Below are 110,482 nucleotides of genomic sequence, written 5' to 3' on the forward strand. Positions count from 1 at the left end.
AGCGCCTGCAGCCGCGGCAGCGGGGTGGCGACCGCACCCGGATCCTGGGCGGGGTCACTGGCCAGCATGGCGTCGACGTAGCCGGGCCAGTCCCGGCCGAGTGCCGCGTCGACCTCGGGTCCGGTCACCCCGAACCCGGCTCGTCGCAGCACGCGAGCCACCGTCATCCACTGCGCGGGCTGGCCCATGCTTTCGAGTGTGCACATGGAGCTATGAATCAGCTGTGTCCTGACGGTTTTGAGTGCGCGCCTAGGGCGGGAATTTCGCCGATTCTGCGCCCAGGACGCACACTCGACGACCCTGTGCATGAGCGAAATCGGGCGTGCCGCGGGCGTGGGAGTGTTCGCACCATGTGGGATGCGAGTCAACCGTTCCTCGGCAGCGAGGCGCTGGCGTGCGGTGCACTGAACCGTCACCAGCTGCGCTCGCATTACCGTGCGGTCTTTCCTAACGTCTACCTGGCGAACGACGTCGAGGCATCGCTGCGGCGGCGCATCGTCGCGGCGTGGCTTTGGTCTCGCCGCCGGGGCATCATCGCGGGAGCGGCCGCCGCGGCGGTGCACGGTGCCCAGTGGATTCCCGACAGTGTCCCGGTCGAACTGATCCATGCCAACAGCCGTGTTCCTGATGGCGTGCTGGCGCGGCGCGACGGGCTGGTCGACGGCGAGACGCAGATCATCGACGGCCGTGCGATCACCACGCCAGAGCGCACCGCGTTCGACATCGGCCGCCGCGGGGCGATCCATTCCGCGGTGGCCCGCCTCGATACCCTGGCGCGCGCAACAGGTTTCAAGGTCGATGACGTACTGCGCGTCGCGCAGTGCCATCCGCGCACGCCCGGGCTGCGGCGACTCGAGGCCGCGCTGAAACTGGTCGACGCGGGCGCGCAGTCGCCGCGGGAGAGCTACCTGCGGCTGCTGCTGATCGATGCCGGCCTGCCGCGGGCGCAGACCCAGATACCGGTGCTTGGACGGGACGGGATTCCGGTCGCGTACCTCGACCTGGGTTGGGAGGACTGCATGGTCGCGGTCGAGTACGACGGCGACCAACATCGGACCGATCGACGGCAATACGTCAAAGACATCCGGCGGCTGGAGATGCTCTCGGAGATGGGCTGGATCGTTGTCCGGGTCGTGGCAGAAGACAGCCCCGCCGCCGTACTACGCCGCGTCCGCGCCGCGAGGCGTCGAGTGTGCGCTGACGGTTTCGAGTGTGCGTCCTGGGCGGAAAATCCGGCGAAATCCCGCCTTGGAGGCACACTCGGCGGCGGAGGCACACTCGGCGAAAGAGGCACACTCGGCGGCAGTGGCACACTCGGCGGGGAGCGACCCGCCGCTGGCTAGAAGGTGCTGGTGGGGCGCACGCGGTTGGCCATGTCGACAAGCGTGTAGCGATGCCGCTGGGTGGGCGCTACCCGGGCCAGGCTGCGCAGCGACGCCTCGACGCCCAGGCGCAGCCCGTGCTGGGTGAACGGGAAGCCGAGGATGTGGTTGGTGCTGGCCTGGTTGTCTTCGAGCCAATCCATCGCACCGCCGAGCACCAGCGCCCGGATCTGCAGCACCCGTGGTTCGGTCGGCGGCAGCGCCTCGACCCGTCGGGCGGCGTCGCGGATCTGCTCTTCGGTGACTTCGTTGACCGACCGGCCGGACAGCAGCATCACCGCACTCGTCAGGCGTGCGGTGGTGAAATGCCGTGATGTCGGCGGCACCTCGTCCAGCGTGCGCACCGCGCCTCGTCGATCGCCGGCGGCCGAGAGGGATCTCGCCAAACCGAATGCCGCCGAGATAGCCCCGTCGTTGGTGCGCCACACCGTCTTATAGAACTTATCCACGTCGACATTGCCGGCGAGTTCGCCGGTGGCGGCCAATGCCAATTTCGGCGCCAGCTCGCCGGGGAAGGTATCGAGCACCTCGGTGAAATGCTTGATGGCGGAGTCGTAGTCGCCGGTGAGCAACTCCGCGACTGCCCGAAACCACACCAACCGCCAGCGCCAGCCCACCCGCTCGGCCAAATCGTCGAGTTTGCGGGTCGCCTTGGCCACATCGCCGAGGTCCAGCAGCGCGCGCACCTCCATCAGCGGCAGCTCGACGGACTCCGAGACGTCGATACCCTCGGCGGCCAGCGAGCCGTGCCGCGCCGCGCGCAAGGAGTCCAGCGTCTGCACCGGCTGGGAGAGCACCGTTGCCTGCAGCACCGGGGCGGCGACGTCGGTGGGATCGACCAGCGGCACCGACAGCGCGGTCACGATCTCCCGGGCGGTCAGTTTCTCCGAATGCACCTGCCCGTCCAGGTAGACGTCGGTGTGTGCGACCGACAGGTCCACGCCAAAGGTCGAGCGGCTCGGGCTGAACAGCGTCGACAACCCGGGTCGCGGCACTCCGGAGTCCTGGGCCACGACCTCGCGCAGCACCCCCAGCAGCTGCCCGGATATCTCCTCGGCCGAGCCGAACCGCCGCCGCGGGTCGGGGTCGATGGCGCGGCGCAGCAGCCGGCCGAACGAGTCGTAGGTGGACAGCACCGGGTCGTCTTCGGGCAGCCCGTCGACGTAGCGGCCGTTGCGGGTGCGCAGATTCAGCGTGAGCGCGGCCAGCGTGCGTCCGACCGTGTAGATGTCGGTGGCGATCGTCGGGCCGGTGCGCACGATCTCCGGCGCCTGGTAGCCCGGTGTGCCGTAGAGGTAGCCGAACGAATTGACCCGCGACACCGCGCCCAGGTCGATCAGCTTCAGTTGCTCCTCGGTGAGCATGATGTTTTCCGGCTTGAGATCGTTGTAGACCAGGCCGATGGAATGCAGATAGCTCAGCGCCGGAAGGATTTCCAGCAGGTACGCGATGGCCTCGGCGACCGGCAGCTTTTTGTCTTTCCGGCCCCGCTTGAGTGACTGGCCGCCGATGTACTCCATGACGATGTAGCCGACCGGATCGCCGTGCCGGTCGGTGTGCTCGACGAAGTTGAAGATCTGCACGATCTGCGGGTGGACCACCTCCGCGAGGAACTGCCGTTCGGCCATCGCGATCGCCTGGGCCTCGGCGTCACCGGAATGCACCAGGCCTTTGAGCACCACCGGGCGGTCGTTGACGTTGTGGTCGACGGCCAGGTACACCCAGCCCAGCCCGCCGTGTGCGATGCAACCCTTGACCTCGTACTGGTTCGCGACAATGTCGCCCGGATTCAGTTGGGGCAGAAACGAATACGGACTTCCGCAAGACGGGCATTTGCCCTCCGAAGCGCCCTTGGCCTCCGAGCTGGACCGGCCCACGGGTTTTCCGCAGTTCCAGCAGAACCGCTTGCGCTCCGGCACCACCGGATTGGTCATCAGCGCTTCGAGCGGATCGATGTCGCGGACGCGGGGAATTTCGACCAGTCCGCCACCGAGCTGCCGGGTAGGCGGCAGCACCCGGGTCGCGACCGTCATCCGGTCCTGCGGTTCGGTGTCTAGGCTGCCGAGCGTGATGTGCGGTAGGTCGTCGTCGTCATCGTCCCAGTTGGGGCGGAAAAGTGCCTGGGTGGCATGCGCGCGCCCAGTCGTCGCGCCGGTCTGTGCTTCCGGCGCTTCGCTGCTCGCGTCAACGTCCTCGGCGTCGGGGTCGGTGTCGGTGTGGTCGGCCTCAGTCATCAGTCCACATACTTGGGTACGGGTGGGGCGGGCGCCGGGCCGAGAACCGTTAACCACTTGCGGTACAAGGTGTTCCAGGTACCGTCCCGGCGGATGCGTTCCAGCGTGCCATTGACGAACCGGACCAGCCCGGTGTTGTCCAGGTTGATCCCGATGCCGTAGGGCTGGGTCGCCATGTTCGGTCCGACGATGTGCAGATACGGGTCTTCCTCGACCAGCCCGGCCAGGATTGAGTCGTCGGTGGACACGGCGTCGATCTCCCGCTGTTGCATGGCCACCAGGCAGTCCGCCCAGTTCACCACCGAGACGATGACCGGGGGCGGGTCAATCTGTCGGATGCGGTGTAACGACGTGGTACCCCGGGCCACGCAGACACGCTTGCCCGACAGGTCGGCCACTTTGGTGATCGGCGAGTCGCGCGAGGCCAGGATCCGTTGGTTGGCGTCGAGGTAGACCGTGGAGAAGTTCACCTGCTTGCGGCGCTCGCAGGTGATCGTCATCGTCTTCACGACGATGTCGACCTCGGACTGCTGCAACGCGGTGATGCGTTCGTCCGACGACAGGATCCGGTACTCGACGTGCGACGGGGCGCCGAAGATGTCGCGCGCGATCTCCCCGGCGATGTCCACGTCGAAGCCGGTGATCTCGCCGGTGATCGGGTCGCGGAAGCTGAATAGGTTGCTGCCGATGTCGAGCCCGACGATCAGCCGGCCGCGGGCCCGGATGGACGCGACCGCGGCGTCGGCCTCGGGCTTGGTGGCGAAGGGGCGCAGGCTGGCGGTGGCGTTGCAATCCTGGCCGGCCTCGTCGGGCGGCAGCGGCGGCTCCGCCGACAGCTGCTCCATGCCGACCGGCGTGGGCGGCGGCAACGTCGGCGCGGTGGCGACGGTCAGTGTTTCCGTGTGCCCACAACCCGCCAGCACGATCGCCGTGGCCAGCACGGCGGACGCCCGGCGGATCCTGGGCAGACGGGTCATTATCGATACTCTTTCAGCCGCGGCCATAAGCCCAGGGCGACCGCGATGGCGGCACCCAGGCTGAGCACCACGCCGCCGACCTGGGCGCCGGACAGCCCGCTGCGCGCGTTGATCACGTCGTTGCGCAGGTGCGTCCGGCACTGCGTCATGGCCTTGCCCAACTGGTCTTCGAGCTTGTCGAACGCGGGGGTCGAGTCGTCCTCGGCGCTGCCCAGCGCGATCTGAGTGGCCGAGCGATAGTTACCGACCGAGATGTAGGAATTGATGCGGTCGTTGGCCTGCCGCCAGCGGACCAGCAGCTGGTCGGCGCCCTGCAGGTCGGGTTTGTCGACGGCATCGCTGCGGGCCATGTACTGGTCGATCTGCTGATGCATGAAGTCGATGCGCTGATAGAACGACTGTTTGCGGATCTGCTCGTCGCCGCGCCGGATCAACGACAGTGTCTCGTCGGCCCGGGCCTGTTGTGCCGTGATCGCCACGCTGGTCACGGTCTTGAGCGACTCGGCCGCCGTGTCTTTGGCGCTACGGCTGGCAGCCGTGGAGATTGTTAGCGCAGTCCCGACCCACACCACCATGACGAGGATACCGAGCGCACCCACGACCAGCCCGGGATTAATGCGGCGCCGGGTGCGCCGGGCCAGCCAACGATGCGAGAACAGGCCGAAGACGACCGTGGTCGCGATGACGAGGACCACCGGAGCCGGAAAGTGCGTGGACGCCGTGGTTTCCGCGTCCACCCGTTCCGCCGTCGCCTGGTACAGCTGCGCCGCGTCGGGCAGGATCGTCGACTGCATCAGGCCCGAGGCTTCCGACAGGTACGACGAACCGACCGGGTTGCCTTCCCGATTGTTGGTCCGCGCAATTTCGATCAGGCCCGTATAGACGGCCAGCTCGGCGTTGATCTTGCCGAGTAGCTGTACCAGCGGTTCATCGGTCAGACCGCTGGAGGCCCGGGTCACCGCGACCGCCGCGTCGGTGATGGCCTGCTCGTAGCGCATGCGGACCGGCCACGGCTCGGCCTGGGCGATGAATGCGGTGGCCGCCGCGGCGTCGGCCACTGACAGTGTGGTGTAGAGGCGCCCGGCCGCGAACGCCAGCGGCTCGGTGTGGTTGAGCACGGTGGACAGCACTTGCTGGCGGTGGTTGATCGTCGTCGAGGTGGCGAAGGCGCTGGAGACCCCGAGCGCCGCCAGCACGATGCCGATGGTGAGGATGCGGCCGGGGGTCGTCGAGATGAACCACCAACGGGGGTGGGCCGGTTCGCCCGGCGACCGCGACCCCAACGGTTCGGTCGACGGGTGCGCCAGCTCAACCGTCACGTGTTTTCAGACCTCAACTTTCGGTCACCTGGAATGCGCCGTTCGTACCTGTATAAGCGAATTCTAAGAGGATGTCGGCACGGATGGGGGGAGGCGGCCCCAATTTCGGTGATCGGCTGCATATCCTGAACGCGTGCATGGCGACGGTGACGGATGGGTGATATCCGACAGCGGCGCCCACTACTGGGGTCGGTTCGGCGCGGCGGGTCTGCTACTGCGGGCGCCACGGCCCGACGGCACCCCCGCGGTGTTGCTGCAACACCGGGCGGTCTGGAGCCATCAGGGCGGCACCTGGGGGTTGCCCGGCGGCGCCCGGGATAGCCACGAAACCCCGGAGCAGACGGCGGTCCGCGAAGCCCACGAGGAGGCCGGGCTGCTGGCCGAGCGGGTGGCAGTGCGGGCGACCGTGGTCACCGCGCAGGTGGCCGGGATCGCCGGCACCCACTGGTCCTACACCACCGTCATCGCCGACGCCGGCGAGTTGCTGCACACGGTGCCCAACCGGGAAAGCGCCGAAATGCGCTGGGTCGCCGAGAACGAGGTGGCAGACCTGCCGCTGCATCCCGGCTTCGCGGCCAGCTGGGAGCGGCTGCGCACCGCGACGGCGCTGATTCCGCTCGGCCATGCCGACGAACGGCGCCAGCACCTGCCGCGCACGCTGGAGATCGACGCCGGGGTCTTCGTCTGGTGCATGCCGGTCGATGCGGATCAGGCGCCGTCGCAGCTGAGTCCCCGGATCAGCTCGCTGCTCGAAGCGCTGAACTGAGCTGTTCGGCCGCGGCCCGGGGGTCTTCGGCCGCGGTGATCGCGCGTACCACCACGATTCGCCGGGCGCCGGCCGCGAGCACCTCGGGCAGCCGTTGCACGTCGATGCCACCGATCGCGAACCACGGCGTGGCCGGGTTCGACCGAGCCGCCGTCTCGACCAGCGGCAACCCCGGCGCGGAGCGGCCGGGCTTGGTGGGAGTGGGCCAGCACGGACCGACACAGAAGTAGTCGACTTCCCCTGTTTCCAAGGCCGCCGTGGCGTCTTTGACCTGGTCGGCGTCGTGGGTGGAGAGGCCGATCAGCGTGTCGGACCCGGCGATTTCGCGGGCCACGTCCGGTGGCAGGTCGCCCTGGCCCAGGTGCAGCACGTCGGCTCCGGCCGCGCGGGCGATGTCGGCCCGATCGTTGACCGCGAACAGCGCGCTGTGCCGCCGCGCCGCATCCGCCAGGATCTCGCAGGCGGCCAGCTCCTCGCGCGCCTCCAGCGGGCCGAACCGCCGCTCACCAGCCGATCCCTTGTCGCGCAGCTGGATAATGTCCACCCCACCGGCCAGGGCGGCGTCGGCGAATTGGGCCAGGTCGCCGCGCTCGCGCCGCGCGTCGGTACACAGATATAGCCGGGCGTCAGTAAGACGGGTAACAGGATCGTGCACACCGCGACGCTAGCGCGCTAGCGTAGAAGCCGAACAACGAGAGACACGGGAGTCCCGGGCGATCTGCGGGGCTGAGAGTGGACACAGCCGCAACTGCCGGAGCTGTCCTTACCGTCACACCTGATCCGGATCATGCCGGCGAAGGGAGCGGAAGATGTCAGAGGCAGGCACGCTGGCCGTCATCGGCGGCGGCGTGATCGGGCTGTCGGTGGCGCGCCGGGCAGCCCAGGCCGGATGGTCGGTGCGGGTGCACCGCACCGGCGCGCACGGCGCGTCCTGGGTCGCCGGCGGCATGCTGGCCCCGCACAGCGAAGGCTGGCCCGGCGAGCAGCGGTTGCTGAGGCTGGGCTTGGAGTCGCTGCGGCTGTGGCGTGAGGGCGGCTATCTGGACGGGCTGCCGCCGGAGGTGGTCACCGCGCGCGAGTCGCTGGTGGTGGCCGTCGACCGGGCGGACGTCGCCGACTTACGCACCGTGGCGGACTGGCTGGCCGACCAGGGGCACCCGGTGATCTGGGAGTCGGCCGCGCGCGACGTCGAACCCCTTCTGGCGCAAGGCATCCGGCACGGTTTTCGGGCACCCACCGAACTGGCCGTGGACAACCGCGCGGTCCTCGACGCGCTGGCTGCGGACTGCGAACGTCGCGGCGTCGCATGGGCGCCGCCGGCGCCGGACCTGTCCCGGGTCTCCGGCGACGCCGTGGTGATCGCCAACGGTATCGACGCGCCGGCGCTGTGCCCCGGCCTGCCGGTGCGCCCGGTGAAGGGCGAGGTGCTGCGACTGCGCTGGCGAAAGGGCTGTATGCCGTTGCTGGGCAGAGTGATTCGCGCACGCGTGCACGGCCGCCAGGTGTACGTAGTGCCGCGTGCGGACGGGGTTGTCGTGGGTGCGACGCAGTACGAACATGGCCGTGACACGGCCCCGGTCGTGTCCGGAATACGTGACCTGCTCGACGACGCGTGCGCGGTGCTGCCGGCGCTGGGTGAGTACGAGCTGGCCGAATGTGCCGCCGGGCTGCGCCCGATGACACCGGATAACCTTCCTCTGGTGCATCGTCTGGACGACCGCACCCTGGTCGCGACCGGGCACGGCCGGTCAGGTTTTCTGCTGGCGCCGTGGACCGCCGAACAGATTGTGTCCGAACTCGTGCCGGTAGGAGTCCAGTCATGATCGTGGTAGTTAACGCAAATGCGGTCGAGGTCGACGGCCCGACCACGGTCGCCGGGTTGCTGGAATCGCTCGGCTTCCCCGAACGGGGTATTGCGGTGGCAATGGACGACGCTGTGCTACCCCGGTCCAGTTGGACCACAAAGCTTTTCGATGGTGCTCGGCTCGAGGTAGTGACGGCGGTGCAGGGTGGTTGACGCCAAGCTGACGATCGCGGACCGTAGCTTCGCTTCGCGGCTGATCATGGGTACCGGGGGGGCGACCAGCCTGGCGGTGCTGGAGGAGGCGCTGAGGAGCTCGGGCACCGAGCTGACCACCGTCGCGATGCGCCGGGTCGACGCCGAGGGCGGAACCGGGTTGCTCGACCTGCTCAGCCGGTTGGCCATCACGCCGCTGCCCAACACCGCGGGGTGCCGCAGCGCGGCCGAAGCGGTGCTCACCGCACAGCTGGCACGCGAGGCGCTGAACACCAACTGGGTCAAACTCGAGGTGATCGCCGACGAGCGCACGCTGCTACCCGACGGGGTCGAGCTGGTTCGGGCCGCAGAGCAATTGGTCGACGACGGATTCGTCGTGCTGCCCTACACCAACGACGACCCGGCGCTGGCCCGCCGGCTGGAGGACACCGGATGCGCGGCGGTGATGCCGCTGGGCTCGCCGATCGGAACCGGGCTGGGCATCACCAACCCGCACAACATCGAGATGATCGTCGCGCGGGCCGGTGTTCCGGTGATCCTCGACGCCGGCATCGGCACCGCGAGCGACGCGGCGCTGGCGATGGAGTTGGGTTGCGACGCAGTGCTGTTGGCCACCGCAGTGACCCGGGCCACCGATCCGCCCGCAATGGCCGCCGCGATGGCGGCCGCAGTCACCGCCGGCTATTTGGCGCGACACGCCGGGCGCATCCCGAAGCGCTTCTGGGCGCAGGCATCCAGTCCACGCCCGTCGACGATGCGGGCCGGGGACCGGTCCGCTGAGGAGCGGGCCATCGAGCCTGAGCGATGAAACGCTATGTAGCGCTGGGCAGTTCGATGGCTGCCGGTCCGGGCATCCAGCCGCGCGTTCAAGGCGCTCCCCGATGGTCGGGCCGATCGGCGCGCAACTATCCGCATCTGCTCGCCCAGCAGAAGAACCTCCAACTGGTGGACGTCACCTTTTCCGGCGCCACTACCGCGCACATCCTCGCCGATCGTCAGCACGCCGCGCCGCCGCAGATCGCCGCGCTGGACGGCTCAGAGGATCTCGTCACGATCACGATCGGCGGCAACGACGTCGGCTACGTTCCGCTGTTGATGGCGGCGGCACTGCCGCGACCGATTCGTCGGCTACCGCTGCTGGGCACGCGAATCGACGAACTGATGGACCGTGGCGCGCGCGACCGGGCCCTGGCGGAAGTGCTCGATTCCCTTTGTGCGGTCGGCAAAGCGGTGCGTGCACGGGCCCCGCGCGCCAGGGTTTTCTTCGTCGACTACTTGACGCTGCTACCGCCTACGGGCGTGCCCGCGCCCCCAATTTCGGACGCGGATGCCGACCTGGGCCGGCACGTGGCAGCGGCGCTGGAACGACTCACGGCCGACGCGGCGGCGGCATCCGGCTGTGAGGTGGTCAGCGCCGCTACCGCCAGCCGCGACCACCATGCGTGGTCCGCACAGCCCTGGACGACCACGCCGGCGAAATACGTTGTGCCGCTGCCGGGTCGGCCGGCCCCACTACATCCCAACGGTGCGGGGATGATTGCGGTGGCCGAACTCGTCGCGGCGCACCTCTAAAACTCAGCCGTTGGACTGCCACCACTTGTAGAGAGCCGCCGTGTCTCCGTTGGACGCGCGGACGAAGGCCAGCACGTTCTTGGCGTCGACGGTCCAGAGCACCTCAGCCTGGCCGGAATCCGTTCCGCAGGCCACCTGTCCGGCGGAGTCGGAGCTGCCCTGGTGCCAGGTGGTGGGCGACTTGGCGTCCCCGCAGTTGGCGAGGGTGTCACTGCTGATGAGCTTGGTGAACGAGCTGGCCGTGTCCGCGCTGTTGGCGAACAGGAAGTATTTGCCACCCATCGGGCCGCTGGAGTCGGTGTTCTGTCCGCACTGCAACACGGCGACCACCGTGGCGGTAAACGAGCCCTGCACCTCGGACACCGCCTGAGACGAGCAGTTGCTGCTGCTGTAGCCCTTCGAAAGGGCACTCAGCAGCGTGGCGTTGTTGTCTGCCATCGCGGTCGGAGTGCCCACGCAGAAAAAGGTCGCTGTGAAGGCTGCAGCCGTCGCGGCTCGCAGCGTCTTGGTCGGGTGAGACATCCTCGACTCCTGAAATTCGGGTAACCGCCTAAAAGGCTGCGCCGACGGTATTTGTCTTTGCCAGAATGATCGTAGGGGCAAACCACGGCTATGCAACCCATTCCGCCGAATACGGTTTACCCCGGCATCATTTTCGGCGACACGAGCGTGGAACCTGTTGCGGCCCAAGCCTGATCAGGCGTTGGCCTGCCACCACTTGTAGAGCGAGGGCACGTCGCCTTTGGAAAAGATGGAGCCCAACACGTTTTTGCCGTCAACGGTCCAGAGCACCAGGCTGACGCCCTTGTAGGTTCCGCATGCCATTTGGCCACCGGCCTGGTCGGAACTGGCCTGGTGCCAGGGGCCGGGCTCTTTGCTGCCGGTGCCGCTGCAAGAGGACAGCGTCACGTCTTTGAGGTTGGACGCGTAGGCACCGCTGAGGTCGTTGGCACTCTTGAAGAGCTGGTAGACGGCGGAAGCCGGACCGCCGGAGTCGGGGTTTGGCCCGCACTGCAGCTCCGCCACTTCGGCACCCGTCAAGGGCGACGATTGACAGTTGTTGAGGCCGTAGCCCTTCGCCAGCGAAGCGGCCAGCGTGTTGACATCGGCCGAGCTGCCGGTCTCCGCGGTCGCGGTTGCGGTGCCGACGCAGCAATAGCTAGCCGTAAGAGCTGCGGCTACCGCGGCGCGCAGCAAGTTGGTCGGGTGAAGCATCCTCGACTCCTGAGGTTTGTCGGACCGCCGGGACCTAGGCCCCAGCAAATTGTTTGCCAGACTGATCGTAAGGCTAAACCGCAGCTGTGCAACCCATTCCGTCGCATACCGTTTGCCCTGGCAACATTCTTGGTGATTTGGCGCTGGAACCCGTTGCGGCCCAACCGCAAAGCTCAGCCATTGTCTCGCCACCACCGGTAAAGGGACGGAACGTCGTCGCCGGCGGCGCGGATCACGCCCAGCACGTTCTCGGCTTCATTGGTCCAGACGATCTCGGCACGACTCTGAAAAGTCCCGCACGCCACCGATCCCGCGTTGGCGGTGGAGCTGCCCTGGTGCCATGGCGTTGGGGAGGGCTTATCCCCGCAGTTGGTGAGGGTGTCACCGCCGATGACGCCCCTTGAATGAGTTCGCCAGCGCGCTGCCGTCGCTGAAGAGGAAATATTGCCCGGTACCGGCCCGCTCGGGTCGGGGCTCTGTCCGCGCCGCAGGTAGGGCAGCGCGCCGCCGGGAACCGTCTGGGAGGTGCGGTTGTTCAGGCCGTAGCCCGTCGGCAGTGCGCTGGCTAGTGTGTTGATATCCGCGCCGCCGCCGATGTTGGGGTCTGCGGTCGCTGTCGCCGCGCCCGCAAACGCCAAACCACTCACGAGCACCGTGGCCGTCGCGGCGCGCAGCGTGTTGGTCAGAGGTGACGTCCGGCGACTCCGTTCGGTGGTCGCAGTGGCGGCGTGGATATCGCAATCGCAGGGCTATGTCGGGGCCGTGCAATACATTCCGCTCCGACGCTGTCTTTCGGGGCATTATTCGGGCCTGACCTGGGCAATTCCGAGCGGCAACGGGAAGGCGACCCACACAACGCATTTCGCCGGATCCTCCGCTTCCGAGCTGATCTCGCCATCGGGAGTGACCCTGTGGCGACATCGATGTCGAGGTTCCGGCAGCCCGATTTAATGCGTACCCAGTGCCCTTCCGACTCCGCTCATGTATGGTTAGCTCGCTTCACGCCAGCTAACTTCTCGCGACTGGAGAATTCATGACTGCACAACCGCCACCCCCGGGTTACCCGCCGCAGCAGCCTGCCGGCCAGGCGCCGAACAACTACTTGGTATGGTCCATTTTGTCGACACTGTTCTGCTGCCTTCCGCTGGGGATCGTGGCCATCGTCAAATCCAGCCAGGTCAACGGGTTGTGGGCACAGGGCCAGTACGCAGAGGCTCAGGCGGCTGCGGCCAGCGCCAAGAAGTTCGCGACATGGTCGGCCATTGCCGGTGTGATCGTCGCCATCATCTACGGGATCATGGCGGCGCTCGGTGCCTTCAACGTGGACACGACCACGGCGATGGCGGCGCTGTACTACTAAGCTGATCGCATGGTGACCCGCCAAGGGTCGGTCTCTTTGAGGTTGGGGGCGCCGCTGATCGTGGCGGCGTCCACCACCGTGGCGTGCGCCGCCATCTGGGCAGCCGATCCGACCACCCCAGGCGGTCCGCTGCCGGTGTGCCCAACCAAGGCGCTGTTGGGTATCGACTGTCCCGGCTGCGGCAGTCTGCGGATGATTTATTCGCTCTTGCACGGCAATCTGATGGCCGCCGCCAGGTTCAACGCGTTGGGTCTGGTGGCCCTCGGCCTGCTGGTGTGGACCTATCTGGTCTGGACCTACGGTCGGCTGGCCGGTCGACGGATCACCGGTTGGCAGCACTGGCGCTGGGCGCCGGCGGTGACGCTGTCGTTGGTGTTGATTTGGTTTGTGGTGCGCAACATTCCGGTTGCCCCCTTCAGCGGGCTGTACGTCTGACCTCACACCGCGGTGAGCCGAATGCGCCGCTGCGCGACGGGCGTCTAACCTGGGGCGCGATGGTGAACAAATCCCGAACGCTTGCGGCAATGCTCGCCACGGTCGCCCTCGCCGCGGTGATGACCGGTTGCTTGCATCGGGCGGCGAACGCCCCGCAGGCGAGCGATCCCGCCGCGGCGGAGTTCGCCAATACGGTGCGCAACAGGGTCACGGCCGACGCGATGATGGTGCACCTGACCAAGCTGCAAGACATCGCCAACGCCAATAACGGCACCCGGGCGGTGGGCACGCCCGGCTACGACGCCAGCGTCGACTATGTGGTGAATACGTTGCGCCACAGCGGTTTCGACGTGCAGACCCCCGAGTTTTCGGCGCGGGTTTTTCATTCCGAGAAGCCCACCGTGACCGTCGGCGGCAAGGCCGTCGAGGCGCGGGCGCTCGAGTTCAGCCTCGGCACCGGACCCGACGGGGTGAGCGGCCCGTTGCTGGTGGTGTCGGCGGGCAACGGCCAGGCTTGCGCGGCCTCGGACTACGACAATCTTGCGGTGCAGGGCGCGGTGGTCTTGGTGGACCGCGGCACTTGCCCGTTCGCGCAGAAGGAGGACGCCGCCGCACAGCGCGGCGCCGTGGCGTTGATCGTCGCCGACAATGTCGACGAGGAACAGATGGGCGGGACGCTCGGGGCGAACACCGTCGTGAAGATTCCTTCGGTCGGTGTCACCAAGTCCACCGGTTTGCAGCTGCGCGCCCACCCCGGGCCGGTCACGATCAAACTGGACGCCAGCAGCCAGAGTTTCAAAGCGCGCAACATCATCGCGCAGACCAAGACGGGCTCGCCCACCGACGTGGTGATGGCGGGCGCGCATCTGGACAGCGTGCCCGCGGGCCCGGGCATCAACGACAACGGCTCTGGCGTCGCCGCAGTCTTGGAAACCGCAGTGCAGCTGGGGAATTCGCCCCAGGTGCACAACGCGGTGCGGTTCGCGTTCTGGGGCGCCGAAGAACTCGGATTGATCGGATCGCGCAATTACGTCGAATCGCTTAATTCCGAGGACCTCAAAAGCATTGCGCTATACCTGAACTTCGACATGCTGGCCTCGCCGAACCCCGGTTACTTCACCTATGACGGTGATCAATCCCTGCCGGCGGACACCCGCGGTCAACCGGTGGTGCCAGAAGGTTCGGCCGGTATCGAGCGCACGCTGGTTGCCTACCTGAAGGCGGCCGGCAAGACCGCCGAGGACACGCAATTCGACGGACGCTCCGACTACGACGGCTTCACCCAGGCCGGTATCCCGTCGGGCGGTCTGTTCTCCGGCGCGGAAGCAAAGAAGTCCGCCGACCAAGTCAAGTTGTGGGGTGGGACGGCAGATGAGCCGTTCGATCCGAACTACCACAAGAGCACTGACACCCTCGACCACATCGACCGCGCCTCGCTGGGCATCAACGGCGCCGGCGTGGCCTACGCGATCGCCCTGTACGCCCAGGACCTCACCGGACACAATGGGGTGCCCGCCATGGCTGACCGCACCCGTCACGTGCTTGCAAAACCATGATCCGCTACCTGCGCTCGGTGTTGGTGCTGATCGGGCTGGTGGCAGGGTGCTCGTCGCCGCGGCAGGGGCCGGCGGCCGCCGCGCCGGACCTTGGCCGTGTGCTGGCCGGAAAGGTCACTGCCGATGGGATGTTCGTGCACCTGCGGGCGCTGCAGGACATCGCCAACGCCAACAAGGGGAACCGGGCAGAGGGGACGCCGGGCTATGACGCCAGCGTCGATTATGTCGTGAAAGCGTTGCGCGGCAAGGGGTTCGACGTGGCCACGCCGCAGTTCGATCGGCTGTACGCGGTGTCGCCGGGTAAACCGTCGCTGACGATCGCCGACAGCAGCTATTCGGTGGACCAGGCCTCGCTGCTGGTGCGGACACCGCCCGGCGGTCTTAGCGGCCAACCGGCGAAGCCCACGCAATCATCGGGGTGCGCGGCGGGTGATTACCCGGCCGCGCTGCCCGCGGGGGCCATCGCGGTCGTCGACGACGCGCGCTGCTCGGTGGTCGACAAGCAGAACAGCGCCAGGGCAAAGGGAGCCGCGGCAGTGATCGTGGTCAGCACGCCCACCGGCGAAGGAGCCCCGCCCACGTTGTTCACCCCGGGCTACTACAAGCAGCTGACCATGCCGGTCGCTGTCGTGAGTAGCTACGGTGGCAGCGCGCTGTCCCACGCCACCGCACCGGTGCGCCTGGTGCTGGACGCCGAGAACATCAAGATCACATCGCGAAACGTGCTGGCACAGACCAAGACCGGCTCGACGAACGACGTGATCATGGTTGGCGCCCATCTCGACGGTCCGCGTAGCGGTCCGGGCATCAACGACAACGGGTCCGGGGTGGCCGCGGTGCTGGAAACCGCACTGCAGCTGGGCCCGCTGGCCCCGGTGAACAACGCGGTGCGGTTCGTGTTCTGGGGGGCCGACGAGGACGGGCTCAACGGCGTCATGGATTACGTATTCGGCCTGGATGACGAGCAACTCAACGACATCGCGATGTACCTGGACTTCAATTTGCTCGGTTCGCCCAACGCCGGCTTCTTCACCGACGACGGCGATCAATCCGGCCCGCCCGGACAGGGGATCGCGTCCGCTGATGTGCCCGAGGGGTCGGCCGGTATCGAGCGCACGCTGTCCGGCTATCTCAATCTAGCCGGCAAGCGGCCCGCCGACATGCCGTTGGGCGCCCGGACCGACTACCACCCCTTCATGATCGCGGGGGTACCGATCGGCGGCATGAGCACCGGCGCATCGCAGCTGAAATCCCCTGTGCAAGCTCGCCTGTGGGGCGGCAAGGCCGGTGTCGGGTTTGACCCCAATTATCAAAGCCCGCGCGACACGATCGACAACATCAACCGGGAAGCATTGGCCGTCATGGGTTCTGGCGTGGCATACGCGGCGGGCAGCTACGCCATGTCGATTTCCGGCGCCAACGGGGTCCCGCTCCACGACAAACGGCATCGCACCCGGTTACCCTAGCGGCGTTTGCTGGGCCGCTGGTTTTCGCTACGCTGTTCAACCAGCGGACCTAGAATGAGAACCCTTTGATGCTGCCGTGCAGCCGGTCGGGATGAGGTTGGGCATGATGAACCGCGGGCAAGTTCGACTTCGGTTGCATGGCAACCGCAGGCGCGTCATCAGCGGTTCGCTGAGGGCGGCAATTGCCTGTGCAGCGACGGTGTTGGTGGTAGCGGGCTGTACGACGGTCCTCGGCGGGCGGCCCTTGTCGATGCTCAACGACCCGTTCCGGGTCAGCGACCTGCTCGCCACCGACGGCCACAGCGGGATCCGCGAGAACCCGCCGCCGCCGACCGGCACGGTGATCAACACCGACAACGGACTGATCGACAAGTTGGCGTTGCTGTCGGTTAACGACATCGAGGACTACTGGAAATCGGCGTACAGCCAGTCGTTGAAGGGCACGTTCCTGCCCGTCGCGAAGCTGGTCTCCTACGACTCCAACGATCCGAGCAGTCCGATCGTTTGCCACAACGAAACGTACAAGCTCGTCAACGCCTTTTTCACGTCCCGCTGCAACCTGATCGCCTGGGACCGCGCAGTGTTCATGCCGGTCGCGCAGAAATATTTCGGCGACATGGCCGTCACCGGCGTGCTGGCGCACGAGTTCGGGCACGCCTTGCAGCAGATGGCGAACCTGGTGACGAAGAGGGACCCGACCATCGTTCGTGAGCAGCAGGCCGACTGCTTCGCGGGGGTCTATCTGTATTGGGTGGCCGCCGGGAAATCGCCGCGTTTCACGTTGAGCACCGCCGACGGCCTCGATCATGTGCTGGCCGGGATCATTGTCACCCGTGACCCGATGATGGATGCCGAAACCGAGAACGACGACGAGCACGGGTCGGCCCTGGATCGGGTCGGCGCCTTCCAGATGGGTTTCGTCAGCGGCGCTTCGGCGTGCGCGGGAATCAACCAGCAGGAAATCGCCCAACGCCGCGGAGACCTGCCCAAGGCGTTGCAGACCGATCCCAACGGGGACCCGCAGAGTGGTGAGGTCGCGATCAACGAAGACACGCTGTCGACGTTGATGGAGCTGTTGGGAAAGGTGTTCTCGCCGCAGAGCGCGCCGACCCTGTCCTTCCACACGACCCCGTGCCCGGATGCGAAACCCAGTCCGCCCGCGTCCTACTGCCCGGCCACCAACACCATCATGGTCGACCTGGCCGGCCTGGCGGCGATGGCCAAGGTCTCCGACGAGAAGGAACACACCCTGCCGCAAGGTGATGACACCGCGCTGTCGATCGTCATGTCGAGATACGCGCTTGCGGTACAACACGAACGCGGTCTACCGATGCAGAGCCCGTGGACCGCGCTGCGGACCGCGTGCCTGACCGGTGTGGTGCACCGCAAGATGGCCGAACCCATCGACACCCCCTCCCACAAGGAGCTGCTGCTGACCGCGGGTGATCTCGACGAGGCCGTCGCCGGCTTGCTCACCAACCACATGGTCGCCAGCGATGCGGACGGGACCAGCGTGCCCGCCGGCTTCACGCGCATAGCGGCATTCCGCGGCGGCGTGGCCGGCAACATGGACGCGTGCTACACCCGGTATCCCGGCTAACCAAGGCGTAGAGTAAGCAACCACTTGACCTCAGGAGGCGTCCGTGACGGAAGAACCGCCCAGCTATCCGCCCCCACCGGGCGAATCCGGATATCCGCCACCGGGACAGGGTTATTCGCCGCCGCCACCGCCCAGCTATCCGCCCCCACCGGGCGAATCCGGATATCCGCCGCCGGGACAGGGTTATTCGCCGCCGCCGCCTGGACCGACCTATCCGCCAGGGCCGGGCGACAGTTACCCGCCGACGCCGCCGGGTTATGCGCCCCCGCGGGGTCCCGGTTATCCGACGGCCGTCGGCACCAATAGCATGGCCATCGCGTCGTTGGTCTGCTCGTTGTTGGGCTGGCTCTGCGGCATCGGGCCGATCCTCGGCATCATCTTCGGCATCATCGCCCTGGGCAAGATCAAGCAGACCGGTGAGGGTGGCCGCGGGTTGGCCATCGCCGGAATCGCGATCGGTGCGGTCCTGATCGTGGTCGGCATCGTCATCGGGATCCTCAGCGCGATCACCGGGAGTGTGGAGCGGGAGCGGTACCACGACAGGTATTCGGGAGCCCCCGCGACGGTTCTCACCGTCGACCTACCGGCCCTCTCGGGCATCGCTGCCTAAATACGCTGGCGCTCAACCGATCTCGACGAGCCGCGGAACTAACTCGTCGCCGAGGCGGCGGATGAAGCCGACCGGATCGGGATTTCCCGGCAGCGGGCCGACGTTGATCATCGTGAATCCCAGCTCGGCGTACCGTTCCACGGTCTTCAGGTAGCCGTCGACGTCCTCGAACGGGTCGGCAAAACTGCCAACCGTTTTCCGGATGTCGCCGGGGTCCCGGCCCACGGTGTCGCAGTGCCGATTCAGCACGTCGATCTTGTGCTGGAGCCCGTCGACCTCTTGAACCGTGCTGTTCCAGATGTCGGCATATTGTGCGACCAGTCGCAGCGTCTTCTTCTCGCCGCCGCCACCGATCAGGATCGGCGGGCGCCGAATCGGTTGCGGCTCACAGATTGTCTCGGCCAGCTGATAGTGCTTGCCGGCGTACGGCCCGTTGTCGTCGCTCCACATCTGCCGGCAGATGTGCAGCGTCTCCTCGAGCATCTCGAAGCGCTGGCTCACCGGCGGATAGGGAATGCCCAGGGCCGCGTGTTCGCGGTCGTACCACGCGGCGCCTAGGCCCAGCATCGAGCGGCCCCGCGACAGCACGTCCAAGGTGGTGACCGTTTTGGCCAGCACACCCGGGTAACGATATGTGACACCGGTGACCATCAGGGTGAGGTCGATCGTAGTCGTCTGCCCGGCAAGGAAACCCAGCGATGTGTAGCCCTCGAGGAATGGATCCTCGGCGGGCCGCCCGGTGTTCTCCATCTGAAGGAAATGATCGGCCAGGGTAAACATCGTCGCGCCCGCCTGCTCCGCGGTCTTTGCCGCGCTGGTCAACGTCGGACCCAGCTCCGCGGTGTCGCCGGGCAGAAAGTCGATAAAATGCACACCTATTTCCATTGCAGCCAATGCCCTTTCAGGATTCGGTCAATCGTTCAAGCAGTGCTAGCGCGTCGACGATGATGCGGCGCTCGGCTTCGGAGTAGCGCTCCTGCAACTCGCGCGCCAGCCACTCCTCCCGCACTTGGCGATCGCTTTCGGCGCGCTGACGGCCCGCCTTGGTCAACGAGACCACTTGGCGCCGACCATCTTCGGGGTCGGGGGTGCGCTCGATGAGTCCGCGTTGGCCAAGGGCGGCCAGGATGGTCGCCATCGACTGAGGACGTATCCGCTCTGCGCCGGCCAACGCGCTGGCCGACGATGCTCCCTCTTTCCAGAGCCGGGTGAGCACCGCTGTCTGTGACGGGGTCAGATCGTTGCGGACCTCGACATCTCGCAGCCGACGTCGTAGGCGGCTGAACACCACTCGAATGTCTCGGGCGGCGGTTGCAGCGGACTCGCCGATGCCATCCATATCACCACCGTAAACTAGACAGTCCAAACTGTCCAGTCTTGACTGTCTAAATGGTGCGGGCTGTCAGGTCATGCAGACGTTGGAGAACAGCAGCACCGGCCACGACACGATCGAGCCGAGGAACGACACCACCAGGTCGGCGCCCTGCATGCCGCGAAGATGGGCGGTGTGTGTCGATGACCAGATCAGCCCGACGATCGAATAGGGGATGCCCAGCAGCACCGCGAGTGCGATCCACTCGGCCACCGTCATCTCGTAGTTCAACAACTGCCGCAGCTTGGCGATCAACCGACCGACTCCTTCCGGGTGTCTGACCTATCGTTGCGCATATGGCAGCGTTGGCGGCAGGAATGGCCCGCATTCGCGACGGGCTCGCGCGTCCGGTTTCGGTCCAGGCACTCATCGAGTTGGCCTTGTGGCTCGCCCTGCCCTACCTGCTGATCGGTTTCTTTTGGGCCACCATTCACCCCGACCGGGTGCGCGAACTAGAGGCCGAATGGGCCAAAGTGAGCCCCGTCAGTCCGGACCTGGTCGCGTTCGGCGAAGCCGCCGCGCTGTGGCCCGCGATTTTGCTGCTTCCCACCACATGCACGCTGCCGGGGCAGTAACGCCTCAGCCCAACAGGCGCAGCGCCGCATCGACCGCGAGCGCGGGCACGTTGAGTGATTTGGACCCTAAATCGTGTCGCGCGCCGGTGATTTCGACGACCTCGGTCGTCGCGGGGATCAATGCCGCGGCATCACGCACCTCGGCCGGCGTGCCGAAGGGGTCCGACGTACCGTGGGTGAACACGGTAGGCACCCGAATAGCGGGCAGGTGTTCGGTGCGGGGTCGTTCCGGCTTTCCCGGTGGATGCACCGGGTAGGAAAACAGTGTCAACACGTCGACCTGAGGCGGGTCTGCCTCGGCGACCACCATCGACGTCTGCCGGCCGCCGTAGGAGTGTCCGCCCGCGATCAGCGGGCCCTGGGCAAGGTTGCGGCACAACGCGATTGCCTCGTCGATTCCGGCGCGGTCGGTGGCCGCTGAGCCGGACGGCGGCCCTTTGGGACGGCGCCGCCGGTAGGGCAGGTTGTACCGAACCGCCAGCCAGCCGCGCCGCGCCCACTCGTCGCAAATGCGTTGCAGCAGAGCCGATTCGCGGTTGCCGCCGGCGCCGTGCGTGAGCACCACGACACCGTGCGCGACGCCGTCGGGCTGGTGCGCGATACCCGCGATCTGGTCGAGATTCACAACAGCCGGAACAGCGGCGAGACCGGGCCGTGGCCCTGGCCGAGTGGGTAAGCGGCACGCAGGCATTCGGTGACCCATCGTTTCCCGAATGCGACGGCCTCGGGAACGGTCAACCCGTGGGCCAGCGCGCAGGCGATCGCGGCGGCCAGCGTGTCACCGCCGCCGTGGTCGTTGCCGGTCGCGATGCGCTCGGTATCGAAATCGTGAAAATCCGCACCGTCATAGAGCAGGTCGCAACTGCGTTGCGATGAGCGTAGGTGACCGCCCTTGACCAGCACCCATTGCGGGCCCAGCGCGTGCAGTGCCTTGGCCGCCGCGCGCTGCGACTCGGCGTCCACCACGTCGAGTCCGACCAGCAGCCGCACCTCGTCGAGATTCGGCGTCACCAGCGTTGCCAACGGAAACAGTTGCGTACGAAGCGAATCCAGGGCCGCCGGCGCCATCAGCGCATCGCCGTGCATGGAAGCCGCCACCGGGTCGACGACAAGGGGCACCGTCAATCCGAGCCGGCGCCAGGTGGCGGCCACGGTGTCGATGATGCGCGGTGACGCCAACATCCCGGTCTTGGCGGCCTGAATGCCGATGTCGCTGACCACCGCTTCGATCTGGCCGGCGACCACGTCTTCGGGAACCTGGTGAAAGCTCTTGACTCCCACCGTATTCTGCACGGTGACCGCGGTAACCGCAATGCACGCGTGCACACCCAGCAACGCAAAGGTGCGCATGTCGGCTTGGATACCCGCGCCACCTCCGGAGTCCGATCCGGCGATGGACAGCACCCGGCGCGGTGTCACGCCCGGCGGTGGAACCGGCAGGTCCGGAGGCTGGTGGCTCACTGCGTGATCGGCAGATACACCCGGTTGCCGTGCTCGGCGAACTCGCGCGACTTCTCGGCCATGCCGCTGGCAAGCATGGCTTCGATGTCCTCTTCGGTCTCCAGGCCGTGCTTGGCGGCGTAGTCGCGGACATCCTGGGTGATGCGCATCGAGCAGAACTTCGGCCCACACATCGAGCAGAAGTGCGCGGCCTTGGCGGGCGCGGCGGGCAGCGTCTCGTCGTGGTACTCCCGCGCGGTATCGGGATCCAGCGACAGCGCGAACTGGTCGTTCCACCGGAACTCGAAACGCGCCTGGCTCAACGCGTTGTCGCGGTCCTGCGCGTGCGGATGACCCTTGGCGAGATCGCCTGCGTGGGCGGCGATTTTGTAGGCGATCACACCGTCCTTGACGTCCTTGCGGTCCGGCAGCCCGAGGTGCTCCTTCGGGGTGACGTAGCAGAGCATCGCGGTGCCGGCCTGGGCGATGATGGCCGCGCCGATCGCCGAGGTGATGTGGTCGTAGGCCGGCGCGATGTCGGTGGCCAGCGGGCCCAGCGTGTAGAAGGGCGCCTCCTCGCACAGCTCCTCTTCCAGCCGCACGTTCTCGACGATCTTGTGCATCGGGACATGCCCGGGGCCCTCGATCATCACCTGCACGCCATGGGCTTTCGCGATCTTGGTCAGTTCACCCAAGGTCCGCAGCTCGGCGAACTGCGCGGCGTCGTTGGCGTCGGCGATGGATCCCGGCCGCAGCCCGTCGCCCAGTGAGAAGGTCACGTCGTACTGGGCCAGGATGTCGCAGAGCTCTTCGAAGTTGGTGTAGAGGAACGACTCCTGATGGTGCGCCAGGCACCAGGCCGCCATGATCGACCCACCGCGCGACACGATGCCGGTGACCCGCTTGGCGGTCAGTGGCACATACCGCAGCAGCACGCCGGCGTGCACCGTCATGTAGTCCACGCCCTGCTCGCATTGCTCGATCACGGTGTCGCGGTAGAGCTCCCAGGTCAATTCGGTAGGGTCGCCGTTGACCTTCTCCAGCGCCTGGTAGATCGGGACGGTGCCGACCGGCACCGGTGAGTTGCGCAGGATCCACTCGCGGGTCTCGTGGATGTTCTTGCCGGTGGACAGGTCCATGATGGTGTCGGCGCCCCAGCGGGTCGCCCACACCATCTTGTCGACCTCTTCGGCGATCGACGACGTCACGGCCGAGTTGCCGATGTTCGCGTTGACCTTGGTCGCGAACGTCTTGCCGATGATCATCGGCTCGATCTCGGGGTGGTTGTGGTTGGCCGGGATGACCGCACGTCCGCGGGCGACCTCGTCGCGCACCAGCTCGGCCGCCATGCCCTCGCGCGCGGCGATGAACGCCATCTCGGCGGTGATCTCACCGGCGCGGGCCCGCTGCAGCTGAGTACCGCGGTCGCGGACCATGCCGGGGCGGGGCGGCAGCCCGGCGGTCAGGTCGATCGCGGCCTCCGGATCGGTGTAGGGCCCGGAGGTGTCGTACAAATCGAAGTGCTCGCCGTTGGAGAGGTTCACCCGGCGCAACGGCACGCGGGCTCCGGGAACCTCGTCGAGCTCCCGATACGCCTTCGTGCTGCCCCAGATCGGCCCGGTGGTCACGGAAACGGTGTCCACGGTGGTGGAAATAACGTCAGTCATATTTCTCCCTACGCCGGCATTACCCGGTCAGGTTCGTACGGTCGACGGCCCCAAGCCGTCCTCTCAGCACACTCGGCGTGCGCTCCCGCGGTTGGTTACTTTTCGGTGGCTAAAACGCCCGTAGGCGACGTTACCCCCACTCCGGGCCATCCGCGCCGCCCGGGAGCGCCCAAGCGGTCCAGATTGCGAAAAATATCGACCGGCGTCGCCACGAAATCGGTTCCGATCAGCGGATCGCTCTTCCGTCAATTCCCCGAAGTGAGATGATGAACGACGTGCAGCAGCCCAAGCAAGCGGGCACCGCGACAGTCACCCGGACTCGGAAGCAGCCGACGAGGGGGACCGGGGGCGCCGCGATTTCATACCTGAACGTCGGCAGCTTCAAATTCTGGTTCGACGGCGAACGCTGGGAGTGGTCCGACGAAGTCGCGCGGATGCACGGTTACGAGCCGGGAACGGTCGCACCGACGACGAAACTGATGTTGTCCCACAAACATCCCGACGATCGGGCGCACGTCCGCGATCTGCTCCACCATGCGTTGCACTCCGGGGAGTCATTCTCTAGTCGTCACCGCTTTATCGACACGTCCGGTGCGGTGCACGACGCGATCGTCGTGGCGGATCGCATCGTCGACGACGAATCGGGTGCGGTGCGGGGGACGGCGGGCTACTACATCGACTTGAGCGGCCTCGACGAAGCCCGTCACGAAAGCCGCCAGGAAGTTCTCGACGAGGCGCTGCCGGATCTGTTCGAAAACCGGTCGGCTATCGAGCAGGCCAAAGGCGTGATGATGGCCATCTACCGGGTCAGCCCCGACCAGGCGTTTCGGGTGCTGCAGTGGCGTTCGCAAGCGACCAACATCAAGCTGCGTACGCTGGCCAAGCAACTGATTCAGGAGGTCAGCGAGCTGCCGCCGATGTCAGCGGTGGTGCAGAGCCAGGTCGACCATCTGCTGCTGACGATGCACGAGCGCATCCCCGCAGAAGACGGCCGCTAGACCTCTTCCATCGCTTCGCCGATTTCTTCCAGCAGCCGGTTGTGGTGGTTGCTGGCCAATATGTGTCCGGCGGCGATGACCAGGGCGACCGGCCAGTCGATCAGTTCAAGGGCGGCCAGGGCGGCCAGGCCGCCGTAGTAGGCCAGCTGTTCAGGTCGCGGAATCTCGGTCTGCCCGATCACGGGCAGCTTCACCACGAAGGTTTCGCCTGCGCGAATTTTCTCTACCGCTTCGCGTTGAGATGTTGCACGGCGAGTTTTCTTTTCCGCCATCATTTGCCTTTCAGTAACGAGGGGTTTCCCAACTCGCCGGGTGACTTGGTCACCGTCGGTCTATGTCGACGACCGATTCCCTGGCCGATCCGATATTTTCATCTGTTGCCTCGGTGCTGCGCGTGCCGTTGCTCGAACTCTATGCGCTGCTCTGGCGCGTCGGGATCGTGGAGATCGTCCAGCCCGATCGGACGCATCGCAGGCCACCGCGCTTTTCGTCGCGAGTGATTTCGCGACCCCGGGCGACGATCTGCCCCGACCCGTCAGCTCACGCTGCCGGACGGCCGCATGGTCGGCCCCAACGCGCGTCCGCGTAGGTCAATGCCTTTTTGTTGGCCCTTGTAGTTGGCCCTTGTAGTTGGCCTTGGTTGGCCCGTTAGTTGGTGCTGCGCAACGCCGCCGCGCCGGCGCGACGCCCGGCGGTCTTCTTGGCGGGAGCCTTGGTAGCGGACTTCGACGGCGCGGACTCTTGCGGCGTCGACTCCGTCGGTACCGGCTTGAGCTGGGCTTTCGCGGGGCCCTGGGACTTGTGGCTGAGCCGGTGCAACACCAGCGCGCCGCCGCCGACCGCCAGTAGCAGCGGCCACTCGACGAGCCCGGCCACGCCCAGCGCGCCGATGGCCAGCGCGGCTGCCGGGGTGGAGTGGCTGCCCGAGTTGATCCCGCGCTTGATGCCCTCGGCCGCTCCGGTTACCCCACCCACGATTCCATTGATTGCCGCGCCTCCGACGGCACCCGCAGCAGCGGTGGTGGCATCCGCCGCGCGATTGACAGTTTTGCCCGCGTTACGGACTGCCCCTCCGACGACACCCATGATGACTCCCTGGATCCTTGGTCGCTCTGGCTGCAAACCGCGTAGCAATATGTATACCCGCCGAACGGGAAGTTAACAGCAGTCACGAAAATTGTGCACGTATCTAACAACGCAAGATGCTGCCACGTCCGAAACGTACTCACAACGCGAAGTCGGCTGGAATTTGTGCGGTCACCCGGGATTCAAGTCGACCAATACCGGCGCGTGATCGCTGGGTGCCTTGCCCTTGCGTTCGTCCCGGACAATCTGCGCATCGGCGACGCGCCCGGCCAGCGCCGGTGAGGCGAGGATGAAGTCGATGCGCATACCTTGCTTCTTCGGGAACCGCAGCTGCGTGTAATCCCAATAGGTATAGACGCCGGGGCCCGGGGTGAAAGGCCGTACTACGTCGGTGAATTGCGCTTCGACAATCGCATTGAACGCCCGGCGTTCGGGCTCGGAGACATGAGTGGCGCCGGCGAAGAATTCGGTGCTCCAGACGTCGTCGTCGGTCGGTGCGATGTTCCAGTCGCCGACCATTGCGATCTGAGCGGTGGGATCATCGTGCAGCCAGCCGGCGGCCGTATCACGCAGGGCGGCAAGCCATTCCAGCTTATAGGTGTAGTGCGGGTCGGCCAGGGTGCGGCCGTTAGGCACGTAGAGACTCCACACCCGGACGCCGCCGCAGGTCGCGCCCAGGGCGCGGGCTTCGGCGGATGCGGCCACTTCCGGCTTGCTGCTCCAGCTGGGCTGGCCGTCGAATCCGACCTGCACGTCGTCCAGGCCCACGCGAGACGCGATCGCCACGCCGTTCCACTGGTTGAAGCCGACGTGGGCGACCTCGTAGCCGAGTTCCACGAACGGCAGGGCGGGGAACTGGCTGTCGGAGCACTTGGTCTCCTGCATGGCCAGTACGTCGACCTCGGCGCGGGCGAGCCAATCGGTGACGCGGTCCAGGCGAGTGCGAATCGAGTTGACGTTCCAGGTCGCAAGTCGCACAGCTAGACGGTATCCCAGCCGGCCGACCGGGCTTCGAAGTAGCGACGGCGATGGTGCAGCCGGAAGCCGAGGGTGTCGGCGAGTCCGGCGGTTGCCGTATCGCCCTCGGCGACCGCGAGGTACGCGCGGGTGGCGCCGCGGCGCGCACCCCAGACCAACAGGTCTTCTCGCGGCGCCGACAGGCCCACCCAGCGCGTGCCGTCGGGCGCTTCGGTCACGGCCGCACCCGGCAGGGTGGCCGGCGAGTCGGGGTCCGGCGCCGCCCGCTCACCCACGTCGCGCACCAACACGCGCTCGGTGTGATCGGCCACCGCGGTGCGCGGCGGGCTCAGCAAGCGGTCCGGGATGGCCAGCAGCGGGGACCGACCGCGACGCTCGTACCAGGCGACGATCGCCGGGACTGAGCTGAACCGGGCGGAAATATCTAGTGGCACTGCCGAATTCGAGGCAAGGCCGGCTTCGCCGAACCGCAGCCGCCAGCCGTCCAGCCAGGCGTGCGCCTGGCCGGGCCAGGCCGCCGCGGCGGCGCACTCCAGCGCGCGGATCGCCGACGTGCGCACCGGTGCGTCGGTCAACACCCGCAGGGCCACCACGTCGGCGGCCGCGAATTCGACGACCGCCCGCGTCTTCGTCTGCACCTGCACCACCGGGTCCACCGCCAACAGGTGCCCGACCGCATCCGTGAGCGGCGGCACCGATCCGGCCGGACGCCGGTAGCGAATTGTCACCCGGGTTCCGAGCGCGGGCCACGAGACCATCAGTGACCGAACGGATCCGGTCCCTCGCCGGGCATCCAGGACAGCCCGGGTACACCCCAGCCGTGGGATTTGACGGTGCGCTTCGCGGCGCGGGCGTGCCGTCCGATCAGACGGTCCAGGTAGAGGAAGCCGTCCAGGTGGCCCGTCTCGTGCTGCAGCATCCGGGCGAACAGTCCGGTGCCCTCGATGGTGATCGGTTTGCCGTCGGCGTCCAGCCCGGTGACTCGCGCCCACTTCGCACGCCCGGTGGGAAACGACTCACCGGGAACCGACAGGCACCCCTCGTCGTCGTCGCTCGGGTCGGGCATGGTCTCGGGTATCTCGGAGGTTTCCAGTATCGGGTTGACGATGACACCGCGGCGGCGCTCGGTCATGCCGCGGTCGTCGGCACAGTCGTAGACGAACAGCCGCAGGCCGTGCCCGATCTGATTAGCGGCCAGGCCGACGCCGTGGGCGGCGTCCATCGTGTCGTACATGTCGGAGATCAACCCGGCGAGGTCCGCCGGCAGCGAACCGTCGGCATCGACGGGCACCGGTGTGGTCGGTGTGTGCAACACCGGATCGCCCACGATGCGGATTGGTACGACTGCCATGGTCGGCTAGCTTAAGCCCGCCGACGATGCGCGCCGCAAAGCGGCGGGCTGTGGAGGCGGGCAATCGAACCAAGCCCGCCGACGATGCGCGCCGGAAAGTAAGCAATGCAGGCAATCCGCCGACTCGCGGGTCTGGATGAGGGCTTGAGGGTTCGCGGCGTGATTCAATATTCGCCGAAACATGCCCCGGTATAAGTCAAGTCAGTAGAGCTGCAGGGAATTCGGCGGAAGGGTCCAGGGGAAGCGATATGGACAGCGCCATGGCGCGGGCAAATCGATCGGGGGACGATGCTGGAATCGCCGATGGGCTGACCCGACGCGAACACGACATCCTGGCCTTCGAGCGTCAGTGGTGGAAGTTCGCCGGTGTCAAGGAAGACGCGATCAAAGAGTTGTTCTCGATGTCGGCAACGCGGTACTACCAAGTGCTGAACGCGCTAGTGGATCGGCCAGAGGCGCTGGCCGCCGACCCGATGCTGGTGAAGCGGTTGCGGCGGCTGCGGGCCAGCCGTCAGAAAGCGCGTGCAGCGCGGCGCCTCGGCTTCGAGGTGACCTGACTAGCTACAGTAGGGCTCGATGAAAGAGCGTGTTCCCGATTCCACGGGGCTCCCACTGCGGGCCATGGTGATGGTGCTGTTATTTCTCGGCGTCATCTTTTTGCTGCTCGGGTGGCAGGCGTTGAGCTCCTCCGGGAAGTCCGACGACGACTCGGCCTCGTCGGCCTCGAGCGTGACCAGCACCAGCAGCACCGCCGCGTCGACCTCGGCGAGTCCGAAGCCCGCGGCCACCGATGCCGACATCCACGTCTTCAACATCTCCGGCAAAGAAGGTATTGCCGGGCACACCGCGGACCAACTGAAGGCCGCCAACTTCAAGGTCATCGACGTCGGGAATCTGACGTTGCCCGAAGTGACCGTCACGACCGTGTACTTCACCGACGCCGGTAACGAGCACGCCACCGCGGACGCGGTCGGCAAAAACCTGGGCGTTCCAGTCGAACCCCGCATCCCCGCGCTGAGCGGAGAACCGCCCGGCGTAATCGTCTTGGTCGCGGGCTGACTCGGAGTCGTGAGCCGGGTTAGGCTCTCGCTATGCCTACGCTTGCCGGTCACCGCAATGTCGTCGTCACCCTGTCCGCACTGTCCGCAGTCACCAGTGTCGTTTTGCTGAGTGCGTGCTCGTCGCCCCAACACGCGTCGTCGGTCCCGGGAACCACCCCGGCCATCTGGACGGGATCACCCGCGCCGTCGGCAACCCCGGGAACCGCGAGCGAGGGCAAGCGGAGCATCACGACCCATCTGCGCGCGCCCGACGGCACCCAGGTCGCGACTGCGACGCTCGACTTCGCGAACGGCTACGCCACCATCACGATCGCGACGACCGGGGTGGGTCAGATCGCGCCCGGCTTCCACGGCGTGCACGTCCACAAAGTCGGCAAGTGCGAGGCCAACTCGGTTGGCCCGACCGGCGGTGCGCCCGGCGACTTCCTTTCCGCGGGCGGACATTTCCAAGCGCCCGGCCACGCAGCCGAGCCCGCCAGCGGCGACCTCACCTCGCTGGAGGTTCGCAAAGACGGTGCCGGGACGTTGGTGACCACCACTGACGCCTTCGCGATGGACGACCTGTTGACGGGTGAAAAGACCGCGATCATCATCCACGCGGGTGCGGACAACTTCGCCAACATCCCGCCGGAGCGATACAGCCAGACCAACGGGACGCCGGGCCCGGATGCGATGACGATGAGCACTGGTGACGCTGGCAAGCGAGTGGCGTGCGGTGTCATTGGTGCCGGCTAACAGGACCTTTAGCAAGGGCGAGGCGCATATCGATTTCGCCCGGTCGCCGCGGCCGACGCTCGGCGTGGAGTGGGAGTTCGCCCTCGTCGACGCGCAGACTCGCGATCTGAGCAACGAGGCCACCTCCGTCATCGCCGAGATCGGCGAAAACCCGCGTGTGCACAAGGAATTGCTGCGTAACACCGTCGAGGTGGTGAGCGGCATCTGCGATTGCACCGGGCAGGCGATCGAGGATCTGCGCGAGACGTTGGGTCCCGCTCGCCAGATCGTCCGGGCTCGCGGCATGGAACTGTTCTGCGCTGGGGCACACCCGTTCGCGCAGTGGAGCACCCAGAAGCTCACCGATGCGCCCCGCTACGCCGAGCTGATCAAGCGCACCCAGTGGTGGGGACGCCAGATGCTGATCTGGGGTGTGCACGTGCACGTGGGAATCTCGTCGGCGCACAAGGTGATGCCGATCATGACGTCACTGCTGCGCTACTACCCGCACCTGCTGGCGCTGTCGGCGTCGTCACCGTGGTGGACAGGTGTGGACACCGGATACGCCAGCAACCGGGCCATGATGTTCCAGCAGTTGCCTACCGCCGGGCTGCCGTTCCAGTTTCAGACTTGGCCGGAATTCGAAGGGTTCGTCTATGACCAGAAGAAGACCGGCATCATCGACCACGTCGACGAAGTCCGTTGGGATATAAGACCTTCCCCGCACCTGGGCACACTCGAGGTGCGAGTCTGCGACGGCGTGTCCAACTTGCGTGAGCTGAGCGCGCTCGTCGCGCTGACACATTGCCTGGTGGTCGACCTGGATCGCCGGCTGGAAGCCGACGAGTCGCTGCCCACGATGCCGCCGTGGCACAACCAGGAGAACAAGTGGCGTGCGGCGCGCTACGGCCTGGATGCGGTGATCATCCAGGACGCCGACAGCAACGAGCGCCTGGTCACCGACGACCTCGTCGATGTGCTGAACCGGTTGGAGCCGGTCGCCAAGTTGCTGCACTGCACCGACGAACTCGCGGCGGTGGAGGACATCTGGCGCCACGGTGCTTCCTATCAGCGACAGCGGCGGGTGGCCGAAGAGCATGACGGCGATTTGCGTGCTGTCGTCGACGCGTTGGTGGGCGAACTGGAGATCTGATGGAGTTGGCGATGTTTCCGCTGGAGGCGGCGTTGCTGCCGAACCAGGATCTGCCGTTGCGCATCTTCGAGCCACGCTACGTCGCACTGGTGCGGCATTGCGTCGACACCGGCGAACCGTTCGGCGTGGTGTTGATCGCGCGCGGTCGTGAGGTCGGCGGCGGCGATGCGCGCTGCGACGTCGGCGTCCTGTGCACGATCGAAGAATGCGTCGAGCAGGGCGCCGAGCGGTACGCTGTGGTCTGCCGGACCGGCGAACGCATTCGGGTGTCTGAGTGGCTGGCCGACGATCCCTACCCGCGGGCATCGGTGCAGCCGTGGCCCGACGAACCCGGCGATGCGGTCACCGTGGCACAGCTCGTCGACATCGAAGACCGGATGATGGCCCTGTTCGAGCGGATCGCCGAAGCGCGCGACACCATGCTGCCGTACCGCGAGGTACTGCTGGGCCCCGACGATGCCGACGCGGGACAGCGGCTGTACACGTTGGCCACTCGTATCCCGATCGGCGCGGCCGACCGCTATGCCGTGCTGGCGGCGCCGTCGGCGGCCGACCGGCTCGCAGCACTGAGTGAGGCGGTCGACGCGATCGCCGAGATGGTGGAGTTCCAGTTGTCGGAGTAGCGGTGTGCTTTCCTATAGGGAAACTGATTGCGCGACTGGACGGTTGAGTGAAAGTACATCTGCAAGTAAATGGATCGCCCACCGGCGCGTCGGCGAGCGCAGCCGAGATCGTCGAGACGGGCGCCGACGGCCTGTTCACCTTTGAGGGTCAGCACGATGTGTTCTTTCCGCTGCTCATCGCGGCCAGAGAGACCAACCTGGACTTGATGACCAACGTCGCGATCGCCGCGCCACGCAGTCCGCTGCACATGGCGCACGCCGCTTACGATTTGCAGGTTTACAGTGGCGGTAGGTTCCGGCTCGGGCTGGGCTCGCAGATCAAGGTCCACATCGAAAAGCGCTACGGCAGCACCTGGCATCGGCCGGCGGCGCGGATGGCTGAAACCATCGCCGCGATCAAGGCGATCTTCGCGGCGTGGGAAGGCCAGTCCCCGTTGAACTTTCGCGGTGAGTTCTTCACCCACACCCTGATGGCGCCCAACTTCAACCCTGGCCCGAACCCGTTCGGGCCGCCGCCGGTGCTGATGGGGGCACTGGGCCCGATCATGACGCGCACCGCCGGCGAAGTTGCCGACGGCCTGCTTGTCATGCCCTTCAACAGCGCCCGCCACTTCGCCGACCGCACCGTCCCCGCGATTAACGAGGGACTTCGCCGTTCGCAGCGCTCCGCCAACGATTTTCAGGTGATCGCCCAGGCGATGGTCGCGGTCGGCAGCAACGAGGGGGACCTGGCGGCCGCGGTAAACGGCGTCGCGTCGCTGATCGCCTTCTACGGGTCCACCCCGGCCTACCTGCCGGTGCTCGAGGTGGAGGGCTGGGCGGAGGTCCAGCCGGAGCTCAACGCGCTGTCCAAGCAGGGCCGCTTTGCCGAGATGCGCGCCCTGATCACCGACGATATGGTGGCCCGGATCGGAATAGTCGGGACGCCTGAGCAATGCGCGCAGCAGATCGCGGAGCGGTTCGGCGATCACGTCGACGAAGTGTGTTGCTACTTCCCCTACTACACACCGATTCACTCAGATCTTGCCGGCCTGATCGACGCCCTGCACCGCAGGCCCGCGTGGCGATGACTAGCGACGTGGTGACCGATGTCGACGCGGGCGTGGCGGTCCTCACGCTCAATCGGCCCGACCACCTCAACGCCTACACCGCCGACATGGGTACGCTGCTGAGCCGGGCGTACCAGGAGTGCGACGAGAACGACGACGTCCGGGCCATCGTGGTCACCGGGGCGGGCCGGGCCTTCTGCGCCGGCGCCGATTTCTCAGGCGGCGCAACGCCGTTCGACCGCCCCGAAGACGGTGCCGGGTTTTCCGCGTCGCCCATCGACCCGCCGGCGTTCGAATTGCGCAAACCGGTGATCGCTGCCGTCAATGGGCATGCCATCGGCATCGGCCTGACGATCGCGCTGCAGGCCGATATCCGCATCGTCGCCGAGAGCGCCAAATACGCTGTGGTGCAAGTGCGCCGGGGAGTGATACCCGATTGCATGGCGCATTGGACACTAGCGCACCTGACCACTCTCGGGGTCGCGGCTGAGGTGCTGCTGACCGGGCGTACGTTCGACGGGCCCGAAGCCGTTGCGTACGGTATCGCGAATCGGGCGGTGCCCGCCGCGCAGGTGCTCGGCACCGCGCTCGAGATGGCCCGCGACATCGCGGTCAATGTGGCGCCGATGTCAGCGGCATTGTGCAAGCGGCTGTTGTGGGACACCGCGATTCAGGGATACACGCCGCGACAGGTCGCCTCGCTGGAAACGCAGTTGCACCACCGCGTGATGGGCACCCCCGATGCGAGTGAAGGAGTCGCCGCGTTCTTCGAGCGGCGGGCCCCGCGGTTCGGCTCGCAGGTGTCACGGGACTGGAAAGCGTTGCCGGAGCCGTGAGTACGTGCGTCGGCGTCATACGCCGGCACAAATCTTCTCGGAGAGTAGCCAGAATTCGGCGGCGCGCTGTCCGTCACGCGCGTACGGGGCGACGTTTTCGCTGATTGCGCAGTCTTCCAGGTACAGCGCGCCGCGGTCGGCCAGCTCGGGGCTCACCGCGGCCCACACCTGGGTGGCCGCACCCTGCTCGGGAGTGGAGAAGTCCAGACGGCCGTCGCTGGACTGGCCGCGCCGTGCGCTGTTGTCCACGACGAGCTTGCGAAGGTCGGAGAAGTCCTCGCGTGACATGTATCGCGCCAGTGAGGTGGCGACGGTGCCGGGGTGCACGGCGTAGGCGCGAATCCCGAAGCCACACAGCCGCCGATCGGCTTCGATCGCGTGCAGGATGTTCGCCGTCTTGGAGGCGCCGTACGCCACGAACTTGTCGTAGTCGCGACGCTCCCAGTTGGGATCACCGAAGTCGACGTCGCCCATCACGTGGCCCCCGGACGACAGGATCACCACCCGGGCGCCCCGCGCGGCCCTCAGCTGCGGGACCAGCAACCGGGTCAGCTCGAAGTGCCCGAAATGGTTTGTCCCGATCTGCAATTCGAACCCGTCCCGGGTGCGGCCGAACGGGGTGAACATGACGCCGGCGTTGTTCATCAACACGTGCACCGCCGGCGCGATGTCGCCGATCGCCGCCGCCGCCGCGCGAACGCTGGACAGCACGGTGAGGTCGAGTTCGACGGTCGAGGCCGCCGCGCCCGGCACTTCGTCCCGCACCCACTGGGCGGTTTCGGTCAGCGCATCCCGGTTGCGGGCGGCCAAGATCACGTGGGCGCCCGCGGCGGCCAGCGCTCGTGCCGACTCCCGGCCCAGGCCCGAGGAGGCGCCGCTGATCACACATACCTTGCCGGACAGGTCGATTCCCTCGACGACCTGCAGCGCGGTCCGACGACCACTCATCGGCGGCGCGCTGCCGTACTCGTCATCGCGCCAGCCTAGAACAAGGCTTCAGCGCCGGACGGTCAGGTTACCGCCGCGGCTTCGGCCTCGGCGAGAGCGGATTCGGTGGCGTGACGTGGATTGACGACGCAGACGGTGGCGATCAGGGCGGCGATGAAGAACAGGGCCGCGGCGATCTGCAGCAACCGAGCGAAACTGGCATCGGTGAGCGTGCCCGCGGCGATCAAACCCACGCTCGCCACGGCGGTCAGCGCCGACGTACGTCCCACCGCGTTTTGCACAGCCGCCGCGATTCCGCTGCGGGCCGCGTCAACCGAAGACAGGTTCAACGCACCCAACGGTGTTGTGATGAGGAGCAATCCAATGGCCAGCACCGTCGTGCCGGGCAGCAGATGCGTGACGATGTTGAAGCCGGCACCGGGTCGGATCAGCAGCAGTCCCAGCCCGGCCAGGATCGGGCCCGCCGTCAGGAACACGTGAGGTCCGATGCGCGCGGCCAGACCACCGACGCGTTTGGCGAACAGAAAAGACAGGATCGGGTTGGGCAGGGTGGCCAGGGCCGCGACCGTCGCGCAGTAACCCGCGACCTCCTGGGTGTACAGCGCGACCGCGAGGGAGGCCATGGCGATGGCGCCGTAGACGAACGCGGTGACCAGGTTGGCGGCGGCGAAGTTTCGGACTGTGAACAAGCGCAGCGGTATGAGCGGGTGCGGGGCGCGCCGTTGCCAGCTCACGAACGCCAGCAACGCCGCGATCCCAACGATCAGCGTGGCGATGATTCGGTCGGACCAGCCGTGCTGCCCGGCCTCGATCAGCGCATCGACGGTGGCGGCCAGCCCGATCGAGGCCAATATCGCGCCGCGGACATCGAGGCCGGCGCGTTGGGTCGGTCGGGGCACCGGGCACAGCCAAAACGTCAAGGCGAAACCGATGACGATCGGGACGGCGGACAGCGCATAGATCCATCGCCAGCTGAGCAGGTCCACCGCCAGTCCGCCTAGCAGCGGGCCGATCGCGAAGGCGGTACCGGTCCAGCCGGTCCAGGTTCCGATGGCTTTGTGTCGGTCCGTGGGGGCGAAGGTGGAGTTGATCATTGCCAGCGACCCGGGCACCAAAAACGCCGCGCCCAGCCCCTGGACGACACGGCCCGCGATCAGCATCCCCGGCGAAGCCGCGGTGGCCGCCAGCACCGAACCGGTCCCGAAGGTCGCCAGCCCGAAACGCATGACCGGCACTCGGCCGAACAGATCGGAGATGGAACCACCCGGCAGGATTGCGGCCGCCAAAGCCAGCAGGTAGCCGTCGACGACCCACTGCTGCAAGCACAGGCCTCCGCCGAGTTCGCGCTCGGTGGCCGGCAGTGCCAGGTTCACCACGGTGCTGTCGAGGAAGGCGACCATCGACACCATGACCGCCACCAGCATGACCCGACTGGTGGGCGCCGTCTCACGCAACTGGGCGAGCCATCGTGCCCGGGGTACGGGTCGCATGGCCGCGCGAGGCGGTTGGGTCACGAGCATGGCGGCCTCGCGGGGCGGTTGCTCATCCGAGTCCTCCTCGAGGCGCCGGAGCGTGTTGGGCCGACGGCCTCTTCAGCATGATGTATGCGAAGTGGTTACGGTCCAGCGCCGCGAAGCGTTCAGGCCGAACTCATATGACTGCCGCTCGATGTGGATCGGGCGCGGCCGCGCGTTGCATCAGCCGCGGTGCCACGACCCGATGCAGCGGGGCGACCACGGCCCAGACCATGCGAGCGGCGAGTCCGCGGCGATAGTGCACCCGAGTGGTGAGCGTGGCTCGCCGACCGTCCTGGCGTCGCAGCGTCAGCTCGCCGCGCATCAGCGGCCCGCGCGCGGCGAGCACCACCTCGTCGGGTTCCGATTGCACGATCTGCCAGCCGATCAGGTGCTCGGGCGACGGACGCGGGTGCAGCTGAAATCGCAATACGTGGCGGTGGATCCACAACACCGCACCTCCGCCGGGCTCATTGCGGAGCGCGTCACGAAACATCTGTTCGGCGGTGCGCGCATCGCCGTGCCGGATCGGGACTTCGAAGACGTCCGTGTAGTCGGATGCGGTCCGGCCGGTCTCGGTCTGCGCGCGCAGTGCGGTGGCCGCAACGCGTTTCAGCGTCCTGCGCGTCACAACCCGGTGTGCGCCGGTGCCGATGACCAGGGCGCGATAGATCCTTCCGTGCACGCCCGGGAAGGCAGCCCACGTGGTCGCGCGCATGCGGGTGCGGTCCGCGGCTTCGGCCTCCAACTCGAACACCCATCGGTAGACCGCGAACAGGTGGCGGCCCTTGAGTGCGAAGCGGTCGGGCGCGCGTGCTTCGTCGAGCACGAATCCGATTGGCACGCTTGCCGGGTCGTGCGGGTCGCGACACATCGCCCGCAGCAGCGCCGACCACGTGTCTGCCCGATTCGCGTCGATGGTTATGGCATGCTGATCGATATAGGGTAATCGTTCCATATAGAAGGAATGTACTAGATCATGGCACCTCCGCGGAAGCATGAAACCGATGTGATCCTCGACGCAGCCCGAGCGCTGGTGCTCGACGGCGGACCGCGCGCGGCCAGTGTCGCCGCGATCGCGAAATCCAGCGGCGCGCCGGCCGGCACGCTGTATCACCGCTTCGGCAACCGCGACGGCATCCTGACCGCGGCGTGGTTGCGCGCGCTGGAACGCTTCCAGTCTCGGGCGATGGGCGCAGACGCCGATACGCCGACCGAAATCGCGGTGGCGATGGCCGTGTCGGCGATCAGCTTCGCGCGCGAACTTCCGCAGGACGCGCGGCTATTGCTGACCATCCGTCCGGCTGACCTGCTCGACGACGAGCCCGACGCGCAATTCCAGGAGACGGTGGCCGCGATGAATGCGCCGCTGATCGATCGGGTCGGGGTGCTGGCTCGCAAACTCTATGGGCGCAGGGATTCCCGGTCCGTCGACGCTGTCTCGCGGGCGATCGTCGACCTGCCGTATGCCGTCGTCCGGCGGCACGCGCGCGACGATCCGATGCCGTCCTGGCTGGAGGCTGATGTCGCGGTGTCGGTGCGTGCGGTGCTAGACAGCTTTGGCGAACGCGCGTAGCGACTCCACCTGCACGGGATCCAGGGAGGGCCGCACGTTGTTGCGGGCCGCCTCGAGGTCGGCCGCGGTGACTTCGGCGGCGTCGATGGAGCGCCGCATCGCGGTCAGCGCGGCCTCGCGCAGCAATGCCACGCAGTCGGCCGCGCTGTATCCGTCGAGTTCGGCGGCGATGTCGTCGAGATCGACATCCGTGCTCAGTGGGATGGATTTGGCTGCGGTGCGCAGGATTTCGCGGCGGGCGGCCGCGTCGGGCGGCTCGACGAACACCAGCCGCTCCAGACGGCCCGGGCGCAGCAGTGCGGGATCGATCAGATCGGGCCGGTTGGTGGCGCCCAGCACCACGACGTCGCGCAGCGGGTCGATGCCGTCGAGCTCGGTCAGCAACGCGGCCACCACGCGATCGGTGACGCCCGAGTCGAAGCTCTGCCCACGCCGCGGCGCCAGCGCGTCTATCTCGTCAAGGAACACCAGCGACGGCGCCGAATCCCTTGCCCGCCGGAACAACTCGCGGACCGCCTTCTCCGAGGCGCCCACCCATTTGTCCATCAGTTCGGAGCCCTTGACCGCATGCACGCTCAGCTGCCCGGTGCTGGCCAGCGCGCGGACCACGAAGGTCTTGCCGCAGCCCGGCGGCCCGTAGAGCAGCACTCCGCGTGGTGGATCGACACCGAGACGCGTGAAGGTGTCGGGATGTTGCAGCGGCCACAGCACCGCCTCGGTCAACGCCTGTTTGGCTTCGATCATGTCGCCGACGTCGTCGAACGTTACGTTTCCGACGGTCAGCTCCTCGCTCGCCGAGCGGGACAGCGGCCGGATGACGCTCAGCGCGCCGACCAGATCGTCCTGCTGCAGCGTCGGCGGCCGGCCGTCGGCGCTGGCCCGTGACGCCGCCCGCAGCGCCGCCTCGCGCACCAGGGCGGCTAGGTCAGCGGCCACGAAACCTGGTGTGCGGCCAGCGATTTCATCGAGATCCAGTTCGCCGGCGGGCGCGGACTTCAGCAGCGTCGTCAGCAGTGCTTTTCGGGTCGCGCCGTCGGGGAGCGGCAACCCGAGTTCCCGGTCGCACAGCTCGGGGGAGCGCAGCCGCGGATCGAGCTGGTCGGGTAGCGCAGACGTGGCGATCAGCGCTACGCCGTCGGTGGCCACCGCGGTACGCAGCTCGGCGAGGATCAGGGCGGCCACCGGCTCGGGGGTCGCCGGCAGCAGCGCGTCGGCATCGGTGATCAGCAGCACGCCGCCGCCGTCCCGAATCGCGGTCACCGCGGCGGCCACCGACTTGAGCCGATCTTCGGCCGCCAGCGCGCCCACCGCCGGGCCGTCGAGCTCGACCACCCTGCGGCCCGCGCATACCGCGCGCACCATCGTGGTCTTGCCGACACCGGCCGGGCCCGATATCAGGACGCCCAAATTCGTGCTGGCGCCAAGGGTTTTCAGTAGATGAGGTTCATCGAGGGCGAGTTTGAGCCATTCGGTGAGCTTGCGGGCCTGTGCCTGTGAGCCCTTGAGATCGTCGACATGGATGGTGGGGTTCGCGACGCGGATCTGTTCTGACCGAGACGCCGCAGCGCTGATCGGGACCCCGTCGCCCCAGGAGACCTGCGAGTTCGGCTGCACGCTCACCGGTCCGTCGGGGTCCACGCCGGTGACCGTGAGCAGCTCGGAGGTCCAGCCGATCCCGACCGACGACGCCAGCGCCCGGCTGGCTGCCGACGTCGAGGTGCCGGGGCCGAGGTCGCGGGGCAGCAGCGACACCGCGTCGCCCACGGTCATCACCTTCCCGAGCAGCGCCTGTCGCAGCGTCGCCGAGCTAATCGACTGAATGGCGAGCGACGAGCCGTTCAGTGTCACCGATCGTGCGCCGTACACCGTGACCGCGCTGACGATCACCGCCGTGCCCTCGCGCAAGCCCGCGTTGGACAGCGTCACGTCGTCGAGCAGCACCGTGCTCACCGGGATCGCCGTTTCGGCGAGCCCCACCACCGCCGCGGTGGTTCGCGATCCCGTCAGCGACACCGCATCCCACTCCCGGATGCCAAGGGCGGCAACGGCGTTCGGGTGCATTCGGACGACGCCGCGGCGCGAGTCGACGGCTGAAGTGTTCAGCCGGGCGGTCAGCGTGAGCTGTCCGGACCCCGCGCCGGGATCCGTCATGGCAAGCGTCCACCCGGCTTACGCAACCCCAGCCGCGCCATCGATCGTCCGCCGGGTCGTCCCAGCCGGACAATGGGGCGCCGGCTGGGCTGCGCGCGGCGGTTGGCTCGCCGCACCGCGCGCCGTTGCTCGGGCTTTTCGCCCCACACCTCGGGGTGCGCGGCCAGCCAGCGCTGGTTGCGCACCGCGAAGGGGACGTGGCACAGGTAAGCGATGATGATGACCCAGATTAGGACGTACGGGGCCAGCACCGCCGCCGCCGCGCAGATCGCGAGGATGGCCAGCAGCGGCGCCGCCCAGTTCGGTGGCACCGCCGCGGCGTGCATCTTGCGCATCGGGATTTTGCTGATCATCAGCATTGATGTTCCGGTGATCCAGACGCAGAGGAACACCGTGGACGACCACCAGCCATCGCCGAACTGCAGCTTGAGCCCGATGAGGCCGATCATCGAGATCGCGCCGGCCGGCGCGGGCATTCCGACGAAGAACTCGTGCGCGTAGGCGGGCTTGGATCCGTCGTCCTGCAGCGCATTGAACCTCGCCAGCCGCAGCACGACGCAGACCGCGTACAGCAGCACAACCATCCAGCCGGCCGGCGACGTCGACAACAGCGTCACGTAGAGCACGATCGCCGGAGTCACGCCGAAGTTCACCGCGTCGGCCAGCGAGTCGATCTCCTCGCCCATGCGCGACTGCGCGTCCAGGATGCGGGCCACCCGGCCGTCCAGCCCGTCGAGGATCGCCGCGGCGGCGATCAGCGCCATCGCCGCCTTCGGCTGATGCTCGAGCGCGAACTTGATCGACGTCAGTCCCGCGCAGATCGACAGCACCGTCATCGCGCTGGGCAGGATCTGCAGGTTGACCGCCCGGCCCCGAATCTTGTTGGTCATCGCAGGTCGGCCAATACCGTCTCGCCGGCCACCGCGCGCTGCCCAACCGCGACGATCGGCTGGCTGCCCGGCGGCAAGTAGGTATCCAGCCGGGAGCCGAACCGGATCAGGCCGTAGGTGTCGCCGATCGACAGCTGGTCCCCGACGTGCGCGTCACAGACGATGCGGCGCGCGATGAGCCCGGCGATCTGTACGGCGACCACCTCGGCGCCATTGTCGGTCCGGATCCGCACACTGGTGCGCTCGTTCTCGTCGCTCGCCGACGGCAGGTCGGCCGACCCGAAACGGCCGGGGCGGTGTTGCACGGCGATCACCTCGCCGCCGACTGGGGCGCGCTGCACGTGGGCGTCCAGGATCGACAGGAAAATGCTGACCCGCGGCAGCGGCGCGTCGCCCATGCTCAGTTCCGCGGGCGGGGCCGCGGAGTCGACCAGGCAGACGACGCCGTCGGCGGGGGCGACCACGACACCGGGCCGCGTCGGGGGCACCCTTGGGGGGTGCCGGAAGAACGCAGCGCAGGCGCCCGCGGCCAGCAGACCGACCCGGCGCGGCCATCGGTGGTTGCGTCCGACCAGCGCGAGGGCCAAGCCGGCGGAGATGAACGGCAGCCCCGCGGGATGCACCGGCGGAACGGTTTCGCGCACCAACTCGAGCATGTGCCGTGCGCTGACGGTAGGGCCCTGGTAGGACAGGCCTTCGTCAGCGGAATGGCGGGGGCGTCGTGCCACCCGCGTCATCTTACGGAGCCCGGGTGGCGGGCCGCTTCGTGCAGGCCGGCAATGGAAGCATCGGTCTATCACACGCATAGGGGGTGTACGGATCTCGACTCAATCGCAGACTCGTGACCGCGCGGCGACGCGGCTGCGGCGCGCAAAATTGACCGTCGCCATCGTCTTCACGGCTCACGCGGTGCTGGCCTCGGCCTGGGTCGCGTATATCCCGCAAGTCAAAGCTCAGCTCGGGCTTTCCAACGCGGCGCTCGGCACCGCCCTCTTCGGTGTGCCGTTGGGTTCGGTTGCGGCGATGATCTTTTGCCATTGGGCATTGCCCCGGTGGGGCAGCCACCGGCTGGTTCCCGTCACGCTTGTCGGCTACGCCCTCGCCGGGGCGGCTATCGGGCTGGCCTCCGGTGAGCTGGCGCTGTTCCTGACGCTGACGGTGTGGGGTGTCTTTCAGGGTGCGCTGGACGTCGCGATGAACACTCAGGCCGGCACCGTCGAGCGGCTCGCCCGGGCGCCGATCATGGCCCGCTTCCACGGCATGTGGAGCACCGGTGGATTGCTCGGCGCCAGCACTGGAGCGGCGTGTGTGGGCGCCGGAGTCGGTCTTACCCCGCTGCTGGGGGTGGTGGGGGTCGTCGTCCTGGTTGTCGCGGTACCGTTCCTGCGTTACCTGGTACCCGACCAGGCAACGTCCGACGGTTCGGATACGCGCTCCGCCAAGCGCTTTGGGTTGACGGCGGCGGTTTCCGTCCTGGCGTTGGTGTCGTTCGCGTCATTTTTGTCCGAGGGCGCTGCGGCCGACTGGTCGGCCACCTACTCGCGCGACGTCGTGGGGGCCAGCCCGGGCGTGGCCGCGCTGAGCTACGCCGCGTACACGTTGCTGATGGTCGTCACCCGGTTGGGCGCCACCGGCCTGCAGGCGCGGCTTTCCGCGCGCCGGCTGCTGCCGGCACTGGCCGTGTTCGCGGCGATCGCGATGTGCGTAACGCTGGCGCTGGGCAACCCCGTTGTCACGGTGATCGGGTTCGCCTGCTTGGGCGCCGGCGTGGCGCTGTTGGTGCCGACCGCGTTCAGCTCCGCCTACTCGGCGGGCAACGCGGGTTCGGCCATCACGATCGTGGCCGCCAGCGGCTGGCTGGGTTACCTGCTCGGGCCGCCGCTGATCGGTCATCTCGCCGACTGGATCGGGTTGTCGGCGGCGTTGGTAACCATTCCCGTGATGGTCTGCGTGGCCGCAATCGCGATCCGCGCCACCACCGCGTTCAACGCGGCCGACGAGTTCCATCGGCAGGCTTAGCTCAGATCCCAGACCTGCAGCTCGGTTCCGGCGGCCACCTCCACGACATCCTCGGGGATATCCAGTAAGCCGTTCGCGGAAGCCAGCCACCGCAGATGGTGCGAGGCCGGCGGGCCGTAGCTGAGCACGCTGCCGTTGTCGAGAATCGCGCGCCGGAATTGGCGTTTACCTTTCGGCGAGGTCAGCGACTCGGCAAGCACCGCGGGCCGGTGCGGGCGGTGCGGATTCGGCAGGCTCATCGCCGTGCGCAGCGCGGGACGGATGAACACCTCGAAGGACACCAGCGCGCTGACCGGGTTGCCGGGCAGGGTGACGATCGTGGTGCCGGCCACCCGGCCGATGCCCTGCGGCATCCCGGGTTGCATTGCCACCTTGACGAATGCCACCCCTTCACCGCCTTGCATGCCGTCCGGGCCGAACGCGTCCTTGACGACCTCATAGGCGCCGGCGCTGACGCCGCCGCTGGTGATGATCAGGTCGGCCTCGGGCGCGTGCCGATCCAGGATGGAGCGCAACTGCGCGACATCGTCTTGGGCGGTCGCGACGGCGATCACCTCCGCGCCCGCCTCACGCACGGCCCCGGCCAGCATGATCGAGTTGGACTCGTAGATCTGTCCGGGCTGCAGCGAGGTGCCCGGCGTCACCAGCTCCGTCCCGGTCGAGATCACCAGCACGCGTTGCCGCGGGATCACCGGCAGCCCCGGCAATCCCAGCGCCGCGGCCAGGCCCAGCACCGCCGGCGTGACGACCTGACCTGCGCGCAGTACGGTGGTGCCCGGCGCCACGTCTTCGCCGGCCCGGCGGATGTGCTTGCCGGGCTCCGAAGGTGCGCGGATCGCCACCGACTCCACGCCGCCGTCGGTATTCTCCACCGGCACAACGCCCGTCGCCCCCGCCGGCATCGGCGCGCCGGTCATGATTCGGTGCGCGGTTCCGGGTTGCAGCGTCAACTGATCGGTGCGCCCGGCGGGAATGTCCTCGGCGACCGGCAAGACGACCGGCCGGTCGGGTGCGGCGCCCTCGGTCTCCTCGGCGCGCACCGCGTATCCGTCCATCGCGGAGTTGTCGAAAACCGGCAGCGCCAGCTCGGCGATCACGTCGTCCGCCAGCACCAGGCCCTGCGCCTGCGTCAGTGGCACCGTCACGGCGGGGCGGGCGTTGATCATGGCAGCTACGACGCGCTGATGTTCCTCGACTGACCGCACCCGGCCATTATCGGCCCTCGGATTCCGGAGCCGACGCCGGTGGTCGCGGCGTCGGAAACTCATCCTCTGCGATCCGTGCCGGCCGACGTAGAGTCGAGAACGTGATTACCGGGTTGGCCCACACCGGGGTGTGCGTACCGGATTGTGAGGCCGCGGTGGCCTTTTACCGTGACGTGTTAGGCCTGCGTGTGCTGTCGCCGCCGTATGTGATGGCCGGTAACGCCATTCGCAACGACATGGGTGAGCTGGTGGCCGATCCCACGATGAAGGCCGCCATCGTCGGCTTCGGCGACGGCAGCGATCGCGTCCTCGAGGTGATCGAGTACCTCAACGTCGATGGTGGCCCTCCTGACGGCCGGCGTGGCGCCGGCAGGGCCCTCACCGACCACGGGCTCTCGCACGTCGGGCTGATCTGTGAGGATCTCGAGGCCACCCGCGCCGAACTCGAGGGCAAGGGAGTCCGGTTCCTGGTGAGCGGAACCGCCGACGTGGCGCGAGTGCGCACCACCTGGTTCGTCGATCCATGGGGCGTGGTGTTCATCCTGGTGGAAAAGAGCCGGCCCGAGCGACCCTACTTCGCGCAATGGGACTGAAGCCGCGCATCGGGGTCATCGGCGCCGGCGCCGGCGGCATCGCGATGGGAATCCAGCTCGCCGAGGGCGGCTACGACTTCACCATCTTCGACCGCGCCGACGGATTCGGCGGTACCTGGCGGCACAACACGTTTCCGGGTGCGGCCTGCGACGTGCCGTCGCATCTGTACTCGTACTCGTTCGCGCTGAACCCGCGATGGAGCAAGACCTACGCGAACCAGCCCGAGATCCTGGCCTACCTGGAACGGGTTGCCGCCGAACACGGGTTGGGCCCGCACCTGCGGCCCCACACCTCGATCACCACCGCGCAGTGGTCGGACAGCCGCCGACGCTGGACGCTCGTCACCGGCGACGGCGATCAGCACGAGTTCGACGCCGTGGTCAGCGCCGTCGGAATGCTCGACGTGCCCAACGTTCCGGATATTCCAGGGGCGCAGCGGTTTCGGGGCAGGCGATTCCACTCCGCGCGGTGGGATCACAGCAAGTCGACGGCAGGTGAGCGGGTCGCGTCCATCGGCACGGGCGCCAGCGCGATTCAGTACGTCCCGGCGATCGCCCCAAAAACTGCACATCTCACCGTTTTTCAACGAACACCGATCTGGATCTCTCCCCGATTCGATTTTCCGTTCACCCCGGAACAACACGCAGAGTTCGAACGCAATCCGGCGGCGGTGCAGAAGTTGCGCGACGAGGCATTTGACGCCTACGAGTCGTCCAGTTTCGACGTCGACGCGAATCAGACGCGCGAGGCCACCGAGCTCGCTCGCAGTTACCTGATGCGCAAGGTCGCCGATCCTGAGCTGCGCGCCAAGCTGACGCCGGACTACCCGGTGGGCTGCAAGCGGCCGCTGATGTCCCGCGAGTGGTACCCGACGTTTGGATTGCCGAACGTCAGCCTGGAAACCAGCGCGATCGCCGAGATCACCGAACGCGGGGTGCGCACCGCCGACGGCGTCGAGCACCGCGTCGACACCATCATCTACGGCACCGGCTTCAAAGCCGCCGATTATCTCGCCAGCATCGACGTGTACGGGAGCGGCGGCCGTGCGCTGCGCGACGACTGGAGTGACGGCGCGGAGGCCTACCTCGGCACGTTGATCGCCGGATACCCGAACTTCTTTACGCTCTACGGCCCCAACACGAATGGCGTCAACTCGATCATCTACATCCACGAGGCGCAGACGACCTTCATCCGGCAGATGCTCGACGTGATGCGTGGTCGCGGGGCGCGCACCATCGAGGTCACCGAGGATGCGCAGCGCCGCTACAACGCCGAGATCCAGGCCGCGATGGAGGGCAAGGTCTGGCTGGCCTGCACCAACTACTTTCGCCATCCCAGCGGCAAGGTCGTCACCCAACTGCCCTACAGCGGGCGGACCTTCTTCGAGCGCACCCGCACGCTGGTGGACGAGGACTACGAGCTGCGCGCGTAGTTGTCGGTGAACTGGTTGCGTAGCCACCCGATCATCATCGGTACCACCTCGGGAGCCTTGCTCATCGCGACGTGACCGGCGCCCTCGATCAGGTGCACCTCGGTGTTCGGGCGGCCCTTGAAGACCAGGGTGTCCGATTGCGGGATGAAGTAATCGTCGGCGCCGTTGACGACCAGCATCGCAGAATTATTCTGCTGGGCGAGAAGATCTGCTCGGTTCAGTTGACCGATGCCGGCGCTGAGCTCATCCAGGGTGGGGGAATGGTCCCAGTGCATGGCGTTGCCGAGAATGTCGTGCATTCCGTAGGGCAGTTTCTTGACATTCTTCGGCTCGAAGGAGTCGACAACCGGGCCGCCGAGATCGATTGCAGCGTCTACGATCCCGGACAATCCAGACATCGCGGCGAAGTTACCGCCGAATGAGGCGCCGAAGTGCGCCGTCCGGCCGTCGCCGAGTGTCCTTGCATAAGAGGCGATTCCGTGGATCACCTGGTCGGCGTGCTGATCGAGCGGAATCGTGGTTTCGCCGGTGCCCGGGTGGTCGAAGGCCAGCGTGGACACCCCGGCGTTCATCGTAAACCCGACCCACCACGGGTGGATGTCCATCTTCCAGGTGTCCACCCCACCGCTGGCGATCAGCACCGGCCGCGCCGCATAGTCGCCGTCGGTGGAGTACAGGTGGACGGGCACCTCGACGGTGCCGCCGCGATAGGGGACGGTGATGATGCGGCGTTCGAAGCGCACCGGGAAATCCGGCGCGGCCAACTGAAATTGCTCGAGCTGGTCGCGCATTGCCTGCACCCGGGCTTGATCGGTCAGACACGGGAACTTCGCGCAACCATAGACCAGCGACGCCATGTGGTGGTCACCGCGGTAGGCGTATTCGTTTGCCAGCTTCGACCATTCGTAGGTCCAGCCACCCGGCGCGTCGGTCCACATGTCGGTGACGGCTTCGCGGACCCGTTCGATGTCCTCGAGCGGAATACCGAATTTCTCGAACTGGTGCGTGCGGTCCTCGAACATGTCCGCGGCGTCGATGTCGTAGGTGTACATGGGTTCAGCTCCTCAGTGTGGCGAAGTAGTCGGCGATGGTGGTGGTGTCGTCCAGGGCGGCGACGGCCCCGAGGTAGCCGTCCGGGCGGATCACGACCCGGCCGCCGTCGGTGAGTCCGAGTCGCTGCGCCACCAGACCTTTCGGGTCGGCGATGACGGCGTCATACCCGGCCACCGGCGTGTCCGTACCGGTAACCAGGATCTGCGGCTGACCGTCGCCCGCGGCCGGTGCCACGTGTGCGTCGGCGACGGTGACCACGGTATGGCCGGTATTCTGCACACCGCAGACCGCACTGAGCTGTTTTTGCAGCGTCTCATCGACGACATGCGGAAAATGTTCACCGGCAACCACTTTGGCGTGCTTTAGGCGCGGTCCCACGGCGATGGGGCCGTCCTTGTAGCAGATACCGATCTCCGCGACGACGTTGGCGACCAATTGCCGGGTCGCCGGGATGTGCGAAAGCGTGCGCACCAGCAGATTGCGGATGACCCGCGGCACGCCGGAGAGCGTGCCGACCCTGGTGAGCCGATCGGTGAAGGAGATGACATTCTGCGCAATGGGTAGCCGTTCGGCCTCATAGCTGTCCAGCAGTCGCTCACCGGCGTCGCCCTCGACCACCGCGGCCAGCTTCCAGGCCAGGTTGAACGCGTCCTGCATGCCGGTGTTCATGCCCTGGCCGCCGGCCGGACTGTGGATATGGGCGGCGTCGCCGCCCAGGAAGACCCGGCCCCAGCGGTAGGCCGGCACCCGCGCGTGGTGCACCTCGAAAGTGGTCAGCCAATGCGAGCCGACCAACCGGATGCCGCCGACTCGCTGGTCGAGGATCGTCTGCAGTTCGTCCTGCGTCGGGTGCAGGTTCAGCGGCGTGCCGGGCTCGTCGTGGACCTCGGCCAGGAACCGCATCCGCCCGTCGCGCATCGGCAGTACCACCACCGGGCCCTCGGTGGCGAAGAAGGTGTACATCGCGTCCCGGTCCAGCTGATGCTCGGCGTCGACGTCGCCGAGCAGAAAGCGTTCTCCGACAAAGGAACCGGCGAGTTTGGTACCGACCAGTTTGCGCACGGTGCTGCGGGCGCCGTCGGCCCCGATCACCCACGGCGTGGTGAGGAGTTCGGTCACTCCGTCGGCGTGCCGCAAGGTGAGGTGTGCGCCGGCGTCGTCCTGCTTCAGCGCGGTCAGCTCGACACCGCGCTCGACGGTGACGCCGAGCGACTCCAGGTATTCGGTGAGAACGCGCTCGGTTTCGGTCTGTGCCGTCACCAAACTGAACGGGAACGCGCTGTCGACGCCGCCCAACGGGACGTGGAACAGCCTGCTGCGGCCGGCGTACATCTTCATCGCGGTGGCCTTGACCCCGGTGCTCACCATCTCGTCGACGATGCCCATCCGGGCGTACATGTCCAGGCTGCGGGAATGCACCGCGATGGCCCGGGACTGGTCGGTCGGTTCCGTCAACTTGTCGATCACCCGCACGCGGATGCCGCGGCGGGCGAGTTCGCAGCCCGCGACCAGCCCGACGGGCCCGGCGCCGACGACCAAGACGTCAGGGCTCGAGGTAGTGCTCATGAACTTCTCCTGTTTTTCACGGTTCGTTGAAACTAGTCTCACGCTACGTTGAAAAAAGTCTCAACGCAAGCGAAATCTCACGCCCTGATGAAACTCAGGTTGAATAAGGCGCTAACGCCGGGCAACCCGACGCGTCAGACCCAGTGGTTGTCGTGCAGGACGAACCACTCGCTGCGTTCGTCGTCGGTCATGGCGGCCAGCGCGGCAAAGCCTTCGAAGTAGGCCTCGCGCGGCGCGCCGGGCGCGAAAAGCATCAGGATCGACGCGGGCTCGTCGGCCTCGTTGCGGAAGCCGTGGATTCCGCCCGGCGGCACGTAGAGGAAATCGCGTGCGCGGCCGTCGACCCACTCGGTGCCGTCGTACAGCTTGATCGTCCCGGACAGTACGAAGAAGGCCTCCGACATGGCCCGGTGAAAGTGTGCCGGGGGCCCGCCGCCGGCCGGGCCGATATCGACCCGGTACAGGCCGTAGTCGCCGTCGGTGGCCTGCTGGTTGGCGAGGTAGTGGTACGTAACCCCGGTGGTCTCGTAGTCCGGCGGCGCCCCTCCATTTTCGGGGGCCCGTCTGAGCCAGGCGCTGACCTCCGGCTGGTCGGCGGTGTAGCGGGGCGGCGGATACGGCGGCACGACGAGAGACACGGAATCCAGCCTGCCAGTTGGCATCGCCGGGGTGAGGTTCGGGAAAGGCGCAAGATGAGCGGCTGCTCGATCTGCCCTAGTCGGACGGGTAGACGACCCCGGTGAGCTCCTCAGAGACCGACCACAGCCGACGCTGCACGTCGACGTCGTGGGACTTCGCACTGGAGGAGACCAGCTTGGGGTAGCCGCGGGTCTCGGCGAACCCGTCGGGGCCGTAGTACTGGCCACCGAGGACGCCCGGGTCGGTGGCCGCGCGCAGCGTCGGGAGCGCTCCCATGGCCGCGTCCTGAGCGATCACCGAGAAGAACACGTTGACGAGCGGCCGGAACGCCGCGGGCGTGTAGCGGCCCAGCTCGGTGTTTGACCCTCCGGGGTGGGCGGCGGCGGCGATCGTCGTGCCGTGGGGGGCGAGCTTGCGCTGCAGCTCGTAGGTGAACAGCAGGTTGGCCAGCTTGGCCTGCCCGTAGGCTGCGACGCGGTTATAGGAGCGCTCCCACTGCAGGTCGTCGAAGTGGATATCGGCCAGAATGCGGTGGCCCATGCTGCTCACCGTCACGACCCGCGATCCGGGGACCGGCAGCAGCCGCTCCAGCAGCAGGCCGGTGAGCGCGAAGTGGCCCAGGTGGTTGGTGCCGAACTGCATCTCGAAGCCGTCTTTGGTGGTTTCCTTCGGCGTGTACATCACGCCCGCGTTGTTGATCAGCAGGTCGATGCGGTCGTAGTCGGACTTGAGCTGTCCGGCGGCCGTGCGGACGGAGTCCAGCGACGTCAGGTCGAGCTCCTGCAGCGCCACGTCGGCGCCGGGGCTCTTGGCGGCGATCCGGGCGGCGGCGTCCTTGCCCTTGTCGAGATTGCGCACCGCGAGCACAACGTGGGCGCCCCGCTCGGCGAGCGCGGCGGCCGTTTCGTAGCCCAGGCCGGTGTTGGCTCCGGTGACGACGGCGACGCGGCCCTTCTGGTCGGGAATGTCCGCTGCTGTCCACTTGGCCATGGCAAACTCCTTTGCGGGTAAATTAAACGGGGCGAATGCTCCGGTTGATTCGCACTATACGGAACGTGCGCCCCGCTTTGTCAACCGATGGGTGGTGAATAGATGGCGCAGCCTGAACGTCGGCTGCGTGCCGACGCGGCGCGCAACCGGGCGCGCGTGCTGCAAGTCGCCTATGACACCTTCGCGGCCGAGGGTCTGTCGGTGCCCATCGACGAGATCGCCCGTCGGGCCGGGGTCGGGGCCGGCACCGTCTACCGACACTTCCCGACCAAGGAGGCGCTGTTCCAGGCGGTCATCGAGGACCGCATGCAGCACCTCGTCGACGAGGGGCACGCCCTGCTGGAATCCGCCGGACCGGGCGAGGCGCTGTTCGCCTACCTGCGTTCGCTGGTGCTGCAGTGGGGCGCGGCGGATCGCGGCTTGGTCGATGCCCTGGCGGGTTTCGGCATCGACATCGCGGCCGCCGTACCGGATGCCGAGGATGCCTTCCTGGCCATGCTCGACGAGCTGCTGGTCGCCGCGCAGCGGGCGGGCACCGCGCGGCGCGACATCGGCGTGCGCGAAGTGAAGACGATCATGGTCGGATGCCAGGCGATGGAGGCCTACAACGAGGAGTTGGCCGAGCGGGTGACCGACGTCGTGGTCGACGGTTTACGCGCTAGGCGATAACGGTGCCCCGTTCTTGCACTCGGCATGGGCGAGTGCTAAGAATGACGTTGGCACTCGCAGCGTGTGAGTGCTAGGTCGGGACGGTGAGGCCAGCTCTGGTCGTCCGTCGCGGGCACTGCGCCCGGCCAGCGTAAGTAACCTGATGGCCCATCACGCGGCCATTGGGTGTCACCCCCAATCCGGAGGAATCACTTCGCAATGGCCAAGACAATTGCGTACGACGAAGAGGCCCGTCGCGGCCTCGAGCGAGGTCTGAACGCCCTCGCCGACGCGGTAAAGGTGACGTTGGGCCCCAAGGGTCGCAACGTCGTCCTGGAGAAGAAGTGGGGCGCTCCCACGATCACCAACGATGGTGTGTCCATCGCCAAGGAGATCGAGCTGGAGGACCCGTACGAGAAGATCGGCGCCGAGCTGGTCAAGGAAGTTGCCAAGAAGACCGACGACGTCGCCGGTGACGGCACGACGACGGCCACGGTGCTGGCTCAGGCGCTCGTCAAAGAGGGCCTGCGCAACGTCGCGGCCGGCGCCAACCCGCTGGGTCTCAAGCGCGGCATCGAGAAGGCCGTCGAGAAGATCACCGAGACCCTGCTGAAGTCGGCCAAGGACGTCGAGACCAAGGAGCAGATCGCTGCTACCGCGGGCATCTCGGCGGGCGACCAGTCGATCGGCGACCTGATCGCCGAGGCGATGGACAAGGTCGGCAACGAGGGCGTCATCACCGTCGAGGAGTCCAACACCTTCGGCCTGCAGCTCGAGCTCACCGAGGGCATGCGGTTCGACAAGGGCTACATCTCGGGCTACTTCGTCACCGACGCCGAGCGTCAGGAAGCGGTCCTGGAGGACCCCTACATCCTGCTGGTCAGCTCCAAGGTGTCGACCGTCAAGGACCTGCTCCCGCTGCTGGAGAAGGTCATTCAGGGCGGCAAGCCGCTGCTGATCATCGCCGAGGACGTCGAGGGCGAGGCGTTGAGCACCCTGGTCGTCAACAAGATCCGCGGCACCTTCAAGTCGGTGGCGGTCAAGGCCCCCGGCTTCGGTGACCGCCGCAAGGCGATGCTGCAGGACATGGCCATCCTCACCGGTGGCCAGGTCGTCAGCGAAGAGGTCGGCCTCTCCCTGGAGACCGCTGACATCTCGCTGCTCGGTAAGGCCCGCAAGGTCGTCATCACCAAGGACGAGACCACCATCGTCGAGGGCGCCGGTGACCCGGACGCCATCGCCGGCCGGGTGGCCCAGATCCGCGCCGAGATCGAGAACAGCGACTCCGACTACGACCGCGAGAAGCTGCAGGAGCGCCTGGCCAAGCTGGCCGGCGGTGTTGCGGTGATCAAGGCCGGAGCTGCCACCGAGGTGGAGCTCAAGGAGCGCAAGCACCGTATCGAGGACGCGGTCCGCAACGCCAAGGCCGCCGTCGAGGAGGGCATCGTCGCCGGTGGTGGCGTGGCCCTGCTGCAGGCGGCCCCGGCCCTCGAGGAGCTCAAGCTCAAGGGTGACGAGGCCACCGGTGCCAACATCGTCCGCGTGGCGCTCGAGGCTCCGCTGAAGCAGATCGCCTTCAACTCCGGGCTGGAGCCCGGCGTTGTCGCCGAGAAGGTCCGCAACTCGAAGGCCGGCACCGGCCTGAACGCGGCCACCGGTGAGTACGAGGACCTGCTGAAGGCCGGCGTTGCCGACCCGGTCAAGGTGACCCGTTCGGCGCTGCAGAACGCGGCGTCCATCGCGGGGCTGTTCCTGACCACCGAGGCCGTCGTGGCCGACAAGCCGGAGAAGGCCGCCGCTCCCGTCGGCGACCCGACCGGTGGCATGGGCGGTATGGACTTCTAAGAAGTCGCAACGCGAAGGAGCCCGGTTCCCCTTGGGAGCCGGGCTTTTTCGTGCGTCAGGGCTGTTCGAGACGCAGGCAGTCATCTGTACAGCCGGGTTAGTGCCCACCTTCGAGCGACAGATCGAATGGTCGCTGTGAGGCGGGCAAGTTGGCCATGGCCCTGGTCTCAGTCCGGCCGGGCGTTCTTCCGAATTGTGGGTACTGATCTATCGAAGGTTCAAAAATCGGGTGTGAGGGGGACCACGCAATGAGCAAATCGTCAAGGCGCGCAGTTTTCGGAATGATCGCCGGTTGCGTTCTCGGGGTCGGGATCGCGCCAACCGCGGTTGCTTCGCCCGACCCGTGCTCTGCGAGCGGGGTCGCTGCCACCGCGAGCGGTGTGCTGAACTCGGCGAGCGGATATCTCGACGGCCATCCCGATGCCAACAACGTGCTGACGGCCGCGGTCAACCAGTCGCCGGCCGACGCAAAGGCGTCCGTCCGTGGCTATTTCCTCAGTCATCCCGGTGAGGCGCTGGAACTGAAGGGCATCGCGCAGCCGTTGCTCGACCTGCGCAGCCGATGCAACACGTCGGTGTCGCCGGATCAACTGGCGGCCTTGTTCAACGCACTGTCCAACTAGGTCCGGCCGGTAAGTTCGGTGCGTGGCCCTCCCAACTCCCGCACCCACCAGCACCGCCGTCGTCACCGGAGCGTCGTCGGGCATCGGCGCCGCCATCGCCCGCGAGCTCGCCGATCGCGGGCACGGCGTCACCCTCGTCGCGCGCCGCGAGGACAAGCTGCACGAGCTGGCCGACGAACTCGCGAGCCGGGTTCGCGTCGAGGTGATCGGCTGCGACGTCGCGGATTCCGCCGCTCGCGCCGGACTTTTCGGCGAGGTCGACCGTCGCGGGCTGACGGTCGAGATCCTGGTCAACAACGCCGGCATCGGCACCATCGGTCCGGTGACGGAAGTGTCGGTCAACGACGAGATCGCCCAGGTGCGGGTCAATGTCGAGGCCGTTATCGACCTGAGCACGCGCGCGGTCCAGCAGATGGTGCCGCGCGGGCGCGGCGCGATTCTCAACGTCGGATCCACCGCGGGCTACTACCCCTTCCCCGGCCAGGTCGGCTACGCCGCCACCAAGGCGTTCGTGATCACCTACACCGAAGGACTGCGTGGCGAACTGGCGGGCAGCGGTGTCACCGTCGCGGTGCTCAACCCCGGCCCAGTGCGCACCGAGTTCCTGAAGAACGCCGGCATGGACGAGCGGAAGTTCGCCGACGCGTTCCCGAAGTTCATGTGGCTGCCCGCCAGCGAGGTGGCGCGCGCCGGAATCGACGCGCTCGACGGCGATCGCGCAGCGGTGATCCCCGGGCTGCCAAGCCAAGTCAGCACCCGGCTGTTTCAGTTCATGCCGCGGCGTCTGCTGCTGCCGCTACTGAAAAAGCAGCATCCCGGCCTCAAACGGGACCGCTCAGCGACCTAGTGGCCAGCGCCGCATCCAGCCTTCCACCGGAAGCGCGAGCGCGTTGCACAGCGTGCAGATGGTGCGATACCAGCCGACGGCCGTGAGCAATTCGATGCGCTGCTCGTCGTCGAGGTCGCGACCCAGCGCCGCCCACGTCGCCTCCGACCACGAGCCGGTGCGCTCCAGCTCGTCGACCGCCTCGATCAGCGTCCGCTCGGCCGGGCCCCACCGCGCGTCGTCGGGGCCACCGGTCACCAGCGCGTCACATTCGTCGTCGCTGAGTCCGACGATCGGTCCCCAGAACGCCGCCTGCCCGCCCCACTCGTACTCGCAACCGACCAGGGCGCAGCTGCGCAGGATCGCGATCGTCCGGGTTCGCGGCGGCAAAAGCGCTGCGATGTAAAGGGATTCACCGAGCTTGCGCAGCCGGTTGGCCAGCGCGGGATGGCGCTGCAGGCAGCGCACCAGAAGTAGGGGCTCATACGAGCGGTCCGGGTGGCCCCAGCTGTTGATGCTGGTGGCGTCTTCCTCACTCCACGGCGGGGCTAGCGGCGCGACGCGGCTCATGCGACTGACTGTACGAGGTCACCCCGGCAGGGCGAACACCACGCAGTCGTGCAGGGTGCCGTTGGCCGCGGCGTCGGGATCGGCGTCGCGGTGCAGTAGCGCGCGGGTCGGCACCACGTCCAACCGCGCTGTCTCGGAGTCGGACTCGGCGACTTCGGCGTGGCCGTCGACGATCAGCGAATAGCCGCCCGGCTCGCGCGGCGGCCACAGCAGGGTGACATCGCCGCGCTGGCTGAGGTTTTCGCGGGTGCGGCCGCCGATGAGTCCGATATCGAGGACGGCGCCGTCGCGCAGCCGCGGTTCGACCGTCACGGTATGGACGCGGTATCCGTCGTCGACGGTGATCAGGTACGCGAACGGGAAGTCGGGCAGGGCGGACGCCAGCCTTTCCAGATCCACCCTCTTCTTGGTGCGCATGATGTCGAGGATAGGCGCCGCGGGCGGGTCGTTACTCCGCCGTCAAACCCGTCGGTATGGTGCCCGAGCCCAGATTGCTGAGCAGACCCAGGTTCGAGGTTCCCGGGTTGAACCCGGTGCCGGCGTTCGGCGAGTTGAGCAGGCTCGCGCTGAAGTCCGCCGAAGCCGAACCGCTTATCACGGTATGCGCGAACCCGGTGCCCGGGGTGTCGGTCAGCCAGGATCCGACGTGCCCGCCGGTGTGATCGAGGTTGGCCAGGGCGTTGATGTGGTGCGCCAGGCTCCCGGTGCCCGAGTGGGGTCCGAAGATCAGGTCACCGTTGTTGAATTGCATGCCGAGGTTCTGCATGACCTGCTGCCAGGGCGCCAGCTGTTCGGCGGCCGCGGAGGCGTCGGCGTGATACCCGGACATCGCGGCCACGTCGGTGGCCCACATCTGTTCGTAGGCGGATTCGATGTCCATGATCGTGGGGGCGTTTTGGCCCAGATGGTTCTGCGAAGCCAACGCCCGCACCAAGGCGCGGTTGGCCGTAACCACCGCGGGCTGCACGGTGGCCGACAACGCCGTCTCGAAGGCGCCCGCGATCGCCGATGCCTGGCTGGAGGTCGCCTCCGCCTGGGCCGCCGCCGCCTTGAGCCAGCTCACGTATTGCGTTGCAACGGCCAGCATTGCGGACGCCGAGGGGCCCTGCCACGAACCGTTGGCCAGATCCGAGGCCACGGAGAAGAACGAGGATGCGGACGAGGCCAGGTTCTCGGCAAGCCCGTCCCAGGCTTCCGCGGCAGCATGCAGCGGCGCCGATCCAGGACCGGCGTAAAGGAGGGCCGAATTGATCTCTGGCGGCAACCACGCGTAATGCGGGCTCGTCACTGCAATAACTTAACCGGGACGGGCCACTTTTCGTGGCGTTATGGCGTGGGTGCGGGGGCCGTTTGGCGGCCGCGGACCAGCTTGCCGGGGCGCGCGTCGGTGGGTTTGCCGTTTTCGGCGATCACTTCACCGGACACGATCGTGGCCACATACCCGTCCGCGGTCTGGTCCAGGCGACGCCCGCCGGCCGGTAGGTCATAGGTGATCACCGGCTTGTGCAGGCGCAGCGCCGCGTGGTCGATCACGTTGAGATCGGCCTTGTATCCGACCGCGATTCGGCCGCGATCGGCCAGCCCGGCGACCCGGGCCGGCACCGACGTCAGCTCGCGGACGGCCTCGGCAACCGTGAAGCGTCCCGACGCCCGGTCCCGCGCCCAGTGCGCCAGGAAGAACGTCGAGTAGCTGGCGTCGCAGATCATCCCGTAGTGGGCGCCGCCGTCGCCGAGCCCGAGCACCACATCGTCGCGGTGCAACAGCTCGCCGACCGTGTTCAGCGAGTTGCGCTCCATGTTGCTGGTCGCGACCAGCAACATGGCGCGGCCCTCGTCGTCGAGCAGCCGGTCGTAGGCCTCCTCCATCGGGTTCACGCCGCGGGCCCTGGCCCGGGCGCCGATGCTGTCCGCCGGGTCCGGCTCGTAGTTGGGGTGCTCACCCAGCGGGAAGATCCAGTCCCACATTTGCGCGACGTACAGGATCGGGTGCCCCTGACCCGGCTTGTCGGCCAGGATGCGGGCGCGGACCTCGGGCTTGCGCATCTGCGCGACCCGCTCGGCCAGCGGCAGATGCGCGATCTCCTGATAGCTGGGGTAGAGCACGAACGGGTTGGCGGTGAGTTGCAGCCCGATGATCAACCCGATCGGGCGGGGCAGCAGTTGCGCGGTGATATCGCCGCCCGCGGCGTTGGCCTTCTCGATCATGTTGATCGCGTCGGGCCAGGTCGGGTCTCCGGCGTTGGCGACGACGAGCGTGAAGGTTACCGGCAAGCCGACCTCCTCGGCGACGTCGAACACCGTCTGCAGCACCGGCTGGTAACCGCCGGCCGGAATATCGGGCACGAACTGCAGCAGCCCGCCGCCACCGTCAACGACGCCCTTGGCGATCTCCTCGATCTCCTCGCGGGCGGCCTCGTAACTTGGTATGGGCGAACCGCTTTCGGTCTTGTGGATGGTCAACCGCGACGACGCGAAGCCCAGCGCACCGACTTCCATGGCCTCCTTGGCCAACGCCCGCATCTTGGCGAGGTCGTCGGCGGTAGCGGCTTCGCGGTCGGCGCCGCGCTGGCCCATCACGTAGACGCGCAGCGGCGAATGTGGCAGGTAGGCGGCCACGTCGATGTCACGCTTACCGGCTTCCAGCGCGTTCAGGTATTCGGGGAAGGTTTCCCAGGTCCACGGCAGGCCGTCGGTCATCACGACGCCCGGGATGTCTTCCACCCCGGCCATCACGTCGACGAGGACGTCGTGGTCTTCCTGACGGCACGGGGCGAATCCGACGCCGCAGTTGCCCATCACCACCGTGGTCACGCCGTGCGCCGAGGACGGGGTCAGGCGCTCCGACCAGATGGACTGGCCGTCGTAGTGCGTATGCAGGTCGACGAAACCCGGCGTGACCAGCAGGCCGGTCGCGTCGATTTCGCGCTCGGCGCTGTCGCCGTTCACGGTGTCTTTTTGTGGCCCGACGGCCGTGATGACACCGCCGGTCACCCCGACGTCGCCGACGTACGGCTCACCCCCCAGCCCGTCGACGATGGTGCCATTGCGAATGAGGAGGTCGTAGATCACCTAATCAATCTACGACCGTGCCTCGAGTCGTGCCACGACCAATTCGTGATCGACCACGTGGGTTTCGACCGCGCTGACTACGCGAAAATCCCAGCGCGATCGGGACGGCAACGACGTCGAAGCGGTCTAGCACGCAGGTCCGTAGGGTCGTGGGTATGTCAGATGCCGATGCCGCCGCCCGCGAGTTACTCCGCGACGCGTTCACCCGGTTGATCGAACACGTCGACGAGCTCACCGATGGACTAACCGACGAATTGTCCAACTACCGACCCACCCCGGACGCCAACTCCATCGCCTGGCTGATCTGGCACAGCGCCCGGGTGCAGGACATCCAGCTGGCCGACGTCGCCGGCGTCGAGGAGGTCTGGACCCGCGACGGCTGGGTGGACCGCTTCGCGCTGGATCTGCCGCGCCGCGACACCGGCTACGGCCACGGCGCCGCGGAGGTGGCGAAGGTACGTGCGCCGGCCGATTTGCTGTCCGGCTACTACCACGCGGTGCACAAGCTCTCGTGTGAGTACATCGCCGGCGTCACCGCCGACGAGCTGGCCCGGGTCGTCGACAGCAACTGGGATCCGCCGGTGACGGCCAGCGCCCGGTTGGTGAGCATCATCGACGACTGCGCCCAGCACCTCGGGCAAGCCGCGTACCTGCGGGGCATCGCGCCGTAGATTGACGGCGTGCGATTCCTCGCGACGCTGACGCTGTGGCTCGTCACCACGATTGCGCTGGCGGTGGCCGTCCCCGGGGCATGGGTGCAGCTCAATCTCGTCGACGAGAACGGCTACGCGGCGCTGGCCCGGAAGGCCGCGGGCGACCCCGCCCTGCAGTCCGCGATGGCCGGTGAACTCACCAGCCGGACGATGACGCTGATCGCCGAGCATGGCGGTGGACGGACTCCGGTGGACAGCGCACAGGTGCGCGACGCGGCCGGCGCCTACACCGCCGGTCCGTCCTTCCCGCCGATGTTCGCGACGGTGAACCGGGCGGCGCATCGCTGGCTGTTCGCCGATGCGGGGTCCAGTGATTCCTGGGCGGTGGACGTGGCCCCAATGCTCAACGATCCTGCCTTTGCGCAGATCTTGAGCGCGTACAACGTGAAGGTGCCCGCCACGCTCACCGTGCCGCTGACGGCGTCGGTGCCCCACTCGCTGCAGCAGGGGGAGCTGAGCCGGGTCGGCGCGTGGGGCAAGTGGGCGAGCTTGGCGGCGGTAGCGCTGTGCGGGGTGTTAGCACTCCTGACGCTGCTGGCAGCCCGGCGCCGCGGCAAGGCGCTGACCGGCCTGGGCGTCTCGGCGCTGCTGGTGGGCGCGGCCGGGTGGGTCGGCATTCAGGTCGGTACCCGCTACGTCAACGACGCGCTCAATCGCACCAGCGGCGACATCCGCCAGATCGCCGACGTCATGGTGCATACCGCCGAAGCCGGAATGCGGGACTGGCTGAACCTGACTCTTGCCGCCGGCGCGGGGCTGGTCGTCGTCGGCGTAATCGTCGCGATGCTGGGCAGCCTGGTGAAGAAGGCTTAGCTCAGCGGCAAGGTCGCCAATATCGGGCTGGTGGGCTGGGGTGAGCCCGTGCCGGGTTCGACGGTGAAGGCCAGGGCCGTCGACTTTCCGAGGTTGGTCAGCGTCGCCGTCGTCGAGGGCAAGACGGCCGCGGTGCCCATCGTCCCCGCCGAGGTCGGGCCCTTGGAGTCGATCAACCACATCTGGTAGACGGTGCCGGGCGTCGGCGGCGGCACATTGTTCATCACCAGCACCCCGGCGCCGCGATCGCGGGAGAAGACCACCGTGGCCGTCCCGTTGGCCAGCGGGCGCGACACCGTCCGGACGTCCGGGGCCGCCATCACCTGCTCGGCCACCGACTGCGTCGGCGGCGGGCGCAGCAGGGTCTGCAGGCCAAATGCCGTCAGCCCGGCCACGATCGCCGCCGCCACCGATATCAACGCGGTAGTGCGCCAACGGTTTTGACGCTTCGCAGGGCGCGGGGCGGCCAGCGCCAGCACGGCGGAGCGCAAGTGCGCGGGCGGTTCGGCGATGGTCGAAGCCGAGACGACGGCCATCGTCTCGCGCACCGCGCGGACTTCCTCGGCGAAGGCCGACGCGATCGACGCCGGTGCGGCCGCGAGCTGCGAGTCGATGTCGGCGCGCTCCGCGTCGGACACCGCGTGCAGGGCGTACGGTGTGGCCAGCTCGAGCAGCTCGAAACCGGTGGGCTCGCTCATGGCACGTCCAGGCAGTTACGCAGCCCGCGCAGCGCGTCGCGGATGCGGGACTTGATCGTCGACAAATTCGCGGCCAAACGTTGCGCCACTTCCGGGTACGTCAGCCCGCCGTAGTACGCCAGCTCGATGCACTGCCGCTGCGCATCGGTCAGCCCGCCCAGGCAGTCGGCCACCCGGCGGCGCTCGTCGCCGGCGATCGCCGAGTCCGCGACCACGTCATGGTCGGTGTCGACGTTGGCCGCGCCGTAGCGCGACTCACGGCGGCTGCCGGCCTGCTCGGCGCGCACCCGGTCGATCGCCCGCCGGTGCGCCATGGTCAGCAGCCAGGACAGGGCAGAGCCGCGGGCCGGGTCGTAGTCCGACGCCGACCGCCACACCTCGAGATAGATCTCCTGGGTGGTTTCCTCGCTGTAGCCCGCGTCGCGCAGCACCCGGATCACCAGCCCGAACACCCGGCTCTTGGTCAGGTCATAGACGGCGGCGAAAGCCTGGGTATCTCCGCGCGCGACTCGCGGCAGCAACTCATCCAAGTCGCTGCTTAGCTGCGGCAATCCGGTCATTGTCCGGTAGCCTATCGCTGTCCACCGGGCCGCATCGGCGCCGGCTATTGGCGCGCCGGTGGTCGCGGGAAAAAACACGCGGTCCTTTGCTGATATTCGGCGAACCCGGGCCGGCCGGCCATCAGTTTCTCGGTCAACCGGACCCCCGTCACATAGACCAGGAAGTACGTCATCAGCAGCGGTGAGCCGACCGTGGCCAGCGACCACCAGCCGGTGATGGTGATCAGCCACAAGCCCCACCACACGGTGGCGTCGCCGAAGTAATTGGGGTGACGCGTCCACGCCCACAGACCGCGGTCCATCACCACACCGCGATTGGCCGGGTCGGACTTGAAGATCCGCAGCTGCCGGTCACCGACCGCTTCGAAGGTGACACCCACCAGCCACACCACCACGCCGAGCACCAGGGCGGCGGTCAGCGGCTTCGGGGTGGGCCCGGTCACCGCCGACAGTTGCAGCGGCAAGGAGACGAACCAGGTGATCAACGCCTGCAACAGAAAGACTTTGCGCAGCACTACCCCGGGTGTGGCGTTGCGCAGCATCGCCGCATACCGCGGATCCTCACCCTTGCCGACGGTCTTGCGGTGGATGTGCCAGCTCAGCCGCGCGCCCCAGATTGTCACCAGCGCCAGCAGCAACCAGCGGCGGATTGGGTCGCCTTGGCCGATCGCCGCGGCAACCGCGGCGATTGCGACGAATCCGATACCCCACGCCACGTCGACGACGTTGTAGCGGCCGATGCGCTTGCCGATGGTGAACGTGACCGAATGCACCACGGCCAGAACCACAACCGAGGCGCCGGACACCTGGGCCAAGTTCGCTACGATGCTCACGTCACTCATCGGCACCCCTCGCGCGCGAACGTCCACTGGTAGACGTTCAAGTATCCCGATCTGAAGCCCGCCTCGGAATAAGCCAGATACAGCTCCCACATCCGCTGGAACACGTCGTCGAAGTCCATGTGCGCCAATCGGTCTCGTCGCTGCAGGAAACGCTCCCGCCACAGTCGCAGCGTCTCGGCGTAGTGCGGGCGCAACGAGGTCATGTCGACCGTGCGTAAACCGGTGCAGCGCTCAGTGATTGCTGAGATGGCCTGGGTGGATGGCAGCAGTCCGCCCGGGAAGATGTACTTCTGGATCCAGGTCTGCGTGTTGCGGCTGGCCATCATCCGGGAGTGCGGCATGGTGATCGCCTGGATCGCCACGCGGCCGCCCGGTCGTACCAGCCGTTCGAGCGTGGCGAAATACCGTTGCCACGCATGGAATCCCACCGCCTCGATCATCTCGACCGACACCACCGCGTCGTAAACGCCCTCGACGTCCCGGTAGTCGCAGAGGTCGATCGCCACCTTGTCGGTCAGCCCCGCCGCGGCAACCCGAAGCCGCGCCAGCTGCTGCTGCTCGACCGACAGGGTCACCGAGCGGATCTCGGCTCCCCGGGCGGCCGCGCGGATGCACAGCTCGCCCCAGCCGGTCCCGATTTCGAGTATCCGGCTGCCTTGGTGAACGCCGGCGAGGTCGAGCAGCCGATCGATCTTGCGCTCTTGCGCGGCAGCCAAATCCGACGCCGATGCCGGCAACCGGTCGAACAACGCGCAGGAGTACGTCATGGTCTCGTCGAGGAATTCGGCGAACAGGTCGTTGGACAGGTCGTAGTGCTCGGCGATGTTGCGCCGGGCGCGATCCCGGCTGGTGCTCCACCACCGCGGCCGGAAGGCCGGCCCGATCGGACGCAGCCATTGCAGTGGGCGCGGCACCAGTTCGTCCACCGAGGCGGCGAACACCGTCAACAACCCGCTGAGGTCGTCCGACGACCATTCCCCTGCCATGTAGGACTCGCCGAAGCCGATGAGGCCGTAGCGCCCGATCCGGCGCGTCATCGCTTTCGGTTGGTGGACAACCAAAGTCGGCACCGTCGGATCGGCCGCACCGACCACCGTGCCGTCGGGGTAGGCCACCCGCAGCGGAAGCCGAGCGGCCGCGCGTCGCAGCAGCCCGTCAGCGGCCGCGGCTGAGGCCGCACTCACGGGCCCGGACGGTACCTTCGCGATTGCCGGCCAGCGTTCGGAATCGATTGCTGCCGAAGGTTTTCGGATGGTCGGTACGGTCATCGCGGTACCAACGGAACTCGACGTAACCACAGTTTGATCCCCTGAATTCGGATACGTAAAGCCACCACCAGCGGTGCCAGCGGCGAAATGAGCTGCAGGATAGCCACCTGCCCGGCGGTTGCGGGCCGCCGGCGCCCTCGCATGTTGGCCACGAACGCGGGCTGACGGTCGCGGCGCAGCTCGATGGTGATGTCGACTTCGTCGTCGGGTCGAGGTGCTCGCACCAGGTAGTAGCCGTCCACCGCATTGAACGGCGAGACATAGAACTTCTTCTCGGTGACCACCGGCACGTCGGCCGGGGGCAGCAGGTAGGCGTGGCGCTCGCCATAGGTGTTGTGCACCTCAGCGATCACATGGCGCAGCCGGCCGTCGCCATCGTGGCACCAAAAGACGCTCAGCGGGTTGAAGACATACCCGAGCACGCGCGGCTGCAGCAGCGCGGTGACGCGGCCCTCGGGCGCGGCCAGACCACGGTCGGCGAAGAAGGCACCGAGCCGGTCGCGCAATGAACCCTGCTGCCCAGTGGCGAAGTGATCAGAGCCGCGGAACCGGGCGAACGGTCGCAGCCACCAGGGCAGCCGCGGTAGGTCGTCGAGGTCGACATACCAGCTGTAGCTTCGGTATTCGAACGAGTGGCGCACCGGGGCCTGTCGCGAATGGCTGATCGTGGTGCGGTAGATCGCGGGCGTCAGCATCGGGCCACCGCCTCGCACCGGTCCGCCGTCGGCCAGTCGGCGCCGAGGCGCCGCGCCGCGGCGAGGCCCGAGGCGGCGCCGTCCTCGTGGAAGCCCCAGCCGTGGTATGCGCCCGCGAAGACCACCCGGTCGTCGTCCAGTGTGGGCAACAATGCTTGTGCCGCAACGGATTCCGGCGTGTATAACGGATGGCTGTAGGTCATTTCGGCGAGCACCGATGCCGGATCGACGCGGTCGTGACCGCCCAGGGTCACCAAGTACCGGCGGTTGCCATCCAGCCGCATGAGTCTGCTGACGTCATAGCTGACCACGACATGGTCCTTCCCCCGGGTAACCAGGTAGTTCCATGATGCGCGCGCATGGTGATGCCTGGGTAGCACCGATTCGTCGGTGTGCAGCTGCGCCTGATTGGTCGAGTACGGAATCGCGCCCAGCACCGCGCGCTCCCAGGGGTTCGGATCGTCGAGCAGCAGCAGCGCCTGGTCGGGATGCACGGCGACGACGGCCGCGTCGAACTGCCGCGGCGCGTTGTCGCCCGCTCGCACCCACACGCCATCGGGTGCGCGCCGCAGCGAGGTCACCGGCGTGCCGATCGACACCTCGGCGAGCCGTGCGGCGATGGCCTGGACATAGTGCGCCGAACCCCCGGTCACGGTGCGCCAGGTGGGGGAGCCGAACACCGACAGCATGCCGTGGTGGTCGAGGAAGACGAACAGATAGCGCGCCGGGTAGCGCAGGGCGTCGTCGCCGGCGCACGACCACACCGCCGCGACCAGCGGGGTGATGAAAAAGTCGATGAAATAGGACGAGAAGCGGTGCCGGCGCAGGAAGGATTCCAGCGTCTCCAGTTCCTCTGGCTCGGTGCTGTCGTCGCGCAGCAGTCGCGCCGCGGCGCGATGGAAGCGGGTGATCTCGGCGAGCATGTGCAGGTAGCGGGGCCGCAGCGACTGCTTACACGCGAACAACCCACGCAGGCCCAGGGCGCCGGCGTATTCGAGCCCGATCTCGTCGGCGCGCACCGACATCGACATCTCGGATTCCTGGGTGGCCACCCCTAGCTCACGCAGCAGCCGGCACAGCGTCGGATAGGTCCGGTCGTTGTGCACCAGAAACGCCGAGTCGACGCCGATCACTGCGCCGCCGTCGTCCACGAAATGAGTGTGCGCGTGACCGCCGAGTCGCGCGTCGGCTTCATACAGCGTGACGCGGTCCCGGCCGGACAGGATGTAGGCGGCGGTAAGGCCGGCCACGCCGCTGCCGATGACCGCAATTGACCGCGCCTGTGCCGAATCCACGCTTCCTATTCGTAACCACGCACCTGGCGGATGGGCTGCTTCGCCCTTAAGGATGTCTAGCCGAAAGTGAACGAAAACACCTGCAGACCCTTGCTGACTTGCAGGTCGAGTTGATCACGATGCGCACCGCCATCGGACACGATTTCGTGCAGTGTGGGGACGCCGCCGATCGGTGTGACGGTGGTTTTCCCATCGCGGGTCATGGTGATGGTTCCGGTGCCGCCGACGACGACGAAGACGTTCTTGGCCGTGTAGTTCAGCCGGATCGCGGCGTCGTCGCTTTCGGCGGTGATGCCCTGGTCGTCGAGGGTCCACCGGCCGCGCAGGGCGAATCTGTCGTTGGCCAGCTGCGCCGGAAAGCCGAACCCGGCGGTACCCGCCTGATAGCTGCCGTCACCGCCGTAGGTGGTGGCTTTGTCGGGCGCCAGGTAGGTCTCGGGGGTGAGGTTGGTCTTCGGGGTGGTGTCGGCCCCGTTGGCCGGCGCGGGCAGGGCCACGTTCGGATTGGCGTCCACCAGCAGTTGGCGGATCAGCTTCTCGGTGCCGTCGTAGTCGCCTTCGCCGAACTTGGTGTGCCGCAGCGTTCCGTTCCCGTCGATCAGGTATTCGGCCGGCCAGTACATGTTGTTGAAGGCGTTCCAGGTCGCGTAGTCGTTGTCCAGCGCGATGGGGTAGTCGATGTGCAAGCCGGCGGCACCGCTGGCGACGTTGCCGGGGACCCGCTCGAAGGCGTACTCGGGGGTGTGCACCCCGATGACCACCAATCCGCTGTCGCGATACCGGTTGTACCAATCGACGACGTGCGGGATGGCGCGTTGGCAGTTGATGCAGGAGTAGGCCCAGAAGTCGATCAGGACGACCTTGCCCCGCACCGAGGCGGGGTCGAGCGGTTTGCCGTCCGGGGTGTTGAGCCATCCGGTGATGCCGGTGATGGCCGGGGCCTGCCCGCACTGCTGCAGCTCGGTAGCGCCGTCGGTGCAGTTGCTGGGCAGCCCGTTACTGGTGTTGCCCTGATTCAGTTCCAGCACGCTACCGGTGGTCGGCCCCGGTGGGCGGCTCGGGATCAGCGAGCGTTGGATATCGTTGGCGCCCAATCGATTCTGCATAGCAGTCGTGTAGTCGGGAACGGCGCGCTGCAGTAGGGCGGGCAGGTTGAACACCAGCGCCACCGCGAGCACGATCATCACGATTCCGCCGGCGATCTGGACCTGGCGTTGACGACGGCGGAAGGCCGTAACCCGTTGCGCGACTTGCCGTCCGGCCAGCGCAAAAGCCAACAGCGGTATCGCGTTGCCGAGCGCGAACGTGGCGGTCAACACGAACGTGGCCGGCCCGAGCGACGTCGTGCCGCCCGCGACCACGATCGCGGCCAGCACCGGCCCGGCGCACGGTACATACAGGGCACCCAACGTCAGTCCCAGACCGAAACCATCTGTGCTGCCGCTGCTTTGGCGTTGCGGTAGAAAGGCGAACGGCCGCTCGATCAGGTGTTGCAGTGGCGGGAAGATCAAACCCAGGCCGATCAGGGTGAGCACCACCAGGGCGGTCCACCGGATGGCGTCCTGCGGCAGATGCAGTGCCGACAACAGCGCGGAGCCGATCAGGGTGGCCAGGCTGAAGCTGCACACCAGGCCAGCGATCACCAAGTAGGGGCGCATCGCCGAAGTCAAACCGCGACTGCTGGCTTTGCTGCCGCTGCCGTCCATGCTGGACAGAAAGATCACCGGAAGCACGGGCAGGATGCATGGCGAGATGCCGGTGATCAGGCCACCGAGCAAGCCGATGAGCGCAATTGTGTGCATACGAGTTATTCGAGACGGCGGTGGTTACGGACGGGATAAAAGACGCTCACGACTCTCCACGGTAGCCGCCGGCGGAAAGCACATCGCGTTATACGAATCACATGAGCGTTACGCTCCGTCGTCGGCGCAACTCACGTTTCAGCGTGCCCGCACGGGAAGACCCCCAAAGGGATTTCGCACGTCGAGGGTTCCAAGATCTGGCTGGGCGGCACGGCCGCGGTCTACAAGGACATGCGAGACGGGCCCAAGTACGACCTGATGATCGCCGGGATATCGGCGGCCAGCCTGATCCTGATCATCATGCTTTGCCCGGCAACGGCCAATCACTCAACGGGCAGGCGGCCACGACGGATCGGTTCCCGGCGCACTACTGACGGACTACAGCGCTACCACCTGGGGCAGCACGTCGTTGGTCTCTTGCACTGACTCGCCGCAGGTGCGGCAGTGCGAGCTCGCGTAGCGGCGAAGCCGTCCGACCTTCACCCGCGCCTCGGGCTCGACGTGCTGTCCACGAACCACGCACAGCATGTCGACGATCAGGCCGGCTTCGCGGGCGTGCACGTGCACGATGCGGGTGGTCGGGGCGTCGGAGTCGCCGACGACATCACGCCAGTCGAGGGCTGCGGCTGGGAGCGTGGCTGGGGTCGCGGTGCGCATGGCCACCACTATTCCCCGTGCGCTGGTCGGCAAACATCCACCGAACGGGCCTGACATCGGCGGATTCGGTTGTCCCCCAATCGGGGGACGAAAAGCAATTAACCCCGGGCCGGGCCCGGGGTTAATTGGTAAGTGCGGGGGTTTACGCCCAGTTCCAGACCGACATGTCGCCGGGCGGGTACTGATTGCAGATGTCGGTCGACTTGGCGACGACACCCTTGTTGTTGAAGAAGATCTTCATGTGGTTGGGCCAGGCCACCCACAGCGGGTCGGAGACCGGCGCGTAGAAGTTCTCGGAGTAGCCGCGACGGTCCTGCGGCGCCAACGAGTAGAACCAGTGCGCCTTGTCGATCGTCGCCTGCTGGACGTTCGGGTGGTTGTTGAAGTCGATCATGTACCGCTGGTAGTACACCGGGCTGGTGTCCCGGGTGGCCGCCAGGATCTGCTCGGCGTCACACGTGGTGTTGATCATCCGGCGGGGGATCGGGAAGTCCTCCGTGGAGTCCGCCCCCGCGGTCGCCGGGACGGTCACAGCGGCCATCCCCATTGCAAAGAACATAGCGCCTGCGCGCAGGCACGAACTCAGCCGAGACATAGTTGTAACGGTAGCACTTCGGGCATCCTGCGGGCGAGTCTTGGCCGACTTTTAGTCCAGCTTATTAGCTATCGCTATCAGGGACGATGACGTGCGTGGGATCGGGTCGCAGGTCAGGGGGGGCCTGGCTGTAGTCGCCGAACGGGCCGTCGCGGTGCTGCACCGCGGCCCGGACGCCCTGGGTTTGGGCGGTGTTGATGAAGCCGAGCGCGTCGGGCGTATTACGCATCAGACCGTCCAGGATGCCGCCCAGCGTTTGGGTGGAGGCCAGTCCCATGTTCTCGTAGGCCTGGTTGACGATCAGCTTCTGCGCCTGCAGCTGCGACAGTGGGATGTGTGCCAGCTCGGCGGCGATCTCTGCGACCCGGGCCTCGAGGCGGTCGAACGGCACCGCCTCGTTGATCAGCTCGATTTCGGCGGCCTGGACGCCGGACAGCGGCCGGCCGGTCAGCGAATGCCACTTGGCCTTGGCCAGGCTCAGGCGGTAGAGCCACATGCCGGTCAGGTACGCACCCCACATCCGGCTATAAGGAGTGCCGATGACGGCGTCTTCACTGGCGATGATGATGTCGGCGCACAACGCGTAATCGCTCGCGCCGCCGACACACCAGCCGTGCACCTGCGCGATCACCGGCTTGGACGCCCGCCAGATCGCCATGAATTTCTGCGTGGGCCCGGTCGCACGGGCGCTGACCATCGCGAAGTCCTTGCCCGGATCCCACTTCCCGTCGGTCATCATCGACTCGCCCCAGTGCTGGAATCCGCCACCGAAGTCGTAGCCGCCGGAGAACGCCCGGCCGGCGCCGCGCAGCACGATGACCTTGACTCCCGGATCCCGCTCGGCGAGGCCGATGGCGGCCTCGATCTCGTCGGGCATCGGCGGCACGATCGTGTTGAGGTGCTCGGGGCGGTTCAGCGTGATGGTCGCGACCGGACCGGAGGTCTTGTACAGCAGAGTCTCGAAGTCGGGCATAGAGCCAGTGTGGGTTAGCCCTCCTCGACGGGCGGATCGGGTTCGCGATTTTCCGGACTCGACGCGTAGATCTGGTCGCCGATCTTCAGGTAGGGCGTGGTGAAGTAGGCCGTGCTCAGGACCAGTGTCGAGAAGATCAGTGTGGTGATGACGGCGTTCGGCCACAGTTGTCCCGTCCCGAAGCCGAAAAGGACGATGCCGAGAGCCGAGGTCCCCCAATAGAAGTAGCGGGCCTTGCGGCGCTGCGAGATGAAGCGGAAACGGGACTGCGCCCACCCGGCGATGATCAGGATCAGACCGGCGATGACCATGCCGAATTCGATGATGTCAAGGATCTTCACGGTTGGCCTCCCAGCGTCCGCCATAGGAACGAATAACTCAGGGCCGATTTGAAAGCGGCTTGCTCATTGTCCGCCGCACCCGCGTGCCCACCCTCGATATTCTCGTACAACCAGACCCGATGACCCGCGGCCTGCAGTGCCGCGACCATCTTGCGGGCGTGGCCGGGATGCACCCGGTCGTCGCGCGTGGACGTGGTGAACAGCACCGGAGGGTATTGACGTGTCGCCGAAATGTTCTGGTACGGCGAGTATTTGGAGATGAAATCCCAGTCATCGGGGTTGTCCGGATCGCCGTACTCGGCCACCCACGACGCGCCGGCCAGCAACAGGTGGTAGCGCTTCATGTCCAGCAGCGGCACATCGCAGACCAGCGCGCCGAATTTCTCCGGGTACTTGGTCAACATGATGCCCATCAGCAGCCCGCCGTTGCTGCCACCCTGGGCGCCCAGTTGCGCGACACTGGTGATGCCGCGGTTCACCAAATCGTCTGCCACGGCGGCGAAATCCTCGTCGACCTTGTGCCGGTTCTCGCGCATCGCCTGGGTATGCCAGCGGGGCCCGTACTCGCCGCCGCCGCGAATGTTGGCCATCACGTAGGTGCCGCCGCGGGCCAGCCACAGCCGGCCCAACACCCCGCTGTATCCGGGCGTCCTGGAGGATTCGAAACCGCCGTAACCGCCCAGCAGGGTGGGGCCGGGGCCGTCGATCGCGCGTGAGCGCACCACGAAGTACGGGATCTTTGTCCCGTCCTTCGACGGCACGAAATACTGCTTCACGTCCAGGTTTTCGGCATCGAAGAATGCCGGCGCAGACTTGATCTGCTCGAGCTTCCCGGCACCGGTGCCGCGCAGCAGCCGTGAAGGAATATCGAATCCGCTTGAATCCAAGAAGAATTCGTCGCCGGTGTCGTCGGCGGCCGCGATGACCGTGTTGGCCGCTGCTGGGATGCCGGCGATCGTTTGTCGCTGCCAGGTGCCGGGCGTGACGATTTCGACCCGGCTGGCGACGTCGGCCAGTGTCACCAGCAACAGCCGGTCGCGGGTCCACGCCGTCTGGTGCAGGCAGGTGTGCTCGTCTGGTTCGAAGACCACCTGCAAAGCGGCTGTCCCGGCGAGGAATTCGTCGTAGTCGGCCGCCAGCAGTGAGCCGGCTCGATAGGTAGCGGCGTCGAGCGCCCAATCGCTGCGCAGCTCGATCAACAACCATTGACGGTGTATCGACGTGCTCGCGTCGGTGGGCACGTCGATGCGGATCAGTTCCGACCCGCGTATCTCGTAGGTCTCTTCGTTCCAGAAGTCGACCGCGCGACCGACGAAGGTGCGTTCGAAGCCTGGCGTGCGATCGGCGCTGCCGGACACGCTGACGTCGGTACGCCTGCCGGAGAAGACCGTTTCGGCCTCGCTCAACGGGGTGCCGCGCCGCCATCGCTTCACGATGCGCGGGTATCCGGATTCGGTCAGCGAATCGGGGCCGAAGTCGGTGCCGACCAGCACCGTATCCGGGTCGGCCCAGCCGATCTGCGACTTGGCTTCCGGTAGCGCGAACCCGTCGGAGATGAATTCGCGTGTGCGCATGTCGAATTCGCGCACGATCACCGCGTCCGAGCCGCCGCGAGACAGATTGACCAACGCGCGGGTGAACTCCGGCTCGATGACCGTGGCGCCGGCCCACACCCACTTCTCGTCGTCGGTGCGACCGAGCTCGTCGACATCGATCAGTACGTCCCACTCGGGGGCGTCGCCGCGGTAGCTGTCCAGCGTGGTGCGCCGCCAGAGCCCGCGCGGATTGGTGGCGTCGCGCCAGAAGTTGTACAGGTATTCGCCGCGGCGTCGCACGTAGGGGATGCGGGCGTCGGTGTCGAGAACCTCCAGCGCCTCGGCGCGCATCCGTTCGAAGTCCGCCTCGTATCGGCCACTGCAGAACTGCGCCATCGTCGGTTTGTTGCGGGCCCGCACCCAATCCAGTGCCTTTTCGGCGGTGACATCCTCAAGCCACAGGTACGGGTCGTCGGGGTCGGAATTAGTTGCCGTCATGAAAGCCCTGTCATGGAAGCCATTGTGGTCCCAGCGGTAGTGTGAGCTGTATTACAGGTGAAGCAGAACGGGAGTCGAGCTAATGACTGTCTTCGCACGCCCGGGTTCCAGCGGGGCCCTGATGTCGTATGAATCGCGGTACGACAACTTCATCGGGGGTGAGTGGGTCGCACCCGCCAAGGGTCTCTACTTCGAGAACCCGACGCCGGTGACCGGCCAAACGTTTTGCGAAGTGGCGCGCTCCGACGAGGCCGACATCGACAAGGCGCTCGATGCCGCTCACGCAGCCGCCCCGGCCTGGGCCAAGACCTCACCGGCCGAGCGGGCCACGGTGCTGAACAAGATCGCGGATCGTATTGAAGCGAACAAGGATTCGTTGGCACTTGCCGAAGTCTGGGAGAACGGCAAGCCGATCCGCGAGACGCTGGCCGCCGACATCCCGCTGGCCGCCGACCATTTCCGGTATTTCGCCGCCGCGATTCGCGCCCAGGAAGGCTCGCTGTCGCAGATCGACGACGACACCGTCGCCTACCACTTCCACGAGCCGCTCGGGGTCGTCGGGCAGATCATCCCGTGGAACTTCCCGATCCTGATGGGTGCCTGGAAGCTGGCGCCGGCGCTGGCCGCCGGCAACACGGTGGTGCTCAAGCCCGCCGAACAGACGCCGGCGTCGATCCTCTACCTGATGTCGTTGATCGCCGACGTGATTCCGCCTGGTGTGGTCAACATCGTCAGCGGATTCGGCGTCGAGGCCGGCAAACCGCTGGCGTCCAGCGACCGGATCGCCAAGGTCTCGTTCACCGGGGAGACCACCACGGGCCGGCTGATCATGCAGTACGCGTCGCAGAACCTGATCCCGGTCACGCTGGAGCTCGGCGGCAAGAGCCCTAACATCTTCTTCTCCGACGTGATGGCCGCCAACGACAACTTCCAGGACAAGGCCCTCGAGGGCTTCACGATGTTCGCCCTCAACCAGGGCGAGGTGTGCACCTGCCCGTCGCGCAGCCTGATCCAGTCCGACATTCACGACGAGTTCCTGGAGCTGGCTGCGATCCGGACCAAGGCGGTGCGGCAGGGCGACCCGCTGGACACCGAGACCATGATCGGTTCGCAGGCCTCCAACGATCAGCTGGAAAAGATCCTGTCTTATGTCGAGATCGGCAAGGGGGAGGGCGCCAAGGTCATCACTGGCGGTGAACGTGCCGAACTCGGCGGTGACCTGTCCGGCGGCTACTACATGCAGCCGACCATCTTCTCGGGCAACAACAAGATGCGCGTCTTCCAGGAGGAGATCTTCGGGCCGGTCGTGACGGTGACGTCGTTCACCGATTTCGACGACGCGATGAGCATCGCCAACGACACCCTCTACGGCCTGGGTGCCGGCGTGTGGAGCCGCGACGGCAACACGGCCTATCGCGCCGGCCGCGAGATCAAGGCCGGCCGCGTGTGGGTCAACTGCTACCACCTGTACCCGCCGCACTCGGCGTTCGGCGGCTACAAACAATCCGGGTTTGGCCGCGAGACCCACCAGATGGCGCTCGACCACTACCAGCAGACCAAGAACCTGTTGGTGTCCTACGCCGACAAGGCGCAGGGCTTCTTCTGATGCGCGCTCCGGCGACCCCGGCAGGTGTCGTCATCACCGATGCCGCCGCCGACCTGCTGGCTCGGCTGCAGGACCGGCACGGGCCGGTGATGTTTCACCAGTCCGGCGGCTGCTGCGACGGGTCGTCACCGATGTGCTATCCGCGCGGCGACTTCCTCGTCGGGGACCGCGACGTGCTGCTGGGCGTCCTCGATCTGGGAGCCGACGGCGTCGCGGTGTGGATCTCGGGTCCGCAGTACGCGGCCTGGAAACACACCCAGCTGGTCATCGACGTGGTGCCCGGCCGCGGCGGCGGATTCAGCCTGGAGGCACCCGAGGGGGTGCGGTTTCTCAGCCGCGGCCGCGTCTTCACCGACGAGGAGAAAGCCCAGCTAGACGCCGTCCCGGTGATCACCGGCGCCGCGTATGAGCGAGGCGAGCGACCGTCGACTAGGGGACCGGTGATTGACGAAGCCGTGCCGGAAACGTGCCCGCCTCGTAGTCCGTGACTCAGTACCCTCGATGAGGTGATACCGCTACCCCGGCCCTGGCTGCTGGCCAGCGCGATGCTGATCGGCACCGCGGTCGGGTTCCTGGCGGGGGTGGCCTCGACGGTGCTGGTCCACACTCAGCTGCGGCCCGGCGTCGTCATCGCGCTGGTGGTCGGTCTGCCCAGTGTGATCGGGTTGCTGACGATCCTGTTCTCGGGGCGCCGGTGGGTGACCACGCTGGGCGCGTTCATTCTGGCCATCGCACCCGGCTGGTTCGGGGTACTCGCCGCCCTCGAGGTGACCTCCGGTGGCTGACAAAAAGGTCGACAAAAAGGTTGAGGACGACCGGGCGTCCAATCCGGGGACCGAGCCGTTCGTTCCGGATTTCGAGGACACCGGCACGCAGGGATTCGTCCCAGACTTCGAGGACACCGGTGAGCATTCGGTGCCGTTCGTGCCGAACTTCGATGACACCGGCGCGCAGCTCATCCCCGTCGCGGCGAAGACGCCGGCCAAATCCGAAGCCACGGACGCCGCGGCCGAGGCGCCCGCCGTTGCCCCCGAAGTGGAGCCGGCCGGTCTACCGGTGCAGTCCGTCACCGTCCCCGGCCGCTACCAGTACCTGAAGTGGTGGAAACTGGCGCTGGTGATCCTCGGCGTGTGGGCCGCGACGGCCGAGGTCGGACTGAGCCTGTTCTATTGGTGGTTCCACACCATCGATAAGACGCCGGCGGTCTTCATGGCGCTGGTCTACGTCGTCGCGTGCACCGTCGGCGGCGTCATGCTGGCGATGGTTCAGGGCCGGCCAATGATCTCGGCGCTGTCCATAGCGGTGATGTCCGGACCGTTTGCATCCGTTGCCGCCGCGGCACCCCTGTACGGCTATTACCACTGCGCGCGCACGGCTCATTGTCTGGTCGGCATCATCCCGTATTGACCCACGGTGTCGTGCGGTGAGAAGTCCTCGCCCACTAGGGTGGGCTGGTGACTTCTCACTATGACGTCGTTGTCCTTGGAGCTGGTCCCGGCGGATATGTCGCAGCGATTCGCGCCGCGCAGCTCGGCCTGAACACCGCAATCGTCGAACCGAAGTACTGGGGTGGAGTCTGCCTCAATGTCGGCTGCATCCCGTCCAAGGCGCTGCTGCGCAACGCCGAACTCGCGCACATCTTCACCAAGGAGGCCAAGACGTTTGGCATCAGCGGCGAGGCGACCTTCGACTACGGGGTCGCGTTCGATCGCAGCCGGAAAGTGGCCGAGGGACGCGTCGCCGGTGTGCACTTCCTGATGAAGAAGAACAAGATCACCGAGATCCACGGCTACGGGCGCTTCACCGACTCGCACACGCTGTCGGTCGATCTCAATGACGGTGGCAGCGAAACGGTCACGTTCGACAACGTCATCATCGCCACCGGCAGCAGCACCCGCCTGGTGCCGGGCACGTCGCTGTCGGAAAACGTGGTCACCTACGAGAAGCTGATCCTGACCCGGGAGCTGCCGCGGTCGATCGTCATCGCCGGGGCCGGCGCCATCGGCATGGAGTTCGGCTATGTGCTGAAGAACTACGGCGTCGATGTGACCATCGTCGAGTTCCTGCCGCGCGCGCTGCCCAACGAGGACGCCGACGCGTCCAAGGAGATCGAAAAGCAGTTCAAGAAATTGGGCGTCAAGGTCCTCACCGGAACCAAGGTCGAGTCCATCACCGACGGTGGTTCAGAGGTCACGGTCACCGTCAGCAAGGACGGTAAGTCCGAGGAGCTCAAGGCCGAAAAGGTGTTGCAGGCCATCGGTTTTGCGCCCAACGTCGACGGCTACGGATTGGACGCGGCCGGCGTCGCGCTGACCGATCGCAAGGCCATCGGGATCACCGACTACATGCGCACCAACGTCGACCACATCTACGCCATCGGCGACGTCACCGGAAAGCTCCAGCTGGCCCACGTCGCCGAAGCGCAAGGTGTGGTTGCGGCCGAAACCATCGCCGGCGCAGAGACTTTGGCGCTCGGCGACTACCGGATGCTGCCGCGTGCGACATTCTGCCAGCCGAACGTCGCGAGCTTCGGGCTGACCGAGGAGCAGGCCCGCGAGGAAGGCTACGACGTGGTGGTGGCCAAGTTCCCGTTCACCGCCAACGCCAAAGCGCATGGCGTGGGCGACCCCAGCGGTTTCGTCAAGCTGATCGCCGACGCCAAGTACGGCGAACTGCTGGGCGGCCACCTGGTCGGCCACGACGTGTCCGAGCTGCTGCCCGAACTCACCCTGGCGCAGAAGTGGGACCTGACCGCCACCGAGCTGGCCCGCAATGTGCACACCCACCCGACCATGTCCGAGGCGCTGCAGGAGTGCTTCCACGGCCTGACCGGTCACATGATCAACTTCTGAGCGCCGATGATTCGTGGCGAGACCATTCTCGGTGCCCTGGCGGGTGTGGCTACCGGTTATGTGCTGTGGCTGGTTGCCATTTCGCTCGTCGGCGACAACGCGACGGCGGGCCATTGGGCTCCGCGGGTGTTGCTGGGGTCGGTACTGCTGGGAGTTTTCGGCGCGATTTTGGGTTTTGTGGCACGCCGGCGCCGCAAGTACCTGTGGTCGGCGTTCGCTTTCGCCCTGCCAATACTGCCGGTGATTTTGACGCTGGCGGTGCTGGCCGACGTCTACGCCTGAGGCACTATCTCGGGTTGTCCAACTCGATGTTCAACGCGGATATCGTCGCGGCCAGCCCATCGTATTGCGTTGCGAGCAAGCAGAATTCGATGAGCCGGTGCCGGTCGAGGTGCATCGCGAGTTGTCGCCAAGTGTCCTCGCTGATGGACCGGTTCTTGATCAGCTCATCCGTCGCGTTCAGCAGCGCCTGTTGCCGGGCGCTCAATATCACCCGGGGTCCGTCGCCGTCCGGAGCGTCGGGCCAAGCGAAAATCGCTGCCTGCATGTGAGCGTCCAGACCGAATCGGCGTCCCATCTTCCGATGGTGCTGCAGCTCGTATTCGCTCGAACGCAAATGCGCGACGCGCAGGATCACCAGTTCGGTATCCATCCGCGGCAACCGGCCACGCAGCAGCCGGCCGCCGTAGAGCGACCACGCCCAGAACAATCCTTGGCGCTGACCGAGCGTGGTGAACAGGTGCATTTCGGGTGCCTGCAATTTGCGCGCGGCGCCTTTGGCGAGCAGCCAGTTGATCGGACCCAGCCGGCGTAACTTGGTGGACGACGGGATGCGGGCGAGCTGGCCGGCCGGCGTGCCGCTCATGGCTGCTTCACCAGGTACGGCGACACCGTGCTGCGGTGCTCGTCGAGATCGAGGGCGTGGCCCAATGCCGGGAAGGCCCGCTGCGGACAGTTATCGCGTTCGCAGACACGGCAACCCGCGCCGATGGGTGTCGCTGAACGGCCTGGGTCTCCCGACAAGTCCAGTCCTTCCGAGTAGACGAGCCGGTGCGCGTGCCGCAGCTCGCAGCCCAGCCCGATCGCGAAGGTTTTACCTGGCTGACCATACCGGGCTGCGCGGCGCTCTACGGTGCGGGCCACCCACATGTAGTTGCGGCCGTCGGGCATCTGTGCGATCTGCACCAGGATCTTGCCCGGGTTGGCAAACGTCTCGTAGACGTTCCACAGCGGACAGGTGCCGCCGCTGGAGGAGAAATGAAAACCGGTGGCGGACTGACGCTTCGACATATTGCCGGCTCGGTCCACCCGGACGAACGAGAACGGCACCCCCCGCATCGACGGCCGTTGCATCGTGGACAGCCGGTGCGCGATGGTTTCGTAGCTCACCGAGTAGAACGCCGACAGGCGCTCGACGTCGTAGCGGAAATTCTCGGCGACGTCGTGGAATTGGCGATAGGGCAGCACCGCGGCGGCGGCGAAGTAATTGGCCAGTCCCAGCCGGGCCAGCGTGTGGGACTCCTCGCTGGTGAATTTGCCCTCGGCGACCATGCTGTCGATCAGGTCGCCGAACTCGAGGTAGGCCAGCTCGGCGGCCATCTTGAAGACCTGCTGGCCCAGCGAGAGGTAATTGCTCATCTCGAGCGTCTTGGTCTTGGGCTCGTAGCGGTGCAGGACCGTATCGCCCAGGTCGATGCGCCTGTTGATGTGGACGCCGTGCACCTCGGTGAGCCGCCTGGTCAATTCGCGGGCCAGGTCGCCGCGGTTCAGCCGGGTGTGGACAGTGAGGTCTTCGGCGGCGGTGTCCAGCTCGTGCAGGTAGTTCTGCCGTTGGTAGAAGTAGTCGCGCACCTCCTCGTGCGGCATCGTGATCGATCCGCTGCCGCTGCCGTCGGAGTAACGCTCCTCGGTGGCGGCGGCCAGCTGCGCGGTGGTGAGCCGGTAGCGCCGGTGCAGGTTGACCACCGCGCGCGCCAGGGCCGGATGGGCGTTGACCATCGCGGCGACCTCGGGCGCGTCGACGTCGATGTCCAGATCGCGATCCATGGTCACTTCGCGCAGCTCGGCGACCAGGCGGGTGTCGTCCTGGGAGGCGAAGAAGGTCGCGTCGACACCGAACACCTCGGTGATCCGCAGCAACACGGCCACCGTCAGCGGGCGAACGTCGTGCTCGATCTGGTTGAGGTAGCTCGGCGAGATCTCGAGCAATTGGGCCAGCGCGGCCTGGGAGAACCCGCGCTCGTTGCGCAGCTGGCGAACGCGTGACCCGACGAACGTCTTGGACATTTGTGTCAGCTTACCGGGGTTGCGAAGAATGGGTTTGCAAGCTTGGCAAACACCAATGGACATCGTCGGGTTTGGCGTTTGTCCGCCGTCGTTGGCATGATTCGCCTCGGGGTCTCGGGCAAACCCCGGGATTCCACAGGTAAGGCAATTGGGGAGCGAAGTCGTGAGCCTGGACAAATCAATGATGCCGGTGCCCGACGGTCACCCAGACGTGTTCGACCGGGAGTGGCCGCTGCGGGTTGGTGACATCGACCGCACCGGACGGCTGCGGTTGGACGCCGCGTGCCGCCACATCCAGGACATCGGCCAGGACCAGCTGCGCGAGATGGGCTTCGAGGAGACCCATCCGCTGTGGATCGTCCGGCGCACGATGCTCGACCTGCTGCGGCCGATCGAGTTCCAGGACATGCTGCGGTGCCGGCGCTGGTGTTCGGGCACCTCCAACCGATGGTGCGAGATGCGGGTTCGCGTGGACGGACGCAAGGGCGGCCTGATCGAATCCGAGGCCTTCTGGATCAACATCAACCGGGAAACCCAGATGCCCTCGCGCATCTCCGACGACTTCCTCGAGGGACTGCACAAGACCACGTCCGTCGACCGGTTGCGGTGGAAGGGTTACCTGAAGCCGGGCAGCCGCGACGACGCTGCCGAGATCCACGAGTTCCCCATCCGGGTCACCGATATCGACCTGTTCGACCACGTCAACAACTCGGTCTACTGGAGCGTCATCGAGGACTACCTGGCGTCGCACGTGGACTTGATGCGGGAGCCGCTGCGCATCACGATCGAGCACGAGGCGCCGGTGGCACTGGGCGACAAGCTGGAGATCATCTCGCACATTCATCCGGCCGGATCGACCGAACAGTTCGGTGCCGCACTCGCCGATCGGCCTGTTAGAACGCTCACATATGCGGTCGGCGACGAGACCAAAGCGGTCGCGTCGCTCTTTAATCTCTAACCGGACAAGCGTCCTGGTAAATCGCGGGCTGACCTGCGGATTCGGGTTACTGACGGGTAGCTTCTGAAACGGTTCAGTTGCTGTACATCTTCGCAAAATTTGCAAAATCGACGCGGAGTCGTGGCCTAAATTGGCAATGGAAATGGGTGGACCAGCATCAACAGCCTGTGCCATGGTCGTGTTAGCACACGAGCGAAGTTGAGTCTTAATCATCGCAAGACGCGCGATGCGGCTCAGAATTCAGAATCAAAGGAGTAAGCCCAATGTCTGTTGTTGGCACCCCGAAGAGCGCCGAGCAGATCCAGCACGACTGGGACACCAACCCTCGTTGGAAGGACACCAGTCGCACCTACACCGCCCAGGACGTCGTGGCCCTGCAGGGCAGCGTCGTCGAGGAGCACACCCTGGCCCGCCGCGGCGCCGAGGTGCTGTGGGAGCAGCTGCACGACCTGGAGTACATCAACGCCCTGGGCGCGCTGACCGGCAACATGGCCGTGCAGCAGGTGCGCGCCGGCCTGAAGGCGATTTATCTATCCGGTTGGCAGGTCGCCGGCGACGCGAACCTTTCCGGCCACACCTACCCCGACCAGAGCCTGTACCCGGCCAACTCGGTGCCGCAGGTCATCCGTCGCATCAACAACGCGCTGCTGCGCGCCGACGAGATCGCCAAGGTCGAGGGTGACCGGTCGGTGGAGAACTGGCTGGCGCCGATCGTCGCCGACGGTGAGGCCGGTTTCGGCGGGGCCCTCAATGTGTACGAGCTTCAGAAGGCCATGATCGCCGCAGGCGTCGCGGGGTCGCACTGGGAAGATCAGTTGGCTTCGGAGAAGAAGTGCGGCCACCTCGGTGGCAAGGTGCTGATCCCGACTCAGCAGCACATCCGCACGCTGACCTCGGCGCGTCTGGCCGCCGACGTCGCCGGGGTGCCGACCGTCGTGATCGCGCGCACCGATGCCGAGGCGGCAACGCTGATCACCTCGGACGTCGACGAGCGCGACCAGCCGTTCATCACCGGTGAGCGCACGAAGGAAGGCTTCTACCGCGTCAAGAACGGCCTGGAGCCGTGCATCGCGCGGGCCAAGGCCTACGCGCCCTACTCCGACCTGATCTGGATGGAGACCGGGACCCCGGACCTCGAGCTCGCGGCCAAGTTCGCCGAGGGCGTCAAGTCCGAGTTCCCCGACCAGATGCTGGCCTACAACTGCTCGCCTTCCTTCAACTGGAAGAAGCACCTGGACGACTCCACCATCGCAAAGTTCCAAAAAGAGCTTGGCGCAATGGGATTCAAGTTCCAGTTCATCACGCTGGCTGGCTTCCACGCGCTCAACTACTCGATGTTCGATCTGGCCTACGGCTACGCCCGCAACCAGATGAGCGCCTACGTCGAGCTGCAGGAGCGCGAGTTCGCCGCCGAGGAACGCGGCTACACCGCGACCAAGCACCAGCGCGAGGTCGGTGCCGGTTACTTCGACCGCATCGCCACCACGGTGGACCCGACATCGTCGACCACCGCGCTGACCGGCTCGACTGAAGAGGGACAGTTCCACTGATCGGAAGCTGACCAGACGCAGAATCGTACGTCTACAGCCCATTCGGGGCGATGCTGTGTCTGTTCGCCGATGAAGTAGCGTAGGCCCCGCCCGGCGATCCCGGGCGGGGCCTATTGCGGTTTAAGACAATACGACTGGAGAAACGCAGTGAGCGACAAAGGAATTCAGCGGGTTGGGGTTATCGGGGCCGGCCAGATGGGGTCGGGAATCGCCGAGGTCTCGGTCCGCGCCGGCGTCGCGGTCACGGTGTACGAGACCACCGAGGCGCTGATTACCGCGGGCCGAAACCGCATCGTGAAATCGCTCGAGCGCGGCGTCAGCGCGGGCAAGGTGACCGAGCGCGAACGTGACCGCGCCCTGAGCCAGCTGACCTTCACCACCGACCTGACGGACCTCGCCGACCGCCAGCTGGTCATCGAGGCGATCATCGAGGACGAGGCCGTCAAGGCCGAGGTTTTCGCGCAACTCGACGAAGTGATCACCGATCCCGACGCGGTGCTGGCGTCGAACACCTCCAGCATTCCGATCATGAAGATCGCGGCCGCCACCAAGAACCCCCAGCGGGTGCTCGGCCTGCACTTCTTCAACCCAGTACCGGTGCTGCCGCTCGTGGAGTTGGTCAGCACGCTGGTCACCGACGAAGCCGCCGCCGCGCGCACCGAGGAGTTCGCCGGCTCGGTGCTGGGCAAGCAGGTGGTGCGCTGCTCCGATCGGTCGGGCTTCGTGGTGAACGCCTTGCTGGTGCCCTACCTGCTGTCGGCCGTCCGGATGGTGGAGGCGGGCTTCGCCACCGTCGAGGATGTGGACAAGGCGGTCGTCGCCGGCCTGTCACACCCGATGGGTCCACTGCGGCTATCGGATCTTGTTGGCTTGGACACACTCAAACTGATCGCCGACAAGATGTTCGAAGAATTCAAAGAGCCGCATTACGGGCCGCCGCCACTGCTGCTCCGCATGGTCGAGGCGGGCATGTTGGGTAAGAAATCGGGTCAGGGTTTCTACACGTACTGACCCGACAAGCGAAGTTTTTCCCCGCACGTCGCATCGCCGTCGTCAAAGCCATAAGCCCGCGTCAGGTATCATTTCCGCGGTCACCAACGCGAGAGGTATCCACTTTCCCATGACGCAGCTCAGGCCGTATTACGAAGAATCGCAGTCCATCTACGACGTGTCGGACGAGTTTTTCGCATTGTTCCTGGACCCGACGATGGGCTACACCTGCGCGTACTTCGAGCGTGACGACATGACCCTGGAAGAAGCACAGAACGCGAAGTTCGATCTGGCGCTGGGCAAGCTGAACCTCGAGCCCGGGATGACATTGCTCGACATCGGCTGCGGCTGGGGCGGAGCGCTGCAACGCGCCGTCGAGAAGTTCGACGTCAACGTCATCGGAATCACGCTCAGCCGCAACCAGTTCGAGTACAGCAGGAAGCGGATGGCCAAGATCCCCACCGACCGTACCGTCGAGATACGGTTGCAGGGCTGGGAAGAATTCGAGGACCGGGTCGACCGGATCGTCACCATCGGCGCGTTCGAAGCCTTCAAGTCGGAACGTTATCCCGCGTTCTTCGACCGTGCCTACAACATCCTGCCCGACGACGGCCGGATGTTGCTGCACACAATTCTGGCCTACACGCAGAAGCAGATGCACGAAAACGGCGTCAAATTGACGATGAACGACATCCGATTCATGAAGTTTATCGGCGAGGTGATTTTCCCGGGCGGACAGCTGCCGGCGGTGGAAGACCTGTTGAAGCTCGCGCCCGACGCCGGATTCTCGGTCGAAAAAGTGCAATTGCTGCAGCCGCACTATGCCCGGACGCTGAACATGTGGGCCGCCAACCTCGAGGCCAACAAGGACAAGGCAATCGAGATCCAGTCCGAAGAGATCTACGACCGGTACATGCACTACTTGACGGGTTGTGAGAACTTCTTCCGCAAGGGCATCTGCAACGTGGGGCAGTTCACCTGCGTGAAGTAGACAGCGGCACAAGCGGCGGGTCGGACGCGGATGTCCGGCCCGCTTTCGCTTACTTCTCCAGGGTGAACTGGTCGACGTCGGTGTAGCCCTGACGGAACAGGTTGGCGCAGCCGGTCAGGTACTTCATGTAGCGGTCGTAGACCTTTTGTGACTGGATCTCGATCGCCGTGTCCTTATTGGCTTCCAGCGCGGCCGCCCACATGTCCAGGGTGCGCGCGTAGTGCAGCTGCAAGGACTGGGTTCGGGTGAGATTAAAGCCGGCATCCGCAGCGTGCTCTTCGACCAACGCCGGGGTGGGCAGCCAGCCGCCGGGAAAAATCTCGGCCAGGATGAATTGGGTGAAATGAACGACCTCGCGGGTCAGCGGCAGGCCGTTGGCCCTGGCTTCCTTGAACGAGGGGCGCACGATGGTGTGCAGCATCATCACCCCGTTGGCCGGCAACACCGAGTAGGCCATTTCGAAAAAGCGGGCCCAGCGGGCGCGGCCGAAGTGCTCGAAAGCGCCGATCGACACGATCCGGTCGACCGGCTCGTCGAACTTCTCCCAACCCTCCAGCAGCACTCGGCGGGTGCGCGTCGTGTCGAGCTGGTCGAACGACTTCTGAACGTGCTCGGCCTGGTTCTCCGACAACGTCAGGCCCACGACGTTGACGTCGTATTTTTCGATGGCGCGCCGCAGCGTGGCGCCCCAGCCGCAGCCGATGTCCAGCAATGTCATCCCGGGCTCGAGGCCCAACTTGGACAGTGACAGGTCAATTTTGGCGAGCTGTGCCTCTTCGAGGGTCATGTCGTCGCGCTCGAAGTAGGCGCAGCTATAGGTCTGGGACGGGTCCAGAAAGAGGCGGAAGAAGTCGTCAGACAGGTCGTAGTGCGCCTGCACATTCCCGAAATGCGGCGTGAGCTGCACGGCCATAACGAAAAAAGCCTTTCTGTATCCCGAAGGCGGGGACGGATTGGGGATTGCCCATCGGCCTCCGGTGCATGCCCTGTGCATGCTATCGGGTTTCGACCGGCGCCAGTTCGTGCGAGCGGCCGTCACATAGGGTCACACGAGACAGGTGCAATTCACAAACGAGCCGCACGCCAGAGGCGGTTTAGGGCTCCCGCGGCGGCACGATTGGCGAAGGATGCGGCTCCTCGCGGAACTTCTCCAGTGATCCGCCGACTTCGACAATTCCGCACAGCGCGTTCCAGCTGAGCATGGTCAAGTAGTCGATGAGTTCGTCTCTTGTCATCCGTGGATTCGACATCCACGAGTGCGTGGCCAACTGCACACCGCCGACGATCAAGTAAGACCACGGTTCCGCGCCGCCGGTGTCGATCCCGGCCTGCAGCATGCGCCGGCGCATCAACACCGCGATCATGCGGGCGATGATCCGCTCGGAGTCGGCGATCACTTTGCTCTTGCTGGCCGAGCTGTTGGCCATCACGAACCGGTAGGGCTCGGGTTCGTTCGCCACGGTGTCGACGTAGACGCGGATGACCTCGCGAGTCAGGTCCAGGCCATCGAGATTGGATGTCAACGCGGCGGCCATGTTCGGAATCAGCGTGGTCTGCGCGAAGCGCATCATCACGGCCGTCGTGAGGTCGTTCTTGTCGACGAAGTAGCGATACAGAACGGTCTTGGAGACCCCGATCTCGGCAGCGATCTCGTCCATGCTGAGGTAGCGGCCGTGTCGGCGGATTGCGTCGATCGTGCCGTCCACCAGCTCGTTGCGGCGGTCCACCTTGTGCTGGTGCCAGCGCCGCTTGCGACCGTCCGTCTTCACGATTACAGCCGGGATTTGCTCTGTCACTGTCGACGATTCCCATTCACTAGACGCCCTCGATACTACGGCGTGGGGGCCTGTTTGGCGGACGCGGACGCCATCTGTGAGGGGCTCCGCCGGCAGTGTCGTAACACGAACTCGCCCAAGCGATACATGATGGTGGGGTGTCACATAGAGCCGAGGGATCGGGTTCGGCCGCATCGCGGCCGGAGCCGACCACGTCCACGGCCGCGGCGGGCCGGACTCGTACGTCCTTCGCGGAGTCGTTCGCTGGAGCCGATCCCGAGGCGGACGCGCAGCGGCGGGTGGCGCTTCGCCGGATGAAATTGGTGGCACTGAGCTTCTTGGTCGGTGCCACGGTGGTGTTCCTGGCCTGCCGATGGGCACAGGCGCACGTCAGTGTGGGCGCCTGGGTCGGCTACGTCGGCGCGGCCGCCGAGGCCGGCATGGTGGGTGCCCTCGCGGACTGGTTTGCCGTGACCGCGTTGTTCAAGCACCCGTTGGGCATCCCGATCCCGCACACCGCGATCATCAAGCGGAAGAAGGACCAGCTCGGCGAGGGCCTGGGCACGTTTGTGCGGGAGAACTTCCTGTCGCCCGAGGTGGTAGAGACCAAGCTGCTCGACGCCCAGGTGCCGGGCCGGCTCGGCAAGTGGCTCTCGGAGCGGGCGCATGCCGAGCGGGTGGCCAGCGAGGCCGCGACGGTGCTCCGCGTCCTCGTCGAGTTGCTGCGCGACGAGGACGTCCAACAGGTGATCGACCGGATGATCGTGCGGCGAATCGCCGAACCACAGTGGGGGCCGCCGGTGGGCCGGGTGCTGGCGACGCTGCTCGCCGAGAACCGGCAGGAAGCCCTGATCCAGTTGCTCGCGGACCGGGCCTTTCAGTGGTCGCTGAATGCGGGCGAGATCATCCAGCGAGTGGTCGAGCGGGATTCGCCGACCTGGTCGCCGCGGTTCATCGACCACCTCGTCGGCGATCGCATCCACCGCGAGCTGATGGACTTCACCGACAAGGTGCGCCGCAATCCAGACCACGAGTTGCGCCGCTCCGCGACGCGCTTCCTGTTCGAATTCGCCGACGATCTACAACGCGACCCGGAGACCATCGCGCGCGCCGACGCGATCAAAGAGCAGCTGATGGCACGCGACGAGATCGCCAACGCGGCCGCGACGGCGTGGAAGACGCTGAAGCGGTTGGTGCTCGAGGGCGTCGACGATCCCTCCAGCGCGTTGCGCACCCGCATCGCGGACAGCGTCGTTCGCATCGGGGAGTCGCTGCGCGACGACGCCGAGCTGCGCGACAAGGTCGACGGCTGGATCGTGCGGGCGGCTCAGCATCTGGTCTCGCAGTACGGGGTCGAGATCACCGCGATCATCACCGACACGATCGAACGCTGGGATGCCGAGGAGGCGAGCCGGCGGATCGAACTGCACGTGGGCCGCGACCTGCAGTTCATCCGGATCAACGGCACCGTGGTCGGATCACTGGCCGGTCTGGTGATCTACACGGTCGCGCAGCTGTTTTTCTAGGGGTGCTAACTACTGCTTGCAAATGCAAGCACATGGTCGTACGCTCTGTCGTATCAAGGTCAGCCCTCGCACCCAGGAGCACGCAATGACAGCGGAGGACACGCTCTCCGCCAAGGTGTCGATAGCGGCTTCCGACATCGGCAGCTTCATCCGTAGCCAGCGTGAACTCGCCCAGGTTTCGGTGCGACAGCTTGCCGAGCTGGCCGGTGTCAGCAATCCCTATCTGAGCCAGGTTGAGCGCGGACTGCGCAAACCTTCTGCCGACGTTCTGAGTCAGATCGCTAAAGCGCTGCGGGTTTCCGCCGAGGTCCTCTATGTGCGGGCCGGGATCCTCGAGCCGAGCGATAAGAGTCAAGTGCGCGACGCGATCATCACCGACACGGCGATCAGCGAGCGTCAGAAGCAGATTCTGCTCGAGATCTATGCCTCATTTGCTCAGCAAAACGAACCGATCCATGAGGAGTATTCGCCCGAATCCGACCACCACGAGTGAGGTAGCCCGGCCGGGCCGACTCAGCTGCGAAAACGCCTGAGCGCGAGTTGGTGACGTATATCCCAACGGCCGCTGGGTTACCCAGAAGGGAAGGCTGCACCGATTCCCACTGATTCCCGGGCGCGACGTTGCGCCCACACCCACTCGATCGTCAACCCGACCCGACCAACCAGGAGGTTTCCCGGCAAGCTGCGTGCCATGTCAATTCGCGGGTCTTGACTACTCCTCGCACGAGGAGCCGACGCTTGCTTCGACTTCCATATCTGAGACTTCAGCAATCCTGAGAACGACAACCAACCATGAAAGGAAACACCATGGCTGACAACCCGAACATCGAAGAATTGCGGGCGCCGTTGCTGGCGGCCCTGGGCGCAGCAGACCTGGCCCTGGCCACCGTGAACGAGCTCATCGGCAACCTGCGTGACCGCGCCGAGGACACCCGCACCGACACCCGCAGCCGGGTCGAGGAGAGCCGTGCTCGCATCGCCAAGCTGCAGGAAGACCTGCCTGAGCAGTTCACCGAGCTGCGCGAGCGCTTCACCCCCGAGGAACTGCGTAAGGCTGCCGAGGGCTACCTGGACGCCGCGACCAACCGCTACAACGAGCTGGTCGAGCGGGGCGAGGCCGCGTTGCAGCGGCTGCGCAGCCAGCGGCCGTTCGAGGAGACCACGGCGCGCGCCGAGGGCTACGTCGACCAGGCCGTCGAGCTGACCCAGGAAGCGCTGGGCACTGTGGCGACCCAGACCCGCGCGGTCGGCGAGCGTGCCGCCAAGCTGGTCGGCATCGAGCTCCCCAAGAAGGCCGAGTCGGCCGGCAAGGCAGTGGCCAAGAAGGCTCCGGCCAAGAAGGCGCCCGCCAAGAAGGCCCCGGCCAAGAAGGCTCCGGCCAAGAAGTCGGCGGCCAAGAAGGTCACCCAGAAGTAGTTCGGATTCCGAGTTGCCCTTCGGGGCAACTCGGATTCGACGTTTACGACGCTGCCCGCATACCCTTAAGTCGTGAATCATGCTGTGGGTACCGTCATGTTGGTCTTGCAGATCGGCGTCCTGGTGATGTCGGTCTACGCATTCATTCATGCGGCGATGCAGCGACCCGACGCCTACACCGCTGCGGACAAGCTGACCAAGCCGGTGTGGCTGGTGATCCTGGGCCTGGCCGTTGCGTTGACATCCGTCCTGAGCTTCGTTTTCGGCGTGCTCGGCATGGCGATCTCGGCCTGCGCGGCGGGCGTGTATCTGGTCGACGTGCGGCCCAAACTTCTGGAAATCCAGGGCAAGTCGCGCTGACGCGATGAAGGCCGTGCTGGCCGCGGTCGTCGCGCTGCTGGGCTGGGTGCCCGCTGTGGGCACCTCGTTGGCCGATCCCGGCACCGGCGAGGTCAACCCCGCCCCGCCGTTTGTCGATCACACCGCGTGGGCGCAGTGGGGACGGCTGGCCAGCTTGCGGGTTTTTCCGACCCCGTCGGGGCGGCTGGCCGCCCGGCACCCCAACACCGCCGGTGCGGTCGACGAGGCCTGGGCCGAGGTGTTGGCGATGGCACCAAACGCCGATACCCCCGGCATGCGTGCGCAATTCATCTGCCATTGGCAATTCGCCGAAATGGCGCAACCCGGCAAGACGAGCTGGAACCTCGAACCGTGGCGGCCCGTCGTCGACGACGCCGAGATGGTCGCGTCCGGCTGCAATCCCGGCGGCCCGGAGGAACCCTACTGATGACGCTCAGTCGACGACAGCTCGCGGCACTGGTCGACCACACCCTGCTCAAACCCGAGGCCACCGGCGCCGACGTGGTCGCGTTGCTGGCCGAAGCCGCAGACCTGGCCGTCTACGCGGTGTGCGTGTCCCCGTCGATGGTTCCGGTCGCCGCGGCGGCCGGTGGGGTCCGGGTCGCGACGGTGGCCGGCTTTCCGTCCGGCAAGCATGTCTCCGCGATCAAGGCTCACGAGGCCGTCCTGGCGGTGGCAGCCGGGGCCGGCGAAGTCGACATGGTCATCGACGTTGGCGCCGCGCTGGCAGGAGAGTTAGACGCGGTGCGCTCCGACATCGCGGCGGTGCGCGCAGCAGTACCGGACGCCGTCCTCAAGGTGATCGTGGAATCGGCTGTGCTGCTTGGTGATTCAGACGGGCGCACGCTGACCGATGTGTGCCGGGCAGCCGAAGAGGCCGGCGCGGACTTCGTCAAAACCTCGACCGGGTTTCACCCCGCGGGCGGGGCGTCGGTGCGGGCCGTCGCGCTGATGGCCGAGGCCGTCGGCGGTCGCCTCGGGGTCAAAGCCAGCGGTGGCATTCGCACCGCCGCCGACGCGGTTGCGATGGTGGACGCCGGGGCGACCAGGCTCGGCTTATCCGCGACCCGGGCAGTGCTCGACGGACTCGGCTAGATCCGTCGCCTAGCGGCGGCCTTCGAGTGTGCGGTGAGGGCGGACAAACCGCGCACATCGCGCCCTCGGCGCGCACCGAAAGCCCTCGGCGCACGCTCAACGCCCTAGATGTTGGCGAAGCAGGAATCGTTGTTCTCGCCGGCCGGAATCGTGGCGTTCTGGGTGGAGAAGTGGCTCGTCACGCCGGTCGGCGTCACCTGCACGCTGTCCGCGTGAATACCCAGCGGGTAGTCGGCGGTCAGTTTCGCGGTGTACGCGTCGAGCGTGGACTGCACGCTTTCGCGGGGCAGCGTGAAGCCCAGCGCGTTGAAGCTCTGAATCTGCAGCTGAATCCCCTTGCCGGACACCACGGGCTTGGTCGTGATGTTGTCCAGCATTCCCTTCAGTTCGATGGTGCCGTCGGCGGGATGGGTCGTCACGCTGTTTGTGACGAACGGGCCCAGCACCGGGATCGCGTTCTGCACCGAATCCTTGATGCCGTCACTGGTCCAGGTGATGGTCGCGTCCAGCGATCCGATGGTGCCCTTGGACGACGACGTCCGGTCCAGCTTGACGTCTTTGATGGTGATGTCGATCTTCATACCCTTGGCGTCGCGGATCTGGTTGCCGGCCGTCGACACCGAGATGTTGGTGAAGTGCTGCGTCGCGAGCTGCCACAGCAGCAGTGGCGCGACTCCGAACGAGGCCGTGGCCTGGTCCTGGACCTCGCAGGCCACCGCCTCGGCTACCTTGGTGTCGGCCACATGGCGGGCGTACAGCTCGCCGCCGATCAGCCCGGCGACCACCAGCGATACCACGATGACGCAGATCAGAACGATGGACAGCGGGTCCCGAAATCGCTTCTTCTCGGGCGGCTCGGGCGGTTCGCTGGGCCGGGTTACCCGCTCGGTGGGACTGAGTGGCGGCAGCGGCGGCGGTGCATAGCTGGCCTGCTGCGTGTCCGCTCCCGCCGGGTAGTGCTGCTCGGTCGGGGCGGAGGTCGGGCCGAACGGACCGTGGTCCTCGCTAGGAGCCCACGTGGACGGGCCCTCGTGCGGTGGTCCTGGTGGGTTCGTCACCCAACCGATTCTGCCCTATCGCTACGAGCAAAGTCGGACTGGTTGCGGAGCACGGCGATGCTGTCGCGGGCCTTGGCGACCAGGGCGGCGTCGATGTCGGCGAGCACCAGTTGCGGGTCGGGCCCGGCAGACGCGACCACCTCGCCCAGCGGCGAAGCGACCAGACTGCCGCCGACGCCGGTCGGCGCGCCCGCGGAAGACCCCGAGCCCGCCAGCGTGTCACCGGGATCGGCTTGACCGACCGCGGCGACGTAGCTCATCGAATCCAGCGCGCGGGCGCGGGCCAGCAAGGTCCACTGGTCGAGCTTTCCCGGACCCGAACCCCAAGACGCGCAGACCGCGATGAGCTGGGCGCCGCGCCGGGCCAGCTCGGTGTAGAGCTCGGGAAAGCGGATGTCATAGCAAACGGTCAACCCCACTTCGACACCGTCGACGGTGATCACCACCGGTTCGCGGCCTGCAGCGACGGTGCGCGACTCGGTAAAGCCGAACGCGTCGTAGAGATGGATCTTGTCGTAGTGAGCGTCCGGCTGATTCGGTGCGCCCGGCCCGGCCGCGATCAGCGTGTTCGTCACGCGCCCGTCGCCGGCCGGGGTGAACATTCCGGCGATCACCGTGACGGCGGAGTCGGCCGCGATCTGCCGGACCCCGTCGGCCCACGGCCCGTCGACGGGTTCGGCGATCGGTGCCAGTGGGACGCCGAACCGGCACATGGTCGCTTCGGGAAACACCACCAGCGTCGCGCCGGCGTCGGCGGCCCGAGCGGTGTAGTCGCGCACCTGCTGCAGATTGGCCGCCGGATCGGTGTCACTGAGCATTTGCGCCAACGCGATTCGCATGGCCGCCAGCTTAGAAGCGAATCACGCGTTGTTGGTGATCCATTTGGTGGTGAAGCGCTGCTCCCTGCTCACCAGATCAGCAAGATGCGTGCCGATGATGTTCTCCACCTTGCCGCCGATCAGGGGAATCCGGACGTGGATGCTGACCCGGAACGTCAGGCGGGCGCCGCCGCGGTCAATGGGCGACAGCTCGGCGGTGCCCAGGACGTTCACCGGGGTATCCACGATCGTGCCCCTGATGGATGCCGTGGCGATGCCGTCGGTGACCGGTCCCCAGGTCTCTTCGCGTCGGAAGAACAGATCGCCCCGGTGCAGCTGGGTGACCATCGCAGGCAGGTTGCGGCTGTGCACTTCCTGCAGCGTCACCACTTCGATGGTGCCGTCGTCGCCGGGTACCCCACCCACGCGGATCGACTCCAGCCGCGCCTCGTCGACCGGAATGTCGGCCAGCCTGGCCCGCCAGTAATCGGGCTCAGCGAACGTCCGATGCAGGTCTTCGACGCTGTCCTGATAATCGGCGGACAAGTCGAATGAGCGAGGCATAGCAGGCCAGGCTACCGTTACGGGCCATGAAAGCCAGCGATGCCGGATCGCTGTTCGCTGGTGCGCGCGTCGCCGAGGCGGTGCCGTTGGCGCCGTTGACCACGTTGCGTGTCGGACCGGTCGCGCAACGCCTGATCACCTGCACCAGCAGCGAACAGGTTGTCGCTGTGCTGGCCGAATTGGACGGGGCCAGTGCCGGTCCGGTGCTGGTGTTCGCCGGCGGCTCCAACCTGGTGATCGCCGACGACCTGACCGACCTGACCGCCGTGCACTTGGCCACCCGCGGGATCACCGTCGACGGCCGCCTGCTGCGCGCCGAGGCCGGGGCGGTATGGGACGACGTGGTCGTCGCTGCGATCGAGCACGGGCTGGGCGGGCTCGAGTGCCTGTCCGGCATACCGGGATCGGCGGGAGCCACCCCGGTGCAAAACGTCGGCGCCTACGGCGCGGAGGTGTCCGACACGATCACCCGGGTCCGGGTATTGGATCGCGGCAGCGGCGCGGTGCGCTGGATACCGGGCGACGAGCTGGCCTTCGGTTATCGCACCAGCATGTTCAAGCGGGCCGGTCAGCACGTTCCCGGCGTCGTGCTGGAGGTGGAGTTCGCACTGGACGAATCGGGCCGCAGCGCGCCCTTGCGTTACGGCGAGCTCACCGCCGCACTGAATGCGGGCAGCGGTGAGCGTGCGGACCCGCGCACGGTTCGCGACGCGGTGCTGGCCCTGCGCGCCCGCAAAGGGATGGTGCTGGACGCGGCCGACCACGACACCTGGAGCGTGGGTTCGTTCTTCACCAACCCGGTCGTCGCGCCGGAGGTCTACGAGTCGCTGGCCGGCCGCACCGACGGGCCGGTGCCCAACTACCCGGCGCCCGACGGCGTCAAGCTGGCCGCCGGCTGGCTGGTGGAGCACGCGGGCTTCGGTAAGGGCTATCCCGACACCCCGGCTGCGCCCTGCCGGTTGTCCACCAAGCACGCTCTTGCTCTGACCAATCGAGGCAACGCCGCTACAGCGGACGTGCTGGCCCTGGCGCGGACCATCCGCGACGGGGTCCGCGACGTGTTTGGCATCACACTAGAGCCCGAACCGGTGCTGCTCGGCTGCCGCCTGTAGCTGTGGATTTGGTGGGGCGGTAGGCTTTCGCGACTCGTCGTGGCGTAAGCGGTGTCGATACTGCCGGTATCTTTTATTGTCGTGAGCACATCCCCCGAACAGCCGCCGATCAATCGGCGGTTGGCGTTGGCAGCCCTTGGGCTGGGAGTGTTCGCGCCGAGCGTGCTGGCCGCCTGCGGCGGTCCCGCGGCGAAGCAAGGGCAGAAGAACAAAGAGCAGGCGGCGCCGAGTCTGAAGTACCAGCCCGCCTTGGACAACCACGGGACCGCTGCCGATGTGGTACCCATCGCGCCGGTCAGCGTCACGGTCAGCGACGGCTGGTTCCAGAAGGTGGCGCTGACGAATTCGTCCGGCAAGGTCGTCGCCGGAACGTTCAACGCCGACCGCACCGTCTACACGACCACCGAGCCGTTGGGTTACGACAGCAGCTATAGCTGGAGCGGATCGGTCGTCGGGCACGACGGCAAGACCGTTGCCGTCACCGGCAAAATCACCACCGTCGCGCCCAGCAAGAAGATCGACGGCGGCTTCCAGTTGGCCGACGGCCAGACCGTCGGCGTCGCCGCGCCGATCATCATCCAGTTCGACGCGCCGATCAGCGACAAGGCTGCCGTCGAGCGGGCGCTGACCGTCACCACGAACCCGCCCGTCGAGGGCAGCTGGGCCTGGCTGCCCGACGAGCAGCAGGGTGCCCGCATTCATTACCGCCCGCGCGAGTACTACCCGGCGGGCACCACCGTCAACGTCGACGCCAAGTTCTACGGGCTGCCGTTCGGCGACGGCGCCTACGGACTGCAGGACATGTCGTTGAAGATCCAGATCGGCCGCAAGCAGGTCGTGAAGGCCGAGGTGTCGTCGCACCGGATCCAGGTCGTCACGGACGCCGGGGTGATCATGGACTTCCCGTGCAGCTACGGCGAGGCCGACAAGGCGCGCAACGTCACCCGCAACGGCATCCACGTGGTAACCGAGAAGTACGCGGACTTCTACATGTCCAACCCCGCGGCCGGCTACAGCCATGTGCACGAACGCTGGGCAGTGCGAATCTCCAACAACGGCGAGTTCATCCACGCCAACCCGATGAGCGCGGGTGCACAGGGCAACACGAACGTCACCAATGGCTGCATCAACCTGTCGACCGAGGACGCGGCGGAGTACTACCCGACCGCGATGTACGGCGACCCGGTCGAGGTGACCGGCAGTTCGATCCAGCTGTCCTACTCCGACGGCGACATCTGGGACTGGGCCGTCGATTGGGATACCTGGGTGGCCATGTCGGCCCTCCCGCCTCAAAATGCGCACCCGCCGGCCAGTCAGATCCCCGTCACCGCGCCGGTCACGCCGTCGACCGCGCCGAGTCTGTCGGGCACGCCGACCACCACGACCACCACGACCACGTCCAGTTCGGGGCCGCCTAGCCCCGGCGGTTGAACCGCATCGTATTGGCCTGATCACGCGGCTTGAGCACGATCAGGTCCAGGTCGACGTGGGAGGGGCGCGACGCCACGAAGCCGATCACCTCGGCCACGTCGGTCGCCGTCAACGGCGTGATGCCGGCATAGACCGAGTCCGCGCGTTCCTGATCGCCGTCGAATCGGACCAGTGAGAACTCGGTTTCCACTGCGCCCGGGGCGATTTCGGTGAGCCGCACCGGCTTGCCCAGCAGTTCGCCGCGCAGCGTGCGGTGCATCGCGCCCTGGGCGTGCTTGGCCGCGGTGTAGCCGGCGCCCCCGTCGTACACCTCGAGCGCGGCCACCGAGGTGACGGTGACGATCAGGCCGTCGCCAGAGTCGATCAGCTTGGGCAGCAGCGCGCGGGTGACCCGCAGCGTGCCAAGCACGTTGGTCTCCCACATCCAGCGCCAGTGCTCGAGGTCGGTATCGGCGACGGGCGCCAATCCGCGAGCGCCTCCGGCGTTATTGACCAGCACATCGACCCGGCCCAATTTGCTGGCGAGTTCCGCTACGGCTGCGTCGTCTGTGACGTCAGCCACAATGGGTGTGCCGCCTATTTCTTTTGCGAGGGCATTTATCCGGTCCGCACGTCGCGCCACTGCGACGACGTGAAACTCAAGGGCGGCAAGGGTTTTGGCTGTTGCTTCGCCGATCCCGGAACTGGCACCGGTAACTACGGCAACCCGTTGATGCGCGTTATTTGAACTCACTGAGCCAACTCTAATAAACGTGCTAAATTCCTGAGGTGCACCACAGCGCCCTGTTCAACAACACTGCCGCGTGTCTTTGCGCGGCATGTGCGTGTTGTTGCCGCGCACTTTGCCGCGCCTGAACCCAAAAACAGGTTGTGGCCAAGACCGGCCATTGGAACTCGGACAAAGGACGCTCGTGCGCTCGACTTCTCTCACCCACACCCATCATTCGCCCAGCCGTAAGGGCCACCTGCGGCTGCACCGCCAGATTCTGCCGCCGTCGCTGCACATCTCCGACTCCGCTGCGGCCTCGGTGTTCCGGGCGGTCCGGCTGCGCGGCCCGGTCGGCCGCGACGTCATCGCCGGGGTCACCTCGCTGAGCATCGCGACGGTGAACCGGCAGGTAATCGCCCTGCTCGACGCGGGTCTACTGCGGGAACGCGCAGACCTGGCGGTCTCCGGAGCCATCGGACGCCCCCGGGTTCCGGTGGAAATCAATCACGAACCGTTCGTGGCACTGGGCATCCACATCGGTGCGCGGACCACCAGCATCGTGGCCACCGACCTGTTCGGGAGGACGCTGGACACGGTGGAGACGCCGACGCCGCTGAGCCCGCCGGCCGCCGCGCTGACCTCGCTGGCCGAAAGCGCCACCCGCTACCTGAGGCGCTGGCATCGCCGGCGGCCGCTGTGGGTCGGGGTCGCCATCGGTGGCACTGTCGACGGCGCCACCGGCCATGTCGACCACCCGCGGCTGGGCTGGCGGCAAGCGCCGGTCGGGCCGGTGCTGGCCGACGCGCTGAGCCTGCCGGTGTCGGTGGCTTCGCACGTCGACGCCATGGCCGGCGCCGAGCTGCTGCTAGGCATGCGGCGGTTTGCGCCGAGTTCGCCGACCAGTCTGTACGTCTATGCCCGCGAGACCGTGGGATACGCGCTGGTGATCGGCGGACGGGTGCACTGCCCGTCCAGCGGTCCGGGCACCATTGCGGGCCTGCCCGCGCACTCCGAGCTGCTCGGCGGCACCGGAGCGCTGGAGTCCACGGTCAGCGACGAGGCGGTGCTGGCCGCGGCTCGCCGGCTGCGCATCCTGCCCCCGGCGCCGGCCGGCCGCGCCAACGGCCCCGCCACGGGCATCGCCGATTTGCTGCGCCTGGCCCGGGCCGGCAACCAGCCGGCCAAGGATCTGCTCGCGGAGCGCGCCCGAGTCCTGGGCGAGGCGGTCGCGCTGCTGCGTGACTTGCTCAACCCCGACGAACTGGTGGTCGGTGGTCAGGCGTTCACCGAGTATCCCGAGGCGATGGAGCAGGTGGAGGCGGCATTCGCTGAGCGTTCGGTGCTGACGCCGCGCGACATCCGCGTCACCGTATTCGGCAACCGCGTGCAAGAGGCGGGAGCGGGCATTGTGTCGCTGGGCGGGCTCTACGCCGACCCGCTGGGCGCGATGCGCCGCGCCGGGGTGATCGGGTCCCGGGTCCCGGATGTCGTCGACGAGTCTTCCGCCTAACGCGAACGGCTTGGGCTGGCTGCCGGACCGTGCTGTAAAGATGAAAGTGTGCGGCACAACGACGTCCTCCTGCGCAGCGATCCGCGCCGGGTCGCGCTATTGGCAGTGCACACCTCGCCGTTGGCTCAACCGGGTACCGGTGATGCCGGCGGGATGAACGTGTACGTGCTGCAAAGTGCGTTGCATCTGGCCCGGCGGGGCATCGAGGTGGAGATCTTCACCCGGGCCACCGCGTCCGCCGATCCGCCGGTCGTCGAGGTTGAGCCCGGAGTGCTGGTGCGCAACGTCGTGGCCGGGCCGTTCGAGGGCCTGGACAAATACGACCTGCCCACCCAGCTGTGCGCCTTCGCGGCCGGGGTACTGCGTGCCGAAGCCTCGCATGAGCCCGGTTACTACGACATCGTGCACTCGCACTACTGGCTGTCCGGACAGGTCGGCTGGCTGGCCCGCGACCGTTGGGCGGTGCCGCTGGTGCACACCGCGCACACCCTTGCCGCGGTTAAGAACGCCGCACTGGCGGCCGGCGACGCGCCCGAGCCGCCGCTGCGCACGGTGGGGGAGCAGCAGGTCGTCGACGAGGCGGACCGGCTGATCGTCAACACCGAAGACGAAGCGCGGCAACTGGTTTCGATCCATCACGCGGACCCCGAGCGGATCGACGTGGTCCATCCCGGCGTCGATCTGGAGGTGTTCCACCCGGGCGAACGCCGGGCGGCCCGTGCCGCGCTGGGTCTTGCGCTCGACGAACAGGTCGTGGCGTTCGTCGGACGAATCCAGCCGCTGAAGGCGCCCGACATCGTGCTGCGGGCGGCGGCCAAACTGCCGGGCGTGCGCATCGTGGTGGCCGGCGGGCCGTCGGGCAGTGGCCTGGCCAGCCCGGACGGACTGGTTCGCCTGGCCGATGAACTGGGCATCCGCGAGCGGGTGACGTTTCTGCCGCCGCAGTCCCGGCCGAACCTGGCGACCCTGTTCCAGGCCGCGAATCTTGTTGCAGTGCCCAGCTATTCGGAGTCTTTCGGCTTGGTCGCCGTCGAGGCGCAGGCGTGTGGCACGCCGGTGGTGGCGGCAGCGGTCGGCGGGCTGCCGGTCGCGGTGCGCGACGGTGTGACCGGCTCGCTGGTGCCCGGGCATGACGTCGACGACTGGGCCCACGCGCTCGACGAGCTGCTGTGCCTGGACGGCACGGCGCAGGGCGCGGCGATGAGCCGGGCCGCGGCTGCGCACGCGGCGACGTTCTCGTGGGAGAACACCACCGACGCGCTGCTGGCCAGCTATCGACGGGCCATCGGCGATTTCACCGCCGCGCGGCAGCGCCGGGTTCGCGACCGGGTAGCGGCGCGTAAACCGCGTCATTGGACGCCGCGCCGCGGGGTGGGCGCATGAGTCGCGCCGCCGACGATGCAGTGGGGGCACCTCCCGCTGGCGGGGGAGAGCGGGGCTCGTGACCAAAGCCGTGCAGCAGGTCATCGAGCGTGCGCTGGATGCTAGCGAGCTGACGTACTCGAAACACGAAGGCGCACATGGCGGTCTGAGTGGTCTGATCGTCGAGTTGCCCGGTGAGCGCAAGCTCAAGACCAACACCATCTTGAGCATCGGTGAACACTCGGTGCGCGTCGAGGCGTTCGTGTGCCGCAAGCCCGATGAGAACCATGAGGGCGTCTACCGCTTCCTGCTCAAGCGCAACCGCCGGCTCTACGGCGTGTCCTACACGTTGGACAACGTCGGCGACATCTACCTGGTCGGCCGGATGTCGCTGGCATCGGTGGACGCCGACGAAATCGACCGGGTGCTCGGCCAGGTGCTCGAAGCGGTGGATTCGGACTTTAATACGTTGCTGGAGTTGGGTTTTCGCTCGTCGATCCAGAAGGAATGGGATTGGCGGGTATCCCGGGGCGAATCGTTGAAGAATCTGGAGGCGTTCGCGCACCTGATCGACGAAGACGACGATGCAGAGCGCGAAGCGCGATGAGGTGGGGGCACCTCCCGCTTGCGGGGGAGAGTCGAGAATCGGGGCACGACGAAGACGATGGCGACCGCTCCGACTAGTTCGGCGAGCGCCACACCCTGCGTGAGAGACTGACCGGCATGGGTGACACTGCGACGCTGGTGCTGCTTCGTCACGGCGAAAGTGAATGGAACTCGCTGAACCTGTTTACGGGATGGGTCGACGTCGGACTGACCGAAAAGGGCCGGGCCGAAGCGGTTCGCAGCGGCGAGCTGCTGACCCAGCACGGCCTGCGGCCCGACGTGCTTTACACCTCGCTGCTGCGCCGCGCGATCACCACGGCGCACCTGGCGTTGGACGCCGCCGACCGGCTGTGGCTCCCGGTGCGACGCAGCTGGCGGCTCAACGAACGCCACTACGGGGCGCTGCAGGGCCTGGACAAGGCCGAGACCAAGGCCCGCTACGGCGACGAGCAGTTCATGGCCTGGCGGCGCAGCTACGACACCCCCCCGCCGCCGATCGAGAAGGGCAGCGAATTCAGCCAGGACGCCGACCCGCGCTACGCCGACATCGGCGGCGGTCCGCTCACCGAATGCCTGGCCGACGTGGTGGTGCGTTTCCTGCCGTACTGGACCGACGTGATCGTCCCGGATCTGCGCTTCGGCAAGACGGTGCTGATCGTCGCCCACGGCAACTCGCTGCGTGCCCTCGTCAAGCACCTCGACCGGATCTCCGACGACGAGATCTCCGAGCTGAACATTCCGACGGGCATTCCACTTCGCTACGACCTGGATGCCGATTTGCGTCCGGTGGTGCCCGGCGGCACTTACCTGGACCCGGAGGCAGCGGCCGCGGGCGCCGCGGCGGTAGCCAGCCAGGGTGCCCGGTAGGATTGACGCGCGGCTCAAGTTCCGTCGCTTTTGAGCGCCAAAAGCCCGTAGGCCAAATTCCGCATGAACTGCAGCCGAACACCTGTAGCGCAAGTTGTGACTTGTCCGATTTTGGCCTCGTTCCGCTAGGGCTGCGTTCACCAGATTTGTAGGATTTTGTTCGTGACTGTGTTCTCGGCGCTGTTGCTGGCCGGGGTCTTGTCCTTGCTGGCGCTGGCCGTCGGAGTGGCGGCCGGCACTCGGTTGTCCGCACGCGTGGTGCGACGGCGCCAGCGAGTGGCCACCGAGTCGACCGGCATCACCGTCGCGCAGATGCTGCAGCAAATCGTCACCCTGATGCCGCTGGGCGCCGCGGTCGTGGATTCGCATCGCGATGTCGTCTACCTCAACGAGCGGGCCAAGGAATTGGGGCTGGTGCGCGATCGGCAGCTCGACGACCAGGCTTGGCAGGCGGCGCAGCAGGCGCTGGGCGGCGAGGTCGTCGAATTCGACCTGCAGCCCGGCAAGCGCGGGGCGGCAGGTCGGTCCGGGATATCGGTGCACGGACAGGCGACGCTGCTCAGTGAGGAAGACCGCCGATTCGCGGTCGTCTTCGTTCACGACCAGTCCGACCACGCGCGCATGGAGGCCACCCGTCGCGACTTCGTGGCCAACGTCAGCCACGAGCTCAAGACTCCGGTCGGTGCTATGGCGCTGCTGGCCGAGGCACTGCTGGCGTCGGCGGACGACTCCGAAACCGTGCGCCGCTTCGCCGAGAAGGTGCTGATCGAGGCCAACCGGTTGGGCGACATGGTCGCCGAGCTCATCGAGCTGTCCCGGCTGCAGGGCGCCGAGCGATTGCCCAACGTCGTCGCTGTCGAGGTCGATACCGTTGTGGCAGAAGCGATTTCACGTCACAAGGTGGCTGCGGACAATGCCAAGATCGAGGTTCGCACCGACTCGCCCACCGGTTTGCGGGTGCTGGGGGATCAAACGCTGCTGGTGACCGCATTGGCCAATCTGGTCTCGAATGCGATCGCCTACTCGCCGCCGGGCTCGCCGGTGTCGATCAGCCGTCGCCGTCGTGGCGACAACATCGAAATCGCGGTTACCGACCGCGGGATCGGGATTGCGCTAGAAGACCAGGAGCGGGTCTTCGAGCGGTTTTTCCGGGGGGACAAGGCGCGTTCGCGAGCCACCGGCGGTAGTGGGCTGGGGCTGGCGATCGTCAAACACGTTGCGGCCAATCACGACGGCAGCATCGGCGTGTGGAGCAAGCCGGGAACTGGTTCGACGTTCACGTTGTCCATCCCGGCCTATCAAGACACCGATAGCGACGAGGAAACCGAGCAGCCCCGGGCTCGCGAAGCGCGACCCAGCAGATCCCAACGAGAGGAAGAACTAAGTCGATGACCAGTGTGCTGATCGTGGAGGACGAGGAGTCGCTTGCCGATCCACTGGCCTTCTTGCTGCGCAAGGAAGGCTTTGAAGCCACCGTGGTGACCGATGGGTCAGCGGCGCTGTCCGAGTTCGACCGTGCCGGCGCGGACATCGTGCTGCTTGATCTGATGCTGCCGGGCATGTCGGGCACCGACGTGTGCAAGCAGTTGCGCGCTCGCTCCAGCGTGCCGGTGATCATGGTGACGGCCCGCGACAGCGAGATCGACAAGGTGGTCGGCTTGGAGCTCGGCGCCGACGACTATGTGACCAAGCCCTATTCGGCGCGCGAGTTGATTGCCCGGATCCGGGCGGTGTTGCGCCGGGGCGGCGACGACGACTCCGAGATCAGTGACGGCGTATTGGAATCCGGTCCGGTCCGGATGGACGTCGAGCGGCACGTCGTTTCGGTCAACGGCGACACAATCACGTTGCCGCTCAAGGAGTTTGACCTGCTCGAGTACCTGATGCGCAACAGCGGCCGGGTACTGACCCGTGGACAGCTGATCGATCGGGTGTGGGGCGCGGACTACGTCGGCGACACCAAGACGCTCGACGTCCACGTCAAGCGGCTGCGGTCCAAGATCGAAGCCGACCCCGCCAACCCGGTGCATCTGGTGACGGTGCGCGGGCTGGGCTACAAGCTCGAAGGCTAGCTCGCAGCAGGCTCTCGTTGGCCCGCTTTCGTTGTCGCTCAGCATTTTTCGTTGAGTGTGCACTGAGGGCGGGGACTCCGAGCGATTTCTCGCCCAGCGCGCACGCTCAACGCCCTGGATGCGCACTGGGGCCCTAGGGGCTGTTGGAGTCGAACATCGTCGGCTCCTCGTCGGCCGCGGCTATCTCGATGCGCCGACGCATGTTCGCTGTCATCGGTGGGAGCTCGTCGAGATCGAACCACCTCGCCTCGGTGCTCTCGTCGTCGGCCGCATACGGCTCCCCGGATAGCCACTTCATCCGAAACACGTGATCCAGGTATTGCGCGTGATCGCCGTTGGCGTGCACCGTCGGCTGGCCGACATGGACCCAGGCGAGTCGGACGGCCCGCACCCGAACCCCGGCTTCTTCGAGCACTTCGCGCACAGCGCAATCCGCTGGATTCTCGCCCGGTTCCACGATTCCCGTCACCGCTGTCCAGGCGCCGTTGTCCGATCGCTTCACCAACAGAACTTTGTGGTCATGAATGGTGACGGCGGTAACACCGGGCAACCACAACGGCGCATGGCCAATCGCGCGACGCAACTCAACGATGAAGTCGGGAACCGGCACACACCTTCCTAACACAGGATCTCGACCTGGGCGCGAGTGTGTGCGCAGGGCGTGGATCGTCTCCTGGGCCGTCGAGATGCACGCCCGCTCAGCGCAAGCCGACCCGGCAACCCAGTGCACCTGGTGACGGTGCGCGGGCTGGGCGACAAGCTCGAAGGCTAGGCGCTCGCCTGCCGTATAGCTTCGGGTAGCGACGGCGGGACCCGCGTCGTGTCGGTCGATGGTGAAGCATTTACGTTGTCGCTCAATGATTTCGATTTGATTCGAGCGCTAGTCGTTCGTTTGTCGTATCGCAACGATCTCAAACATGTTGTGGCACAGAGGTCGATCGCACGATGTTGGGCCATGGCGGCTGAGCTTGCTGGAGTCGGCTCTGCACTGCGGCAGTGCCGTGCGCGGACCCACGCGGCAGTGGTGTGCCCGAGGTGCGCGCACCTAATGCCGCCGAAAGAATCGAAGCTCGGTGTTTAGCTTTTGGTAACGGTAAAATCAACGGCCCGACACCAGAATTAAGCCAGAAGAAATGTGGCTTAAAAATGCGTTAAACGGCGACAAACTCGCTGCCGACCGCTGGCGATCGTCCCCGAAATGACAGTGCCGCCGAGCATTTCACGGGTCCACCCCATGGTTACCGCGGAGCTTAAGCATGCTTTCACTAGGCGTTCACGTGTGCCGCGTTAATGTACTCGTGTCGAAAATCGCCGCGCTTAACTCGAAAAGAGGCAAGCCATGGACTTTGCGCTGATGCCTCCGGAGATCAATTCCGGTCTCATGTACAGCGGCCCCGGGTCGGGACCAATGCTGGCGGCAGCGGCGGGCTGGGACGCGGTGGCCGTCGAGTTGGAGTCGACCGCGAGCGGCTGCGCGTCGGAGGTCTCGGCGCTGACCGGCCAAGCGTGGTTGGGCCCATCGTCGATGATGATGAGCGACGCGGCCACGTCCTATGTGGACTGGTTGTCTGCTGCCGCCGCTCAGGCCGGGGAAACCGCAGCGCAGGCCTACGCGGCAGCGGCGGTCTACGACGAGGCGTTCGCGATGACGGTGCCCCCGCAGCTCGTCGCGGCCAACCGGCTGCAGTTGATGGTGTTGGTCGCGACCAATTTTTTGGGGCAGAACACCCCGGCGATCGCGGCCTGCGAAGCCCAGTACGCCGAGATGTGGGTTCAGGACGCCACCGCGATGTACAGCTACGCCAGTGCTTCTGAGTCCGCGAGCGCGCTGAAACCGTTCGACGAGCCGCCGCAAACCACCAATCCGGCCGGGGCGGCTGACCAGGCCAGCGCGGCCGCTCAGGCCGCCGGCAATTCCATCGCTGTTGAAACCCAAGCGGAGCTCAACAAGGTTCTCAGTTCGGCGGTCAGCGCCAATATCCAGGTTGTCAATGCCAGCGGCAGCACTATCACTGCAACTGTTCCCACCGGCGGCACGGTCAGCCTCGGCCCCGGCGCCAGCCTCGCCGTCAGCCCCGGCAGCACGCTGAGCATCGGCCAAGGCGGCTCACTGGCCATCGGTCAGGCCAGCTCCGTCACCCTCGGACAGAGCAGCGCCCTCACCATCGGTCAGGCCAGCTCCGTCACCGTCGGCCAGGGGAGCTCGGTGGGGGCCCTCAGCATCGGCCAAGGTGGCTCATTGACCGTCGGTAGCGCCGGCCCCAACGCCTCCGCCTTGCTCGCCTCCAGCTCAGTCACCGGTTCTGGCCCAGTCACGGTCGGCACCGGCCCGGGCTCCGTCACCATCGGATCCGGCTCCGTCTCCGTCGGCTCCGGCTCCGTCCAGGTCGCGTCCGGCGGCTCCCTCAGCGTCGGCTCGGACGCCACCGTGTCGGGCTCCACCGCCACCGCGGCGGCCCCTGGCTCCGTCTCCGTGGGCTCGGGCTCCATCTCCGTCGGCCCCGGCAGCTCGGTCGCCGTGGCCCACGGTGGCTCCGTCTCCGTCACCTCGGGGTCGGTGAGCGTCGGCTCCGTCGCCCCCGACGGCACGATGGCCTCCAGCTCGTTCACTGTCGGCCCCGGCTCCGCCGTCTCCGTCGGGGATTCGGCGCACTTCTCGGTCGGTGCCGGGCTGTCATTCGGCACTGGCCCCGGCGCCTCCGTTGACCTGAGCTACAGCAGCGTCACCATTGCCCCGCAGGGAAGCCTCGACGCCGTGGGCAACCTGAGCGCCCTGAAGAGCAGCCTCGCCGTGGGCACGCATGCGCACCTCGCGGTCGCCCCTAAAAGCGCAATGGCTCTCAAGGCCAGCGCCCTCGCCGTCCCCCATGACGTCACACTCGCAGTCGGAAATGCCACTGCCCAAGGCAGTTTGGTCATCGACAACGGCGTCGCCGTCAGCCAGACCGGTATTACCACGGTGCTCGCCGACGGCACCGTCGTCGCGGGCGTCGACCCCAGCCTCGGCGTGTCCTCCGCTGGCTCGGCCGGCGCGGCGTCGGCACCGACTCTCGGTTCGCTCAGCAGTGTGTCGAGTGCGACAAGCCTGTCCGGAAACGCAGGCCTGTCGGGCCTCTCGGGAATCCAACCTGACGTCGGTATCAATGGGGCGTTGGACGTACTCGGCAGTGTTGAGTAGCGGCTGGCGCCGCGGCCAACGCGGCTGCTAGCGCAAACCGACCTCGGCATGCCCCAGCACCGACCAGGTGTGGTCGACGACTCGGTTGCGGCCCTCGCGGTGACTGATCTCGATGCGAACGTCGGCCTGCTCGCTGTTGGTGCATACCGCGGTGGACCCGTCGGGATCGGTGTATTGCAGGCTCACACAACGTTCCTCGGGCTGGTCGACCCGGATGGACACCTCGCGGTTCCCGATGCGTCCCTGGAGATGCCAATGCTCCAGCCCGAGCGTGGTCCGCATCCGAAGCGACGGCAAAGGGCTTGCGGGCCAATCTTTTCCGTCGATGCGGAAGCGAATGAAGGCCATCGGCGCGAGCCGCCGCAGCCCGGGCCGTTGCGACACCGCGGTGACCACTTCCAGGACGTCACCACCGCCGAGGTCGGCGTGGATCCATCCCCAGCGCTTGGCGTTGCCGTGCCCGTAGATATGGGCGACGGCGCCGCGCCAGCCGCCGACGTGATGGGTGGCCGCGTCGATGTTCAGCACTCCGGAGAAATCGGCGGTGGGTGCTACCACCACCTGGGCGGCGGGCAGCAGCTCGTGCTCCCAAGCCACGCGAGGAAACGTCCACAACGGCCTGCTGGTGTCGGTCCACGACAGCTCCCACCCGAAGGATCCTGCCCGACCGGTCAGTCCTTCGGGTCCCACGCGTACGCCACCGGCGTCGAACCAGACCGCGCCGGTCGCGGGTTGGGCCGGCTCGGGGCCGAACCGCTCGGTCCGCGGCGGGCTGTCGGGCGCAAACCAGGTCGCCCAGCCGTGCGCGTAGGGGGCGCCGCCCTGAGTGGGGGCGACCGTCTCGCCGTGAATCCACAGCCCGGCGCGCGTCAGCGGATCGGACAGGGTGGCGTACCAGACCTCGAGCCGACCGGCCTCGCCTCGCCAGCATGGGGCGGCCGCCGACCGCGTCTCTTCGTCCACTGCTACCCCTAAGGGCTACTCCGCGATTCGGGTCGCCGGGTGGATGGCGATGAGCCCTAATTGGCTGCGGCGCTTGCACATTGCCGCCAATTCGGCGTAGGCCTTGGAACCGAGGAGCTCGGTGAGTTCGTCGGCCAGGCTTTCCCATACCTGCTTGGCGCCGACGTGTGCAGCCGGATCGCCGGTGCAGTACCAGTGCAGGTCGGCGCCGCCGGAGCCCCAGCCGCGGCGATCATATTCGGTGATCCAGGTCTTGAGGATCTCCGTGCCGTCGGGCCGGGTCACCCATTCCTGGCTGCGCCGGATCGGCAACTGCCAGCAAACCTCGGGTTTCATCGTCAGCGGTGCCACGCCCAGCTTGAGTGCCTTGCTGTGCAGCGCACAGCCGACGCCGCCGGGAAAGCCGGGCCGGTTCAAGAAAATGCACGCGCCTTTATATTTGCGGGTGCGGTGTTGGGGTTGGCCGTCATGTTCGTCGAGCTCGAGATAACCCTTGCGGCCCAAACCTTTTTCGCGGAATTGCCAATCGGCCGCGGTGAGTTGCTTGACCGCATCGTCCAGGCCGGCGCGGTCGTCGTCGTCGGACAGAAACGCGCCGTGCGAGCAACACCCGTCATCCGGTCGGCCCGCCACCGTGCCGCGGCAGGCCGGGGTGCCGAACACGCACGTCCAGCGCGACAGCAACCACGTCAGGTCGGCCGCGATCAAGTGTTCCGGATTGTCCGGATCGAAGAATTCCACCCATTCACGGGCAAAATCCAATTCGACTTCTTGCCCGGGCTCGGGGTGTGAATTCGCCACGGATGCAACGTTAGACCAAAATTCATGTCCGTCGACTCGCGGACACTCGCGCCCGCTGGAGCGCGGATCAGCCGATCTTGAATTGCTTCCAAGTCGCGTAGGCCGATATCGGATTGTTGTGCTCGTCAGCGGGGCGCAACCCAAAGCGCATCGTCGTCCCGCTAGTTTGTTTTCGTGCGATTAGGCGTGCTCGACGTGGGTAGCAATACGGTCCATCTGCTGGTGGTCGATGCCCACCGCGGTGGGCACCCCACCCCGATGAGTTCGACGAAGGCCACCTTGCGCTTGGCCGAGGCCACCGACAGTTCGGGAAAGATCACCAAGCGCGGGGCCGAAAAATTGATCTCCACGATCGATGAGTTCGCCAAGATCGCCATCAGCTCCGGCTGCGCGGAGCTGATGGCCTTCGCCACCTCCGCGGTCCGCGACGCCGAGAATTCCGACGACGTGCTGTCCCGGGTGCGCAAAGAGACCGGTGTCGAGTTGCAAGTGCTGACCGGGGTGGACGAGTCGCGGCTGACCTTCCTGGCGGTGCGCCGCTGGTACGGGTGGAGCGCCGGGCGGATCATCAACCTCGATATCGGCGGCGGCTCGCTGGAGCTGTCCAGCGGCGTTGACGAAGAGCCCGAAGTCGCCTTGTCGATGCCGCTGGGTGCCGGCCGGCTGACCCGCGAGTGGCTGCCCGACGATCCGCCCGGACGGCGCCGGGTGGCGATGTTGCGCGATTGGCTGGACGCAGAGCTGGCCGACGCCAGCGTCGCCGTGCTCGAAGCTGGCGGCCCGGACCTCGCGGTGGCAACGTCGAAGACGTTCCGGTCGCTGGCCCGGCTCACCGGCGCGGCGCCGTCGGCCGCCGGACCACGTGTCAAGCGGACGCTGACGGCCAACGGCCTCAGGCAACTCATATCTTTCATATCTAGGATGACCACCGCTGACAGGGCGGAATTGGAAGGAGTCAGCGCCGAGCGGGCGCCGCAGATCGTGGCGGGCGCTTTGGTGGCGGAGGCGAGTATGCGAGCGCTCTCGATAGAAACAGTGGATATCTGCCCGTGGGCGTTACGGGAAGGTCTCATCTTGCGCAAGCTCGACAGCGAAGCCGACGGAACGGCCCTCGTCGAGACGCCGGTGCGTAATGCTGGAGGTCAGGCAGTAGATCGGAACACCCACCGATCGAGAGGCGACAAACCATGACCGGACCACACTCAGAGACCGAAAGCCCCGGTACCCGGCCCATCTCGGTGGCCGAACTGCTGGCCAGGAACGGAACCATCGGCGCCCCGGCGGTCACCCGACGCCGGCGCCGCCGGCGCGGCGACAGCGACACGGTCACCGTCGCCGAGCTGACCGGCGAGATTCCCGTCATCCGTGACGACGACGAGCACGGCGAGACAACACCCGAGGCCAATGGGGCCGTCGAGGTCGCCCAACCCGAGGCCGAGGTCGAAGCGGCGCCCGAACCCGGCTCGCAAGCCGTCGTCGCCGAACCGGTCACCGAGGACGGGCCCAAGCCGGTGGCCAGGCCCGAGCCGGTCACGGAGGACCGGCCTAAGCCGGTGGCCAGGCCCGAGCCGGCGGCCAGGCCCGAGCCGGCGGCCAGGCCCGAGCCCCGGTGGCCCAAGTCGCCGCCGCAGCCGCCGCGGGTAGGGCCCGAGCGCAGTGCCTACCCCCGGCCGCGGCGTCCGGATACATCAGAAGCCGAGCCGCGGACGAAGCCCGCCGGTAAGCCCCAGGCACCCTCCGGAGCCGAGGACATGAGCCCGGATCCGATCGAGCATTACGCCGACATCCCGGTGGACGTCATGGACTCCGAGGTGCGCGAAGCCGAACCCGCGACCAAGGATTCCGCCTACGTGCGCTCCTACCTGCAGGCGTCAGATTCGACGCTGTTCGGCGGCCAGACCCTCGCCGACGAAGTGGCCCGGCGGCGCAGCGACGAGCGAGAGAGCGCCGACGCGGACTCGCTGACCTCGGAAGAGGCGCCCGCCCAAGACGGCGTCGATGCGCCGGCCCGCGCGGACAAGACCAGGGACGTCCACCCGGCGCCCGGCAAACTCGAGGCCCTCTGGCGCGGCAGCTTGATCGTGTTGCAGTCGATGCTGGCCGTCGCATTCGGCGCCGGGCTCTTCATCGCGTTCGACCAACTGTGGCGATGGAATAGCCTGGTGGCCCTGGTGCTGTCGGTGCTGGTCATCCTCGGTCTGGTGGCCGGAGTGCGGGTGGTGCGCAAAACCGAGGACATCGCGAGCACGCTGATCGCGGTGGCCGTCGGCGCGCTGATCACCCTGGGACCGCTGGCGCTCTCGATGCAGTCCGGCTGAGCGGTTACCCGCAACAGTGCGTCCAGCAATCAAGGTCGGCCTGTCCACGGCCTCGGTCTACCCGTTGAGGGCCGAGGCGGCATTCGAGTACGCGGCCAGGCTCGGCTACGACGGCGTCGAGTTGATGGTGTGGAGCGAAACGGTCAGCCAGGACATCGCCGCCGTCAAGAAGCTGTCGCAGCGCTATCAGGTGCCGGTGCTGTCGGTACACGCGCCCTGCCTGCTGATCTCCCAGCGGGTGTGGGGCTCCAATCCGATTCCCAAGCTGGAACGCAGCGTGCGGGCGGCCGAGGAGCTCGGCGCCCAAACCGTCGTCGTGCACCCGCCGTTCCGCTGGCAGCGGCGCTACGCGGAAGGATTCAGCGAACAGGTGACGGCCCTGGAAGCGTCCAGCGACGTGATGGTCGCGGTGGAGAACATGTTCCCGTTCCGGGCCGACCGCTTCTTCGGGACCGACCAGTCGCGGGAACGGATGCGCCGGCGCGGCGGTGGGCCGGGACCGGCGATTTCGGCGTTCTCGCCGTCGTACGACCCGCTGGACGGCAACCACGCGCACTACACGCTGGACCTGTCGCATACCTCGACCGCCGGCACCGACGCGCTGGAAATGACCGAGCGGATGGGCGCCGGGCTGGTGCATCTGCATCTGTGCGACGGCAGCGGCCTGCCCGCCGACGAGCATCTGGTGCCCGGGCGCGGCACCCAACCCACCGCCGAGGTGTGCCAGCTGCTGGCAGCCGGCCATTTCGCCGGCCACGCCATCCTCGAGGTGTCCACTTCCAGCGCCCGCTCGGCCAGCGAGCGCGAAGCCATGCTCGCCGAATCGCTGCAGTTCGCCCGCACGCATCTGATGCGCTGACCGCGCCTTGACCCCCCAGGAGACCATGACCGCGCTATTCACCACCGCAATGACGCTGCGGGAGGTCAATCCGGGTGTATTCGAGGGAGAACTCAACAAGCACTGGACCATCGGTCCCAAGGTGCACGGCGGCGCGATGCTGGCACTGTGTGCCAACGCCGCGCGGCACGCCTGCGCCGAGGCCGGGCACGAACCGGTGGCGGTGTCGGCGAGCTTCCTGTGGGCACCCGATCCGGGGCCGATGCGGCTGATCACCTCGATCCGCAAGCGCGGCCGGCGGATCAGCGTCGTCGACGTCGAACTCACGCAGGGCGATCGCACCGCCGTCCACGCGGTGGTCAACCTGGGTGAGCCGGAGCACTTCGAACCCGGCGGCGAGACCGCGCCGCTGCTGTCGGCGAACCCGGTCCTGGACCTGATGGCGCCCGAACCGCCCGACGACATCGAACCGATCGGGCCCGGCCACCCGCTGGCCGGCCTGGTGCATCTGGGCGAGGGCTGCGATGTGCGGCCGCTGCTGTCGACGCTGGCGCCCAGTACCGACGGCCGGCCCCCGATGCTGCAGATGTGGGCGCGGCCGCGCGGCGTCGCTCCTGACGGCCTCTTCGCGCTGATGTGCGGCGATCTGTCCGCGCCGGTGACGTTCGCCGTGGAGCGCACCGGCTGGGCGCCTACGATCCAGCTGACCGCCTTCCTGCGCGCCCTGCCGGCCGATGGCTGGCTGCGCGTGATCTGTACCTGCCTGGAGATCGGCCACGACTGGTTCGACGAAGACCACATCGTCGTCGACAGCTTGGGCCGACTCGTCGTGCAGTCGCGGCAATTGGCACTGGTGCCTGCGCCCCGGTAGCCAGCAGACGCCACGCTGTCTGCGATGCTTTCTCCCGTGGCGAGAATCGCGATCATCGGTGGTGGCAGCATGGGCGAGGCCCTGCTGTCGGGTCTGCTTCGGTCCGGGCGGAAGGTCAAGGACCTGGTGGTGGCCGAACGTGTCCCGGAACGCGCCAAGTATCTGGCCGACACGTATTCGGTGCTGGTGACGTCGTCGGTGGGCGATGCGGTGAGTGGCGCGACGTTCATCGTCGTCGCGGTGAAGCCCGCCGACGTCGAGTCGCTGATGGAGAAGCTGACCAAGGCCGCTTCCGCCGTCGAGGGGGACGGCGCCGAGCAGGTTTTCGTCACCGTCGCGGCGGGAATCACGCTCGCCTCCTTCGAGTCCAAGTTGCCTGCCGGGACGCCGGTGATCCGGGCGATGCCGAACGCGGCGGCAGTGGTGGGTGCGGGGGTGACCGCGCTGGCCAAGGGCCGTTTCGTCACCGCGCCGCAGCTCGAGGAGGTGACGGCGCTGTTCGACGCTGTCGGCGGCGTGCTGACCGTGCCCGAATCCCAAATGGATGCGGTAACCGCACTGTCGGGCTCCGGACCCGCGTATTTCTTTCTGATGGTCGAGGCACTGGTGGACGCCGGCGTCGCGGCGGGTCTGAGCCGGGGCGTGGCGACAGACCTGACGGCACAGACCATGGCCGGATCGGCGGCGCTGCTGCTGGAACGACTGGATCAGCAGCCGGGGCCGGCCGACAGCGAGGCAATGGGCAAGCAGTCGGACGCCACCGCGGCGCAACTGCGAGCCATGGTGACCTCGCCTGGCGGTACCACCGCCGCTGCGCTGCGCGAACTCGAAAGAGGGGGCCTGCGCTCAGCCGTCGACGCGGCCGTTCAGGCCGCAAAAACGCGCTCTGAGCAGCTAAGAATTACATCGGAATAATTTAAAGATTTCAAAATGATTGTCCCCCACCAGTACCAGTAACCCCACTAGTCCCGCTATTCTCCTTTCTGTATGCCCGTGTGGGTGCCGGCGGAGGGGAAGCCGCTGGCGTTGCGCGGGCCTGACACGATTGGGTTGCGATGACGTCTACGAACGGGCCATCGGCGCGAGATTCCGCAGGTAAGCCGCGGGACACAGCTTCGGCCGATAGCCAGGCAAGGACACAATT

117 protein-coding genes and 4 pseudogenes (2 of these 121 running past the window's edge) are annotated in these 110,482 nt (G+C 66.8%); 64 read left to right on the forward strand and 57 right to left on the reverse strand.

Annotated features, from left to right (window positions below):
* Positions 1–188: the 5' portion of a DUF1800 domain-containing protein gene (locus MJO58_RS03265; RefSeq protein ID WP_239722003.1), read on the reverse strand. The gene continues 1,126 nt to the left of window position 1, outside the view; the window shows 188 of its 1,314 coding nt (coding positions 1–188); the start codon lies at positions 186–188; the stop codon falls past the left edge of the window.
* A gap of 162 nt (positions 189–350) precedes the next feature.
* Here MJO58_RS03265 and MJO58_RS03270 point away from each other — a divergent pair.
* Positions 351–1,181: pseudogene (locus tag MJO58_RS03270) on the forward strand (endonuclease domain-containing protein); the annotation flags it as partial.
* A 158-nt stretch (positions 1,182–1,339) separates the two neighbouring features.
* Here MJO58_RS03270 and MJO58_RS03275 read toward each other — a convergent pair.
* The 3 genes from MJO58_RS03275 to glnX are packed head-to-tail and all read right to left on the reverse strand — an operon-like array spanning position 1,340 to position 5,912.
* The gene (locus tag MJO58_RS03275) at positions 1,340–3,616 is read right to left on the reverse strand and encodes a serine/threonine-protein kinase PknG (protein ID WP_090599416.1); all 2,277 of its coding nucleotides are present in this window, start codon (positions 3,614–3,616) and stop codon (positions 1,340–1,342) included.
* Positions 3,616–4,593: a glutamate ABC transporter substrate-binding protein gene (locus MJO58_RS03280; protein ID WP_090599419.1), complete on the reverse strand. Its 978-nt coding sequence runs from the start codon at positions 4,591–4,593 to the stop codon at positions 3,616–3,618. The genes MJO58_RS03275 and MJO58_RS03280 overlap by 1 nt, the downstream gene beginning before the upstream one ends.
* Positions 4,593–5,912 (reverse strand): protein kinase G-activating protein GlnX, encoded by a 1,320-nt coding sequence (glnX, locus tag MJO58_RS03285; protein ID WP_090599422.1) that lies wholly within the window; start codon positions 5,910–5,912, stop codon positions 4,593–4,595. The genes MJO58_RS03280 and glnX overlap by 1 nt, the downstream gene beginning before the upstream one ends.
* A gap of 133 nt (positions 5,913–6,045) precedes the next feature.
* On the opposite strand from glnX, the gene MJO58_RS03290 reads away from it, so the two are divergent.
* Positions 6,046–6,678 carry an NUDIX hydrolase gene (locus tag MJO58_RS03290; RefSeq protein WP_090599426.1) on the forward strand — a complete coding sequence of 211 codons (633 nt, stop codon included), beginning with the start codon at positions 6,046–6,048 and terminating at the stop codon, positions 6,676–6,678.
* On the opposite strand, the gene thiE is transcribed toward MJO58_RS03290, so the two are convergent.
* A complete protein-coding gene (gene thiE, locus MJO58_RS03295) occupies positions 6,650–7,333 on the reverse strand; it encodes a thiamine phosphate synthase (RefSeq protein WP_090599429.1) in 684 nt (227 codons plus the stop codon). The genes MJO58_RS03290 and thiE overlap by 29 nt on opposite strands.
* 154 nt (positions 7,334–7,487) lie before the next feature.
* On the opposite strand from thiE, the gene thiO reads away from it, so the two are divergent.
* From thiO to MJO58_RS03315, 4 genes are read left to right on the forward strand one after another with little or no spacing between them, the layout of a single operon-like run.
* The gene (thiO, locus tag MJO58_RS03300) at positions 7,488–8,501 is read left to right on the forward strand and encodes a glycine oxidase ThiO (RefSeq protein WP_090608404.1); all 1,014 of its coding nucleotides are present in this window, start codon (positions 7,488–7,490) and stop codon (positions 8,499–8,501) included.
* Positions 8,498–8,695: a sulfur carrier protein ThiS gene (gene thiS, locus MJO58_RS03305; protein WP_239722005.1), complete on the forward strand. Its 198-nt coding sequence runs from the start codon at positions 8,498–8,500 to the stop codon at positions 8,693–8,695. Before thiO ends, thiS begins: the two co-directional genes overlap by 4 nt.
* Positions 8,688–9,503, forward strand: coding sequence for a thiazole synthase (locus tag MJO58_RS03310; RefSeq protein WP_090599437.1), 816 nt, complete (start codon positions 8,688–8,690; stop codon positions 9,501–9,503). The genes thiS and MJO58_RS03310 overlap by 8 nt, the downstream gene beginning before the upstream one ends.
* On the forward strand, positions 9,500–10,267 hold the full coding sequence (locus tag MJO58_RS03315; RefSeq protein WP_239722006.1) for an SGNH/GDSL hydrolase family protein: 768 nt from the start codon (positions 9,500–9,502) through the stop codon (positions 10,265–10,267). The genes MJO58_RS03310 and MJO58_RS03315 overlap by 4 nt, the downstream gene beginning before the upstream one ends.
* A gap of 3 nt (positions 10,268–10,270) precedes the next feature.
* On the opposite strand, the gene MJO58_RS03320 is transcribed toward MJO58_RS03315, so the two are convergent.
* From MJO58_RS03320 to MJO58_RS03330, 3 genes are all read right to left on the reverse strand, one after another.
* Positions 10,271–10,789, reverse strand: coding sequence for a hypothetical protein (locus MJO58_RS03320; RefSeq protein ID WP_090599447.1), 519 nt, complete (start codon positions 10,787–10,789; stop codon positions 10,271–10,273).
* Positions 10,790–10,963: 174 nt separating this feature from the next.
* Positions 10,964–11,482, reverse strand: coding sequence for a serine/threonine protein kinase (locus tag MJO58_RS03325; protein WP_239722007.1), 519 nt, complete (start codon positions 11,480–11,482; stop codon positions 10,964–10,966).
* Positions 11,483–11,655: 173 nt separating this feature from the next.
* On the reverse strand, positions 11,656–12,129 hold the full coding sequence (locus tag MJO58_RS03330) for a serine/threonine protein kinase (protein WP_239722008.1): 474 nt from the start codon (positions 12,127–12,129) through the stop codon (positions 11,656–11,658).
* 386 nt (positions 12,130–12,515) lie between these two features.
* Here MJO58_RS03330 and MJO58_RS03335 point away from each other — a divergent pair, with 386 nt between their 5' ends.
* The 6 genes from MJO58_RS03335 to MJO58_RS03360 all read left to right on the forward strand — a co-directional run bounded on the left by MJO58_RS03335 (position 12,516) and on the right by MJO58_RS03360 (position 18,509).
* Positions 12,516–12,842 (forward strand): CD225/dispanin family protein, encoded by a 327-nt coding sequence (locus tag MJO58_RS03335; protein ID WP_090599457.1) that lies wholly within the window; start codon positions 12,516–12,518, stop codon positions 12,840–12,842.
* A 9-nt stretch (positions 12,843–12,851) separates the two neighbouring features.
* Positions 12,852–13,277 carry a DUF2752 domain-containing protein gene (locus MJO58_RS03340; protein ID WP_090599462.1) on the forward strand — a complete coding sequence of 142 codons (426 nt, stop codon included), beginning with the start codon at positions 12,852–12,854 and terminating at the stop codon, positions 13,275–13,277.
* A gap of 59 nt (positions 13,278–13,336) precedes the next feature.
* Positions 13,337–14,833: a M28 family metallopeptidase gene (locus tag MJO58_RS03345; RefSeq protein WP_239722009.1), complete on the forward strand. Its 1,497-nt coding sequence runs from the start codon at positions 13,337–13,339 to the stop codon at positions 14,831–14,833.
* A complete protein-coding gene (locus tag MJO58_RS03350) occupies positions 14,830–16,299 on the forward strand; it encodes a M28 family peptidase (RefSeq protein WP_239722010.1) in 1,470 nt (489 codons plus the stop codon). The genes MJO58_RS03345 and MJO58_RS03350 overlap by 4 nt, the downstream gene beginning before the upstream one ends.
* Positions 16,300–16,402: 103 nt before the next feature.
* Positions 16,403–17,899 carry a neutral zinc metallopeptidase gene (locus MJO58_RS03355; protein ID WP_239722011.1) on the forward strand — a complete coding sequence of 499 codons (1,497 nt, stop codon included), beginning with the start codon at positions 16,403–16,405 and terminating at the stop codon, positions 17,897–17,899.
* Positions 17,900–17,942: 43 nt separating this feature from the next.
* A complete protein-coding gene (locus MJO58_RS03360; RefSeq protein ID WP_239722012.1) occupies positions 17,943–18,509 on the forward strand; it encodes a DUF4190 domain-containing protein in 567 nt (188 codons plus the stop codon).
* Between the two features lie 12 nt (positions 18,510–18,521).
* Here the strand turns inward: MJO58_RS03360 and MJO58_RS03365 are convergent, their stop codons facing one another.
* The 3 genes from MJO58_RS03365 to MJO58_RS03375 all read right to left on the reverse strand — a co-directional run bounded on the left by MJO58_RS03365 (position 18,522) and on the right by MJO58_RS03375 (position 20,100).
* Positions 18,522–19,394: an LLM class F420-dependent oxidoreductase gene (locus tag MJO58_RS03365; protein ID WP_090599479.1), complete on the reverse strand. Its 873-nt coding sequence runs from the start codon at positions 19,392–19,394 to the stop codon at positions 18,522–18,524.
* A 16-nt stretch (positions 19,395–19,410) separates the two neighbouring features.
* The gene (locus tag MJO58_RS03370) at positions 19,411–19,848 is read right to left on the reverse strand and encodes a MarR family winged helix-turn-helix transcriptional regulator (RefSeq protein WP_090599482.1); all 438 of its coding nucleotides are present in this window, start codon (positions 19,846–19,848) and stop codon (positions 19,411–19,413) included.
* 63 nt (positions 19,849–19,911) lie between these two features.
* Positions 19,912–20,100: a hypothetical protein gene (locus tag MJO58_RS03375; RefSeq protein ID WP_420845402.1), complete on the reverse strand. Its 189-nt coding sequence runs from the start codon at positions 20,098–20,100 to the stop codon at positions 19,912–19,914.
* A gap of 77 nt (positions 20,101–20,177) precedes the next feature.
* On the opposite strand from MJO58_RS03375, the gene MJO58_RS03380 reads away from it, so the two are divergent.
* Complete coding sequence (locus MJO58_RS03380) at positions 20,178–20,456, forward strand: hypothetical protein (protein WP_239722013.1); 279 nt, start codon at positions 20,178–20,180, stop codon at positions 20,454–20,456.
* Between the two features lie 4 nt (positions 20,457–20,460).
* On the opposite strand, the gene MJO58_RS03385 is transcribed toward MJO58_RS03380, so the two are convergent.
* The 3 genes from MJO58_RS03385 to thiC are packed head-to-tail and all read right to left on the reverse strand — an operon-like array spanning position 20,461 to position 23,563.
* Positions 20,461–21,081, reverse strand: a complete 621-nt coding sequence (locus MJO58_RS03385; protein ID WP_239722014.1) for an alpha/beta hydrolase family protein — start codon at positions 21,079–21,081, stop codon at positions 20,461–20,463.
* Positions 21,078–21,917, reverse strand: a complete 840-nt coding sequence (gene thiD, locus MJO58_RS03390) for a bifunctional hydroxymethylpyrimidine kinase/phosphomethylpyrimidine kinase (RefSeq protein WP_175364341.1) — start codon at positions 21,915–21,917, stop codon at positions 21,078–21,080. Before thiD ends, MJO58_RS03385 begins: the two co-directional genes overlap by 4 nt.
* Positions 21,914–23,563 carry a phosphomethylpyrimidine synthase ThiC gene (gene thiC / locus MJO58_RS03395; RefSeq protein WP_434086300.1) on the reverse strand — a complete coding sequence of 550 codons (1,650 nt, stop codon included), beginning with the start codon at positions 23,561–23,563 and terminating at the stop codon, positions 21,914–21,916. Before thiC ends, thiD begins: the two co-directional genes overlap by 4 nt.
* Before the next feature lie 266 nt (positions 23,564–23,829).
* Between thiC and MJO58_RS03400 the strand changes: the two genes are divergently transcribed.
* Entirely contained in the window at positions 23,830–24,561 is a 732-nt protein-coding gene (locus MJO58_RS03400) for a PAS and ANTAR domain-containing protein (RefSeq protein ID WP_090608410.1), read from the forward strand.
* Here the strand turns inward: MJO58_RS03400 and MJO58_RS03405 are convergent.
* On the reverse strand, positions 24,558–24,833 hold the full coding sequence (locus MJO58_RS03405) for a hypothetical protein (RefSeq protein WP_090608412.1): 276 nt from the start codon (positions 24,831–24,833) through the stop codon (positions 24,558–24,560). The genes MJO58_RS03400 and MJO58_RS03405 overlap by 4 nt on opposite strands.
* Before the next feature lie 62 nt (positions 24,834–24,895).
* Between MJO58_RS03405 and MJO58_RS03410 the strand changes: the two genes are divergently transcribed.
* A complete protein-coding gene (locus tag MJO58_RS03410; protein ID WP_090599496.1) occupies positions 24,896–25,150 on the forward strand; it encodes an Rv1535 domain-containing protein in 255 nt (84 codons plus the stop codon).
* A gap of 59 nt (positions 25,151–25,209) precedes the next feature.
* Here the strand turns inward: MJO58_RS03410 and MJO58_RS03415 are convergent, their stop codons facing one another.
* The 4 genes from MJO58_RS03415 to MJO58_RS03430 all read right to left on the reverse strand — a co-directional run bounded on the left by MJO58_RS03415 (position 25,210) and on the right by MJO58_RS03430 (position 27,976).
* Entirely contained in the window at positions 25,210–25,647 is a 438-nt protein-coding gene (locus MJO58_RS03415; protein WP_239722015.1) for a hypothetical protein, read from the reverse strand.
* Positions 25,648–25,818: 171 nt separating this feature from the next.
* Positions 25,819–26,625, reverse strand: a complete 807-nt coding sequence (locus MJO58_RS03420) for an exodeoxyribonuclease III (protein WP_239722016.1) — start codon at positions 26,623–26,625, stop codon at positions 25,819–25,821.
* Between the two features lie 2 nt (positions 26,626–26,627).
* Complete coding sequence (locus tag MJO58_RS03425) at positions 26,628–27,383, reverse strand: GNAT family N-acetyltransferase, cg3035/Rv0428c family (RefSeq protein WP_239722017.1); 756 nt, start codon at positions 27,381–27,383, stop codon at positions 26,628–26,630.
* The gene (locus MJO58_RS03430; protein WP_090599509.1) at positions 27,383–27,976 is read right to left on the reverse strand and encodes a peptide deformylase; all 594 of its coding nucleotides are present in this window, start codon (positions 27,974–27,976) and stop codon (positions 27,383–27,385) included. The genes MJO58_RS03425 and MJO58_RS03430 overlap by 1 nt, the downstream gene beginning before the upstream one ends.
* Positions 27,977–28,224: 248 nt before the next feature.
* On the opposite strand from MJO58_RS03430, the gene napA reads away from it, so the two are divergent.
* Genes napA through MJO58_RS03465 form a run of 7 tightly spaced genes read left to right on the forward strand, consistent with a single transcriptional unit; the run spans position 28,225 to position 33,412 of the window.
* Positions 28,225–28,533, forward strand: a complete 309-nt coding sequence (napA, locus tag MJO58_RS03435; RefSeq protein WP_090599513.1) for a nucleoid-associated protein NapA — start codon at positions 28,225–28,227, stop codon at positions 28,531–28,533.
* A gap of 19 nt (positions 28,534–28,552) precedes the next feature.
* Positions 28,553–29,035, forward strand: coding sequence for a LytR C-terminal domain-containing protein (locus MJO58_RS03440; protein WP_239722018.1), 483 nt, complete (start codon positions 28,553–28,555; stop codon positions 29,033–29,035).
* A 32-nt stretch (positions 29,036–29,067) separates the two neighbouring features.
* Positions 29,068–29,772 carry a superoxide dismutase[Cu-Zn] gene (gene sodC / locus MJO58_RS03445; RefSeq protein ID WP_239722019.1) on the forward strand — a complete coding sequence of 235 codons (705 nt, stop codon included), beginning with the start codon at positions 29,068–29,070 and terminating at the stop codon, positions 29,770–29,772.
* Positions 29,753–30,904 (forward strand): glutamate--cysteine ligase, encoded by a 1,152-nt coding sequence (locus MJO58_RS03450; protein ID WP_239723152.1) that lies wholly within the window; start codon positions 29,753–29,755, stop codon positions 30,902–30,904. Before sodC ends, MJO58_RS03450 begins: the two co-directional genes overlap by 20 nt.
* Positions 30,904–31,527: an LON peptidase substrate-binding domain-containing protein gene (locus tag MJO58_RS03455; RefSeq protein WP_239722020.1), complete on the forward strand. Its 624-nt coding sequence runs from the start codon at positions 30,904–30,906 to the stop codon at positions 31,525–31,527. The genes MJO58_RS03450 and MJO58_RS03455 overlap by 1 nt, the downstream gene beginning before the upstream one ends.
* Positions 31,528–31,574: 47 nt before the next feature.
* Positions 31,575–32,597, forward strand: a complete 1,023-nt coding sequence (locus MJO58_RS03460) for a TIGR03617 family F420-dependent LLM class oxidoreductase (protein WP_239722021.1) — start codon at positions 31,575–31,577, stop codon at positions 32,595–32,597.
* Positions 32,594–33,412, forward strand: coding sequence for an enoyl-CoA hydratase/isomerase family protein (locus MJO58_RS03465; RefSeq protein WP_239722022.1), 819 nt, complete (start codon positions 32,594–32,596; stop codon positions 33,410–33,412). The genes MJO58_RS03460 and MJO58_RS03465 overlap by 4 nt, the downstream gene beginning before the upstream one ends.
* 15 nt (positions 33,413–33,427) lie before the next feature.
* Here the strand turns inward: MJO58_RS03465 and MJO58_RS03470 are convergent, their stop codons facing one another.
* The 3 genes from MJO58_RS03470 to MJO58_RS03480 all read right to left on the reverse strand — a co-directional run bounded on the left by MJO58_RS03470 (position 33,428) and on the right by MJO58_RS03480 (position 36,832).
* The gene (locus MJO58_RS03470; protein ID WP_239722023.1) at positions 33,428–34,360 is read right to left on the reverse strand and encodes an SDR family NAD(P)-dependent oxidoreductase; all 933 of its coding nucleotides are present in this window, start codon (positions 34,358–34,360) and stop codon (positions 33,428–33,430) included.
* A 62-nt stretch (positions 34,361–34,422) separates the two neighbouring features.
* On the reverse strand, positions 34,423–35,874 hold the full coding sequence (locus tag MJO58_RS03475; RefSeq protein WP_259608741.1) for an MFS transporter: 1,452 nt from the start codon (positions 35,872–35,874) through the stop codon (positions 34,423–34,425).
* Between the two features lie 136 nt (positions 35,875–36,010).
* Entirely contained in the window at positions 36,011–36,832 is an 822-nt protein-coding gene (locus MJO58_RS03480) for a DUF2867 domain-containing protein (protein WP_239722025.1), read from the reverse strand.
* A 21-nt stretch (positions 36,833–36,853) separates the two neighbouring features.
* On the opposite strand from MJO58_RS03480, the gene MJO58_RS03485 reads away from it, so the two are divergent.
* Positions 36,854–37,450: a TetR/AcrR family transcriptional regulator gene (locus tag MJO58_RS03485; protein ID WP_090599547.1), complete on the forward strand. Its 597-nt coding sequence runs from the start codon at positions 36,854–36,856 to the stop codon at positions 37,448–37,450.
* Here the strand turns inward: MJO58_RS03485 and MJO58_RS03490 are convergent.
* From MJO58_RS03490 to MJO58_RS03500, 3 genes are read right to left on the reverse strand one after another with little or no spacing between them, the layout of a single operon-like run.
* The gene (locus tag MJO58_RS03490) at positions 37,424–39,601 is read right to left on the reverse strand and encodes an AAA family ATPase (protein ID WP_239722026.1); all 2,178 of its coding nucleotides are present in this window, start codon (positions 39,599–39,601) and stop codon (positions 37,424–37,426) included. The two genes, MJO58_RS03485 and MJO58_RS03490, sit on opposite strands and share 27 nt — an antisense overlap.
* On the reverse strand, positions 39,598–40,491 hold the full coding sequence (gene pssA / locus MJO58_RS03495; protein WP_090599557.1) for a CDP-diacylglycerol--serine O-phosphatidyltransferase: 894 nt from the start codon (positions 40,489–40,491) through the stop codon (positions 39,598–39,600). The genes MJO58_RS03490 and pssA overlap by 4 nt, the downstream gene beginning before the upstream one ends.
* A complete protein-coding gene (locus MJO58_RS03500; protein WP_420845308.1) occupies positions 40,488–41,219 on the reverse strand; it encodes a phosphatidylserine decarboxylase in 732 nt (243 codons plus the stop codon). The genes pssA and MJO58_RS03500 overlap by 4 nt, the downstream gene beginning before the upstream one ends.
* A gap of 133 nt (positions 41,220–41,352) precedes the next feature.
* On the opposite strand from MJO58_RS03500, the gene MJO58_RS03505 reads away from it, so the two are divergent.
* Positions 41,353–42,510: an MFS transporter gene (locus MJO58_RS03505; RefSeq protein ID WP_090599567.1), complete on the forward strand. Its 1,158-nt coding sequence runs from the start codon at positions 41,353–41,355 to the stop codon at positions 42,508–42,510.
* On the opposite strand, the gene moeA is transcribed toward MJO58_RS03505, so the two are convergent.
* Complete coding sequence (gene moeA, locus MJO58_RS03510; protein WP_239722027.1) at positions 42,507–43,715, reverse strand: molybdopterin molybdotransferase MoeA; 1,209 nt, start codon at positions 43,713–43,715, stop codon at positions 42,507–42,509. The two genes, MJO58_RS03505 and moeA, sit on opposite strands and share 4 nt — an antisense overlap.
* Before the next feature lie 101 nt (positions 43,716–43,816).
* Here moeA and MJO58_RS03515 point away from each other — a divergent pair, with 101 nt between their 5' ends.
* Both MJO58_RS03515 and MJO58_RS03520 read left to right on the forward strand, forming a co-directional pair.
* A complete protein-coding gene (locus MJO58_RS03515) occupies positions 43,817–44,308 on the forward strand; it encodes a VOC family protein (RefSeq protein ID WP_090599574.1) in 492 nt (163 codons plus the stop codon).
* Positions 44,299–45,741 (forward strand): flavin-containing monooxygenase, encoded by a 1,443-nt coding sequence (locus MJO58_RS03520; RefSeq protein WP_090599577.1) that lies wholly within the window; start codon positions 44,299–44,301, stop codon positions 45,739–45,741. Before MJO58_RS03515 ends, MJO58_RS03520 begins: the two co-directional genes overlap by 10 nt.
* Here the strand turns inward: MJO58_RS03520 and MJO58_RS03525 are convergent.
* From MJO58_RS03525 to MJO58_RS03540, 4 genes are all read right to left on the reverse strand, one after another.
* On the reverse strand, positions 45,723–46,793 hold the full coding sequence (locus MJO58_RS03525; protein ID WP_239722028.1) for an alpha/beta hydrolase: 1,071 nt from the start codon (positions 46,791–46,793) through the stop codon (positions 45,723–45,725). The genes MJO58_RS03520 and MJO58_RS03525 overlap by 19 nt on opposite strands.
* 4 nt (positions 46,794–46,797) lie before the next feature.
* Positions 46,798–48,360, reverse strand: coding sequence for an FAD-dependent monooxygenase (locus MJO58_RS03530; protein WP_239722029.1), 1,563 nt, complete (start codon positions 48,358–48,360; stop codon positions 46,798–46,800).
* Between the two features lie 134 nt (positions 48,361–48,494).
* Positions 48,495–48,998, reverse strand: coding sequence for a cupin domain-containing protein (locus tag MJO58_RS03535; RefSeq protein ID WP_239722030.1), 504 nt, complete (start codon positions 48,996–48,998; stop codon positions 48,495–48,497).
* Between the two features lie 76 nt (positions 48,999–49,074).
* Complete coding sequence (locus MJO58_RS03540) at positions 49,075–49,989, reverse strand: SDR family NAD(P)-dependent oxidoreductase (protein ID WP_239722031.1); 915 nt, start codon at positions 49,987–49,989, stop codon at positions 49,075–49,077.
* Between the two features lie 102 nt (positions 49,990–50,091).
* Between MJO58_RS03540 and MJO58_RS03545 the strand changes: the two genes are divergently transcribed.
* From MJO58_RS03545 to MJO58_RS03560, 4 genes are all read left to right on the forward strand, one after another.
* The gene (locus MJO58_RS03545; protein WP_239722032.1) at positions 50,092–50,658 is read left to right on the forward strand and encodes a TetR/AcrR family transcriptional regulator; all 567 of its coding nucleotides are present in this window, start codon (positions 50,092–50,094) and stop codon (positions 50,656–50,658) included.
* A 198-nt stretch (positions 50,659–50,856) separates the two neighbouring features.
* The gene (gene groL, locus MJO58_RS03550; protein ID WP_090599599.1) at positions 50,857–52,482 is read left to right on the forward strand and encodes a chaperonin GroEL; all 1,626 of its coding nucleotides are present in this window, start codon (positions 50,857–50,859) and stop codon (positions 52,480–52,482) included.
* Positions 52,483–52,763: 281 nt separating this feature from the next.
* On the forward strand, positions 52,764–53,105 hold the full coding sequence (locus MJO58_RS03555) for a heme-binding protein (protein WP_259608762.1): 342 nt from the start codon (positions 52,764–52,766) through the stop codon (positions 53,103–53,105).
* A 22-nt stretch (positions 53,106–53,127) separates the two neighbouring features.
* On the forward strand, positions 53,128–53,952 hold the full coding sequence (locus tag MJO58_RS03560) for an SDR family NAD(P)-dependent oxidoreductase (protein WP_239722034.1): 825 nt from the start codon (positions 53,128–53,130) through the stop codon (positions 53,950–53,952).
* Here the strand turns inward: MJO58_RS03560 and MJO58_RS03565 are convergent.
* From MJO58_RS03565 to MJO58_RS03580, 4 genes and pseudogenes are all read right to left on the reverse strand, one after another.
* Positions 53,941–54,501, reverse strand: a complete 561-nt coding sequence (locus tag MJO58_RS03565; RefSeq protein WP_090599611.1) for a carboxymuconolactone decarboxylase family protein — start codon at positions 54,499–54,501, stop codon at positions 53,941–53,943. The two genes, MJO58_RS03560 and MJO58_RS03565, sit on opposite strands and share 12 nt — an antisense overlap.
* 18 nt (positions 54,502–54,519) lie before the next feature.
* Positions 54,520–54,918 carry a pyridoxamine 5'-phosphate oxidase family protein gene (locus MJO58_RS03570; RefSeq protein WP_239722035.1) on the reverse strand — a complete coding sequence of 133 codons (399 nt, stop codon included), beginning with the start codon at positions 54,916–54,918 and terminating at the stop codon, positions 54,520–54,522.
* A gap of 330 nt (positions 54,919–55,248) precedes the next feature.
* A pseudogene (locus MJO58_RS28880) lies at positions 55,249–55,789 on the reverse strand (capsule stability/integrity protein PPE10); the annotation flags it as partial.
* A 38-nt stretch (positions 55,790–55,827) separates the two neighbouring features.
* Entirely contained in the window at positions 55,828–57,570 is a 1,743-nt protein-coding gene (locus MJO58_RS03580; protein ID WP_239722037.1) for an N-acyl-D-amino-acid deacylase family protein, read from the reverse strand.
* Positions 57,571–57,725: 155 nt separating this feature from the next.
* On the opposite strand from MJO58_RS03580, the gene MJO58_RS03585 reads away from it, so the two are divergent.
* Positions 57,726–58,241: a mycothiol transferase gene (locus tag MJO58_RS03585; protein WP_090599627.1), complete on the forward strand. Its 516-nt coding sequence runs from the start codon at positions 57,726–57,728 to the stop codon at positions 58,239–58,241.
* A gap of 9 nt (positions 58,242–58,250) precedes the next feature.
* On the forward strand, positions 58,251–59,096 hold the full coding sequence (locus MJO58_RS03590) for a hypothetical protein (RefSeq protein ID WP_239722038.1): 846 nt from the start codon (positions 58,251–58,253) through the stop codon (positions 59,094–59,096).
* Here the strand turns inward: MJO58_RS03590 and MJO58_RS03595 are convergent.
* From MJO58_RS03595 to MJO58_RS03625, 7 genes are read right to left on the reverse strand one after another with little or no spacing between them, the layout of a single operon-like run.
* Complete coding sequence (locus tag MJO58_RS03595; protein ID WP_239722039.1) at positions 59,093–59,794, reverse strand: anti-sigma factor; 702 nt, start codon at positions 59,792–59,794, stop codon at positions 59,093–59,095. The genes MJO58_RS03590 and MJO58_RS03595 overlap by 4 nt on opposite strands.
* Positions 59,791–60,354 carry a sigma-70 family RNA polymerase sigma factor gene (locus MJO58_RS03600; RefSeq protein WP_090599639.1) on the reverse strand — a complete coding sequence of 188 codons (564 nt, stop codon included), beginning with the start codon at positions 60,352–60,354 and terminating at the stop codon, positions 59,791–59,793. The genes MJO58_RS03595 and MJO58_RS03600 overlap by 4 nt, the downstream gene beginning before the upstream one ends.
* Positions 60,355–60,398: 44 nt before the next feature.
* The gene (locus MJO58_RS03605; RefSeq protein WP_239722040.1) at positions 60,399–61,196 is read right to left on the reverse strand and encodes a DUF1295 domain-containing protein; all 798 of its coding nucleotides are present in this window, start codon (positions 61,194–61,196) and stop codon (positions 60,399–60,401) included.
* Positions 61,193–62,464 carry a class I SAM-dependent methyltransferase gene (locus MJO58_RS03610; RefSeq protein WP_239722041.1) on the reverse strand — a complete coding sequence of 424 codons (1,272 nt, stop codon included), beginning with the start codon at positions 62,462–62,464 and terminating at the stop codon, positions 61,193–61,195. The genes MJO58_RS03605 and MJO58_RS03610 overlap by 4 nt, the downstream gene beginning before the upstream one ends.
* Entirely contained in the window at positions 62,461–63,159 is a 699-nt protein-coding gene (locus MJO58_RS03615) for a DUF1365 domain-containing protein (protein WP_090599646.1), read from the reverse strand. Before MJO58_RS03615 ends, MJO58_RS03610 begins: the two co-directional genes overlap by 4 nt.
* Positions 63,153–64,454 (reverse strand): NAD(P)/FAD-dependent oxidoreductase, encoded by a 1,302-nt coding sequence (locus tag MJO58_RS03620; protein WP_239722042.1) that lies wholly within the window; start codon positions 64,452–64,454, stop codon positions 63,153–63,155. The genes MJO58_RS03615 and MJO58_RS03620 overlap by 7 nt, the downstream gene beginning before the upstream one ends.
* Before the next feature lie 56 nt (positions 64,455–64,510).
* Positions 64,511–66,256, reverse strand: coding sequence for a cytochrome c biogenesis protein DipZ (locus MJO58_RS03625; RefSeq protein ID WP_090599654.1), 1,746 nt, complete (start codon positions 66,254–66,256; stop codon positions 64,511–64,513).
* Positions 66,257–66,415: 159 nt separating this feature from the next.
* On the opposite strand from MJO58_RS03625, the pseudogene MJO58_RS28885 reads away from it, so the two are divergent.
* Positions 66,416–66,562, forward strand: a pseudogene (locus MJO58_RS28885) (MMPL family transporter); the annotation flags it as partial.
* Positions 66,563–66,634: 72 nt separating this feature from the next.
* Here the strand turns inward: MJO58_RS28885 and MJO58_RS03635 are convergent.
* The 5 genes from MJO58_RS03635 to MJO58_RS03655 form a co-directional block, all read right to left on the reverse strand.
* On the reverse strand, positions 66,635–66,913 hold the full coding sequence (locus MJO58_RS03635) for a hypothetical protein (protein WP_139043221.1): 279 nt from the start codon (positions 66,911–66,913) through the stop codon (positions 66,635–66,637).
* Positions 66,914–67,055: 142 nt separating this feature from the next.
* Positions 67,056–67,508, reverse strand: coding sequence for a DUF5078 domain-containing protein (locus MJO58_RS03640; protein WP_090599662.1), 453 nt, complete (start codon positions 67,506–67,508; stop codon positions 67,056–67,058).
* A gap of 64 nt (positions 67,509–67,572) precedes the next feature.
* Positions 67,573–68,481 (reverse strand): crotonase/enoyl-CoA hydratase family protein, encoded by a 909-nt coding sequence (locus MJO58_RS03645; RefSeq protein WP_239722044.1) that lies wholly within the window; start codon positions 68,479–68,481, stop codon positions 67,573–67,575.
* A gap of 14 nt (positions 68,482–68,495) precedes the next feature.
* Positions 68,496–68,822 (reverse strand): hypothetical protein, encoded by a 327-nt coding sequence (locus MJO58_RS03650; RefSeq protein WP_239722045.1) that lies wholly within the window; start codon positions 68,820–68,822, stop codon positions 68,496–68,498.
* Positions 68,819–70,855, reverse strand: coding sequence for a prolyl oligopeptidase family serine peptidase (locus MJO58_RS03655; RefSeq protein WP_239722046.1), 2,037 nt, complete (start codon positions 70,853–70,855; stop codon positions 68,819–68,821). The genes MJO58_RS03650 and MJO58_RS03655 overlap by 4 nt, the downstream gene beginning before the upstream one ends.
* An 82-nt stretch (positions 70,856–70,937) precedes the next feature.
* Between MJO58_RS03655 and exaC the strand changes: the two genes are divergently transcribed.
* From exaC to MJO58_RS03685, 6 genes are read left to right on the forward strand one after another with little or no spacing between them, the layout of a single operon-like run.
* A complete protein-coding gene (gene exaC, locus MJO58_RS03660; RefSeq protein WP_090599683.1) occupies positions 70,938–72,461 on the forward strand; it encodes an acetaldehyde dehydrogenase ExaC in 1,524 nt (507 codons plus the stop codon).
* A complete protein-coding gene (locus MJO58_RS03665; RefSeq protein ID WP_239722047.1) occupies positions 72,461–72,949 on the forward strand; it encodes a DUF779 domain-containing protein in 489 nt (162 codons plus the stop codon). The genes exaC and MJO58_RS03665 overlap by 1 nt, the downstream gene beginning before the upstream one ends.
* Before the next feature lie 18 nt (positions 72,950–72,967).
* Positions 72,968–73,246 carry a putative holin gene (locus MJO58_RS03670; protein WP_090599692.1) on the forward strand — a complete coding sequence of 93 codons (279 nt, stop codon included), beginning with the start codon at positions 72,968–72,970 and terminating at the stop codon, positions 73,244–73,246.
* Positions 73,239–73,868, forward strand: a complete 630-nt coding sequence (locus MJO58_RS03675) for a hypothetical protein (protein ID WP_090599696.1) — start codon at positions 73,239–73,241, stop codon at positions 73,866–73,868. Before MJO58_RS03670 ends, MJO58_RS03675 begins: the two co-directional genes overlap by 8 nt.
* A 47-nt stretch (positions 73,869–73,915) precedes the next feature.
* Positions 73,916–75,313 carry a dihydrolipoyl dehydrogenase gene (lpdA, locus tag MJO58_RS03680; protein ID WP_090599699.1) on the forward strand — a complete coding sequence of 466 codons (1,398 nt, stop codon included), beginning with the start codon at positions 73,916–73,918 and terminating at the stop codon, positions 75,311–75,313.
* A gap of 6 nt (positions 75,314–75,319) precedes the next feature.
* Positions 75,320–75,595 (forward strand): hypothetical protein, encoded by a 276-nt coding sequence (locus tag MJO58_RS03685; protein WP_239722048.1) that lies wholly within the window; start codon positions 75,320–75,322, stop codon positions 75,593–75,595.
* A 4-nt stretch (positions 75,596–75,599) separates the two neighbouring features.
* Here MJO58_RS03685 and MJO58_RS03690 read toward each other — a convergent pair whose 3' ends face one another.
* Positions 75,600–76,178, reverse strand: a complete 579-nt coding sequence (locus tag MJO58_RS03690; protein ID WP_090599707.1) for a carboxymuconolactone decarboxylase family protein — start codon at positions 76,176–76,178, stop codon at positions 75,600–75,602.
* Entirely contained in the window at positions 76,175–77,599 is a 1,425-nt protein-coding gene (ramB, locus tag MJO58_RS03695; protein ID WP_239722049.1) for an acetate metabolism transcriptional regulator RamB, read from the reverse strand. The genes MJO58_RS03690 and ramB overlap by 4 nt, the downstream gene beginning before the upstream one ends.
* Positions 77,600–77,762: 163 nt before the next feature.
* Here ramB and MJO58_RS03700 point away from each other — a divergent pair, with 163 nt between their 5' ends.
* From MJO58_RS03700 to MJO58_RS03715, 4 genes are all read left to right on the forward strand, one after another.
* Positions 77,763–78,557 (forward strand): acyl-[acyl-carrier-protein] thioesterase, encoded by a 795-nt coding sequence (locus MJO58_RS03700; protein ID WP_239722050.1) that lies wholly within the window; start codon positions 77,763–77,765, stop codon positions 78,555–78,557.
* Between the two features lie 263 nt (positions 78,558–78,820).
* On the forward strand, positions 78,821–80,107 hold the full coding sequence (aceA, locus tag MJO58_RS03705; protein ID WP_090599718.1) for an isocitrate lyase: 1,287 nt from the start codon (positions 78,821–78,823) through the stop codon (positions 80,105–80,107).
* A 147-nt stretch (positions 80,108–80,254) separates the two neighbouring features.
* Positions 80,255–81,118 carry a 3-hydroxybutyryl-CoA dehydrogenase gene (locus MJO58_RS03710; RefSeq protein WP_090599721.1) on the forward strand — a complete coding sequence of 288 codons (864 nt, stop codon included), beginning with the start codon at positions 80,255–80,257 and terminating at the stop codon, positions 81,116–81,118.
* A gap of 109 nt (positions 81,119–81,227) precedes the next feature.
* Complete coding sequence (locus MJO58_RS03715; protein WP_090599726.1) at positions 81,228–82,088, forward strand: cyclopropane mycolic acid synthase family methyltransferase; 861 nt, start codon at positions 81,228–81,230, stop codon at positions 82,086–82,088.
* A 49-nt stretch (positions 82,089–82,137) separates the two neighbouring features.
* Here the strand turns inward: MJO58_RS03715 and pcaA are convergent, their stop codons facing one another.
* Entirely contained in the window at positions 82,138–83,001 is an 864-nt protein-coding gene (pcaA, locus tag MJO58_RS03720) for a cyclopropane mycolic acid synthase PcaA (RefSeq protein ID WP_090599729.1), read from the reverse strand.
* Positions 83,002–83,182: 181 nt separating this feature from the next.
* Complete coding sequence (locus tag MJO58_RS03725; protein ID WP_090599733.1) at positions 83,183–83,884, reverse strand: TetR/AcrR family transcriptional regulator; 702 nt, start codon at positions 83,882–83,884, stop codon at positions 83,183–83,185.
* Between the two features lie 137 nt (positions 83,885–84,021).
* On the opposite strand from MJO58_RS03725, the gene MJO58_RS03730 reads away from it, so the two are divergent.
* From MJO58_RS03730 to deoC, 6 genes are all read left to right on the forward strand, one after another.
* Complete coding sequence (locus MJO58_RS03730; RefSeq protein ID WP_239722051.1) at positions 84,022–85,389, forward strand: DUF445 domain-containing protein; 1,368 nt, start codon at positions 84,022–84,024, stop codon at positions 85,387–85,389.
* Positions 85,390–85,474: 85 nt separating this feature from the next.
* Entirely contained in the window at positions 85,475–85,882 is a 408-nt protein-coding gene (locus tag MJO58_RS03735; RefSeq protein ID WP_090599742.1) for a helix-turn-helix domain-containing protein, read from the forward strand.
* 314 nt (positions 85,883–86,196) lie between these two features.
* Positions 86,197–86,805 carry a heparin-binding hemagglutinin gene (locus tag MJO58_RS03740; protein WP_090608420.1) on the forward strand — a complete coding sequence of 203 codons (609 nt, stop codon included), beginning with the start codon at positions 86,197–86,199 and terminating at the stop codon, positions 86,803–86,805.
* Between the two features lie 72 nt (positions 86,806–86,877).
* Positions 86,878–87,165 (forward strand): DUF2516 family protein, encoded by a 288-nt coding sequence (locus tag MJO58_RS03745; RefSeq protein WP_175364343.1) that lies wholly within the window; start codon positions 86,878–86,880, stop codon positions 87,163–87,165.
* 4 nt (positions 87,166–87,169) lie between these two features.
* The gene (locus MJO58_RS03750) at positions 87,170–87,592 is read left to right on the forward strand and encodes a DUF2599 domain-containing protein (RefSeq protein WP_090599745.1); all 423 of its coding nucleotides are present in this window, start codon (positions 87,170–87,172) and stop codon (positions 87,590–87,592) included.
* Complete coding sequence (gene deoC / locus MJO58_RS03755) at positions 87,592–88,260, forward strand: deoxyribose-phosphate aldolase (protein WP_239722052.1); 669 nt, start codon at positions 87,592–87,594, stop codon at positions 88,258–88,260. The genes MJO58_RS03750 and deoC overlap by 1 nt, the downstream gene beginning before the upstream one ends.
* A 104-nt stretch (positions 88,261–88,364) precedes the next feature.
* On the opposite strand, the gene MJO58_RS03760 is transcribed toward deoC, so the two are convergent.
* Genes MJO58_RS03760 through MJO58_RS03770 form a run of 3 tightly spaced genes read right to left on the reverse strand, consistent with a single transcriptional unit; the run spans position 88,365 to position 90,700 of the window.
* On the reverse strand, positions 88,365–89,318 hold the full coding sequence (locus tag MJO58_RS03760; RefSeq protein WP_239722053.1) for an LmeA family phospholipid-binding protein: 954 nt from the start codon (positions 89,316–89,318) through the stop codon (positions 88,365–88,367).
* Positions 89,315–90,157 (reverse strand): carbon-nitrogen hydrolase family protein, encoded by an 843-nt coding sequence (locus MJO58_RS03765; protein ID WP_239722054.1) that lies wholly within the window; start codon positions 90,155–90,157, stop codon positions 89,315–89,317. The genes MJO58_RS03760 and MJO58_RS03765 overlap by 4 nt, the downstream gene beginning before the upstream one ends.
* Positions 90,158–90,178: 21 nt before the next feature.
* A complete protein-coding gene (locus MJO58_RS03770; protein ID WP_239722055.1) occupies positions 90,179–90,700 on the reverse strand; it encodes a DUF2505 domain-containing protein in 522 nt (173 codons plus the stop codon).
* 26 nt (positions 90,701–90,726) lie between these two features.
* Here MJO58_RS03770 and MJO58_RS03775 point away from each other — a divergent pair, with 26 nt between their 5' ends.
* Both MJO58_RS03775 and MJO58_RS03780 read left to right on the forward strand, forming a co-directional pair.
* Positions 90,727–91,812, forward strand: coding sequence for a UDP-N-acetylmuramate dehydrogenase (locus tag MJO58_RS03775; protein WP_239722056.1), 1,086 nt, complete (start codon positions 90,727–90,729; stop codon positions 91,810–91,812).
* Between the two features lie 51 nt (positions 91,813–91,863).
* Positions 91,864–93,243 carry a L,D-transpeptidase gene (locus MJO58_RS03780; protein WP_239722057.1) on the forward strand — a complete coding sequence of 460 codons (1,380 nt, stop codon included), beginning with the start codon at positions 91,864–91,866 and terminating at the stop codon, positions 93,241–93,243.
* Here MJO58_RS03780 and MJO58_RS03785 read toward each other — a convergent pair.
* On the reverse strand, positions 93,227–93,976 hold the full coding sequence (locus MJO58_RS03785) for an SDR family oxidoreductase (protein ID WP_239722058.1): 750 nt from the start codon (positions 93,974–93,976) through the stop codon (positions 93,227–93,229). The genes MJO58_RS03780 and MJO58_RS03785 overlap by 17 nt on opposite strands.
* Before the next feature lie 178 nt (positions 93,977–94,154).
* On the opposite strand from MJO58_RS03785, the gene MJO58_RS03790 reads away from it, so the two are divergent.
* The 6 genes and pseudogenes from MJO58_RS03790 to regX all read left to right on the forward strand — a co-directional run bounded on the left by MJO58_RS03790 (position 94,155) and on the right by regX (position 100,369).
* A complete protein-coding gene (locus MJO58_RS03790) occupies positions 94,155–95,462 on the forward strand; it encodes an ROK family transcriptional regulator (protein ID WP_239722059.1) in 1,308 nt (435 codons plus the stop codon).
* A gap of 48 nt (positions 95,463–95,510) precedes the next feature.
* Positions 95,511–96,845, forward strand: coding sequence for a D-inositol-3-phosphate glycosyltransferase (gene mshA, locus MJO58_RS03795; RefSeq protein WP_239722060.1), 1,335 nt, complete (start codon positions 95,511–95,513; stop codon positions 96,843–96,845).
* 58 nt (positions 96,846–96,903) lie between these two features.
* Positions 96,904–97,432: pseudogene (locus tag MJO58_RS03800) on the forward strand (type III secretion system chaperone family protein); the annotation flags it as partial.
* Between the two features lie 115 nt (positions 97,433–97,547).
* On the forward strand, positions 97,548–98,297 hold the full coding sequence (locus MJO58_RS03805) for a phosphoglyceromutase (RefSeq protein WP_090599788.1): 750 nt from the start codon (positions 97,548–97,550) through the stop codon (positions 98,295–98,297).
* 162 nt (positions 98,298–98,459) lie between these two features.
* The gene (locus tag MJO58_RS03810) at positions 98,460–99,689 is read left to right on the forward strand and encodes a sensor histidine kinase (protein WP_090599792.1); all 1,230 of its coding nucleotides are present in this window, start codon (positions 98,460–98,462) and stop codon (positions 99,687–99,689) included.
* Positions 99,686–100,369 carry a two-component sensory transduction protein RegX gene (gene regX, locus MJO58_RS03815; RefSeq protein ID WP_090599796.1) on the forward strand — a complete coding sequence of 228 codons (684 nt, stop codon included), beginning with the start codon at positions 99,686–99,688 and terminating at the stop codon, positions 100,367–100,369. The genes MJO58_RS03810 and regX overlap by 4 nt, the downstream gene beginning before the upstream one ends.
* Positions 100,370–100,502: 133 nt before the next feature.
* Here the strand turns inward: regX and MJO58_RS03820 are convergent, their stop codons facing one another.
* Positions 100,503–100,979 (reverse strand): NUDIX hydrolase, encoded by a 477-nt coding sequence (locus MJO58_RS03820; RefSeq protein ID WP_090599799.1) that lies wholly within the window; start codon positions 100,977–100,979, stop codon positions 100,503–100,505.
* Positions 100,980–101,708: 729 nt separating this feature from the next.
* Here MJO58_RS03820 and MJO58_RS03825 point away from each other — a divergent pair.
* A complete protein-coding gene (locus tag MJO58_RS03825) occupies positions 101,709–103,547 on the forward strand; it encodes a PPE family protein (protein WP_239722061.1) in 1,839 nt (612 codons plus the stop codon).
* 27 nt (positions 103,548–103,574) lie between these two features.
* On the opposite strand, the gene MJO58_RS03830 is transcribed toward MJO58_RS03825, so the two are convergent.
* Complete coding sequence (locus MJO58_RS03830; protein WP_239722062.1) at positions 103,575–104,510, reverse strand: tocopherol cyclase family protein; 936 nt, start codon at positions 104,508–104,510, stop codon at positions 103,575–103,577.
* Between the two features lie 15 nt (positions 104,511–104,525).
* The gene (locus tag MJO58_RS03835) at positions 104,526–105,311 is read right to left on the reverse strand and encodes a DUF3109 family protein (RefSeq protein WP_090599810.1); all 786 of its coding nucleotides are present in this window, start codon (positions 105,309–105,311) and stop codon (positions 104,526–104,528) included.
* Between the two features lie 174 nt (positions 105,312–105,485).
* Between MJO58_RS03835 and MJO58_RS03840 the strand changes: the two genes are divergently transcribed.
* The 6 genes from MJO58_RS03840 to MJO58_RS03865 all read left to right on the forward strand — a co-directional run.
* Complete coding sequence (locus MJO58_RS03840) at positions 105,486–106,502, forward strand: Ppx/GppA family phosphatase (RefSeq protein ID WP_175364344.1); 1,017 nt, start codon at positions 105,486–105,488, stop codon at positions 106,500–106,502.
* A complete protein-coding gene (locus tag MJO58_RS03845; RefSeq protein WP_239722063.1) occupies positions 106,499–107,629 on the forward strand; it encodes an Rv0497 family membrane protein in 1,131 nt (376 codons plus the stop codon). Before MJO58_RS03840 ends, MJO58_RS03845 begins: the two co-directional genes overlap by 4 nt.
* A gap of 16 nt (positions 107,630–107,645) precedes the next feature.
* Positions 107,646–108,488 (forward strand): sugar phosphate isomerase/epimerase family protein, encoded by an 843-nt coding sequence (locus MJO58_RS03850; RefSeq protein WP_239722064.1) that lies wholly within the window; start codon positions 107,646–107,648, stop codon positions 108,486–108,488.
* Positions 108,489–108,513: 25 nt separating this feature from the next.
* Entirely contained in the window at positions 108,514–109,338 is an 825-nt protein-coding gene (locus MJO58_RS03855) for a thioesterase family protein (protein ID WP_239722065.1), read from the forward strand.
* Positions 109,339–109,374: 36 nt separating this feature from the next.
* A complete protein-coding gene (proC, locus tag MJO58_RS03860; protein ID WP_239723154.1) occupies positions 109,375–110,253 on the forward strand; it encodes a pyrroline-5-carboxylate reductase in 879 nt (292 codons plus the stop codon).
* 140 nt (positions 110,254–110,393) lie between these two features.
* Positions 110,394–110,482: the 5' portion of a cell division/environmental response transcriptional regulator gene (locus MJO58_RS03865; protein ID WP_036466538.1), read on the forward strand. Its footprint extends 166 nt past the window's final position; only the first 89 of its 255 coding nucleotides appear in the window; it begins with the start codon at positions 110,394–110,396; its stop codon lies off the right edge, out of view.

The sequence above is a fragment of the Mycobacterium lentiflavum genome (genome assembly GCF_022374895.2).
Lineage (GTDB): Bacteria > Actinomycetota > Actinomycetes > Mycobacteriales > Mycobacteriaceae > Mycobacterium > Mycobacterium lentiflavum.

Excerpts from the sequence above, each read along its gene's own strand:
- MJO58_RS03275 (WP_090599416.1), bottom strand. The coding sequence starts at position 3,616 with ATGACTGAGGCCGACCACACCGACACCGACCCCGACGCCGAGGACGTT.
- MJO58_RS03280 (WP_090599419.1), bottom strand. The coding sequence starts at position 4,593 with ATGACCCGTCTGCCCAGGATCCGCCGGGCGTCCGCCGTGCTGGCCACG.
- thiO (WP_090608404.1), top strand. The coding sequence starts at position 7,488 with ATGTCAGAGGCAGGCACGCTGGCCGTCATCGGCGGCGGCGTGATCGGG.
- thiS (WP_239722005.1), top strand. The coding sequence starts at position 8,498 with ATGATCGTGGTAGTTAACGCAAATGCGGTCGAGGTCGACGGCCCGACC.
- MJO58_RS03315 (WP_239722006.1), top strand. The coding sequence starts at position 9,500 with ATGAAACGCTATGTAGCGCTGGGCAGTTCGATGGCTGCCGGTCCGGGC.
- MJO58_RS03320 (WP_090599447.1), bottom strand. The coding sequence starts at position 10,789 with ATGTCTCACCCGACCAAGACGCTGCGAGCCGCGACGGCTGCAGCCTTC.
- MJO58_RS03325 (WP_239722007.1), bottom strand. The coding sequence starts at position 11,482 with ATGCTTCACCCGACCAACTTGCTGCGCGCCGCGGTAGCCGCAGCTCTT.
- MJO58_RS03335 (WP_090599457.1), top strand. The coding sequence starts at position 12,516 with ATGACTGCACAACCGCCACCCCCGGGTTACCCGCCGCAGCAGCCTGCC.
- MJO58_RS03340 (WP_090599462.1), top strand. The coding sequence starts at position 12,852 with ATGGTGACCCGCCAAGGGTCGGTCTCTTTGAGGTTGGGGGCGCCGCTG.
- MJO58_RS03345 (WP_239722009.1), top strand. The coding sequence starts at position 13,337 with ATGGTGAACAAATCCCGAACGCTTGCGGCAATGCTCGCCACGGTCGCC.
- MJO58_RS03350 (WP_239722010.1), top strand. The coding sequence starts at position 14,830 with ATGATCCGCTACCTGCGCTCGGTGTTGGTGCTGATCGGGCTGGTGGCA.
- MJO58_RS03355 (WP_239722011.1), top strand. The coding sequence starts at position 16,403 with ATGATGAACCGCGGGCAAGTTCGACTTCGGTTGCATGGCAACCGCAGG.
- MJO58_RS03365 (WP_090599479.1), bottom strand. The coding sequence starts at position 19,394 with ATGGAAATAGGTGTGCATTTTATCGACTTTCTGCCCGGCGACACCGCG.
- MJO58_RS03370 (WP_090599482.1), bottom strand. The coding sequence starts at position 19,848 with ATGGATGGCATCGGCGAGTCCGCTGCAACCGCCGCCCGAGACATTCGA.
- MJO58_RS03375 (WP_420845402.1), bottom strand. The coding sequence starts at position 20,100 with ATGACGGTGGCCGAGTGGATCGCACTCGCGGTGCTGCTGGGCATCCCC.
- MJO58_RS03380 (WP_239722013.1), top strand. The coding sequence starts at position 20,178 with ATGGCAGCGTTGGCGGCAGGAATGGCCCGCATTCGCGACGGGCTCGCG.
- thiC (WP_434086300.1), bottom strand. The coding sequence starts at position 23,563 with ATGACTGACGTTATTTCCACCACCGTGGACACCGTTTCCGTGACCACC.
- MJO58_RS03400 (WP_090608410.1), top strand. The coding sequence starts at position 23,830 with ATGAACGACGTGCAGCAGCCCAAGCAAGCGGGCACCGCGACAGTCACC.
- MJO58_RS03405 (WP_090608412.1), bottom strand. The coding sequence starts at position 24,833 with ATGGCGGAAAAGAAAACTCGCCGTGCAACATCTCAACGCGAAGCGGTA.
- MJO58_RS03410 (WP_090599496.1), top strand. The coding sequence starts at position 24,896 with ATGTCGACGACCGATTCCCTGGCCGATCCGATATTTTCATCTGTTGCC.
- MJO58_RS03415 (WP_239722015.1), bottom strand. The coding sequence starts at position 25,647 with ATGGGTGTCGTCGGAGGGGCAGTCCGTAACGCGGGCAAAACTGTCAAT.
- MJO58_RS03425 (WP_239722017.1), bottom strand. The coding sequence starts at position 27,383 with ATGGTCTCGTGGCCCGCGCTCGGAACCCGGGTGACAATTCGCTACCGG.
- MJO58_RS03430 (WP_090599509.1), bottom strand. The coding sequence starts at position 27,976 with ATGGCAGTCGTACCAATCCGCATCGTGGGCGATCCGGTGTTGCACACA.
- napA (WP_090599513.1), top strand. The coding sequence starts at position 28,225 with ATGGACAGCGCCATGGCGCGGGCAAATCGATCGGGGGACGATGCTGGA.
- MJO58_RS03440 (WP_239722018.1), top strand. The coding sequence starts at position 28,553 with ATGAAAGAGCGTGTTCCCGATTCCACGGGGCTCCCACTGCGGGCCATG.
- sodC (WP_239722019.1), top strand. The coding sequence starts at position 29,068 with ATGCCTACGCTTGCCGGTCACCGCAATGTCGTCGTCACCCTGTCCGCA.
- MJO58_RS03455 (WP_239722020.1), top strand. The coding sequence starts at position 30,904 with ATGGAGTTGGCGATGTTTCCGCTGGAGGCGGCGTTGCTGCCGAACCAG.
- MJO58_RS03465 (WP_239722022.1), top strand. The coding sequence starts at position 32,594 with ATGACTAGCGACGTGGTGACCGATGTCGACGCGGGCGTGGCGGTCCTC.
- MJO58_RS03470 (WP_239722023.1), bottom strand. The coding sequence starts at position 34,360 with ATGAGTGGTCGTCGGACCGCGCTGCAGGTCGTCGAGGGAATCGACCTG.
- MJO58_RS03480 (WP_239722025.1), bottom strand. The coding sequence starts at position 36,832 with ATGGAACGATTACCCTATATCGATCAGCATGCCATAACCATCGACGCG.
- MJO58_RS03485 (WP_090599547.1), top strand. The coding sequence starts at position 36,854 with ATGGCACCTCCGCGGAAGCATGAAACCGATGTGATCCTCGACGCAGCC.
- MJO58_RS03490 (WP_239722026.1), bottom strand. The coding sequence starts at position 39,601 with ATGACGGATCCCGGCGCGGGGTCCGGACAGCTCACGCTGACCGCCCGG.
- pssA (WP_090599557.1), bottom strand. The coding sequence starts at position 40,491 with ATGACCAACAAGATTCGGGGCCGGGCGGTCAACCTGCAGATCCTGCCC.
- MJO58_RS03520 (WP_090599577.1), top strand. The coding sequence starts at position 44,299 with ATGGGACTGAAGCCGCGCATCGGGGTCATCGGCGCCGGCGCCGGCGGC.
- MJO58_RS03525 (WP_239722028.1), bottom strand. The coding sequence starts at position 46,793 with ATGTACACCTACGACATCGACGCCGCGGACATGTTCGAGGACCGCACG.
- MJO58_RS03530 (WP_239722029.1), bottom strand. The coding sequence starts at position 48,360 with ATGAGCACTACCTCGAGCCCTGACGTCTTGGTCGTCGGCGCCGGGCCC.
- MJO58_RS03540 (WP_239722031.1), bottom strand. The coding sequence starts at position 49,989 with ATGGCCAAGTGGACAGCAGCGGACATTCCCGACCAGAAGGGCCGCGTC.
- MJO58_RS03545 (WP_239722032.1), top strand. The coding sequence starts at position 50,092 with ATGGCGCAGCCTGAACGTCGGCTGCGTGCCGACGCGGCGCGCAACCGG.
- groL (WP_090599599.1), top strand. The coding sequence starts at position 50,857 with ATGGCCAAGACAATTGCGTACGACGAAGAGGCCCGTCGCGGCCTCGAG.
- MJO58_RS03555 (WP_259608762.1), top strand. The coding sequence starts at position 52,764 with ATGATCGCCGGTTGCGTTCTCGGGGTCGGGATCGCGCCAACCGCGGTT.
- MJO58_RS03565 (WP_090599611.1), bottom strand. The coding sequence starts at position 54,501 with ATGAGCCGCGTCGCGCCGCTAGCCCCGCCGTGGAGTGAGGAAGACGCC.
- MJO58_RS03570 (WP_239722035.1), bottom strand. The coding sequence starts at position 54,918 with ATGCGCACCAAGAAGAGGGTGGATCTGGAAAGGCTGGCGTCCGCCCTG.
- MJO58_RS03585 (WP_090599627.1), top strand. The coding sequence starts at position 57,726 with ATGTCAGATGCCGATGCCGCCGCCCGCGAGTTACTCCGCGACGCGTTC.
- MJO58_RS03595 (WP_239722039.1), bottom strand. The coding sequence starts at position 59,794 with ATGAGCGAGCCCACCGGTTTCGAGCTGCTCGAGCTGGCCACACCGTAC.
- MJO58_RS03600 (WP_090599639.1), bottom strand. The coding sequence starts at position 60,354 with ATGACCGGATTGCCGCAGCTAAGCAGCGACTTGGATGAGTTGCTGCCG.
- MJO58_RS03605 (WP_239722040.1), bottom strand. The coding sequence starts at position 61,196 with ATGAGTGACGTGAGCATCGTAGCGAACTTGGCCCAGGTGTCCGGCGCC.
- MJO58_RS03610 (WP_239722041.1), bottom strand. The coding sequence starts at position 62,464 with ATGACCGTACCGACCATCCGAAAACCTTCGGCAGCAATCGATTCCGAA.
- MJO58_RS03615 (WP_090599646.1), bottom strand. The coding sequence starts at position 63,159 with ATGCTGACGCCCGCGATCTACCGCACCACGATCAGCCATTCGCGACAG.
- MJO58_RS03625 (WP_090599654.1), bottom strand. The coding sequence starts at position 66,256 with ATGCACACAATTGCGCTCATCGGCTTGCTCGGTGGCCTGATCACCGGC.
- MJO58_RS03635 (WP_139043221.1), bottom strand. The coding sequence starts at position 66,913 with ATGCGCACCGCGACCCCAGCCACGCTCCCAGCCGCAGCCCTCGACTGG.
- MJO58_RS03640 (WP_090599662.1), bottom strand. The coding sequence starts at position 67,508 with ATGTCTCGGCTGAGTTCGTGCCTGCGCGCAGGCGCTATGTTCTTTGCA.
- MJO58_RS03645 (WP_239722044.1), bottom strand. The coding sequence starts at position 68,481 with ATGCCCGACTTCGAGACTCTGCTGTACAAGACCTCCGGTCCGGTCGCG.
- MJO58_RS03655 (WP_239722046.1), bottom strand. The coding sequence starts at position 70,855 with ATGACGGCAACTAATTCCGACCCCGACGACCCGTACCTGTGGCTTGAG.
- exaC (WP_090599683.1), top strand. The coding sequence starts at position 70,938 with ATGACTGTCTTCGCACGCCCGGGTTCCAGCGGGGCCCTGATGTCGTAT.
- MJO58_RS03665 (WP_239722047.1), top strand. The coding sequence starts at position 72,461 with ATGCGCGCTCCGGCGACCCCGGCAGGTGTCGTCATCACCGATGCCGCC.
- MJO58_RS03685 (WP_239722048.1), top strand. The coding sequence starts at position 75,320 with ATGATTCGTGGCGAGACCATTCTCGGTGCCCTGGCGGGTGTGGCTACC.
- MJO58_RS03690 (WP_090599707.1), bottom strand. The coding sequence starts at position 76,178 with ATGAGCGGCACGCCGGCCGGCCAGCTCGCCCGCATCCCGTCGTCCACC.
- ramB (WP_239722049.1), bottom strand. The coding sequence starts at position 77,599 with ATGTCCAAGACGTTCGTCGGGTCACGCGTTCGCCAGCTGCGCAACGAG.
- aceA (WP_090599718.1), top strand. The coding sequence starts at position 78,821 with ATGTCTGTTGTTGGCACCCCGAAGAGCGCCGAGCAGATCCAGCACGAC.
- MJO58_RS03715 (WP_090599726.1), top strand. The coding sequence starts at position 81,228 with ATGACGCAGCTCAGGCCGTATTACGAAGAATCGCAGTCCATCTACGAC.
- pcaA (WP_090599729.1), bottom strand. The coding sequence starts at position 83,001 with ATGGCCGTGCAGCTCACGCCGCATTTCGGGAATGTGCAGGCGCACTAC.
- MJO58_RS03735 (WP_090599742.1), top strand. The coding sequence starts at position 85,475 with ATGACAGCGGAGGACACGCTCTCCGCCAAGGTGTCGATAGCGGCTTCC.
- MJO58_RS03740 (WP_090608420.1), top strand. The coding sequence starts at position 86,197 with ATGGCTGACAACCCGAACATCGAAGAATTGCGGGCGCCGTTGCTGGCG.
- MJO58_RS03750 (WP_090599745.1), top strand. The coding sequence starts at position 87,170 with ATGAAGGCCGTGCTGGCCGCGGTCGTCGCGCTGCTGGGCTGGGTGCCC.
- deoC (WP_239722052.1), top strand. The coding sequence starts at position 87,592 with ATGACGCTCAGTCGACGACAGCTCGCGGCACTGGTCGACCACACCCTG.
- MJO58_RS03765 (WP_239722054.1), bottom strand. The coding sequence starts at position 90,157 with ATGCGAATCGCGTTGGCGCAAATGCTCAGTGACACCGATCCGGCGGCC.
- MJO58_RS03770 (WP_239722055.1), bottom strand. The coding sequence starts at position 90,700 with ATGCCTCGCTCATTCGACTTGTCCGCCGATTATCAGGACAGCGTCGAA.
- MJO58_RS03775 (WP_239722056.1), top strand. The coding sequence starts at position 90,727 with ATGAAAGCCAGCGATGCCGGATCGCTGTTCGCTGGTGCGCGCGTCGCC.
- MJO58_RS03805 (WP_090599788.1), top strand. The coding sequence starts at position 97,548 with ATGGGTGACACTGCGACGCTGGTGCTGCTTCGTCACGGCGAAAGTGAA.
- regX (WP_090599796.1), top strand. The coding sequence starts at position 99,686 with ATGACCAGTGTGCTGATCGTGGAGGACGAGGAGTCGCTTGCCGATCCA.
- MJO58_RS03825 (WP_239722061.1), top strand. The coding sequence starts at position 101,709 with ATGGACTTTGCGCTGATGCCTCCGGAGATCAATTCCGGTCTCATGTAC.
- MJO58_RS03845 (WP_239722063.1), top strand. The coding sequence starts at position 106,499 with ATGACCGGACCACACTCAGAGACCGAAAGCCCCGGTACCCGGCCCATC.
- MJO58_RS03855 (WP_239722065.1), top strand. The coding sequence starts at position 108,514 with ATGACCGCGCTATTCACCACCGCAATGACGCTGCGGGAGGTCAATCCG.